The 108237-nt window shown below is 72.9% G+C and carries 116 protein-coding genes, 1 tRNA gene, 2 pseudogenes and 1 riboswitch (2 of these 120 cut by a window edge); of the genes and pseudogenes, 65 read left to right on the forward strand and 54 right to left on the reverse strand.

Annotated features, from left to right (window positions below; translation table 11 throughout):
• The 7 genes from ACFZCF_RS12560 to ACFZCF_RS12590 all read right to left on the reverse strand — a co-directional run.
• Nucleotides 1-662: the 5' portion of a hypothetical protein gene (locus ACFZCF_RS12560; protein WP_388442713.1), read on the reverse strand. 328 nt of this gene lie to the left of the window's left edge; only the first 662 of its 990 coding nucleotides appear in the window; it begins with the start codon at nt 660-662; its stop codon lies beyond the left edge, outside the window.
• Between the two features lie 37 nt (nt 663-699).
• Nucleotides 700-2169 carry an amino acid permease gene (locus ACFZCF_RS12565; protein WP_391286464.1) on the reverse strand — a complete coding sequence of 490 codons (1470 nt, stop codon included), beginning with the start codon at nt 2167-2169 and terminating at the stop codon, nt 700-702.
• Nucleotides 2170-2473: 304 nt separating this feature from the next.
• Entirely contained in the window at nt 2474-4549 is a 2076-nt protein-coding gene (locus tag ACFZCF_RS12570) for an FUSC family protein (RefSeq protein WP_391286466.1), read from the reverse strand.
• Nucleotides 4550-4623: 74 nt separating this feature from the next.
• Nucleotides 4624-4860, reverse strand: coding sequence for a DUF2630 family protein (locus ACFZCF_RS12575; protein ID WP_360602797.1), 237 nt, complete (start codon nt 4858-4860; stop codon nt 4624-4626).
• A 17-nt stretch (nt 4861-4877) separates the two neighbouring features.
• The gene (locus ACFZCF_RS12580; protein ID WP_391286469.1) at nt 4878-5906 is read right to left on the reverse strand and encodes an endonuclease/exonuclease/phosphatase family protein; all 1029 of its coding nucleotides are present in this window, start codon (nt 5904-5906) and stop codon (nt 4878-4880) included.
• 4 nt (nt 5907-5910) lie between these two features.
• Nucleotides 5911-6366: a hypothetical protein gene (locus tag ACFZCF_RS12585; protein WP_391286471.1), complete on the reverse strand. Its 456-nt coding sequence runs from the start codon at nt 6364-6366 to the stop codon at nt 5911-5913.
• A 1-nt stretch (nt 6367) separates the two neighbouring features.
• Nucleotides 6368-6820, reverse strand: a complete 453-nt coding sequence (locus ACFZCF_RS12590) for a hypothetical protein (RefSeq protein ID WP_391286472.1) — start codon at nt 6818-6820, stop codon at nt 6368-6370.
• Nucleotides 6821-6933: 113 nt separating this feature from the next.
• Here ACFZCF_RS12590 and ACFZCF_RS12595 point away from each other — a divergent pair, with 113 nt between their 5' ends.
• The 5 genes from ACFZCF_RS12595 (at nt 6934) to ACFZCF_RS12615 (ending at nt 10438) form a co-directional block, all read left to right on the forward strand.
• On the forward strand, nt 6934-7428 hold the full coding sequence (locus ACFZCF_RS12595) for an RrF2 family transcriptional regulator (RefSeq protein ID WP_388442730.1): 495 nt from the start codon (nt 6934-6936) through the stop codon (nt 7426-7428).
• Between the two features lie 104 nt (nt 7429-7532).
• Entirely contained in the window at nt 7533-7979 is a 447-nt protein-coding gene (locus tag ACFZCF_RS12600; protein WP_391286475.1) for a Rid family hydrolase, read from the forward strand.
• Between the two features lie 78 nt (nt 7980-8057).
• Nucleotides 8058-8462 (forward strand): hypothetical protein, encoded by a 405-nt coding sequence (locus ACFZCF_RS12605; RefSeq protein WP_388442733.1) that lies wholly within the window; start codon nt 8058-8060, stop codon nt 8460-8462.
• Between the two features lie 144 nt (nt 8463-8606).
• A complete protein-coding gene (locus tag ACFZCF_RS12610) occupies nt 8607-9584 on the forward strand; it encodes an ATP-binding cassette domain-containing protein (protein ID WP_391286477.1) in 978 nt (325 codons plus the stop codon).
• Nucleotides 9581-10438 carry an ABC transporter permease gene (locus tag ACFZCF_RS12615; RefSeq protein WP_391286479.1) on the forward strand — a complete coding sequence of 286 codons (858 nt, stop codon included), beginning with the start codon at nt 9581-9583 and terminating at the stop codon, nt 10436-10438. Before ACFZCF_RS12610 ends, ACFZCF_RS12615 begins: the two co-directional genes overlap by 4 nt.
• 27 nt (nt 10439-10465) lie before the next feature.
• On the opposite strand, the gene ACFZCF_RS12620 is transcribed toward ACFZCF_RS12615, so the two are convergent.
• The 4 genes from ACFZCF_RS12620 to ACFZCF_RS12635 form a co-directional block, all read right to left on the reverse strand.
• Nucleotides 10466-10840 carry a VOC family protein gene (locus tag ACFZCF_RS12620; protein WP_388442742.1) on the reverse strand — a complete coding sequence of 125 codons (375 nt, stop codon included), beginning with the start codon at nt 10838-10840 and terminating at the stop codon, nt 10466-10468.
• A gap of 155 nt (nt 10841-10995) precedes the next feature.
• Complete coding sequence (locus tag ACFZCF_RS12625; RefSeq protein WP_388442744.1) at nt 10996-11430, reverse strand: universal stress protein; 435 nt, start codon at nt 11428-11430, stop codon at nt 10996-10998.
• Nucleotides 11431-11516: 86 nt separating this feature from the next.
• A complete protein-coding gene (locus ACFZCF_RS12630) occupies nt 11517-12143 on the reverse strand; it encodes a CE1759 family FMN reductase (RefSeq protein ID WP_391286482.1) in 627 nt (208 codons plus the stop codon).
• A 6-nt stretch (nt 12144-12149) separates the two neighbouring features.
• Nucleotides 12150-13238, reverse strand: coding sequence for a CE1758 family FMN-dependent luciferase-like monooxygenase (locus ACFZCF_RS12635; protein ID WP_391286485.1), 1089 nt, complete (start codon nt 13236-13238; stop codon nt 12150-12152).
• A 114-nt stretch (nt 13239-13352) separates the two neighbouring features.
• On the opposite strand from ACFZCF_RS12635, the gene ACFZCF_RS12640 reads away from it, so the two are divergent.
• The 3 genes from ACFZCF_RS12640 to cobM are packed head-to-tail and all read left to right on the forward strand — an operon-like array spanning nt 13353 to nt 15532.
• Entirely contained in the window at nt 13353-13493 is a 141-nt protein-coding gene (locus ACFZCF_RS12640) for a DUF6126 family protein (protein WP_388442753.1), read from the forward strand.
• Nucleotides 13494-13541: 48 nt separating this feature from the next.
• Nucleotides 13542-14786 carry a precorrin-6y C5,15-methyltransferase (decarboxylating) subunit CbiE gene (gene cbiE / locus ACFZCF_RS12645; RefSeq protein ID WP_391286488.1) on the forward strand — a complete coding sequence of 415 codons (1245 nt, stop codon included), beginning with the start codon at nt 13542-13544 and terminating at the stop codon, nt 14784-14786.
• Complete coding sequence (gene cobM / locus ACFZCF_RS12650) at nt 14783-15532, forward strand: precorrin-4 C(11)-methyltransferase (RefSeq protein ID WP_391286490.1); 750 nt, start codon at nt 14783-14785, stop codon at nt 15530-15532. Before cbiE ends, cobM begins: the two co-directional genes overlap by 4 nt.
• A 69-nt stretch (nt 15533-15601) precedes the next feature.
• Here cobM and ACFZCF_RS12655 read toward each other — a convergent pair whose 3' ends face one another.
• On the reverse strand, nt 15602-15676 hold the full coding sequence (locus ACFZCF_RS12655) for a 50S ribosomal protein bL37 (protein ID WP_099895366.1): 75 nt from the start codon (nt 15674-15676) through the stop codon (nt 15602-15604).
• A 91-nt stretch (nt 15677-15767) separates the two neighbouring features.
• Between ACFZCF_RS12655 and ACFZCF_RS12660 the strand changes: the two genes are divergently transcribed.
• Nucleotides 15768-16451, forward strand: coding sequence for a hypothetical protein (locus ACFZCF_RS12660; RefSeq protein WP_391286492.1), 684 nt, complete (start codon nt 15768-15770; stop codon nt 16449-16451).
• Here ACFZCF_RS12660 and ACFZCF_RS12665 read toward each other — a convergent pair.
• Complete coding sequence (locus tag ACFZCF_RS12665; protein ID WP_391286494.1) at nt 16430-17596, reverse strand: cobalt-precorrin-5B (C(1))-methyltransferase; 1167 nt, start codon at nt 17594-17596, stop codon at nt 16430-16432. The genes ACFZCF_RS12660 and ACFZCF_RS12665 overlap by 22 nt on opposite strands.
• Nucleotides 17597-17608: 12 nt before the next feature.
• Here ACFZCF_RS12665 and ACFZCF_RS12670 point away from each other — a divergent pair, with 12 nt between their 5' ends.
• Nucleotides 17609-18331, forward strand: coding sequence for a cobalt-precorrin-6A reductase (locus tag ACFZCF_RS12670; protein ID WP_388442766.1), 723 nt, complete (start codon nt 17609-17611; stop codon nt 18329-18331).
• A 49-nt stretch (nt 18332-18380) separates the two neighbouring features.
• Here the strand turns inward: ACFZCF_RS12670 and ACFZCF_RS12675 are convergent, their stop codons facing one another.
• The 3 genes from ACFZCF_RS12675 to ACFZCF_RS12685 are packed head-to-tail and all read right to left on the reverse strand — an operon-like array spanning nt 18381 to nt 21822.
• Nucleotides 18381-19874, reverse strand: coding sequence for a precorrin-2 C(20)-methyltransferase (locus ACFZCF_RS12675; RefSeq protein ID WP_391286496.1), 1494 nt, complete (start codon nt 19872-19874; stop codon nt 18381-18383).
• Nucleotides 19871-20506 carry a precorrin-8X methylmutase gene (locus ACFZCF_RS12680; protein WP_388442772.1) on the reverse strand — a complete coding sequence of 212 codons (636 nt, stop codon included), beginning with the start codon at nt 20504-20506 and terminating at the stop codon, nt 19871-19873. The genes ACFZCF_RS12675 and ACFZCF_RS12680 overlap by 4 nt, the downstream gene beginning before the upstream one ends.
• A 2-nt stretch (nt 20507-20508) precedes the next feature.
• Nucleotides 20509-21822: a cobalamin biosynthesis protein CobG gene (locus ACFZCF_RS12685; RefSeq protein WP_391286499.1), complete on the reverse strand. Its 1314-nt coding sequence runs from the start codon at nt 21820-21822 to the stop codon at nt 20509-20511.
• Nucleotides 21823-21909: 87 nt separating this feature from the next.
• A riboswitch (cobalamin riboswitch) is annotated at nt 21910-22035 on the forward strand.
• Nucleotides 22036-22074: 39 nt separating this feature from the next.
• On the opposite strand from ACFZCF_RS12685, the gene cobN reads away from it, so the two are divergent.
• Nucleotides 22075-25674, forward strand: coding sequence for a cobaltochelatase subunit CobN (gene cobN, locus ACFZCF_RS12690; RefSeq protein ID WP_388442777.1), 3600 nt, complete (start codon nt 22075-22077; stop codon nt 25672-25674).
• A 123-nt stretch (nt 25675-25797) separates the two neighbouring features.
• Here the strand turns inward: cobN and ACFZCF_RS12695 are convergent, their stop codons facing one another.
• Complete coding sequence (locus tag ACFZCF_RS12695) at nt 25798-26145, reverse strand: DoxX family protein (RefSeq protein WP_388442780.1); 348 nt, start codon at nt 26143-26145, stop codon at nt 25798-25800.
• 92 nt (nt 26146-26237) lie between these two features.
• On the opposite strand from ACFZCF_RS12695, the gene ACFZCF_RS12700 reads away from it, so the two are divergent.
• The 7 genes from ACFZCF_RS12700 to ACFZCF_RS12730 all read left to right on the forward strand — a co-directional run bounded on the left by ACFZCF_RS12700 (nt 26238) and on the right by ACFZCF_RS12730 (nt 31913).
• The gene (locus ACFZCF_RS12700; protein WP_388442783.1) at nt 26238-26678 is read left to right on the forward strand and encodes a MarR family winged helix-turn-helix transcriptional regulator; all 441 of its coding nucleotides are present in this window, start codon (nt 26238-26240) and stop codon (nt 26676-26678) included.
• Between the two features lie 102 nt (nt 26679-26780).
• The gene (locus ACFZCF_RS12705) at nt 26781-27656 is read left to right on the forward strand and encodes an alpha/beta fold hydrolase (protein ID WP_391286502.1); all 876 of its coding nucleotides are present in this window, start codon (nt 26781-26783) and stop codon (nt 27654-27656) included.
• Between the two features lie 115 nt (nt 27657-27771).
• The gene (locus ACFZCF_RS12710; protein ID WP_391286504.1) at nt 27772-28785 is read left to right on the forward strand and encodes a DUF1648 domain-containing protein; all 1014 of its coding nucleotides are present in this window, start codon (nt 27772-27774) and stop codon (nt 28783-28785) included.
• 2 nt (nt 28786-28787) lie between these two features.
• A complete protein-coding gene (locus ACFZCF_RS12715) occupies nt 28788-29144 on the forward strand; it encodes a GntR family transcriptional regulator (RefSeq protein WP_391286506.1) in 357 nt (118 codons plus the stop codon).
• Nucleotides 29145-29426: 282 nt separating this feature from the next.
• Nucleotides 29427-30761, forward strand: coding sequence for a hypothetical protein (locus ACFZCF_RS12720; protein ID WP_388442794.1), 1335 nt, complete (start codon nt 29427-29429; stop codon nt 30759-30761).
• 143 nt (nt 30762-30904) lie between these two features.
• Nucleotides 30905-31315, forward strand: coding sequence for a VOC family protein (locus ACFZCF_RS12725; RefSeq protein ID WP_388442797.1), 411 nt, complete (start codon nt 30905-30907; stop codon nt 31313-31315).
• A gap of 160 nt (nt 31316-31475) precedes the next feature.
• Nucleotides 31476-31913, forward strand: coding sequence for an iron chaperone (locus tag ACFZCF_RS12730; RefSeq protein WP_391286509.1), 438 nt, complete (start codon nt 31476-31478; stop codon nt 31911-31913).
• Nucleotides 31914-31927: 14 nt separating this feature from the next.
• On the opposite strand, the gene ACFZCF_RS12735 is transcribed toward ACFZCF_RS12730, so the two are convergent.
• A complete protein-coding gene (locus ACFZCF_RS12735) occupies nt 31928-32824 on the reverse strand; it encodes an NAD-dependent epimerase/dehydratase family protein (RefSeq protein WP_388442803.1) in 897 nt (298 codons plus the stop codon).
• 165 nt (nt 32825-32989) lie between these two features.
• Between ACFZCF_RS12735 and ACFZCF_RS12740 the strand changes: the two genes are divergently transcribed.
• The 3 genes from ACFZCF_RS12740 (at nt 32990) to ACFZCF_RS12750 (ending at nt 37073) form a co-directional block, all read left to right on the forward strand.
• Complete coding sequence (locus ACFZCF_RS12740; RefSeq protein WP_391286511.1) at nt 32990-33469, forward strand: TrmO family methyltransferase; 480 nt, start codon at nt 32990-32992, stop codon at nt 33467-33469.
• Nucleotides 33470-33576: 107 nt separating this feature from the next.
• A complete protein-coding gene (locus tag ACFZCF_RS12745; protein WP_391286513.1) occupies nt 33577-35787 on the forward strand; it encodes an FG-GAP-like repeat-containing protein in 2211 nt (736 codons plus the stop codon).
• Nucleotides 35788-36014: 227 nt separating this feature from the next.
• Nucleotides 36015-37073 (forward strand): LuxR C-terminal-related transcriptional regulator, encoded by a 1059-nt coding sequence (locus ACFZCF_RS12750; protein ID WP_391286515.1) that lies wholly within the window; start codon nt 36015-36017, stop codon nt 37071-37073.
• Between the two features lie 6 nt (nt 37074-37079).
• On the opposite strand, the gene ACFZCF_RS12755 is transcribed toward ACFZCF_RS12750, so the two are convergent.
• Nucleotides 37080-37598 carry a thiamine pyrophosphate-binding protein gene (locus ACFZCF_RS12755; protein WP_391286517.1) on the reverse strand — a complete coding sequence of 173 codons (519 nt, stop codon included), beginning with the start codon at nt 37596-37598 and terminating at the stop codon, nt 37080-37082.
• 111 nt (nt 37599-37709) lie between these two features.
• A complete protein-coding gene (locus ACFZCF_RS12760) occupies nt 37710-37889 on the reverse strand; it encodes a hypothetical protein (RefSeq protein ID WP_391286519.1) in 180 nt (59 codons plus the stop codon).
• A gap of 514 nt (nt 37890-38403) precedes the next feature.
• Between ACFZCF_RS12760 and ACFZCF_RS12765 the strand changes: the two genes are divergently transcribed.
• The 12 genes and pseudogenes from ACFZCF_RS12765 to ACFZCF_RS12820 all read left to right on the forward strand — a co-directional run bounded on the left by ACFZCF_RS12765 (nt 38404) and on the right by ACFZCF_RS12820 (nt 50674).
• Complete coding sequence (locus tag ACFZCF_RS12765; RefSeq protein ID WP_362184843.1) at nt 38404-38715, forward strand: hypothetical protein; 312 nt, start codon at nt 38404-38406, stop codon at nt 38713-38715.
• Between the two features lie 35 nt (nt 38716-38750).
• Nucleotides 38751-39644 (forward strand): GNAT family N-acetyltransferase, encoded by an 894-nt coding sequence (locus ACFZCF_RS12770; RefSeq protein WP_388442821.1) that lies wholly within the window; start codon nt 38751-38753, stop codon nt 39642-39644.
• A gap of 5 nt (nt 39645-39649) precedes the next feature.
• Nucleotides 39650-40348 carry an SDR family NAD(P)-dependent oxidoreductase gene (locus tag ACFZCF_RS12775; RefSeq protein ID WP_388442824.1) on the forward strand — a complete coding sequence of 233 codons (699 nt, stop codon included), beginning with the start codon at nt 39650-39652 and terminating at the stop codon, nt 40346-40348.
• 1 nt (nt 40349) lies between these two features.
• Entirely contained in the window at nt 40350-41798 is a 1449-nt protein-coding gene (locus ACFZCF_RS12780) for an AMP-binding protein (protein ID WP_391286523.1), read from the forward strand.
• Nucleotides 41795-42433: a hypothetical protein gene (locus tag ACFZCF_RS12785; RefSeq protein ID WP_388442830.1), complete on the forward strand. Its 639-nt coding sequence runs from the start codon at nt 41795-41797 to the stop codon at nt 42431-42433. Before ACFZCF_RS12780 ends, ACFZCF_RS12785 begins: the two co-directional genes overlap by 4 nt.
• A gap of 26 nt (nt 42434-42459) precedes the next feature.
• A pseudogene (cmlS, locus tag ACFZCF_RS12790) lies at nt 42460-44160 on the forward strand (chloramphenicol-biosynthetic FADH2-dependent halogenase CmlS); the annotation flags it as partial.
• A 5-nt stretch (nt 44161-44165) separates the two neighbouring features.
• Nucleotides 44166-44729: an RBBP9/YdeN family alpha/beta hydrolase gene (locus ACFZCF_RS12795; RefSeq protein WP_388442833.1), complete on the forward strand. Its 564-nt coding sequence runs from the start codon at nt 44166-44168 to the stop codon at nt 44727-44729.
• 177 nt (nt 44730-44906) lie between these two features.
• Nucleotides 44907-46334, forward strand: coding sequence for a GNAT family N-acetyltransferase (locus tag ACFZCF_RS12800; protein ID WP_391286526.1), 1428 nt, complete (start codon nt 44907-44909; stop codon nt 46332-46334).
• 150 nt (nt 46335-46484) lie between these two features.
• Nucleotides 46485-47966, forward strand: coding sequence for a DHA2 family efflux MFS transporter permease subunit (locus ACFZCF_RS12805; protein ID WP_391286528.1), 1482 nt, complete (start codon nt 46485-46487; stop codon nt 47964-47966).
• Nucleotides 47963-49246: a cation:proton antiporter gene (locus tag ACFZCF_RS12810; RefSeq protein ID WP_391286530.1), complete on the forward strand. Its 1284-nt coding sequence runs from the start codon at nt 47963-47965 to the stop codon at nt 49244-49246. The genes ACFZCF_RS12805 and ACFZCF_RS12810 overlap by 4 nt, the downstream gene beginning before the upstream one ends.
• A complete protein-coding gene (locus ACFZCF_RS12815; protein ID WP_388442845.1) occupies nt 49243-49983 on the forward strand; it encodes a ceramidase domain-containing protein in 741 nt (246 codons plus the stop codon). The genes ACFZCF_RS12810 and ACFZCF_RS12815 overlap by 4 nt, the downstream gene beginning before the upstream one ends.
• Complete coding sequence (locus ACFZCF_RS12820) at nt 49964-50674, forward strand: 4'-phosphopantetheinyl transferase superfamily protein (protein ID WP_391286532.1); 711 nt, start codon at nt 49964-49966, stop codon at nt 50672-50674. The genes ACFZCF_RS12815 and ACFZCF_RS12820 overlap by 20 nt, the downstream gene beginning before the upstream one ends.
• Before the next feature lie 65 nt (nt 50675-50739).
• Here ACFZCF_RS12820 and ACFZCF_RS12825 read toward each other — a convergent pair whose 3' ends face one another.
• From ACFZCF_RS12825 to ACFZCF_RS12845, 5 genes are all read right to left on the reverse strand, one after another.
• Nucleotides 50740-51078, reverse strand: a complete 339-nt coding sequence (locus ACFZCF_RS12825; RefSeq protein ID WP_388442850.1) for a MerR family transcriptional regulator — start codon at nt 51076-51078, stop codon at nt 50740-50742.
• A 194-nt stretch (nt 51079-51272) separates the two neighbouring features.
• Nucleotides 51273-51584 (reverse strand): SCO5918 family protein, encoded by a 312-nt coding sequence (locus ACFZCF_RS12830; RefSeq protein WP_388442853.1) that lies wholly within the window; start codon nt 51582-51584, stop codon nt 51273-51275.
• A gap of 55 nt (nt 51585-51639) precedes the next feature.
• On the reverse strand, nt 51640-51909 hold the full coding sequence (locus ACFZCF_RS12835; RefSeq protein ID WP_388442856.1) for a CBS domain-containing protein: 270 nt from the start codon (nt 51907-51909) through the stop codon (nt 51640-51642).
• 138 nt (nt 51910-52047) lie between these two features.
• Nucleotides 52048-53334: a DEAD/DEAH box helicase gene (locus ACFZCF_RS12840; protein ID WP_391286535.1), complete on the reverse strand. Its 1287-nt coding sequence runs from the start codon at nt 53332-53334 to the stop codon at nt 52048-52050.
• Between the two features lie 286 nt (nt 53335-53620).
• Nucleotides 53621-53824 carry a cold-shock protein gene (locus tag ACFZCF_RS12845; protein WP_079428392.1) on the reverse strand — a complete coding sequence of 68 codons (204 nt, stop codon included), beginning with the start codon at nt 53822-53824 and terminating at the stop codon, nt 53621-53623.
• Between the two features lie 407 nt (nt 53825-54231).
• On the opposite strand from ACFZCF_RS12845, the gene ACFZCF_RS12850 reads away from it, so the two are divergent.
• Nucleotides 54232-54594, forward strand: coding sequence for a hypothetical protein (locus ACFZCF_RS12850; RefSeq protein ID WP_388442864.1), 363 nt, complete (start codon nt 54232-54234; stop codon nt 54592-54594).
• Between the two features lie 159 nt (nt 54595-54753).
• On the opposite strand, the gene ACFZCF_RS12855 is transcribed toward ACFZCF_RS12850, so the two are convergent.
• From ACFZCF_RS12855 to ACFZCF_RS12870, 4 genes are all read right to left on the reverse strand, one after another.
• Nucleotides 54754-55146 carry an STAS domain-containing protein gene (locus tag ACFZCF_RS12855; protein ID WP_391286538.1) on the reverse strand — a complete coding sequence of 131 codons (393 nt, stop codon included), beginning with the start codon at nt 55144-55146 and terminating at the stop codon, nt 54754-54756.
• Nucleotides 55147-55389: 243 nt separating this feature from the next.
• Complete coding sequence (locus ACFZCF_RS12860) at nt 55390-55632, reverse strand: hypothetical protein (protein ID WP_388443514.1); 243 nt, start codon at nt 55630-55632, stop codon at nt 55390-55392.
• A gap of 211 nt (nt 55633-55843) precedes the next feature.
• Nucleotides 55844-56242 carry an ATP-binding protein gene (locus tag ACFZCF_RS12865; protein WP_391286540.1) on the reverse strand — a complete coding sequence of 133 codons (399 nt, stop codon included), beginning with the start codon at nt 56240-56242 and terminating at the stop codon, nt 55844-55846.
• Between the two features lie 166 nt (nt 56243-56408).
• On the reverse strand, nt 56409-57344 hold the full coding sequence (locus ACFZCF_RS12870) for a S41 family peptidase (protein WP_391286541.1): 936 nt from the start codon (nt 57342-57344) through the stop codon (nt 56409-56411).
• Between the two features lie 57 nt (nt 57345-57401).
• Between ACFZCF_RS12870 and ACFZCF_RS12875 the strand changes: the two genes are divergently transcribed.
• Nucleotides 57402-57941 (forward strand): helix-turn-helix domain-containing protein, encoded by a 540-nt coding sequence (locus ACFZCF_RS12875; RefSeq protein WP_391286543.1) that lies wholly within the window; start codon nt 57402-57404, stop codon nt 57939-57941.
• A 287-nt stretch (nt 57942-58228) separates the two neighbouring features.
• On the opposite strand, the gene ACFZCF_RS12880 is transcribed toward ACFZCF_RS12875, so the two are convergent.
• The 8 genes from ACFZCF_RS12880 to ACFZCF_RS12915 all read right to left on the reverse strand — a co-directional run bounded on the left by ACFZCF_RS12880 (nt 58229) and on the right by ACFZCF_RS12915 (nt 66768).
• Nucleotides 58229-58450 carry a hypothetical protein gene (locus tag ACFZCF_RS12880; protein ID WP_388442879.1) on the reverse strand — a complete coding sequence of 74 codons (222 nt, stop codon included), beginning with the start codon at nt 58448-58450 and terminating at the stop codon, nt 58229-58231.
• Nucleotides 58451-58985: 535 nt separating this feature from the next.
• Complete coding sequence (locus ACFZCF_RS12885; RefSeq protein ID WP_391286546.1) at nt 58986-60503, reverse strand: DEAD/DEAH box helicase; 1518 nt, start codon at nt 60501-60503, stop codon at nt 58986-58988.
• Between the two features lie 310 nt (nt 60504-60813).
• The gene (locus ACFZCF_RS12890; RefSeq protein WP_388442884.1) at nt 60814-61017 is read right to left on the reverse strand and encodes a cold-shock protein; all 204 of its coding nucleotides are present in this window, start codon (nt 61015-61017) and stop codon (nt 60814-60816) included.
• Between the two features lie 561 nt (nt 61018-61578).
• A complete protein-coding gene (locus tag ACFZCF_RS12895) occupies nt 61579-62232 on the reverse strand; it encodes a GNAT family N-acetyltransferase (RefSeq protein ID WP_391286548.1) in 654 nt (217 codons plus the stop codon).
• A complete protein-coding gene (locus tag ACFZCF_RS12900) occupies nt 62229-63398 on the reverse strand; it encodes a ThiF family adenylyltransferase (RefSeq protein WP_388442890.1) in 1170 nt (389 codons plus the stop codon). Before ACFZCF_RS12900 ends, ACFZCF_RS12895 begins: the two co-directional genes overlap by 4 nt.
• Before the next feature lie 246 nt (nt 63399-63644).
• The gene (locus tag ACFZCF_RS12905) at nt 63645-65645 is read right to left on the reverse strand and encodes an AAA family ATPase (RefSeq protein WP_391286551.1); all 2001 of its coding nucleotides are present in this window, start codon (nt 65643-65645) and stop codon (nt 63645-63647) included.
• 476 nt (nt 65646-66121) lie between these two features.
• The gene (locus ACFZCF_RS12910) at nt 66122-66523 is read right to left on the reverse strand and encodes a PIN domain-containing protein (protein WP_388442896.1); all 402 of its coding nucleotides are present in this window, start codon (nt 66521-66523) and stop codon (nt 66122-66124) included.
• Complete coding sequence (locus ACFZCF_RS12915; RefSeq protein ID WP_388442900.1) at nt 66520-66768, reverse strand: hypothetical protein; 249 nt, start codon at nt 66766-66768, stop codon at nt 66520-66522. The genes ACFZCF_RS12910 and ACFZCF_RS12915 overlap by 4 nt, the downstream gene beginning before the upstream one ends.
• 619 nt (nt 66769-67387) lie before the next feature.
• On the opposite strand from ACFZCF_RS12915, the gene ACFZCF_RS12920 reads away from it, so the two are divergent.
• Complete coding sequence (locus tag ACFZCF_RS12920; RefSeq protein ID WP_391286553.1) at nt 67388-67819, forward strand: STAS domain-containing protein; 432 nt, start codon at nt 67388-67390, stop codon at nt 67817-67819.
• A 459-nt stretch (nt 67820-68278) separates the two neighbouring features.
• Here the strand turns inward: ACFZCF_RS12920 and ACFZCF_RS12925 are convergent, their stop codons facing one another.
• The 4 genes from ACFZCF_RS12925 to ACFZCF_RS12940 all read right to left on the reverse strand — a co-directional run bounded on the left by ACFZCF_RS12925 (nt 68279) and on the right by ACFZCF_RS12940 (nt 69730).
• Nucleotides 68279-68551 (reverse strand): hypothetical protein, encoded by a 273-nt coding sequence (locus tag ACFZCF_RS12925; protein ID WP_046910313.1) that lies wholly within the window; start codon nt 68549-68551, stop codon nt 68279-68281.
• A 37-nt stretch (nt 68552-68588) separates the two neighbouring features.
• Nucleotides 68589-68855, reverse strand: coding sequence for a hypothetical protein (locus tag ACFZCF_RS12930; RefSeq protein ID WP_388442906.1), 267 nt, complete (start codon nt 68853-68855; stop codon nt 68589-68591).
• Nucleotides 68856-68961: 106 nt separating this feature from the next.
• On the reverse strand, nt 68962-69171 hold the full coding sequence (locus tag ACFZCF_RS12935; protein ID WP_388442909.1) for a hypothetical protein: 210 nt from the start codon (nt 69169-69171) through the stop codon (nt 68962-68964).
• A 4-nt stretch (nt 69172-69175) separates the two neighbouring features.
• Complete coding sequence (locus ACFZCF_RS12940; protein WP_391286554.1) at nt 69176-69730, reverse strand: DUF5994 family protein; 555 nt, start codon at nt 69728-69730, stop codon at nt 69176-69178.
• 396 nt (nt 69731-70126) lie between these two features.
• Between ACFZCF_RS12940 and ACFZCF_RS12945 the strand changes: the two genes are divergently transcribed.
• Nucleotides 70127-70636, forward strand: coding sequence for a DUF5994 family protein (locus tag ACFZCF_RS12945; RefSeq protein ID WP_391286555.1), 510 nt, complete (start codon nt 70127-70129; stop codon nt 70634-70636).
• A gap of 82 nt (nt 70637-70718) precedes the next feature.
• Here ACFZCF_RS12945 and ACFZCF_RS12950 read toward each other — a convergent pair.
• Nucleotides 70719-71072, reverse strand: a pseudogene (locus ACFZCF_RS12950) (STAS domain-containing protein); the annotation flags it as partial.
• On the opposite strand from ACFZCF_RS12950, the gene ACFZCF_RS12955 reads away from it, so the two are divergent.
• Entirely contained in the window at nt 71058-71315 is a 258-nt protein-coding gene (locus ACFZCF_RS12955) for an SPFH domain-containing protein (RefSeq protein ID WP_391286556.1), read from the forward strand. The pseudogene ACFZCF_RS12950 and the gene ACFZCF_RS12955 overlap by 15 nt on opposite strands.
• Before the next feature lie 151 nt (nt 71316-71466).
• Here the strand turns inward: ACFZCF_RS12955 and ACFZCF_RS12960 are convergent, their stop codons facing one another.
• Entirely contained in the window at nt 71467-72381 is a 915-nt protein-coding gene (locus ACFZCF_RS12960; protein WP_391286557.1) for a DUF1206 domain-containing protein, read from the reverse strand.
• 585 nt (nt 72382-72966) lie between these two features.
• Between ACFZCF_RS12960 and ACFZCF_RS12965 the strand changes: the two genes are divergently transcribed.
• Complete coding sequence (locus tag ACFZCF_RS12965) at nt 72967-73761, forward strand: hemolysin III family protein (RefSeq protein WP_391286558.1); 795 nt, start codon at nt 72967-72969, stop codon at nt 73759-73761.
• A 71-nt stretch (nt 73762-73832) separates the two neighbouring features.
• On the opposite strand, the gene ACFZCF_RS12970 is transcribed toward ACFZCF_RS12965, so the two are convergent.
• From ACFZCF_RS12970 to ACFZCF_RS12985, 4 genes are all read right to left on the reverse strand, one after another.
• Entirely contained in the window at nt 73833-74009 is a 177-nt protein-coding gene (locus ACFZCF_RS12970; RefSeq protein WP_388442933.1) for a hypothetical protein, read from the reverse strand.
• A 78-nt stretch (nt 74010-74087) separates the two neighbouring features.
• Nucleotides 74088-74243: a DUF6131 family protein gene (locus ACFZCF_RS12975; protein ID WP_150162223.1), complete on the reverse strand. Its 156-nt coding sequence runs from the start codon at nt 74241-74243 to the stop codon at nt 74088-74090.
• A 173-nt stretch (nt 74244-74416) separates the two neighbouring features.
• A complete protein-coding gene (locus tag ACFZCF_RS12980; RefSeq protein WP_388442936.1) occupies nt 74417-74659 on the reverse strand; it encodes a hypothetical protein in 243 nt (80 codons plus the stop codon).
• A gap of 288 nt (nt 74660-74947) precedes the next feature.
• Nucleotides 74948-75018 (reverse strand) — tRNA-Gly (locus tag ACFZCF_RS12985).
• 411 nt (nt 75019-75429) lie between these two features.
• Here ACFZCF_RS12985 and dcd point away from each other — a divergent pair.
• Nucleotides 75430-76005, forward strand: a complete 576-nt coding sequence (dcd, locus tag ACFZCF_RS12990; protein ID WP_388442938.1) for a dCTP deaminase — start codon at nt 75430-75432, stop codon at nt 76003-76005.
• Between the two features lie 14 nt (nt 76006-76019).
• Nucleotides 76020-76517: a phosphoribosyltransferase family protein gene (locus ACFZCF_RS12995; protein WP_391286559.1), complete on the forward strand. Its 498-nt coding sequence runs from the start codon at nt 76020-76022 to the stop codon at nt 76515-76517.
• A 63-nt stretch (nt 76518-76580) separates the two neighbouring features.
• On the opposite strand, the gene ACFZCF_RS13000 is transcribed toward ACFZCF_RS12995, so the two are convergent.
• From ACFZCF_RS13000 to ACFZCF_RS13010, 3 genes are all read right to left on the reverse strand, one after another.
• Entirely contained in the window at nt 76581-77405 is an 825-nt protein-coding gene (locus ACFZCF_RS13000) for a YIP1 family protein (RefSeq protein ID WP_391286560.1), read from the reverse strand.
• 158 nt (nt 77406-77563) lie between these two features.
• On the reverse strand, nt 77564-79822 hold the full coding sequence (locus ACFZCF_RS13005; RefSeq protein ID WP_391286561.1) for a heterodisulfide reductase-related iron-sulfur binding cluster: 2259 nt from the start codon (nt 79820-79822) through the stop codon (nt 77564-77566).
• Nucleotides 79823-79984: 162 nt separating this feature from the next.
• Nucleotides 79985-80521: a sugar transferase gene (locus ACFZCF_RS13010; protein WP_391286562.1), complete on the reverse strand. Its 537-nt coding sequence runs from the start codon at nt 80519-80521 to the stop codon at nt 79985-79987.
• A 246-nt stretch (nt 80522-80767) separates the two neighbouring features.
• Between ACFZCF_RS13010 and dnaK the strand changes: the two genes are divergently transcribed.
• The 4 genes from dnaK to ACFZCF_RS13030 are packed head-to-tail and all read left to right on the forward strand — an operon-like array spanning nt 80768 to nt 84899.
• Nucleotides 80768-82609, forward strand: a complete 1842-nt coding sequence (gene dnaK / locus ACFZCF_RS13015; protein WP_388442952.1) for a molecular chaperone DnaK — start codon at nt 80768-80770, stop codon at nt 82607-82609.
• Nucleotides 82606-83238, forward strand: coding sequence for a nucleotide exchange factor GrpE (gene grpE, locus ACFZCF_RS13020; protein WP_391286563.1), 633 nt, complete (start codon nt 82606-82608; stop codon nt 83236-83238). The genes dnaK and grpE overlap by 4 nt, the downstream gene beginning before the upstream one ends.
• Before the next feature lie 34 nt (nt 83239-83272).
• Entirely contained in the window at nt 83273-84445 is a 1173-nt protein-coding gene (gene dnaJ / locus ACFZCF_RS13025; RefSeq protein WP_388442958.1) for a molecular chaperone DnaJ, read from the forward strand.
• A gap of 4 nt (nt 84446-84449) precedes the next feature.
• Nucleotides 84450-84899 (forward strand): heat shock protein transcriptional repressor HspR, encoded by a 450-nt coding sequence (locus ACFZCF_RS13030; RefSeq protein ID WP_388442961.1) that lies wholly within the window; start codon nt 84450-84452, stop codon nt 84897-84899.
• A 93-nt stretch (nt 84900-84992) separates the two neighbouring features.
• Here the strand turns inward: ACFZCF_RS13030 and ACFZCF_RS13035 are convergent, their stop codons facing one another.
• Nucleotides 84993-85973, reverse strand: coding sequence for a helix-turn-helix transcriptional regulator (locus ACFZCF_RS13035; RefSeq protein ID WP_388442963.1), 981 nt, complete (start codon nt 85971-85973; stop codon nt 84993-84995).
• Nucleotides 85974-86106: 133 nt separating this feature from the next.
• On the opposite strand from ACFZCF_RS13035, the gene ACFZCF_RS13040 reads away from it, so the two are divergent.
• Nucleotides 86107-86322, forward strand: coding sequence for a hypothetical protein (locus tag ACFZCF_RS13040; RefSeq protein WP_388442966.1), 216 nt, complete (start codon nt 86107-86109; stop codon nt 86320-86322).
• The gene (locus ACFZCF_RS13045; RefSeq protein WP_169093010.1) at nt 86319-86648 is read left to right on the forward strand and encodes a (2Fe-2S)-binding protein; all 330 of its coding nucleotides are present in this window, start codon (nt 86319-86321) and stop codon (nt 86646-86648) included. The genes ACFZCF_RS13040 and ACFZCF_RS13045 overlap by 4 nt, the downstream gene beginning before the upstream one ends.
• Before the next feature lie 130 nt (nt 86649-86778).
• Here ACFZCF_RS13045 and ACFZCF_RS13050 read toward each other — a convergent pair whose 3' ends face one another.
• On the reverse strand, nt 86779-87183 hold the full coding sequence (locus tag ACFZCF_RS13050) for a pyridoxamine 5'-phosphate oxidase family protein (protein WP_388442969.1): 405 nt from the start codon (nt 87181-87183) through the stop codon (nt 86779-86781).
• A gap of 129 nt (nt 87184-87312) precedes the next feature.
• Between ACFZCF_RS13050 and clpB the strand changes: the two genes are divergently transcribed.
• Both clpB and ACFZCF_RS13060 read left to right on the forward strand, forming a co-directional pair.
• Nucleotides 87313-89898 (forward strand): ATP-dependent chaperone ClpB, encoded by a 2586-nt coding sequence (gene clpB, locus ACFZCF_RS13055; protein WP_388443517.1) that lies wholly within the window; start codon nt 87313-87315, stop codon nt 89896-89898.
• A gap of 111 nt (nt 89899-90009) precedes the next feature.
• A complete protein-coding gene (locus ACFZCF_RS13060) occupies nt 90010-90540 on the forward strand; it encodes a YbjN domain-containing protein (protein ID WP_388442972.1) in 531 nt (176 codons plus the stop codon).
• A 61-nt stretch (nt 90541-90601) separates the two neighbouring features.
• On the opposite strand, the gene ACFZCF_RS13065 is transcribed toward ACFZCF_RS13060, so the two are convergent.
• The gene (locus tag ACFZCF_RS13065) at nt 90602-91780 is read right to left on the reverse strand and encodes a pyridoxal phosphate-dependent aminotransferase (protein WP_388442975.1); all 1179 of its coding nucleotides are present in this window, start codon (nt 91778-91780) and stop codon (nt 90602-90604) included.
• Nucleotides 91781-91886: 106 nt separating this feature from the next.
• Here ACFZCF_RS13065 and ACFZCF_RS13070 point away from each other — a divergent pair, with 106 nt between their 5' ends.
• The 9 genes from ACFZCF_RS13070 (at nt 91887) to ACFZCF_RS13110 (ending at nt 101081) form a co-directional block, all read left to right on the forward strand.
• Nucleotides 91887-92072, forward strand: a complete 186-nt coding sequence (locus ACFZCF_RS13070) for a hypothetical protein (RefSeq protein WP_388442978.1) — start codon at nt 91887-91889, stop codon at nt 92070-92072.
• 293 nt (nt 92073-92365) lie between these two features.
• Nucleotides 92366-92884, forward strand: coding sequence for a DUF2617 family protein (locus ACFZCF_RS13075; protein ID WP_189944635.1), 519 nt, complete (start codon nt 92366-92368; stop codon nt 92882-92884).
• Between the two features lie 74 nt (nt 92885-92958).
• Nucleotides 92959-94641 carry a polyamine aminopropyltransferase gene (locus tag ACFZCF_RS13080; RefSeq protein ID WP_391286564.1) on the forward strand — a complete coding sequence of 561 codons (1683 nt, stop codon included), beginning with the start codon at nt 92959-92961 and terminating at the stop codon, nt 94639-94641.
• Between the two features lie 73 nt (nt 94642-94714).
• Nucleotides 94715-95635 (forward strand): SRPBCC family protein, encoded by a 921-nt coding sequence (locus ACFZCF_RS13085; RefSeq protein ID WP_391286565.1) that lies wholly within the window; start codon nt 94715-94717, stop codon nt 95633-95635.
• 88 nt (nt 95636-95723) lie between these two features.
• Nucleotides 95724-96515 (forward strand): aldose 1-epimerase, encoded by a 792-nt coding sequence (locus ACFZCF_RS13090; protein ID WP_391286566.1) that lies wholly within the window; start codon nt 95724-95726, stop codon nt 96513-96515.
• Nucleotides 96516-96539: 24 nt separating this feature from the next.
• Entirely contained in the window at nt 96540-97088 is a 549-nt protein-coding gene (gene pyrE, locus ACFZCF_RS13095; RefSeq protein ID WP_359529726.1) for an orotate phosphoribosyltransferase, read from the forward strand.
• Between the two features lie 232 nt (nt 97089-97320).
• The gene (gene fbaA, locus ACFZCF_RS13100) at nt 97321-98343 is read left to right on the forward strand and encodes a class II fructose-bisphosphate aldolase (protein ID WP_388442991.1); all 1023 of its coding nucleotides are present in this window, start codon (nt 97321-97323) and stop codon (nt 98341-98343) included.
• Nucleotides 98344-98416: 73 nt separating this feature from the next.
• Nucleotides 98417-99592: an aminotransferase class I/II-fold pyridoxal phosphate-dependent enzyme gene (locus ACFZCF_RS13105; RefSeq protein WP_391286675.1), complete on the forward strand. Its 1176-nt coding sequence runs from the start codon at nt 98417-98419 to the stop codon at nt 99590-99592.
• 37 nt (nt 99593-99629) lie between these two features.
• On the forward strand, nt 99630-101081 hold the full coding sequence (locus ACFZCF_RS13110; protein WP_391286567.1) for a DHA2 family efflux MFS transporter permease subunit: 1452 nt from the start codon (nt 99630-99632) through the stop codon (nt 101079-101081).
• A gap of 45 nt (nt 101082-101126) precedes the next feature.
• Here ACFZCF_RS13110 and ACFZCF_RS13115 read toward each other — a convergent pair whose 3' ends face one another.
• Nucleotides 101127-101546 carry a DUF3151 domain-containing protein gene (locus ACFZCF_RS13115; RefSeq protein ID WP_388442996.1) on the reverse strand — a complete coding sequence of 140 codons (420 nt, stop codon included), beginning with the start codon at nt 101544-101546 and terminating at the stop codon, nt 101127-101129.
• Between the two features lie 213 nt (nt 101547-101759).
• On the opposite strand from ACFZCF_RS13115, the gene ACFZCF_RS13120 reads away from it, so the two are divergent.
• From ACFZCF_RS13120 to ACFZCF_RS13150, 7 genes are all read left to right on the forward strand, one after another.
• Nucleotides 101760-102650 (forward strand): DUF3152 domain-containing protein, encoded by an 891-nt coding sequence (locus ACFZCF_RS13120; protein ID WP_388442999.1) that lies wholly within the window; start codon nt 101760-101762, stop codon nt 102648-102650.
• A 121-nt stretch (nt 102651-102771) separates the two neighbouring features.
• The gene (locus ACFZCF_RS13125; protein WP_388443001.1) at nt 102772-103632 is read left to right on the forward strand and encodes a tryptophan 2,3-dioxygenase family protein; all 861 of its coding nucleotides are present in this window, start codon (nt 102772-102774) and stop codon (nt 103630-103632) included.
• Nucleotides 103625-104830 carry a kynureninase gene (gene kynU, locus ACFZCF_RS13130; protein WP_391286568.1) on the forward strand — a complete coding sequence of 402 codons (1206 nt, stop codon included), beginning with the start codon at nt 103625-103627 and terminating at the stop codon, nt 104828-104830. The genes ACFZCF_RS13125 and kynU overlap by 8 nt, the downstream gene beginning before the upstream one ends.
• 138 nt (nt 104831-104968) lie before the next feature.
• On the forward strand, nt 104969-105838 hold the full coding sequence (locus ACFZCF_RS13135; RefSeq protein WP_391286569.1) for a prolyl oligopeptidase family serine peptidase: 870 nt from the start codon (nt 104969-104971) through the stop codon (nt 105836-105838).
• Nucleotides 105839-105975: 137 nt separating this feature from the next.
• Nucleotides 105976-107244, forward strand: a complete 1269-nt coding sequence (locus tag ACFZCF_RS13140; RefSeq protein ID WP_388443524.1) for a sensor histidine kinase — start codon at nt 105976-105978, stop codon at nt 107242-107244.
• Nucleotides 107241-107903: a response regulator gene (locus ACFZCF_RS13145; protein WP_391286570.1), complete on the forward strand. Its 663-nt coding sequence runs from the start codon at nt 107241-107243 to the stop codon at nt 107901-107903. The genes ACFZCF_RS13140 and ACFZCF_RS13145 overlap by 4 nt, the downstream gene beginning before the upstream one ends.
• Nucleotides 107904-107912: 9 nt before the next feature.
• Nucleotides 107913-108237, forward strand: partial view of a cytochrome P450 gene (locus tag ACFZCF_RS13150; RefSeq protein ID WP_391286571.1) — the 5' end (the start) only. The gene runs 875 nt beyond the window's last position; 325 of the gene's 1200 nt are visible here — the first part of the coding sequence; the start codon lies at nt 107913-107915; its stop codon lies beyond the right edge, outside the window.

Genomic DNA, 108237 nt, shown 5'->3' on the forward strand with positions numbered 1-108237 from the left:
TCCACCCGCGCGACCTGCACCAGGACCGGCAGCGCCGAGCCGGGCGGCGCCACTCCGGCCGCGTCGCGGGCGAAGTCGTACATGGAGCCGTGGGTGCCGTGCCAACGGGCCGAGAGGTAGCGGAGGACCTGGACGTGGCCCTCGATGCTGTACGGGTCACGGCGGCGCAACTCGTCGAACCAGTAGCGCAGTTCGCGGCGCGGGACACCGCCCTCGTACAGCCGCGCCACCGACAGCAGCGACACCCACGGCATCGGGTCGGCGGGCGCGGCCTCCGCGGCGCTCCGGCAGGCGTCCACGGCCGCGTCGATCCTGGCCCGGTCGACGGTGGCGCCCCTCCCGGCGGCGATGGCCGCGTCGAAGACCCGCACCACCTCGGTCGCGGCCCGCAGCACCGCCGCGTCCGCGCTGTGCGGTTCGGCGGCCCGCCAGGTCTCGACGGTCGAGCTGCCGGCGGCGGCGTGCGAGAGCAGCCGGACGCGGTGGGTGCGGCGGGCCCAGTCGTCGCCGGTGGCGGCGAGCAGGTCGCGTACGCCCTGCCACCGGCCGATGACGATGTCGTGGCGGGCCTCCGTCAGCGCGCGGTCACCGAAGTCCGGGTCGAAGTCGGGCGTGAACCGCTCGCCGCGGGACCGCCGGAGGGCGCGTCGGCGTCCGCCCATGGGTCCTCCTTCCCTCACGAAGTGCCGGGTGTGGTCGTCAGAAGTCCGTGGCGTAGCTCTTGTCCCGCAGGCGCGCGCCGGGAGAGGTGGTGCCCTCGCCGGCGGCGGCGAGCGCGCGGCCCGCGTCCAGGCGGGCGGGGCGGTAGTAGTCGCTGCCGCGGCGCCAGTACACGGCCATCGGGACGAGACCGGCGGCGAGGCCGCCGAGGCCGATGGTGAGCGCGGTGGTGGACAGTTCGCCGAGCGATTCGACGAAGGCCCACAGCATGAACGCGGAGCCGAGCAGCGGCCACACCCCGCCGAGCAGCAGGTTCTTCGCCGACCGCAGCAGCAGCGACTTGTAGGCGACGACGGCGGCGAGACCGGCCAGGCCGTAGTAGAAGGCGATCTGGAGGCCGATCGCGGAGACCGCGTCCCGCAGGATCCGCTGGACGGAGCCGGCGGCCGCCGCGGCGGCGAAGAGGACGAGGGCGGCGGCGCCGACGGCGGCGATCGCGACCCACGGGGTGTTCCAGCGGCGGTGGACGAGGCCGAGGGCGGCCGGCAGGGTCCGGTCGCGGCCCATCGCGAAGAGCGAGCGGGTCACCTGGAGCAGGGTGGTCTCCAGGGTGGCGACGGTGGACAGGACCACGGCGACGACCAGCAGTCTCCCGCCGACGCCGGGCCAGATCTCCTCGCCGAGGACGGCGAGCACGTTCGGGCCCGCGTCCAGGATCCGGTCGGCGGGCAGCAGCACGTTCACGGCGACGGTGAAGGCGACGAAGAGGAGGAAGACGAAGCCGACGCCGACGAGGGCGGCGAGCCCGGCGGTCCGCCGGCTGTCGCGGGTCTCCTCGCTGAGGTTGCTGGTGACGTCCCAGCCCCAGTAGTAGAACGCGGCGATGAGCGCGCCCGCGGCGAAGCCCTCGGGACCGTGGAAGTGCCCGAGTCCGAACCAGGACCAGTCGAAGGCGACCGCCCGCCCCCGGTGCGCCACCGCCGCCAGGACGAAGGCGAGCAGGATGGCCATCTCGACGCCCGACATGAGGAGTTGGGCGCGGACGGTGAGCCGGGTGCCGCCGAGGACGACGCCGAGCATCAGCAGGAACCAGCAGGCGCCGACCGCCGCGGCCAGCGGGGTGGAGGAGGCGAGGTCGGGGGAGACGAGGGCGAGGGTGAGCGAGCCGGCGGGCAGCGAGCCCGCCACCATGAAGACGGTGGCGGCGAAGACCAGTGCCCAGCCGGACAGGAAGCCCAGGAACGGGTGGAGGGTGCGGCCCACCCACGAGTAGCCGGCGCCCGCGTTGACGTCGATCCGGCCGAGGCGCGCGTAGGCGAGGACGATGCCGAACATCGGTATCGCGCAGTAGAGGAGCGCGGCCGGTCCCGCGAGTCCGACGGCGCCGCAGAGGACGGCGGTGGTGGCGGCGAGCGAGTAGGCGGGGGCGCTGCCGGCGACGGCCATCACGATGGTGTCGAAGGTGCCGAGGACGTTGGGCTGGAGCCCTCTGCTCGTGGTCGTGCGCATGACGGTGTCCTCGGAGTCCTGGGGGGTGGGGAGTGGGGGTTCCGGACGACGGAGGGAGAACGGGAGGCGGCGGGTGCGGAAGGGGTGAACGGGCAGGGCGGAGCGGGGTGCCGGGCGGGCGGGTGCGACGGGCCTCGTGCGGGCGCGGGCAGGGGTGGGCAGGGGACGGGCAGGCCTGCGGACGCTGATCACATCGGGGCGGTCGAGCGCATCGTAGTCGCCCGGATGGAATCCGGTAACGGTGGCAGGAAGGTTCCGTTCCGTGACCGCCGGTAAGTCCTTCGATGCGCCCCTGATGGGGCGTTTACGGCCCGTCCGGGGGCAGTTCGGGGCCCGCGAAGGCGCGGGCCGCGCGGACCTCCTGGCGGAGCGGGGCGAGGATGCCGTCCTCGTCCCCGGGCAGTTCGGCGCGGACCGGGACGAGGACGTCGCTGGCGCGCAGTCCGTCGGCGAGTTCGCGCAGCTCGCGCGCCACCTCGGCGACCTCCGCCGGGTCGGGTGGCGGGGCGCCGTGCGCGACGCGGATGCGGGCGGCGGTGGTGGCGTCCACGATCCGCTCGACGGCGATGGCCAGCGGCCACCAGGCGGCGGCCCGGGTGCCGGTCGGCGGCGGTTCGGTGAGGGCCCGCTGGAACTCGGAGCGGACCACCGAAAGGTCCCGGTACAGCTTGCGGCGGGCCCGCAGCCGACGGCCGTCGGCACCGGGCCGGGAGGCACCGGCTTCGGGGACGCCGGTCCCGGAGGCACCGGTCCCCGGGGTGTCGGCGCCTGAGGCATCGGTCCCGAGGGTGTCGGCCCCCGGGGCGCTCGGACCCGGGGCGTCGGGCCGGAAGGCGAGGGCCACGTACGCGGCGGCGTCGGCGACCGCGTCGGCGAGCCGGTCCCCGATCCGGCTGTGCCAGGACTCCGGCCAGAGGAGGTAGCCGGCGACGAGCGCGATGGCGCAGCCGATGAGGGAGTCGTACAGGCGGGGCAGGACGAGGTCGAAGCCCTGCTGGTTGAGGGCGTCGGAGAGCAGCAGGATGACGGGGGTGACGGCCGCGGTCTGGAAGGCGTACCCCTTGGCGGAGAAGACCGGGATGAGCGCGGCGAGCACCGCCATCACCGGCACGTCCCACCAGCCCCGCGGCACCTCGGCGAGGACGAGGGCGGCGGAGACGAGGCCCAGGCAGGTGCCGAAGGCGCGGAGGACGGCGCGGGAGAAGACCGACCCGAAGTCGGGCTTCATCACGAAGGTGACGGTGAGCGCGACCCAGTACGAGCGGGGGACCGCGACCAGCGAGACGAGGGACTGCGCGAGGCCGATGCAGAGCGCCAGGCGCAGCCCGTACCGCCAGGAGGGCGCGGACACCAGCATCGTGCGGGTGGCGCGGCGGGCGCGGACGGCGAGGGAGGCGGGGCGGCCGAGTCGGTCGTCGATGTCGTGGGGGTGGGGGTCGGCCTCGCGGACGACGGCGGCGGCGTGCCGGAGCGCGTGCTCGACGGCCTTGTCGGAGGGCCGGTCCGAGGGAGGGAGGACCGGTGCGGCGGTGTCGGCGCGGCCGTTCTCCACGGCGTCGGCGAGCTCGCGGATCGTCGCGGCGACGGCCGGCGGCAGCGGCCCGTGGCGGCGGGCGCGGAGGTCGGCGGCGGGGGCGGCCTCCAGGAGCGGGATCAGCACGTTGAGCTGGGCGAGCAGCCGGGCCAGGGAGGAGGTGCGGCCGTGCTGGCGGGCGCGGCGGGCCAGGATCAGGTCGTACGACTGGTTCAGTGAGCCGGTCACCGCGTGGCGCCTCTCCTGGTACGCCTCCGAGCCCGCCGCCTCGTACAGGTCGGCGACCGTCCGGTAGGTGGCGGCGACCGCGGCCCGTTCGGGCGCGGCGCGGCGCAGCGGCCAGCCGAGCAGGGTGAGCGCGAGGACGACGAGCCCGCCGAGGCCGAGGAGGACGGGTGCCTTCCACCACGGGTCGGGCATCGGCAGGCCGGCGCCGACGACGGCGTTGAGGAGCAGGAGGAGACCGGAGGCGGAGGCGACGGCGCCGATCGAGGAGATCATCCCGGAGACGAGCGCGACGAGGGTGAGCGTGGCGACGGCCAGCCAGCCGTGGCCGAAGACGAGCGTGCCGAGGGTGACGCCCAGGGCGCCGAAGAGCTGCGGGACGGCGATGTTGAAGACGCGCATCCGGTAGGCGTCGGCGGTGTCGCCGATGACACCGGAGAGCGCGCCCATCGAGACGAGGGCGCCCTCGGCGGGGCGGTCCAGGACGAGGCCGGCGGCGAGCGGCAGGGAGAGCGCGAGGGCCGCGCGGACGGTGGCGGGCCAGGGGACGGGCGCGGGTTGCGGTCGCAGTCCGGCCGTCAGCCACGCCGGCGGCACCATCCGCCCCGTCCCAGAAGCCATGCCCCCAACCTACGTGGACCTGCCGGAGCCCGCCGCGCACGCGCCCCTCGGCGCGGGGCGCGGGCCGGGGCGGGTCAGTTCCGGTAGGACTCGACCTCGGAGGCCGGGCGGAGGGCCGCGGTGTCGGGGTCCTCGCCGAACTCGGACTTGGCGCGCCGCTGCCGGAGCAGGTCCCAGCACTGGTCGAGCCGGACCTCCAGGGCCGCGAGGCGTTCGCGCTCCTCGGGGAGGAGGCCGCCGGTGCGCCCGCGCAGGGCGCGCTCCTCCTCCACGAGCGCTCCGATGTCGTCGAGGATCTGCTCGTTGTCCATGCTCCCAGCGTCGCCGATCAGCGCCCTTCGTGCAGGTCGACATCGGCGAGGACGGCCCGGTGGTCGCTGCCGGGGAGGGGCGGGAAGCGGGTGGCGACCGGCGTGAGGGTGGGGGACGCGAGGACGTGGTCGATCTGGACGTACGGCGGCAGCGGGCCCTCCGCCGGCCAGGTGGGGGTGCGGGAGGCGCCGGTGACGTGGGCGGCGTCGACGAGGGAGCGGGTGGTGAGGAAGGCGCGGTAGGCGGCGTGGTCCTGGGAGGCGTTGAAGTCGCCGGCGAGCAGGAGGGCTTCGCCCGGCGGGCGGGACGCGACCTCCGCGCGGAGCCGGGAGAGTTCCGCCTTCCAGAGGTCCACCTGGCCGGGCAGCGGCGGCATCGGGTGCGCGAGCTGGAGGCGTACCGGCCGTCCCGCGATCTCGGCCGTGGCGCCCGGCATCCCCATCGTGGCGGGGACGGCGGAGCGGTCGCGGAGCGGGTAGGCGCTGAGGACGACCGAGCCCCGGGAGCCCTCGGCGTCCACCGAGGCCCGGTGCGGCAGCTGCCCGGAGAGCGCGGCGGTGAGGATCCCGGCGCAGCGGGGGTCGCACTCGGAGACGTACAGGAGCTGGGGCTTCTCGCGGCGGGCGAGGTCGACGAGGGAGCCGGTGGCCTGCCCGAACTCGACGTTGGCGGCGATCACGCGGATCCGCGCGACCGGCGGGCCGTAGGAGTGGACGAGCATCGGGGGGAGCGTCGTCCAGGCCGTGAACAGGAGGACGAGGACCGCGAGGAAGGCCAGCGGCCGGTGCCGCGAGGCCGCCGCGCACAGCACTCCCAGGGCGGCGGGGACGGTCAGCCAGGGCAGGAAGGAGAGGAGCTGGGGGACCGGGGTGACGCCGTCGGTGCCGTACGCCTTGCAGCCGGCGACGACCGCCGGGACGGCCAGGAGCAGTCCGGCGGCCCAGGCGGCCGCGCGGGTGCCGGGCCCGGGCCGGAGGGGTACGGGCGGGGGCGTCGTCCCCGCGAAGCGCGCCGGCAGGGGGTCGGGTGCGAGGGCTCGGTCCACTCCGTCAGTGTCGCAGGGCCCGTTCGATCTCCGCGGTCGTCGGGCCGGTCAGGGTCCGATTGCTGCGCGCGGTACCGGACTTGGAGGCTCCGGCGGGGACGCCGTCGACGGTGAGGACGACGGTGTCGAGGAAGGTGCCGTCGGCGTCCCGGAAGGTGACCAGGACCGTGTAGTCGGCGGTCGCGTCCTTCGGGTTGGCGGCGGTGACCGTGGCGACCGTGCGGTCCCCGTCGTCCGAGGTCGGTCCCGCGGTCACGTCGGCGGTGGCGTTCGCCCCGTCCTCGATCTCGTCCAGCTGCCGCTGCGCCGCCGAGGCGACCGCGGAGCCCGCCGAGGAGACGATGCCCCCGGCGGCCTCCGTGGCGGCCTCGCAGCCGGTGGTGGCACCCGCGGCGGCGCAGGTGGCGGCCAGGGCGAGGAGCGCGGCCCCGAACCGTCGGCGTCGTCGGCGGGTGCCCACGTCAGTACCGCTCGTGGCGGCCGTACCGGTCGTCCGTGGCCAGGGCCCAGATCACGAAGACCGAGACGGCCATCGAGAAGAGCGCCCACCACGGCTGGTAGGGGATGAAGAGGAACTGCAGGAGGAGGTTGAGGGAGGCCAGGGAGATACCGGCGACCCGGCCCCACTCGGCGCCCTTGAGGATCCCGTAGCCGGCGATCGCGACGATGATGCCGAGGATCAGGTGGATCCAGCCCCAGGTGGTGAGGTTGAACTTGAACACGTAGTCGCCGACGCGGGCGTAGACGTCGTCCTCGGCGATCCCGGCGATGCCCTGGAAGACGTCCAGGATGCCGGTGACGAGCATGAGGACGCCGGCGAAGAGCGTTCCGCCGGAGGACCAGGCCTCCGAGGTGCTCGACCTGGACGGTCGGGGGGCGGACTCCGGTCGCGGGGGTGTGCTGTTCTGGCTCATGGGCCCATCGTGGGATCAATAGGAACATTTCGGCCTTTCGATTGCTCCGAACGGGTGAGGTGTCCGCTCTTGCGTCCCTCGATCCCGGATAAGTAAAGTCCAGAATCATGAGGATGAACGAAGGCGTGGAGTGGGCGCTCCACAGCTGTCTCAACCTGGCCTGGATCGGCCCCGGTCGGGCGGTCACCGCCGCCCGCCTCGCGGCCTACCACGAGCTGCCCGCCGCGTATCTGAACAAGCAGCTCCAAGCGCTCGTCCGGGCCGGCATCCTCACGTCCGTCTCCGGACCCAAGGGCGGTTTCCGGCTCGCCCGCGGTCTCGACCGGATCACCCTCATGGACGTCGTCACCGCCCTGGAGGGCCCCGAAGAGGCCTTCCGCTGCACCGAGATCCGGCAGCAGGGCCCCGGCGCGGGCGCGCGACCGGGCGCCGGGCCCGCGGGCGGCCGCGCCCCCGAGTGCGCCATCGCCGGCGCGATGGGCCGCGCCGACCTCGCCTGGCGCCGCGAACTCGCCGCGCAGACCCTCGACTCCGTCCGCGAGCGCGCCGAACACCAGGCGCCGGACGCCCCGGACCGGATCCGGCGGTGGTTCGCGAACCTGGCGTGAGGCCTTGGCGCGAGGCCGACGGCGCGGCGGGCACAGCACCCTCCCACAAATTGACCCGGACATTCGATGTCGAGAAACAACCCGACGGGGAAGGAACCTCCGGCATGACCGATCAGCGCACGCTCACCAACCCGCCCGCCCTCCACGACCCCGCCCCCTTCGGCTACAGCCACGCCGCGTCCGCCCCCGGCGAACTCGTCTTCATCGCCGGGCAGTACGCCTCCGACACCGCCGGCGCCCCCGTCCCCGGCGACTTCGCCGACCAGGTCGCCCTCTCCCTCACCCGCCTCCGCCAGGCCCTCGAAGGCGTCGGCCTCGGATACGAGCACGTCGTCCGGCTCGGCTCCTACGTCGTCGACCACGACCTCGCGAAGCTGGAGGTCCTCGGCAAGGCGCTGCACGAGGCGTTCGGCGAGCGGCTGCCCGCGCAGACGCTCAGCGGGGTCGCCTCGCTCGCCCTCCCCGGCATGCTCTTCGAGATCGACGCGGTGGCCGTCCGCCCCGCCGACCCGGACGGCGCCGGTGGTCGGGACGGTGGCGCGGGGCGCTGATCCGACTTGCGGGACGCCGGTGGCGGGTGTGCCCTGGAGGGTGCAGCAGCAGGGGGGCGACACGAAGGAGCTCCTGCCATGGCCGCACACGCAGCGGTACCCGCACGGCGTTCCGTGGAGATGCACGGTGCCGTCCTGCCCGCCGTCATCGGCGTCCTCTACGGCCTCTGGGCCGCCACCGTCTCGCGGCACGGCGGGGCGCTCACCTGGGGCCAGCTCTGGCTCGGCATCGTCTCCGCACTCGCCCTCGCCGGCGCCCTGTGGGCGCTCCGCACCCACGGGCGGGCCCTGCCGCGCGAGGCGCGCGCCGCGGCATGGGGAGCGGTCACCGGCGGCGCGACCGGCTTCCTCTACAGCCTCTCCGGGGCGAGCGTGCTCTCGTCGAGCGGGCTCGGGCTCGCGGTCGCCCTCGTGGCCGGCGCGTGCGCGTACTACCTCTTCTACACGCACGAGGACGCCGCCGGACACCCCGCGCCGTACTGACCCGCGCCCGCGTCACCCCATCCACACCCACACCCACACCCGCGCCCCGCGCCGGGCACCCAGGGCCTCCCCCTCCGGACTGCGCCGCCGTCCGTCCCGCAGCAGACTGGAGGGGTTGCGGTCCGCGGAGGGAGGCACCAGGTAATGGGCGGAACGAACGGCGTCGCCGTGGAGACCGAGGGCCTGGTGAAGGCCTTCGGCGCCAACCGGGCCGTCGACGGCGTCGACCTGCGGGTCCCGGCCGGAACCGTGTACGGCCTGCTCGGGCCCAACGGGGCCGGGAAGACCACCGCCGTCAAGATGCTCGCCACCCTGCTCCGCCCGGACGCCGGGCACGCCCGCGTCTTCGGGCACGACGTCGTCGCCGAGGCCGACACCGTACGCGGCCGGGTCAGCCTCACCGGCCAGTACGCCTCCGTCGACGAGGACCTCACCGGCACCGAGAACCTCGTCCTCCTCGCCCGCCTCCTCGGCCACGGCCGCCCCGCCGCCCGCGACCGTTCCGCGCAGCTGCTCGACGCCTTCGGCCTCACGGACGCCGCCGACCGGCAGGTCAAGAACTACTCGGGCGGCATGCGGCGCCGCATCGACATCGCCGCGTCCATCCTCAACACCCCCGACCTGCTCTTCCTCGACGAGCCGACCACCGGCCTCGACCCGCGCAGCCGCAACCAGGTGTGGGACATCGTGCGGGCCGTCGTCGACCAGGGCACGACCGTCCTGCTCACCACCCAGTACCTCGACGAGGCCGACCAACTCGCTTCCCGGATCGCCGTCATCGACCACGGCAAGGTGATCGCGGAGGGCACCAAGGGCGAGCTGAAGGCCTCCGTCGGCGCGGGCTCCGTGCACGTACGGCTCCGGGACCCGGCGCAGCGGGCGGGGGCCGAACGGGTCCTCGCCACCGCCCTGAACGCGGCCGTCCAGCTCGACCCCGACCCGGTCGCCCTCACCGCCACCGTCAACGGCCACGGCACCGACCTCGGCGCCGCCGAACAGGCCGCGCGCGCCCTCGCCGAACTGGCCCGCGCCGGGATCACCGTGGACGACTTCGCGCTGGGCCAGCCCAGCCTCGACGAGGTGTTCCTCGCCCTCACCGACCGGAAGGGGCCGGCCGCATGAGCACCGGCACGTCCACGGAGACCGGCCAGGGGGTCGACTTCGTCGCGCCCCGCGCCGACGAACTCGCCGCGCTCCTGATCGCGAAGGAGCGGCCCGCCCGGCCCGGGGCGCTCGCCGCGTCGCTCACCTTCGGCTGGCGGGCCATGCTGAAGATCAAGCACGTGCCGGAGCAGCTGTTCGACGTGACGGCGTTCCCGATCATGATGGTGCTGATGTACACGTACCTCTTCGGGGGCGCGCTGGCCGGCTCGGTCTCGGCGTACATCCAGTTCCTGCTGCCCGGCATCCTCGTGATGTCGGTCGTGATGATCACGATGTACACCGGCGTCTCGGTCAACACCGACATCGAGAAGGGCGTCTTCGACCGCTTCCGCACCCTGCCGATCTGGCGGCCGGCCCCGATGGTCGGCTACCTCCTCGGCGACGTCGTCCGCTACCTCATCGCCTCCGCGGTGATGCTGAGCGTCGGCCTCCTCATCGGCTACCGGCCCGGCGGCGGGGTCCTGGGTGTGCTGCTCGGGGTGGCGCTGCTGCTGGTCTTCTCGTTCGCCTTCTCGTGGATCTGGACCATGTTCGGGCTGCTGCTGCGCAGCGAGAAGTCCGTCATGGGCGTCAGCATGATGGTGATCTTCCCGCTGACCTTCCTCTCCAACGTCTTCGTCGACCCGAGGACCATGCCCGGCTGGCTCCAGGCCTTCGTGAACAACAGCCCGGTGACGCACCTGGCGACGGCGGTGCGCGAACTGATGGCCGGCGGCCGGCCCGCCGCCGACATCGCCTGGTCGCTGGGGTGGTCGGTGCTCTTCGTCGCGGTCTTCGGCGCGGTGACGATGCGGCTCTACAACCGCAAGTGAGGGCGGGGCGCGGCGGGTCGACAGGCCCTAGGACCGGTCGCGGGGCGTCTTCTGCTGGACGGCCCAGCGGTTGCCGTCCGGGTCGGCGAAGTAGACGAACGAGCCCCAGGGCTGGTCGTCGATCTCGCCGACGTCGACGCCGCGGGCGGTGAGGTCGGCGTGGGCGCGCTCGATGTCGTCGACGACGACCTGCATGTTGTCGAGCGAGCCCGGGGCCATTTCGGTGATGCCCTTCCCGAAGGCGATCGAGCAGGCCGAGCCGGGCGGGGTCATCTGGACGAAGCGGATGTCCTCGCTGACGGTGACGTCGTGGTCCGGGTGGAAGCCGACGCGCTCGTAGAAGTCCTTGGCCCGGTCCACGTCGGTCACGGGCACGCCGATCAGTTCGAGTCTGATGTCCATGCCGGCATCCTCCGCCCTCCCGGCCCGTCCCGCCCCCCGTCGCCGCACCCACTCGCCCGACGGAGCGACGCCCACCCCTTGCGCCTGCGCCGTCGCCCCTGGGGGCGGGCGCGCCCGCCGTCGCTGTGGGCAGGCGTCCCGCAGGGCGATGGGGGTTAGGGGGTGGGGGCGCGGACCACGACCACGGGGCAGGGGGCGTGTTGGGTGACGTTGGTGGAGACGGAGCCGAGGACCGCCGCCTTGAAGCCGCTGTACCCCCGGTCCCCCACGACCAGCAGCTCCGCCCCCTCCGCCTGGTCGATCAGCGCCTGCGCCGCGTTGCCGGCGACGACGGTGCGGGTCGTCGCCGCCGCCTGCTCCGGCGTGAGCGCCTCCGCGAGCGACTGGTCGAGGATCTGCTCGGCGAGCCGCTCCGGGTCGAACTCCGGCGGCACGCCCGGCATCAGCGTCGCCCAGGACGCCGGGTACTCCCAGCTGATCACCGCGTGGAGCGAGTCCCCGGTGAGCGCGGCCTGCCGGGCCGCCCACGTCAGCGCCTTCAGGGACGGGCCCGAGCCGTCCACGCCCACCACGATCCTGCCGCCGGCCATCGCCGACCTCCGTCCGTCGTCGGGAGAGTCAAGGAGTGTTCAGGAGAATCCAGGAGACTCAAACCGTCACCAATTTAACAAATGGGTCATTCGAGCCTCAGGTCCGCCAGCTGCCGCTCGAAGGGGACGAGCTCCTCCTCGGCGTCCGGGCGGCTGTCCGCCGCCGCCGCGACCAGGTCCGCGAACTCCTCGCCGGCCCGGGTGATCCGGTGCGGCAGCCCCTCGGTGTACTCGTCGCCGCCCGTGCCCCAGTCCTCGGAGGCCGCGTAGACGGCGGTGGAGGAGACCCGGGCGCGCAGGTAGGCGAAGAGGGGGCGGAGGGCGTGGTCGAGGACCAGGCTGTGCCGGGCGGTGCCGCCGGTCGCGCCGAGGAGGACCGGCGTACCGGTGAGGGCCGCCGGGTCGACCAGGTCGAAGAAGGACTTGAAGAGGCCGCTGTAGGAGGCGGTGAAGACGGGGGTGACGGCGACGACGCCGTCCGCGCCCGTGACCTTCTCGATGGCCTCCTCCAGCGCCTCCGACGGGAAGCCCGTCACGAAGTTCTTCGCGATGTCCAGGGCCAGGTCACGGAGTTCGACGACCTCGACCTCGACGGCGTACTCCCGCTCGGCGAGCCGGTACCGGGCCGCCTGGGTGAGACGGTCGGCGAGCAGCCGGGTGGAGGAGGGGGAGCTGAGGCCTGCCGAGACGGCGACCAGCTTGAGCGTGCGCATGACCGCTTACGCCTCCTTCTTCTGTCGGGCGGTGGTGACGGCGGGGTGGAGCGGCGCCGTGGCCGGGACGCCGGCCGGGCGGAGGTTCGCGAACTCCTTGCGGAGGACGGGGACGACCTCCTCGCCGAGGATGTCGAGCTGCTCCAGGACCGTCTTCAGGGGCAGTCCGGCGTGGTCGACGAGGAAGAGCTGGCGCTGGTAGTCGCCGACGTAGTCGCGGAAGGACAGGGTGCGCTCGATGACCTCCTGCGGGGAGCCGACGGTGAGCGGGGTCTGGCTGCTGAACTCCTCCAGGGAGGGGCCGTGGCCGTAGACCGGCGCGTTGTCGAAGTAGGGCCGGAACTCGCGTACCGCGTCCTGGGAGTTCTTCCGCATGAAGACCTGGCCGCCGAGGCCGACGATCGCCTGCTCCTCGGTGCCGTGGCCGTAGTGCGCGTACCGCTGCCGGTAGAGCCGGACCATCTTCTCGGTGTGCTGCTTGGGCCAGAAGATGTGGTTGGCGAAGAAGCCGTCGCCGTAGTACGCGGCCTGCTCGGCGATCTCCGGGGAGCGGATGGAGCCGTGCCAGACGAACGGCGGGACGCCGTCGAGCGGGCGCGGGGTGGACGTGAAGCCCTGGAGCGCGCTGCGGAACCTGCCCTCCCAGTCGACGACGTCCTCCCTCCACAGCTTGTGGAGGAGCGCGTAGTTCTCGATGGCGAGCGGGATGCCCTGGCGGATGTCCTGGCCGAACCACGGGTAGACCGGGCCGGTGTTGCCGCGGCCCGTCATCAGGTCCACGCGGCCGTCGGCGAGGTGCTGGAGGGTCGCGTAGTCCTCGGCGATCTTCACCGGGTCGTTGGTGGTGATGAGCGTCGTGGACGTGGAGAGGATCAGGTTCTCCGTGCGGGCCGCGATGTGGCCGAGGAGGGTGGTGGGGGAGGACGGCACGAACGGCGGGTTGTGGTGCTCGCCGGTCGCGAAGACGTCGAGGCCCACCTCTTCGGCCTTGAGCGCGATGGCGACCGTGTTCTTGATGCGCTCGTGCTCGGTGGGGGTGCGGCCGGTGGTGGGGTCGGCCGTCACGTCGCCGACGGTGAAGATCCCGAACTGCATCGTGGTCACCTCTCGCGTTCCGAATGAATAGTTGAAGCTTAAATCATCTCGTCCAACGGTGCCACCCTCCCGTCTATTCCGCCCGTCCGTTCCACGGCCCGTACCCTGGACGCCATGACCGGGAAGACGCACGACAGCGAGAGCTGGAAGGAGCGGGGCGTGATGCTCCGCGTCTTCGTCTACGTCTTCGCCACCCACGCCTTCGCCGGCTTCGTCTGGATCCTCTTCCACGTGGGGCAGAACGCCCCGAAGTGAGGGCCGCCACGTGCCGTCCACCTGCGCCCCTCACGTAGAGTCCCCGACGTGAACGCTGCGATATCGGTGGTGTCGGTCGTCGGAATCGGCGCGGACGGCTGGGACGGGCTCCCCGAGGGCTCCCGCCGGGTCCTGCGCGCCGCCGAGGTGATCGTCGGCGGCCCCCGCCAGCTGGACCTCCTGCCCGCCGCCGAGTGCCCCGGCGAACGGATCGCCTGGCCGTCCCCGCTCCGCCCCGCCGTCCCCGGCCTGCTCGCCGCCCACGAGGGGCGCGCGCTCGCCGTCCTCGCCAGCGGCGACCCCTCCTTCTACGGGATCGCCCGCACCCTCACCGAGGCGACCGAGGCCGCCGGGGGCCGGGACCTCGACATCCACCCGCACCCGTCCTCCGTCTCGTACGCCTGCGCCCGCCTCGGCTGGCCCCTGGAGGCCGTCGACACCCTCTCGCTCGTCGCCCGCCCCCTCGACGCGCTCCGCGCCCTGCTCCACCCCGGGCGCCGGCTCCTCCTCCTCGGCGAGGGCCCCGAGACCCCCGCCCGGGTCGCCGCGCTGCTCCGCGAGGCCGGCTGGAGCGGCACCAGGATCCGGGTCCTCGAACAGCTCGGCGGCCCCGCCGAACGGCTCCTCGACGCCACCGCCGCCGACTGGCCGCACCCGCGCACCGACGCCCTCCACGTCCTCGCCCTCGACTGCGTCCGCGACCCAGGCACCCTCCGCCTCGGCGCCACGCCCGGCCTGCCCGACGAGGCCTACGAGCACGACGGGCAGCTCACCAAGCGGTACGTCCGCGCCGCCACGCTCGCCGCCCTCGCGCCCGCCCCCGGCGAACTCCTCTGGGACGTCGGCGGCGGCTCCGGCTCCATCGGCGTCGAATGGATGCGGACCCACCGCGACTGCCGGGCGATCGCCGTCGAGAAGTCCCCCGAACGGGCCGCGCGGATCGGCCGCAACGCCGCCGCCCTCGGCGTCCCGGCGCTGAAGGTCGTCACCGGACCCGCGCCCGACGCCCTGGCCGGCCTGGAGACGCCCGACGCGGTCTTCGTCGGCGGCGGACTCACCGCCCCCGGCCTGCTCGACACCTGCTGGGACGCGCTCCCCGACGGCGGCCGGCTCGTCGCCAACACCGTGACCCTGGAGTCCGAGGCGCTGCTGGCCCGCTGGTACGCCCGGCACGGCGGCGAGCTGATCCGGCTGGCCGTCTCCGCCGCCGTGCCCGTCGGCGGCTTCACCGGCTGGCGCCAGGCCATGCCGGTCACCCAGTGGTCCGTAACGAAGGGTTCAACGAACGCATGACCGTCTACTTCATCGGCGCGGGCCCCGGCGCCGCCGACCTCATCACCGTGCGCGGCGCCCGCACCCTCGCGGCCTGCGGGGTCTGCCTCTACGCCGGCTCCCTCGTCCCCGCCGAACTCCTCGCCGAGTGCCCGCCCGGCGCGAAGCTCGTCGACACGGCGAACCTGCACCTGGACGAGATCGTCGCCGAGATCACCGCCGCCCACGAGGCCGGCCAGGACGTGGCCCGGCTCCACTCCGGCGACCCGTCCGTCTTCTCCGCCATGGCCGAGCAGATGCGCCGGCTCGACGCCGCCGGCATCCCCTACGAGGTCGTGCCCGGCGTCCCGGCCTTCGCCGCCGCCGCGGCCGCGCTCAAGCGGGAGCTGACCGTCCCCACGGTCGGCCAGACGGTCATCCTCACCCGCGTCGCCCAGCAGGCCACCCCCATGCCGGAGGGCGAGGACCTCGCCACCCTCGGCCGCAGCGGCGCCCTGCTCGTCCTCCACCTCGGCGCCCGCTACGCCGACCGGATCGTCGCCGAACTGATCCCCCACTACGGCGCCGACTGTCCGGCCGCCGTCGTCGCCCTGGCCAGCCGGCCCGACGAACTCGTCCTGCGCGGCACGCTGGAGGACATCGCCGGCCAGGTGAAGGAGGCCGGCATCACCAAGACGGCCGTCATCATCGTCGGCCGCACGCTCGCCGCCTCCGAGTTCCGCGACAGCCACCTCTACGACCCGGCCCGCGACCGCCACACCTGCTGAACCGCCCCCGGCACACGGCGGGGCCCCGGGAAGTCCGATCCCCGGGGCCCGCACGGCTCGACCGACGGCTCAGGCGTTGGGCCGCTTGCCGTGGTTCGCCTTCTTCTTCTTGCGCGCCCGCTTCTTGTTGCCACGCTTCGCCATGGGACTCCCTCTCTCGCGGGGTTACGTCGGGGCAAGCCTAGGTTCGGGGGCGATGCGCCGCATGTCGGCGCCACCCCCTTCAATGGGAACCATGACCGTCTACGACGTGGCCCGGGCGCTGCCGGGCATCAAGGGACTGCGCGACCACTCCCGGGGCCTCGCGATGCTGGACGCCGTACTGAGCCCCGCGTGGGAGGGCCGGTACTACTCCTTCGACGCCCACTGGTCCGAGACCGAGCAATTGGCGTCGATGAAGGACGGTCAGGGCGGCGAGTACACGATCGTCCTCTCCCCGGCGGGGGCCTTCGCCCGCGTCTTCGACCACGAGTCGCCGCTGAGCCCGTACGGGCCTCTCGCGGACGGCGCGACCTGGCCCGGCGTGCTCGACGGCGTCCCGGAGGCCTTCCGCGAGTACCTGACTGAGCCCGCCTTCCTCGACGAGGACGACGTCCACGTCACCACCGCCTGCCTGTGGCGCGAGCCCTCGGACACCGCCTGGCACACCGGCCCGGTCGCCTTCCCCGGCCTGGAGGACCACCCGGACCCGGACGGCTCCCACAGCCTCCTCCGCCTCCTCGTGGACCGCACGGCCGAGGCCTACGCCGCATGGGCCTCCGAGTATTACGAGACCCCCGTCGACCTCGACGCCGTCCGTCACGTCCTGGCCCTGCGACCGCTGACCCCGGAGGTCGTCGCCTCCCTCAACGCCGGGGTGACGCTCGCCGACCTGGCCGAGGACGTCGCCGAGGTCGGCTACCCGGTCGTGGACGGCTGACCGGCGGACCCGCCCCCGTGCCCCGCTCCCGGCCCCGCCGGCTCCGCGCGGCCCACCACGGTGCCCGCGCGGTCGATGCAGATCACGTCGACCGCCACCGGGGCGCCGCGGAGGACCGCGAGGGCCTCGTCGCGGGCGCGGGCGGCCACGCGGTCGCCGAGGGGGACCCCGGCCGCCTCGCAGAGCCGGAGGGCGGCCAGGCCCGTGTTGGCGGCCGCGACCTCCGCCGTCAGCGCGGCGGACCCGCCGGCCTCGCGGACCAGGTCCGCCAGGAAGCCCTTGTCGACCTGGGAACGGGCCGAGTGCAGGTCCAGGTGGCCGGCGGCCAGCTTGGAGAGCTTCGCGAAGCCGCCGCAGATCGTGAGCCGGTCGACGGGGTGGCGGCGGACGTACTTCAGGACGGCGCCGGCGAAGTCGCCCATGTCGAGGAGGGCGATCTCCGGCAGGTCGTACAGCTCCGTCACCGTGCGCTCCGAGGTGGAGCCCGTGCAGCCGGCGACGTGTGTGAGGCCGCCCGCGCGGGCCACGTCGACGCCCCGGCGGATGGAGTCGATCCACGCCGAGCACGAGTAGGGGACGACGACGCCGGTCGTGCCGAGGACCGACAGGCCGCCGAGGATGCCGATGCGCGGGTTCCAGGTCGAGCGGGCGATCTCCGCGCCGTCGTCGATCGAGATCGTGATCTCGACGTCCCCGGGGGCGCCGTGCGCCGCCGCCACCGCCGCCACGTGCTCCCGCATCAGCCGCCGCGGCACCGGGTTGATCGCCGGCTCGCCGACCTCCAGGGGCAGACCCGGCAGCGTGACCGTGCCGACGCCCTCGCCCGCGCGGAACACCACGCCGGAGCCCGGCGGCAGCAGCCGCACCGTCGAGCGGACCACCGCGCCGTGGGTCACGTCCGGGTCGTCGCCCGCGTCCTTCACCACCGCCGCCATCGCCGCGCCCGCCGTCAGCGACTCGGCCGTGAGCGCGAACGACGGCGTCTGCCCCTTCGGCAGGGTGATCGTCACCGGGTCCGGGAAGTCGCCGGTGAGCAGCGCCGTGTACGCGGCCGTCGTCGCCGCCGTCGCGCACGCGCCGGTCGTCCAGCCGGGCCGCAGACCGGTGTGCTTGAGTTGGGCCTCGCGCCCGCCGCCGGTACTCACGAAGGGGCTCCTATGCACGTACTCATTCTCGGAGGGACGACCGAGGCCCGCGTCCTGGCCGGGCTGCTGCACCCCCGCGCGCGGGTGACCAGCTCCCTCGCCGGGCGGGTCGCGGAGCCCCGGCTGCCCGCCGGAGAGGTGCGGATCGGCGGCTTCGGCGGCGCCGAGGGCCTGGCGGCGTGGGTGCGGGAGCAGGCCGTGGACGCGGTCATCGACGCCACCCATCCCTTCGCCGAGCGGATCAGCTTCAACGCGGCCCGGGCGGCCGCCACCGCCCATGTTCCCCTGCTGGCGCTGCGCCGCCCCGGGTGGGTCCCGGAGGACGGCGACGACTGGCGCGACGTGGCCTCCCTGGAGGAGGCGGCCCGCGCCCTCGACGGCTTCCGGCGGGTGTTCCTCACCACCGGCCGGATGGGGCTCGCCGCCTTCGCCGACCGTCCCGAGTGGTTCCTCGTGCGGTCCGTGGACGCGCCCGCCGCGCCGATGCCCGCGCGGACCGAGGTCCTCCTCGACCGGGGGCCGTTCACCCTCGACGGCGAACGCGAACTGATCGCCCGCCACCGCGTCGACGTGCTCGTCACGAAGGACTCGGGCGGCGCCGCGACCGCGCCCAAGCTCACCGCCGCCCGCGAGGCGGGCATCCCGGTCGTCGTCGTCCGCCGCCCGCCGGTCCCGGAGGGCGTCACCACGGCCGCCGACCCGGAACGGGCGGCGGAGTGGGCCCTGTCCCGCTGACCGGAGGTCCTCCGCCGTCGGGTGCCCGACGGCGGAGGACCCGGGGCGGTCAGCCGTAGCGCCTCGGGGTCCAGGCGATCGTGCGGCCGTCGCCGCGTTCGACCGCGCGGGTCTGGGAGGAGCCGATCAGCAGGAGGGTGCGCATGTCGACCTCGGAGGGGTCCAGGGTCTTCAGGGTGAGGACGCGGACGGACTGCTCCGGGCCGCCGACGTCGCGGGCGACGACGACGGGGGTGTCGGGGGAGCGGAGCTCCAGGAGGAGGTCGCGGGCCGCCGCCACCTGGTGGGTGCGGGACCTGGACCCCGGGTTGTAGAGGGCGAGGACCAGGTCGGCGTCGGCGGCGGCGCGGAGCCGGGCCGCGATGACGTCCCAGGGCTTGAGGCGGTCCGAGAGGGAGATCGTCGCGTAGTCGTGGCCGAGCGGGGCGCCGGCCGCGGCGGCGGCGGCGTTCGCGGCGGTCACCCCGGGCAGGACCCGTACGGGCACGTCCGCGTACGCCGGCTCGCAGGCGACCTCCAGGACGGCCGTCGCCATGGCGAAGACGCCGGGGTCGCCGCCCGAGACGACCGCGACGTGGTGGCCGCGGCGGGCCAGGTCGAGGGCGAACTCGGCCCGCTCCGACTCGACCTTGTTGTCGGAGCCGTGCCGGATCTGGCCGGGGCGCAGGACCGGGACCCGGTCGAGGTAGGTGGTGTAGCCGACGAGCACGTCGGCGTTGACGAGCGCGCCGCGCGACTCGGGCGTCAGCCAGGGGGCACCGGCCGGACCGGTGCCGACGACGGTGACCTCGCCCGTCTCCCGCACGGGGTTGGGCCGGTCGACGCGGGAGGGCAGCACGGCGACCGAGAAGTACGGGACCGTCGACGGGTCCACGTCCGCCAGCCGCTCCGTCCGCTCGCCCGCCATGAACGCCCGCTCCACGTAGTGCGCGTCCTCCAGGCGGCCGGCCCGCTCCAGGGCGCGCCGCACGGCGGGGAAGGTGCGGCCGAGCTTCATCACGACCGCCGAGTCGGTGCCCGCGAGGCGGGCCGTCAGCTCGTCCTCCGGCAGGGTGCCGGGGATGATCGTGAGGACCTCCTCGGCCTCGCACAGCGGCTCGCCGAGCCGGGCGGCGGCGGCGCTGACGGAGGTGACGCCGGGGATGACGGTGGTGTCGTACCGGTCCGCGAGCCGCTTGTGCATGTGCTGGTAGGAGCCGTAGAACAGCGGGTCGCCCTCGGCGAGGACGGCGACCGTGCGGCCCGCGTCGAGGTGGGCGGCGAGCCGGGCCGCGGCCTCCTCGTAGAAGTCGTCGAGCGCGCCCCGGTAACCGCCGGGGTGGTCGGTGGTCTCCACGGTGAGCGGGTACACGAGCCGCTCCTCGACGTGGTCCTCGCGGATGTGCCCGGCGGCGATGGAGCGCGCTATCGAACGGCCGTGGCGGGCCGAGTGGTAGGCGATGACGTCGGCCTCGGCGATCGCCTTCACGGCGGCGAGGGTGAGCAGTTCGGGGTCGCCGGGGCCGAGGCCGACGCCGTACAGCTTGCCGGTCACGGTGCTCATGCCTGGATCTCCGGTTCGTGCGCGAGGGCGTTGAGGGCGGCGGCGGTGATGGCGCTGCCGCCGCGCCGGCCGCGGACCACCAGGTAGTCGAGGCCGAGCTCGTTGGCGGCGAGGGCGTCCTTGGACTCGGCGGCGCCGATGAAGCCGACGGGGATGCCGAGGACGGCGGCCGGCTTCGGCGCGCCCTTCGCGATCATCTCCAGGAGGTGGAAGAGGGCGGTGGGGGCGTTGCCGATGGCGACGACGGAGCCTTCGAGGCGGTCCCGCCACAGTTCGAGGGCGGCGGCCGAGCGGGTGGTGCCCAGTTCGGCGGCGAGCGCCGGCACGGCCGGGTCGGAGAGCGCGCACAGCACCTCGTTGTCGGCGGGCAGCCGCTTGCGGGTGACGCCGGAGGCGACCATCTGCGCGTCGCAGAGGATGGGGGCGCCGGCCCGCAGGGCGGTGCGGGCGCTCGCGACGACCCCGGGGGAGTACGCGATGTCCCGGACGAGGTCCGTCATGCCGCAGGCGTGGATCATGCGGACGGCGACCGTGGCGAGGTCGCCGGGCAGCCCGCCGAGATCGGCCTCGGCGCGGATCGTGGCGAAGGAGCGGCGGTAGATCTCGGCGCCGTCCTTCTCGTACTCGTACATCCTCAGCTCTCCATCGGTTTCGTACGGGCCGCCGCGACGGCCTCGGCCAGGGCGGTACGGGGGACGGGGACGCCGTCCAGCAGATACGTGTCGGGGTCGAGGGCGGTGACCTCGATCCGGGCACCGTGCGGATGACCGCAGCGGCGCTCGCAGCCGGAGTAGTGCACGGGCAGCGGCCCGCCCGGCGCGCGCGCCGCGTCCGCCCGCACGTCGGCGAGGGACTTGGCGCAGCCGGGGGCGCCGGTGCAGGCGGTGACGCCGGTGCGGGGGTCGGCCGGGTCGGTGACCAGGCCGTGCGCGGCGAGCGCGGGGAGCCGGTCCGCGGACGGGCCCACCACGACGACCCCGCGCCACGGGGTGAGCCGCACCTCGTCCGCGCCCTCGGCGAGCGCCCGCAGCCGGCCGGCGGTCAGCCGGCCGAGGGGGGCGAGGACGTGCAGGGCGCGGTCGCCGAGCGGGCCGGGTGCGGGCGGGAGCGGGGCCGGGGGAGGGGAGAAGGAGGGTACGGGCTCCGCGCCGATCCCCGCCCTGGCCAGGGCACCGGCCCAGTCCGGACGCTGCCCGGCCGGGAGTTCGCGCGGTCGCCAGGCCCCGTTCCCGGCGGCCTCGGCGGTGTCCAGGAAGGCGAGCGCGCAGACGAGGGCGGCGGAGACGGCGGGGACCGCTCCGGTTCCGGCGGCGGTGCCGGTCTCGCCGGCGGGCGCGGCTCCGGCGCGGCCCGGGGCCGGGGGCGCGGCGGGCAGGCGGAAGGTCTCCGTGCCCGCCGTCAGGAGCACGGCGCCGTCCGATGCTGCGATCAAGGTCACATCGCCGCCGAGGCCGGCGACGTCGCCGCGGCCGTCGTCGAGGGCGAAGAGGAAGCGGCCGGAGAGGGCCGCCGCGCGCGGCTCCGCGCAGAGCGCGGCGTCCAGGGCGCGGGCCCACAACTGCACGTCGGCGTGGCCGAGTCCGTCGAGTCCGGCGGCCGGGGAGGCGACGATGTTCCGGACCCGCTCGTGGGTGGGGGAGGGCAGCAGGCCCGCGTCGGCGAGGAGCGCGGCGAGACCGGCGCCGCAGCCGTCGCGCAGGCCGCGCAGCTCGGCGTTGCCGCGCGAGGTGACGGAGAGGCACCCGTCGCCCATCCGCTCCGCCGCGTCGGCCAGGACACTCACCTGACGTGACGTCAATCGACCTGCGGGCAGGCGGAGTCGGGCGAGGAGCCCGTCGGCGGCGGCGTGCAGCCGGAGCGCCCCCGGGCACGCGTCGCCACGGTCCCTTATCGGCGCTTCGCCCGGTTCGGGCGGGGTGGTCGGGGTCGGCGGCATGGCGGCGAGCATACCCACGGGGAACCGGGCGGCCGCCGAGTGTGATCCGGCCGACTCTCCGGCCCCCTCCGGCCCGCCGACGGCACGCTTTACTATGCAGATCGGCATGGGGTCCCAGGACCCCGGGGAGGAAGCCCGGTGAGATTCCGGCGCGGTCCCGCCACTGTGAGCCCGTACCGGCGACGGCACGGGTGAGTCAGGAACTCCTGCCGTCCATCGACCACCCGGGGCGCGGACAACCCCGAGGAAGGCCCGAGCCCCGCCATGCTCCTGCTGCTGTCGCACTCCGACACCGACCTGCTCAGCGCCCGTGCGGCCGGAGGGCCGGTGGAGTACCGCTTCGCCAACCCCTCCCGGCTGCCGCTCGCCGACCTCCCCGGCCTCCTCGACGGCGCCGAGCTCGTCGTCGTCCGCCTCCTCGGCGGCGTCCGCTCCTGGGAGGAGGGCCTCGACGCGGTCCTCGCCACCGGGAAGCCGGTCGTCGTCCTCAGCGGCGAACAGGCACCCGACGCCCAGCTGATGGCCGCCTCCACCGTGCCGATCGGCGTCGCCACCGAGGCGCACGCCTACCTCGCGCACGGCGGCCCCGCCAACCTGGAGCAGCTGGCCCGCTTCCTCTCCGACACCGTCCTCCTCACCGGCCACGGCTTCGAGGCCCCCGCCGCCGCCCCCACCTGGGGCCCGCTGGAGCGCACCGCCCGCGTCACCGAGGGCCCGACGGTCGCCGTGCTCTACTACCGCGCCCACCACATGAGCGGGAACACCGCCTTCGTCGGCGCGCTCTGCGACGCGATCGAGGACGCCGGGGCCCGCGCCCTCCCGCTGTACGTGGCCTCGCTGCGCGCCCCGGAGGAGGAGCTGCTCGCCCGGCTCCGCGGGGCCGACGCCATCGTCACCACCGTCCTCGCCGCCGGCGGCACCAAGCCGGCCGCCGCGCAGGCCGGCGGGGACGAGGAGGCCTGGGACGCGGGCGCGCTCGCCGCGCTCGACGTGCCGGTGCTGCAGGCGCTGTGCCTGACCGGTTCGCGCGCCGCCTGGGAGGAGAACGACGAGGGACTGTCGCCGCTCGACGCGGCCAGCCAGGTCGCCGTCCCCGAGTTCGACGGCCGGCTCATCACCGTCCCGTTCTCCTTCAAGGAGATCGACGCCGACGGCCTGCCCGCGTACGTCGCCGACGCCGAGCGCGCCGCCCGCGTCGCCGGCATCGCCGTCCGCCACGCCCGCCTCCGGCACATCCCGAACGCCGAGAAGAGGCTGGCGCTCGTCCTCTCCGCGTACCCGACCAAGCACTCCCGCATCGGCAACGCCGTCGGCCTCGCCACCCCCGCCTCCGCCGTCGCCCTGCTGCGCCGGCTGATCGAGGAGGGGTACGACTTCGGGCCCGAGGCCGACCTCCCGGGCCTGGTCTCCGGTGACGGCGACGAGCTGATCCACGCCCTCATCGAGGCCGGCGGCCACGACCAGGACTGGCTCACCGAGGAGCAGCTGGCGAAGAACCCGGTCCGCATCCCGGCCGCCGACTACAAGCGCTGGTACGCCGAACTCCCGGCCGAGCTGCGCGAGAAGGTCGAGGAGCACTGGGGCCCGGCGCCCGGCGAGATGTTCCTCGACCGGTCGCGGAACCCGGAGGGCGACATCGTGCTCGCCGCGCTGCGGCGCGGGAACCTCCTCGTCCTCATCCAGCCGCCGCGCGGCTTCGGCGAGAACCCGATCGCGATCTACCACGACCCCGACCTGCCGCCCTCCCACCACTACCTGGCCGCCTACCGCTGGATCGCGGCCCGCGCGGAGGACGGCGGCTTCGGCGCCGACGCGATGGTGCACCTCGGCAAGCACGGCAACCTGGAGTGGCTGCCGGGCAAGAACGCCGGCCTGTCCGCCGCCTGCGGCCCCGACGCGGCCCTCGGCGACCTGCCGCTGGTCTACCCGTTCCTCGTCAACGACCCGGGCGAGGGCACCCAGGCCAAGCGCCGCGTCCACGCCACCCTCGTCGACCACCTCGTGCCGCCGATGGCCCGCGCCGACTCGTACGGCGACATCGCACGCCTGGAGCAGCTCCTCGACGAGTACGCGCAGATCTCCTCCATGGACCCGGCGAAGCTCCCGGCGATCCGCGCCCAGATCTGGACCCTCATCCAGGCCGCCAGGCTCGACCACGACCTCGGCCTGCAGGAGCGCCCGGAGGACGACGGCTTCGACGACTTCCTGCTGCACGTCGACGGCTGGCTGTGCGAGGTCAAGGACGCCCAGATCCGCGACGGCCTGCACGTCCTCGGCGGCGCGCCCACCGGCCCCGAGCGGGTCAACCTGGTCCTCTCCATCCTCCGCGCCCGCCAGATCTGGGGCGGCACGCAGGCGCTGCCCGGTCTGCGGGAGGCGCTCGGCCTGGACGAGTCGGCCGCCACCCGCACGACCGCCGACGAGGCAGAGGCCAAGGCCCGCGAGCTCGTCGAGGCGATGGAGGCCGCCGGCTGGACGGTGGACGCGGTCCCCGCGGTGGCCGCCGCGTACGGCTCCGAGGTCCACGACGTGCTCCGCTTCGCCTGCGAGCAGGTCGTGCCGCGCCTCGCCGCCACCACCGACGAGCTGACCCACGCCGTGCACGCCCTGAACGGCGGCTTCGTGCCCGCCGGCCCGTCCGGGTCGCCGCTGCGCGGCCTGGTCAACGTGCTGCCGACCGGCCGGAACTTCTACTCCGTCGACCCCAAGGCGGTGCCGTCCCGGCTCGCCTGGGAGACCGGCCAGGCGCTCGCCGACTCGCTGCTGACCCGCTACCGCGAGGACAACGGCGAGTGGCCGACCTCGGTGGGCCTCTCCCTGTGGGGGACGAGCGCGATGCGCACCGCCGGCGACGACGTCGCCGAGGCGCTGGCCCTGCTGGGCGTCCGCCCGCTGTGGGACGAGGCCTCGCGCCGCGTCAACGGCCTGGAGCCGATCCCCCTGGAGGAGCTGGGCCGCCCGCGCGTCGACGTGACGCTGCGCATCTCCGGCTTCTTCCGCGACGCGTTCCCGCACGTCATCGGCCTCCTCGACGACGCCGTCCGGCTGGTCGCGGGCCTCGACGAGCCCGCCGACGCCAACTACGTCCGCGCGCACGCCCAGGCCGACCTCGCCGAGCACGGCGACGAGCGCCGCGCCACCACGCGCATCTTCGGCTCCCGGCCCGGCACGTACGGCGCGGGCATCCTCCAGCTGATCGACTCGCGGGACTGGCGCACCGACGCCGACCTCGCCGAGGTGTACACGGTGTGGGGCGGGTACGCGTACGGGCGAGGGCTCGAAGGCCGGCCGGCGCGCGACGAGATGGAGACCGCGTACAAGCGGATCGCGGTGGCGGCGAAGAACACCGACACCCGTGAGCACGACATCGCCGACTCGGACGACTACTTCCAGTACCACGGCGGCATGGTGGCGACCGTGCGGGCGCTGCGGGGCACCGCCCCCGAGGCGTACATCGGCGACTCGACCCGCCCCGAGACCGTCCGGACCCGGACGCTCGTCGAGGAGACCTCCCGGGTCTTCCGCGCCCGGGTGGTGAACCCGCGGTGGATCGAGGCGATGCGCCGCCACGGCTACAAGGGCGCCTTCGAGCTGGCGGCGACCGTCGACTACCTCTTCGGCTACGACGCCACGACCGGTGTCGTCGCCGACTGGATGTACGACAAGCTCACCCAGGAGTACGTCCTCGACGAGACCAACCAGGCCTTCCTCAAGGAGGCCAACCCCTGGGCCCTGCACGGCATCGCCGAGCGGCTCCTGGAGGCGGAGTCGCGCGGCATGTGGGAGAAGCCGGACCCGCAGACGCTGGCCGCCCTCCGCCAGGTCTTCCTCGAAACCGAAGGCGACCTGGAGGACGACGCCTAGCCACCGCCGCGCCCGAACCCGCACCCGCCTGAACCCGCACCGCCAGGGAGCCGTCCCCGGGGTGCGGGTTCGGTGCGTCGTGCCCCGGCCCGGCGGGGGAGCGGGTTCCGCAGGGGGCGGGGATCAGGCGGTGGCCACGCGGAGGACCAGGGCCAGGGCCGGGAGGAGCGTCAGGACGACGGCGGGCGCCACGGCGTAGTCCTTGACGCGCAGGTGGGCGATCACCGCGCCGATGAAGTAGAGGACCAGCCCCACCGCCGCGGCGACACCCAGCGCCGGGACCACCAGGCCCGCGAGCAGCCCCAGCGCCCCCGCGATCTTCGCCGTGCCCAGCCACGGCAGCCATCCGTCCGGCACGCCCACCTTCTCCATGCTCCCGACGACCGCCGGATTGCGGGTGAAGGTCGCGACGGCGGAGCCGGTCATGGCGAGCGCGAGCAGGGCGGCGAGGACGACGTAACCGACGAACATGGGGACACTCCAACGATCCGGGGACGGAAATCGTTGAAGCGTAACAACGATTTCTTACGCTCCACAATGTGGTTGTTGTTACGGTGGACCGCATGGCAGCCCTCCCGACCGACCGCCTCGGTTTCCTCCTCTCCTTCCGCGGAGAGCTCACCGGCGCGCGCATCCGCTCCGCCCTGGGCGTCGCCGGGCTGCCCCCGCGCCACGCGATGACCCTCATGCAGCTCGCCCCCGCGCCCATGGGCCAGCGCGACCTGGCCGCCGCCATGGAAGTGGACCCGAGCCAACTGGTCGCGATCCTCAACGACTTGGAGGCCTCCGGCCTCGCCGAGCGCCGCCGCGACCCGGCGGACAGGCGCCGCCACATCGTGGAGATCACGCCGGCCGGCGCGGCCGTCCTCGACCGCGTCGACCAGGCCGTCACCGAGGCCGAGCGCGAGCTCTTCGCCGACCTCACCGAGGCCGAACGGACCCTGCTCCGCGGCCTCCTGGACCGCGTGGTCGTCGACCCGGCCGACCACGACTGCGGCGCGTAGCCGAGGAGTCCGCAGGAAAGAGGAAAAAGCGCCGGCCGGCCGATGAGTCCGCCGGCCCCCGGCCGTCTACCCCCGTGAGAGCACCGCACGGAGGAGAGAACGATGGCCGAGACCACCACCCGCACCCTGGACACCGCCGGCGCGACCCTGCGCTACGACGTCCGCCCCGGCACCGGCGCGGACCCGCGCCCGCTGCTGCTCGTCGGCTCCCCGATGGACGCGACCGGATTCACCACGCTCGCCTCCCACTTCGCCGACCGGACCGTCGTCACCTACGACCCGCGTGGTGTCGGGCGCAGCGAGACGGCCGAGGGCGCCCCGACGGAGATCCGGCCGGAGGAGCACGCCGACGACCTGGCGCGGTTGATCGAGGACCTGGCCGCCGGCCCGGTGGACCTCTTCGCCAGCAGCGGCGGCGCCGTCAACGCGCTGGCCCTGGTGGCCCGCCGCCCCGAGGTCGTGCACACCCTCGTCGCCCACGAGCCGCCCGCCGCCGGGCTCGTCCCCGACGGCGCCGAGGCCCTCGCCGCCTGCGCCGACGTGCACGCCGTCTACCAGCGGGACGGCTGGGGCGCGGGCATGGCCAAGTTCATCGCCCTCACGAGCCACCAGGGCCCGATCCCGGCCGACTGGGCCGGGCTGCCGGTCCCGCCGCCGGAGGCGTACGGCCTGCCCACCGAGGACGACGGGCGCCGGGACGACCCGCTGCTCGGCCGGAACCTGCGCGGCTGCACCTCGTACGTCCCCGACGTCGAGGCCCTCGGGGCCGCGGCCGGCACGACCCGGATCGTCGTCGCCGCCGGCGAGGAGTCCCAGCAGGAGCTCGCCGCCCGCGCCGCCGCCGCGCTCGCCGACCGGCTCGGTCTCCCCCTCGCCGTCTTCCCCAGCCACCACGGGGGCTTCCTCGGCGGGGAGTTCGGACAGCAGGGGGCGCCGGAGGAGTTCGCGAAGGCGCTGCGGACGGTCCTGGAGGGCTGAGCGAGCCACGGCCCGTGCGACGGCCGGCGGTGGGCCGTCGCATCCGGAGGACGGGCGGGACCACGCCGGTAGAAATCTTACTTGTTCTAGTAGAGTACGAACAAAGGAGGTTTCCATGACCGACGCCCACCGCCCCGGAGCCACGCGCCCCGGAGCCCCGCGCCCCCGGCCCCCGCGCCCCGCCGTCCTCCGTGTCCCCCGCCGGCTCCGCCTTCTCGCCGCCCTCCCCTTCGTGCTCGCCGCCGCCGCGTACCTGCTGCTCTGCGCCCTCTGGTCCGACCGGCTCCCCGACCGGCTCGCCACCCACTTCTCCCCCGGCGGGGAGGCCGACGGCTTCACCGGCCGGGGCGCCTTCGCCGCCGTCGGCACCGGCCTGCTGCTCGCCCTCGGCGCCGCCTGGACCGTCTTCGTCCGGCGCAACGCGCTCTGGGGAGCCTGGCTGACCGCGGGCTTCACCGGCACCCTGCTCTGCCTCGTCGTCGGCGACAACGTCGACGCGGCCGACCCCGCCGCCGTCACCTCCCCGCTCTCCCACCTCGCCGTCGCGGCCGCCGCCGGCGCGGTCCTCGCCCTCGCGGGCCACGCCCTCTCCCGGCTCGTCCCGCCGGAGGAGTACGACGCGGCCGACGCGGAGGCCGAGCCGGACGCGCCCCGGCTCGACCTCGGCGCGGGGGAGGTCGCCGGCTGGTCCCGGGCCACCGCCTCCGCCCCGCTCACCGCCCTCGGCCTGCTCTTCCTCGCCGCCGGAGGCGTCGCCGCCCTGCTCGGCCCGTGGCCGCTGCTCCTCGTCGCGCTCGCCGTCGGCGTGCCCGGGCTCGCCCTCGCCCGGGTCCGCGTCCGCGTCGACCGGCACGGGCTCACCGTCCGCTCCACGCTCACCCCCCGGCCCCGCGTCCACGTGCCGCTCGCCGACATCGCCGCCGCCGACACCCGCGACATCCACGCCCTGCGCGAGTTCGGCGGCTGGGGCTACCGGGTCCGCGCCCACCGCTCCGGCGTGGTCCTGCGCTCCGGCGAGGCGCTGGTGGTCCGGCGCGGGAACGGCCGCGAGTTCGCCGTCACCGTGCCCGACGCCCGGACCGCGGCCGCCCTCCTCAACACCCTCGTCGAACGACGTGGAAGGCTCTGACCGTGCTCTTCCGCGTCGACCCCGCCTCCGCCGTCCCGCTCGGCGACCAGATCGCCGGCTGCGTCCGCGGCGCCCTCGCCGACGGCACCGCCGCCCCCGGCGAACGGCTTCCCGCCGCCCGCGAACTCGCCGACTCCCTCGGCGTCAACGTCCACACCGTCCTCCGCGGCTACCAGCGGCTCCGCGAGGAGGGCCTCATCGAGCTCCGCCGGGGCCGCGGCGCCCTCATCGTCCCCGGCGCCGCCGCCCCCGACCGGGCCCGGCTCGTCACCCGGCTCCGCGAGGCCGCCGCCGAGGCCCGCGAACTGGGCCTCAGCGAGGCGGAGTTCCTCGACCTGGCCCGTACCAGCCTGGGCTGAACGGCGGCCGGGCGGCCCGGCCGACCGGAGACCCGGCCCGCCCGCGCCCCGCGATCCGCCCGCCCGCGCCCCGGCACCCCGCGCCCCGGCCCGCCCGCAACCCGCCCCCCCCGCGACCCGCGATCCGTCCGCCCGCGCCCCGGCACCCGCACCCCGGGCCCCCGCCGCCCCACCCCGAGCCGCCGCTCCGGAGGAACCCGCCCGGGGCCCGTACCTCGCCGGCTCACCCGTTCGGTCCTGCCCGGGGCGCCGGGGCCGCCCGCCGCCCCCAGGGTGGGCCCCATGGGCACACCGGCCGGCGCGAGCGGCGACGACGAACTCACCAGGCTGCGGGCCCGGGTCGCGGCCCTGGAGGGCGGTGCCGCCCCGGGCCGGCCGCGGCGCGAGCACCACCGCCTGCGTTCCTTCTTCTCCGGGCTGCTGGTCGTCATCGGCTGCGTGCTGGTGCCCCTCGGCCTCGTCGCCGCCTGGACCGCCGATCTCCTCGGCGACACCGACCGCTACGTGCGGACGGTGCAGCCGCTCGCCTCCGACCCCGACGTGCAGGCGGCGGTGGCGAACCGGGCCACCGACGCGGTCATGGACCACATCGACCTGCCCGCGCTCCTGGAGGACGTCGCCCCCGACCAGCGGCCGCTGGTGGAGAAGGCGCTGGGGAAGCTCGGCGGCTCCCTGGAGGGCGCGCTCAGGAGCTTCGTCCACGACCGGGCCCAGGACGTCGTCGCCTCCCCGGCCTTCGAGACCATCTGGACCGACGCCAACCGCACGATCCACACCTCCCTCGACCGGGCCCTGACGGGCGACCAGGACGGGGCGGTGAAGATCGAGACGGACGCGGTGACGATCGACCTCGCGCCCGTCGTCGAAGGCGTCAAGGAACGCCTCGTCGACTCCGGCCTCACCGCCGCCGGGAAGATCCCAGAGGTGCACACCGACTTCACCGTGCTGCGCTCCGACGACATCGGGAAGGCCAAGACCGGTTTCGCGCTGCTCCAGACCCTCGGCGTGTGGCTGCCCGTGATCGCCGTCCTGTTCCTGGCCGGCGGGGTGCTGCTCGCGGTCCGCAGGCGCCGGACGCTGGTCGCCGCGGCCCTCGGCCTCGCCGTGGCGGCGGTCGTCCTCGGGATCGCGCTCACCGTCTTCCGCACGGTCTACCTGAACGCGCTGCCCGCCTCCGTCTCCCCGGCCGCCGCGGGCTCCGTCTACGACACCCTGATCCGCTTCCTGCGCACCTCGGTCCGGGTGTGCGCCGTCCTCGGCGTGCTGGTCGCGCTGGCCGCCTGGCTGACGGGGCCCAGCCGACCGGCCGTCCTGGCGCGCCGCCTGTGGGGCTCGGGCATCACGGCGACCCGCTCGACGGCCGACCGGGCGGGCCTGCGGCTCGGCCCGGTCGGCGGCTTCGTCCGCCGCTTCCGCACCTGGATCGTGTGGATCCTGGTCGCCGGCGCGGCCCTCGCCTTCGTCCTGTGGCCGCACCCGACGGGCTGGGTCGTGATCGGCCTGGCGCTCGCCCTGCTCTTCGCGCTGGCGGTGACGGACTTCCTGGCGGGCGGGCCGCCCGGGGAACCGGCACGCGCCGACACGGCGGGTCCGGGTGGCTCCGGCGCGGCCGTCTAGCCCCTGGTACGACCGCGGTACGGCCCCCGTACGGCCGTCTCCGCCCGGGTACGGCCGCTCCACGACCCGCCCGCCCCCCCCGGGCGCCGACACGGTCAGGAACCGAGAAGCGCGCACCGATCCGGCCAACTACCTTCGGCCCTATGGACATCACCATCCACACCACCGCCCTCCCGCACGAGGACCCCGAGGCCTCCCTCGCCTTCTTCCGCGACGTCCTCGGCTTCGAGGTCCGCAGCGACGTCGGCCAGGGGAAGATGCGCTGGATCACCGTCGGACCCGCCGGACAGCCCGGCACCTCGATCCTCCTCGCGCCGCCGGCCGTCGACCCCGGCATCACGGAGGACGAGCGCCGCACCATCACGGAGATGATGGCGAAGGGCACGTACGGCTGGATCCTCCTCGCCACCCCCGACCTCGACGCCGTCTTCGCGAAGGTCTCCGCCGGCGACACCGAGATCGTGCAGGAGCCGACCGAGCAGCCGTACGGCATCCGCGACTGCGCCTTCCGCGACCCGGCGGGCAACCTGATCCGCATCCAGGAACTCCGCTGATGTGCCGCCCCGGCTGGGCCCGGGCCCGCACGGAGGCGATACGGCTCCGGGAACGGCGGGACTGCACCCGGTCAGTTTCGGAGAAGCACCCGGAAACCCCGGAACCTAGCCTGGAACCACCGCGGGACGACCACGGACGCGACGAACGAGGGGACCGGTCATGACCACCAGGGCGACGAAGAACGACGGCTTCACCGACGACGAGCGGGCGGCGATGAAGGAGCGGGCGAAGGAGCTGAAGTCCGCCAAGGCCCGCGGCAAGGCCGCCGACGCCGAGGCCGACCTCCTCGCGAAGATCGCCGAGATGACGGACGACGACCGGGCGCTCGCCGAGGGCGTCCACGCCCTGGTCAAGAAGGTCGCCCCCGAGCTCGCCGCCAAGACCTGGTACGGCATGCCCGCCTATGCCAAGGACGGCAAGGTCGTCCTCTTCTTCCAGAGCGCCGCCAAGTTCAAGGCCCGCTACGCCACCCTCGGCTTCAACGACTCCGCCGCCCTCGACGACGGCGACATGTGGCCCACGGCCTTCGCCCTCACCGCCCTCACCCCCGAGGTCGAGGCCCGCATCGAGGCCCTCATCGAGCGCGCCGCCGCCTGAGCCCCGCCCGCGGGTCAGGCCCGCATGCCCGCCCGGTGGTCCGGGTGGCGCGGCGCCCAGCCGAGGTCGCGGGTGGCCTTGGCGTGGGAGACGCGGAGGCGGGTGTCGAGCATGAGGGCGCCCAGATAGGGGACGGCCAGGCGCAGGAGCCGGCCGGGGAGGACGAGGCGGCGGCCGCCGCGGGCGGCCGACAGCTCGCCCCAGGTGGACGGACGGTCGTCGACGATGTTGTACGCCTCGCCCGCGCGGCCCCGCTCCAGCGCGGCGACGGTCGCCTCGGCCGCGTCCTCGACGTGGACCCACGACATCGTGCCGCCGCCGCCCCTCGGGACCGGGAACGGCCGGGTGCCGGGCGTCGGGTCGAACCAGGTGCCGGGGCCGTAGAAGACGCCGTACCGCAGCGCCGTGCCCGCCACGTGGTCCGCGGCGAACAGCCGGCCCTCCGCCTCCACGAGGCCGGTGATCACGTGGTCCGCGACCGTGCCGCCGCGCACCCCGAACGGGTCCTCCTCGGTGACGGGCCGCTCGCCGTGGTCGCGGTAGCCGTAGCCCAGGACCAGGGACTGGGTGACGAAACGGCCCGCCCCCAGCACGCCCGCCGCCTCCAAAAGGTGCGCGGTGCCGCGCTCCCGCAGGACGTTGCTGGGGTCGTCGGCGGTGAGCCTCAGCCGGGGCGCCTTGAGCGCGGTCAGTTGGTGGACCACCGCGTCGGCGGTCAGACCGTCGAGCGCCCGCAGCAGCCCCTCCCGGTCGAGCGCGTCGGCCCGCACGGGCGTCGCGCCCAGGGCGCGTACCGTCTCCGCGGAACCGTCCGAGCGGGCGAGGGCCAGCACCTCGTGCCCGTCCCGGACGAGGGCGCGGGTCAGCGGGCGGCCGATGGCGCCGGTGGCACCGGCGAGCAGGATCCTCATGGTCAACCTCCAGGTGGCTACACCCTCATGACCGGACGGCCCGGCGGTGCGTGACAGCCGGAGCCATTCGAAAAAGTGATCCGGGTCACACCCTTTCGGGCGTACGGTGAGGCGTCCGTGATCCGGTCCCCGGATCGCCCCGCCGGTGGAGGGTTCGGTGCGCGCATGACCGAGAACAGCACGCCCCTGGAGATCGTCTCCGAGCCCGTCGGCCGGGTGGTCGGGGGCCGGGCCGAGGTTCTGGACGACGAGTGGGGCGGGGTGGCGGCGGTGATCCGCCTGGACGAACGGTTCGGCGCCGACGCGCTCGCCGGCCTCGACGCCTTCTCGCACGTGGAGGTCGTCTACCACTTCGACCGGGTCCCGCCGGAGAAGGTGGAGACGGGCGCCCGGCACCCCCGCGGCAACACCGACTGGCCGCTGGTCGGCATCTTCGCCCAGCGCGGCAAGAACCGGCCCAACCGCCTCGGCGTCTCCCGCTGCCGACTGCTGCGCGTCTACGGCCGCGAGGTGCACGTGGAGGGCCTCGACGCCGTCGACGGCACCCCGGTCCTCGACATCAAGCCCTACATGGCCGAGTTCGGCCCGCGCGGCACCACGACCCAGCCCGCCTGGGCCACCGAGATCATGCGCGACTACTACTGACGCCGGTCCCGGGGAACGGCCTTCGCGCGTACAACCATTCGACGGCTCGAAGGTCTCAACGGGTGAGGCGCATGGTGCGCCTGATGTTCCTGGTGTTATCAGGAGGAATGTCCGTGCCCCTGGCCCGTTCGACGCGACGGCGGCTCGCCTGCGCCGTCACCACCGTGCTCGCCGTCACGCTCGGAGCGACCGCGCTGACCGCTCCCGCCCACGCCTCCCCGGCCGCGGGCGGATCGCTCACGGCCGGCCCGGTGACCGCCGGCGCCGCGGCGACCGCGGACCCGGTCGCGTACCCCGCGGGCAGCAAGCTCACCGGGGCCGGGGTGACCGGCTTCCTGACGACCTCGAACGACGGCGTCTCGACCTTCCGGCGCTACTCGGACGGCTCCGGGACGGCGTACGACTCCCCCGCCGTGTACCTGCGGTCGACGCCGACGACCGACTTCCTGGTCTTCCGGAGCGGCGGCAAGATCACGCAGCGGAACCTGGCGACGAACGGCATCCTCGAAGTCCCCGTCGGAACCCTCCAGGGGGACGCGAAGTGGGCGGGTGCGGCCGGTGACGCGGTCTTCACGACCGTCGAGACCGAGGCGGGCACGGAGCTCCGCAAGCACGTCGACGAGGCCCCCGCCGTGACGGTCACCGGCCTTCCCGCCGACGCGACGCTCATCATGGTCACGCCCGCCACCCCCGCCCACGCCAAGGTCTCCTTCACACGGGGCGGACTGGGCGGGTGGGGCCTCCTCGACCTCGCCACCGGCGCCGTGACCCTCGGGGCCCCCGGGATCCACGCCACGGCGGTCTCCGCGACCCGTACCGCCTGGTTCGAGGGCGTGGGGACGCTCCGGGTCCGCGTCGCGGACCGGGCCACCGGCGAGGTGCGGGAGGCCCCGGTCTCCCAGGCGCAGGCGCTCGGCAAACTCCAGGTGGGCCTGGCCGGCGACTGGGTGCTGTACGGGCAGAAGGGCGGCATGGGCTTCACCCAGCCGAGCGTCCACCACGCCGTCACCGCCCACAACGTCGTCACCGGGGCGACGGTCAAGGTGCTCGACCACGCCTACGAGTTCACGTCGGCCCCCGACGGCAGCCTGTACGCGCGGGGCGGCCTCGTCGGCGAGGGCGAGGGTGTGTACCGGATCGCGGACGCGGGCGACGGAACCGTGAAGGCCGAGCTGATCGCGGCGACCGGCGAGCCCACCGAGGTCGTCGCGACGGCCTCCACCGTGCCCCCGGCCGTCCTCGACCTCGACAGGACCGACGGCTTCGTCTTCCGGTGGACGCTCTCCCGCGAGGTGGGGAACCCGAAGCTCACCGTCCGCCACGTGCGGACCGGGAAGATCACCGACCTCACCACCGGGAGCTGGTCCACCAGCACCCCGGGGTTCGCCTGGGTCGACAGCAACCGGGACGCGGACGTCCCCAACGGGGACTACACCTGGGAGTTCACCGGCGAGCCGGTCAACGGCATCGGCCCTGCCGTCACCGCCAAGGGCGCCTTCGAGGTCGTCCGCAAGGTCCAGCCGCACGACTACGACGACAACGGCAGCCCCGACCTGCTCAGCCGGGACTCCGCCGGCCGCCTGTGGCGTACCGACCTCTTCTACCGTCCGATCGACGAGCGCCGCGGCATCCACGAGGCCGGCGCCCGGACCTACCTCGGTTCGGGCTGGGGCGCCTACGACCGGCTCGAGGCCGCCGGCGACCTGGGCGGCACGCCGGTCGGCGACCTCCTGGCCCGCGACGGGTCCGGCGTGCTGTGGCTGTACCAGGGCAAGGGCACCGGCAACTTCGCCGGTCGCGTCCAGGTCGGCGGTGGCTGGCAGGTCTACGACAAGATCACGGCCGGCAGCGACCTGACCGGCGACGGCCGCGCGGACGCGCTCGCCACCGACCGGTCCGGCGCGCTCTGGCTCTACACCGGCACCGGCAGCGCCACGAAGCCGTTCCTCACCCGCAAGAAGATCGGCACCGGCTGGGGGGTGCACAACGACATCACGGCCGTCGGCAACATCGCCGGCGCCGCCGCGGGCGACCTCGTCGCCCGCGACAAGGACGGCGTCCTCTGGCTCTACCTCGGCAAGGGGGACGGCACCTTCGCGCCGCGCACGCGGATCGGCGGCGGCTGGCAGGCGTTCCGCCCGCTGATCGCCGCGGGCGACGCGAACGGCGACGGGCGCCCGGACCTCATGGGCCTCCCCGTGTCCTGGGAGCCGTCGCGGCTGTACCGGAGCACCGGCGACTGGAAGGCGCCGTTCCGGACCGGCGAGACCATGTTCCTGGAGCAGGTCACGATGAACGCCTCGGACCTCGTGTTCTGACGGCACCGGCCGTGCACGGGGGCACCTCGCCGGCTCCGCGAGGTGCCCTCGTGCCTGCCCCGCACCGGGCAACACCGGGAATCGGACACCGAGATGGCGGTGTCCGGATGGTGGAAGGGCGTGGCTTTCTCCGTCAGATCTTCTACGCTCGGGGGAACCCGCAGGTGACTGGGGGGTTCGCAACGGGGCGAGCTGGTTCTGATCTGAGTGATCTAGGGGCTGGTTGCATGACTGTCGCGCGGCTTGAACTGATGCACGCCACCGGGGAGGCGCAGCTGGAGTACGCCGCGTACGCGTACGCGGTGCCCCGCGAGCACGTGACGGAGGACGAGCTGGCGCAGATCCTGGACGCCCCCCAGGAGACCGCCCGGGACGTCGTCAGGAACCTCCGCGAACTCCGGCTGCTGCGCAGCGTCGACCCCGAGGGAACCCGTCTGTGCGCGGTTCCCCCGGCCACCGCCGGCGCGCAGCTGCTGATGCCGGCGATCCGCCAACTGCGCGAGAGCCAGCGGGAGATGGGGCAGTCCTTCGCCCGGATCCTGGCGATGATGCCGGCGTACGAGTCCGGGGTGCTGTCGCAGCTGGAGCAGCCGGCCTTCCAGTACCTCTCGGACCTGGCCACCACCCGGCAGGTGATCACCGAGCTCGCGGCGCGCGCCAAGGAGGAGGTGCTCACCGTGCAGCCGGGCGGCAGCCGCCCGCCGGGCAGCATCTCGGAGGCGCACGAGCGCACGGTGCGGCTGTTGGGGCGCGGGGTGCGGATGCGCACCCTCTACCAGCACTCGGCCCGGTTCGACGGCACGACCGTCGACTACGTGCGCATGGTGAGCGAGCTGGGCGCCGAGGTGCGGATCGCCAGCGGTGTCGTCTCCCGACTGCTGATCTTCGACCGCGAGGCGGCGCTCATCAACCTGCCCGGCCTTCCGCACGGCGCGGTGGTGGTCCGGGAGTGCAGCGTCCTGGAGTTCATGACGGAGATCTTCGAGAACACGTGGAACACCGCCGCCGAGTTCCCGCTCCAGCAGCAGCGGGCCCAAGTGGTGGACGCCTCCGAGGAGTTCAAGCAGGCGCTGCTGCGGCTCCTGGTCGAGGGCGACGACGACAAGGTGATCGCCAGGAAGCTGGGCGTGTCCATCCGGACCTGCCAGCGCCACCTGTCGGAGATCATGGCCAGGCTCGGCGCCCGGAACCGGCTGCACGCGGGCTATCTGATCCACAAGCACGGGCTGCTCGACCGCTCGTTCCGGGAGGACGAGCCCGTGGCGGACGGCGCCGGGGCGTCCTGAGCGGCGTCACAGCGGCTCGGTCACGATCAGGACGGCGGGGCGCCTGGTCCGCTGCATGAGCCGGTAGCACTCCCCGACGGCCTCCTCGGGGCGCAGCGGGTCGAGGACGACGCCGGGCGGGGCGAACTGCGCGTCCAGACAGTCGGGTTCCTCCACGGCGGCCTTCCCCGGGCGCCCGACGACCATCAGGAGCGGCACCTCGTAGGCCTGGTTCAGCGCGGTGAGCGCGCCGAGCGTGTGGCCGGGCCCCGCGTGCGGCAGGAACACGGCGGCGTCACCGCCGGTCAGGGCCATGCCGGTGGCCATGCTGATGGCCGCGTCCTCGTGCGGTGCGGGCAGGTAGACGAGGTCCCGGAGTTCGGGGTACGGGCTCCGCGGCGCGCCCTCCAGGAGCCGGAAGAACCCCTGGAGCATCGCGCACGGGACTCCCGTGAAGTTGCCGAAGCCCAGGCGGGCGAGGGTGAGCAGCACGGCCTCGGCGAGATCGATGTTCTGCGGCGGGACGGTTCCGGGTGTGGTGGTCATGGGTTCCGGTCTCGGTGGGCTGCGTCGTCGGGGCCACCGCCGGGGGGACGGGGTGTCCGGGGCACGGACGGGGGAGTCGCCGTGCCCCGCGGTGGCGGCGGGGGCGCCGGCTCAGTCCCAGCCGAGGTCGAGGGAGAGGGCGGCGTCGGCGTCGGGACCGTCGGACGCCGGCCCCGACGCCGAGCCGGAGGTGCCGTGGCCCGCGCCGCCCTGGCCCAGGTCGACGCTGCACAACGCCACGACGAGGGCACTGAGGACGACGGGCGACCATGCGCTGCGAAGACGGGGCACAGCTGTATTCCTCACGTTCGGCGTTCGGGCGGACGAGCCGCCTGCTGACACGGACGACTCTGCTGCACGCGGCACTCCGGAGACACCGGTTCCGGGTGCCGCATCCGCGACAGTCGCAGATGCGCCAGACCACTTCGGCGGCGAAACCGGACAAAGATCTCGGCGGGGTCTCGTCATGCGGACAACCCCCTGGATCTCCGGCGCCGACTGCGTATAGAAATCACTCGCCGCTGATCCCCACGGATCCGGGACGCCCTCCAAAGGGGTCGTCCCGGAGGGGTTGCGCGCTTTGTTGCCCGGACCGGGAAGGGGAGTTCTCGGACCGGTCCGGACCGCCTTCTCGCCCCGGGTCGAAAGCTTCGCCGCTTCCCCGATTCAGAGATCCGGAAGGGCGTGCCGCGCGGAGAGCTCTGCCTCACCGGCCGTATCGAGCAGGAGACCCGGACCCTGCTCCGACCTGCCTGTCTTGAACGTAGAACGCGTTGAGTGCGTGGAATCAGAAAGGGAAGAAACGATGCGCGAGCGTCTTGTCGGCCTCATCGGGAACGTCGTGGCCGAGGTCAATGAACGGCGGGACGAGAAGATCCCCACGGGCGATCTCCTCAACGTCAGCCTCTACGGAGACGCCGGCGTATTCGATTCGATGCACCTCGTCAATTTCCTCACGCTCGTGGAAGAGGCGATCGAGGACGAATTCGACGTGGAGATCTCCCTGACCTCGGAGAAGGCCGTCTCCCGGCGGGTGAGCCCGTTCAGCCGCGTCAGCCGGCTCATCGAGTTCATCGAGGAAGAGATGAACGAGAACGCGGAGACGACCGCGGCCTGACGGCCGGGTCCCCGCGGAGAGGCGAGAACATGTCGGTGACGGTGAGAAAGGCCCTGGAGGGGGACCTGTACAAGGTCTACCTGCTCCTCAAGGGATCGACGCTGAATTCCGCGTGGATCCCCTTCGAGTGGCGCCGGCGGATGTTCCAGCCGGTCTGGGGCGGCAGCGAGGGCTACTACGGCTACGTCATGGAGGACGGCGACGAGGTCGTGGGCTTCCTCGGCACGCTCTTCACCGAGCGGGAGGTGCGGGGCGAGCCGCACAAGTTCTGCGAGATCCACAGCTGGTACGTGAAGGAGGAGTACCGCCACGAGAGCCTGCGGCTCTTCCTTCCGGTCACGTCCCTGCGCAAGGTGACCCTGGTCAACTACACGCCCACCCAGGCGGTGTACGACATCAGCAAGAAGTTCGGCTGGGAGGACCTGGAGACGGGCGTCCGGCAGTTCCTGCCGGTGCCGACGCCGCGCAGCCTCGGCCGGGGCTTCCGGGTGGAGACCCGCAAGCACGTCATCGCGCAGCACCTCGACGAGTCCGACCGGCGGATCTTCCTCGACCACGCCGACCTCCGCTGCCGGCACTTCCTGATCACCAGGAAGGACAGCTCCGAGTACCTGTACGTGATCCTCAAGAAGCTGCGCCTGGGCCGGTTCGTGCCCTTCGGCCGCCTCCTGTACGTCAGCGACAAGCCGATGCTCCTGGAGGCGCTCGACCACCTGCGGATCCGCTGGTGCCTCCGGCTCGGCCTCGCCTTCACCGTCATCGACGAGGCGGAACTCGCGGACACCGCGGCGGCCGGCAGGCGGCCCGCCTTCACGCGCCTGGTCCCCCGCGCGGTCCCCTCGCAGTTCAAGTCCAAGACCCTGGAGCCCGAAGACATGCGGCCCGCCCTCTACTCGCTGCCCCTGCTCATCGGCTACCGGCTGCACTGACGACGATGAACATTCTTGTCACCGGCACGCGGTCGGGGGTCGGCAAGGCGCTCGCCGAGCACCTCGTCGAGCAGGGCCACCAGGTCGTCGGATGCAGCCGCCGGCCGTCGACGGTCGACCACCCCGGCTACCGGCACCACGAGGTGGACCTCACCGACGCGAAGGCGCTGCGGGCCATGTTCCGCGAGGTGCGCCGGGAGTTCGGCCACCTCGACGCCCTCGTCAACAACGCGGGCACGTCCAGCATGAACCACTTCATGATGACCCCGGAGAAGACCGTCCGGGACATCTTCGACATCAACTTCTTCGCGGTGCTCAACTCCTGCCGGGAGGCGGCCAAGCTGCTGCAGAAGAGCCCCGGTCCCTCCTCGGCGATCCTCAACGTCACCACGGTCGCGGTGCCGTGGGCGCTCGACGGGCAGCTCGCGTACTCGGCGAGCAAGAGCGCCGTCGAGCAGCTGACCCGGGTCATGAGCAAGGAGCTGGCCGGCTTCGGCATCCGCGTCAACGGCATCGGGCTGCCCCCGGTGCGGACCGTGCTGACCCGCACCCTGCCCGCGGGCATGGTCGATTCCCTGATCGACCGGCAGGCCATCAAGCGGATGTGCACGATGGCGGACCTCTTCGGACCCGTCGATTTCCTGATCTCCGAGCAATCCGGATTCGTCACCGGAGAAACGCTCTTCCTGGGGGGAGTCCACTGACATGAGCGACGAACTGGACGGTCGCGAGGCGCCGGACGGCCACGGCGCGCCGGACGGCCGCGACGCACTGGCGGAGAGGTTCGCCCGGCTGGGGGACCGCCCCGCCGTCATCGACAAGGGCCGGACGCACAGCTACGGCGAGCTGGCCCACGCCATCCGCACCACGGCGGACCGGCTGCGCGAGCGGGGCGTCGCCCCGCACGAGGCGGTGGTCCTCAACGCCGACTTCTCGTTCGGCTCCATCGCCGCCCTGCTGGCCCTCTACCTGAACCGGAACGTCGTGGTCCCGCTGGTCGCGATCACCGAGGGCGCCCTGCGCACCGTCAACGACTCCTGCGCCCCGCGCCACCTGGTGAAGGTCGCCGACGACGGCTCCGAGCTCGTCGTCGAGCCCATGGCCGGCGGCGCCGGGCCGGGCGCGGAGGCCGGGGCGGCGACCGCGGAGGCGTACCGCCCGCTCGTCGAAGCGGGCGCGGCGGGCCTCGTCCTGCTGAGCAGCGGCAGCACGGGCGCGCCCAAGGCGATCCTGCACAACCTCGACACCCTCGTCGCGGAGAAGGCCGGCTCCGGCGCCCGGGTCGGCTCGCGGACCACGAACATCCTGATGTTCCTGCTCTTCGACCACATCGGCGGCATCAACTCGCTGCTGGGCGTCTTCAAGGTCAACGGGACGGCGGTGCTGCCGGCCCGGCGCACCCCGGAGGAGATCTGCGCGCTGATCGAGGAGCACGGCATCCGGCTGCTCCCCACCAGCCCGACCTTCCTCAACCTCATCCTCATCGGCGACTACCACCGCAAGCACGACCTGAGCAGCCTGCGGATGATCTCGTACGGCACCGAGCCCATGCCCGAGGAGCTGCTGCGGCGCCTGCACACGGCGCTGCCGCGGGCCCGGCTGCTGCAGACCTTCGGCACCAGCGAGACCGGCATCTCCGCGACCACCAGCGAGTCCTCGGAGAGCACGTACTTCCGGATCTCCGACGAGAACGTGCAGTACCGGATCGTGGACGGCGAGCTGCAGCTCAAGAGCCGCACCCAGTTCATGGGCTACCTCAACTACCCCGACGACTCGCTGACCGAGGACGGCTGGTTCCGCACCGGCGACCTCGTCGAGGAGAAGGAGGACGGCTTCCTCAAGGTCAAGGGCCGGGCCAAGGAGGTCATCAACGTGGGCGGCGAGAAGGTCCTGCCGCTGGAGCTGGAGTCGATCCTGCTCGGCAGCCCGCTCATCGACGACTGCGTCGTCTACGGCCGGCCGAACTCGATCACCGGCCAGTCCGTGTGCGTCGACATCAAGCCGAGCGGCGCGATGACCCGGGCCGAGGCCCGCCGGCACGTCCACGAGTTCCTGGAGGGCAAGGTCGAGCCCTTCAAGCTGCCCGCCAAGGTGAACCTCGTCGAGGAGCTGCGGATGTCCGAACGATTCAAGAAGCAGAGGATCCGCGCATGAAGGAGCTCGTCTTCCTCGGGGCGGGCAAGTTCGCCCTGGAGGTCGCCCGGTACGTGGCCGACGCCTCCGCCGCCGGACCCGAGACGTACCGCGTCGTGCGCCACGTCGTCGTGGACGGCGAGACGGCGCACGCCCCGGCGGAGCTGTGCACCGCCCTGGACGAGGTCGTGTGGGAGCCCGGCACCCCCGTGGTGCTCGCCGTCTCGGACACCGCCGTACGGCGCCGGCTCATCGACGAGGTCGTCGTGAAGCACGGCCTCGCGGCCGAGAACGTCGTCCACCCCACGTCCCGGGTCGACCCGGGCGCGCTGCGGGGCGTCGGCAACGTCATCGGCCCGGACAACTACCTCGGCGTGAACGTGTCCCTCGGGGACTTCAACGTCCTCAACTACCTCAGCAGCGTCGGACACCACTCGCGCCTCGGCTCGAACAACTTCCTCGCGCCCAACTTCCACTGCGGCAACAGCGTCGAGGTCGGCGACGACAACTTCTTCGGGCTCGCGTGCACCGTGGCCCCGGAGGTCGTCATCGGCAGCGACTGCCGCTTCCAGGCCGGACTCGGCCTCTTCGAGAACGCGGCCAGCGGCCTCACGTACCTCGCACCGAGCCGCATCAAGACCATCAAGTCCCTTTGAGGAGACAGCACATGAAGAAGTCGAAGGTTTCCGTCATCGGTGCGGGCCCCGCGGGCTGCGTGGCGGCACTCACCCTCACCAAGCTCGGCCACGAGGTCGAGGTCTTCGAGCGCGACACCTTCCCGCGCTACCGCGTCGGCGAATCGTTCCTGCCCGGCACCCTGTCGATCCTCACCCGGCTCGGCCTCCAGGAGAAGATCGACGCCGCCGAGTTCGTGAAGAAGCCCTCCGCCACCTTCCTCTGGGGCCAGGACCAGGCCCCGTGGACGTTCTCCTTCACCACCCCGCGCACCTCGCCGTGGGTCTACGACCACGCCATCCAGGTCAAGCGCGAGGAGTTCGACCAGCTCCTCGTCGACGAGGTCCGCGAGCGCGGCGTCACCGTCCACGAGTCCACCCCGGTGACGAACGTCGACATCTCCGCCGCCGACTCCGTCACCCTCACCGTCCGCCAGGGCGAGGAGTCCCGCACGGTCGTCAGCGACTTCGTCGTCGACGCGAGCGGCTCGCACAGCCCGCTCGCCCGCCAGCTGAAGATCCGCCGCTACGACGAGTTCTACAAGAACTTCGCGGTCTGGTCGTACTTCAAGCGCCCCGACCCCTTCGAGGGCGACCTCAAGGGCACCACGTACTCGATCACCTTCGAGGACGGCTGGGTCTGGATGATCCCGCTCAAGGGCGACCTGTACAGCGTCGGCCTCGTCGTCGACCGCTCGAAGTCGGCCGAGGTCAAGGAGCTGGGCCCGGAGCGCTTCTACCGCGAGACCCTCGCCAAGGCCAAGCGCGCCACCGCCCTCCTGGACGGCGCCGAGATGGTCGACGAGGTGCGCATCGTCCACGACTGGTCGTACGACTCCGAGTACGTCTCCGCCGGCCGGTTCTTCCTCAGCGGCGACGCCGCCTGCTTCACCGACCCGCTGTTCTCGCAGGGCGTCCACCTGGCCACCCAGTCCGCGGTCTCGGCCGCCGCCGCGATCGACCGGATCACGGAGAACCCGGACGAGAGCGACGAGGTCCACGCCTGGTACAACCGCACCTACCGCGAGACCTACGAGCAGTACCACGAGTTCCTCGCCTCCTTCTACACCTTCGCCTCCTTCACCGAGCCGGAGTCCGAGTTCTGGCTCAAGCGCCGCATCAGCGAGACCGCCGACGAGCGCCTCAGCCGCAAGGCCTGGTTCGACCGCCTCGTCCAGGCCGACCAGGGCAGCAGCGACTGGTCGATCGCCGACTTCCGCGACCGCGCCTCCACGATGATCGGCATCGGCCGCCACCAGCGCCTCGAACTCAGCGACGAGTTCAGCGACGACGAGCTCAACGTCGCCCGCGTCCAGTGGATCAGCCGCCTGACCAAGGACCTCAACAGCATCAAGCGCCTCCAGTGGAACGGCACCGAGGTCCGCCTGGAGCCCTTCTACAAGGTGGACCCGGAGGGCTTCCGGCTCCAGCGCAAGCAGGTCCTCGGCAACGAGGACGGCCTCGACATGGTCAAGTGGCCGCTGGAGGAGGAGCACCGGGAGATCTTCGAGAGCCTCCTCAAGGAGGAGCTCGGCTACAAGGAGGTCATCCGCCGCCTGAGCGAGACCGGCAAGCAGGAGCTGAGCTCCCAGATCGTCATCCGGCTCATGGAGGCCGGTCTCGTGACCGGCTACGACAAGAACGACCAGCCCGTCTTCATCCAGGACCGCCTGCGCTTCGACGGCGTCGGCGTCGAGTACGAGGTGTGACGACCATGCCGAACCAGAACCCGACCCTCGTCTTCCTCGCCGGCATCGGCAACTCCGGCCCCGAGCACTGGCAGCGCCAGTGGTTCGAGCGCGAGGCCGACCGCGCCGTCTGGGTGGAGCACTCCTCCTGGGACGAGCCCGTCGCGGCCACGTGGGTGAAGGAGCTCGACGAGGCCCTCGCCGCCGTGCCGGGACCGAAGGTCGTCGTCGCCCACAGCCTCGGCTGCACCCTCCTCGCGGAGTGGGCCCGCGCCCGCACCGGGGACCCGGCCCTCACCGACGTCGCGGCCGCCTTCCTGGTCGCCGCGCCCGACGTCGCCGGCGAGAACTTCCCCACCCAGGCGGAGGGCTTCGCCACCGACGCGTACGCGCGGCCGCTGCCCTTCCCGTCCGTGGTGGTCGCCAGCGAGGACGACCCGTACGGCTCCCTGGAGCACGCCGAGAACGCCGCCCGGCAGCTCGGCGCCCGCCTCCACAACGTCGGAGGCCTCGGGCACATCAACGCCTCCTCCGGCCTGGGGGAGTGGAACGACGGCTGGCGGCTCTTCCAGGACGCCCTGAAGGCCTGAGGGGCCTGACGCCCCGAGGCCCGAGGGCCCGTACCCGAGGGTCCTCGGCTACGCGGGGACAGCGGTGGGGCGTCCACCGGCGGGCGGAGCCGACCAGGTTCCGCCCGCCGGTGCCGCCCCGGTCCGGCCACACCCCCGAGGGCCGTCCGCGCCCGGGGAGAACAGCAGGGAGCAACGATGGAACTTGTCCAGGCCGAGCCGGTCAGCCCCTCCTCCGGCCCGACGGACCCCGCGCACCGGGCGGCCCCGGCCACCCCGGCGACGTACCGGTACTGGCCGGCCGATCTGCACCGCCCCCAGGTGGTCCTCCGGTCCGGACGCCACCGGGTGACGTGCGTGCTCGACGAGCGCACCCCGGACGGGACCCTCGTCCTGTCCGCGCCCGAACCGGACCGGCTGTCCGGCATCCGGCCCGGCGCCCGCCTCGCGCTGCTCTTCCGCGGCGACGGCCGGCGCCCCGGCGGCGGAGCCCCGGTCCCGCTCTTCAGCCGCGACCACACCGTCGACCCCAGGACCGGGCGGGTCGAGGTGCGGCCGCCCGCCGACCGCGCCGACGCCCACACCCACGCGCTGGCGGAACCGATCACGGCCCGCCTCGACAGCCCCACCCTCTTCGCCCGGCCGCAGCGCGTCACGATCGTCCGACTCGGCCCGTACGGCGGCGAGTTCACCACCGACGATCCCGGACGCCTGCTGGCTCCCGGCATGTCCGCGACGCTCGACCTGTGGCTGCCCTGGCTGGGCGGCCGGAGGATCGCCGCCCGGCTCACCTCCTGCCGCCAGTCCGGCGACGAGACCCGCTTCTCCTTCCGGACCGCCACCCGGAGGTCCGTGCGCGACTGCGCCGTCGTCCTCGCCGGCACGGTGCCGGAGTTCGGCTTCCCCGCGCTGCGGGCCGCCGGTGTCCGCCCGTTCCGGGTGAACCGCTACCTGTCGATCCGCACGGTCGCCGACGAGGCCACGTACCGGCAGGCCCTGGACGTCCGACTGGCCGGCAACCGGCACTTCGGGCGACTCGCCGACGTCGGCGACAGCATCGAGGTCGGCGACCGCCTCGACCGGCACGCCGTCGGCATCGTCTGCCGGCTCGGCGACAAGCCGGTCGGCACCGGCCGGATCGTCGTCAACGCCGGCGACCGCGCCCTCAGCGAGATCGAGGCGCAGACCGAGGGACTGCCGGCGCACATCTGGGAGGGCGGCTTCGTCGAGGTCTCCCGCCTCGCGATCCACCCGGACTACCGGGGCTCGGGCGTCGTCCTCGCCCTCTTCCGCGAGATCGCCCGGCTCGCCTTCAACCTCGGCTGCCGCTACCTCGTCCTCGACGCCATCGACAAGCTGGTCCCCCAGTACGAGCGCCTCGGCGGCCGCAAGCTGCCGATCTCCAAGACGCATCCGTACACCAAGGAGCCCGTCCGGGTCATGGCGATCGACATCGGCGAACAACTCGGCCGCCTGGGCCGCGACTGGCCGCGCTGGCAGTACGTCTTCGGCCCCGTCGTCGGCCACTACCTGCGCACCTCGTCCCCCCACACCCTGACCGCCCTGGTCCACGGCCTCCGCCGCGTCCCCTTCCGCATCAAGCGCATCACGAGCAGCTTGCTGTGAGCCCGTGAGCCCGTGAGCCCGAGGGGGCGGCGCGCCGGTGGCCGCGCGGACTGTGCTTGGTCCCCCCCCGCTCGTCCGCGCACCGTTCCAGCCCAGCCCAGCCCAGCCCCAGACCCGCCCCTTCCCGCCCGCCCCGTGAGGACCCTGCCCGTGTCCGCTCCACCCCGTCCCTGGCCGGCGCTGGCGGCGCTCTGCGTCGGCTACTTCCTGGTCATCCTCGACATGACCGTCGTCTCCGTCGCCAACCCGGCGATCATGACGAGCCTGCGCGCCGACGTCACGTCCCTCGTCTGGGCGACCAGCTCCTACCTCCTCACCTTCGCCGCCCTGCTGCTGCCCGCCGGCCGGCTGGGCGACCGCTTCGGCCCCAGGCCCGTCTACCTCGCCGGACTCGCCGTGTTCACCGGCGCGTCCCTGTGGTGCGGCCTGTCGGGGGACATCGGGACGCTGATCGCGGCCCGGGCCGTCCAGGGCGTCGGAGCCGCGCTGCTGACGCCCCAGACGATGGCCGTCATCAGCCGCACCTTCCCGCCGGAGCGCCGCGCCGCCGCGATGAGCGTGTGGGGCGCCGTCGCCGGGCTGGCCAACCTCCTCGGTCCGCTCCTCGGCGGCCTGGTCGTCGACCGCGCCGGCTGGGAGTGGATCTTCCACGCCAATCTGCCGATCGGCCTGCTCGGCCTCGTCCTGGCCGTCCGGTACGTGCCCGTGCTGCCCACCCGGCCGCACCGCTTCGACACCGTCGGCCTGGTCCTCAGCACCGTCGGCATGGCCGCGCTCGTCCTCGGCCTCCAGGAGGGCGGCAGCCGCGGCTGGACCACCTGGACCTGGTGCGCCACGGGTGCCGGCCTCGCCGTGCTGGCCCTGTTCGTGGTCCACCAGACCCGCACGGCCGCCGATCCGCTGCTGCCGCTCGGCATCTTCCGCGACCGGACCTTCGCCGCGGCCTCCCTGGCGGTCGCGCTCGCCGCGGCCGCGGTGACGGCCGTGATGGTGCCGCTGTACCTGTACCTGGAGGAGGCCCGCGCGCTGTCCGGGACGGGCGCGGGCGCGGTGCTCGCGCCGATGGCCGTCGCCGCCATCGTGTTCGTCCCCCTCGTCGGCCTGCTCGGCGACCGCCTCCACCCGCGCACGGTGCCGCTCGTGGGGCTCGTGCTGTTCGCCGCCTCCCTCGCCGCGTTCGCGGCGCTCATGACCCTCGACCTGCCGCTCGGCTGGTTCCTGGCCGGCGCCGCCCTCGCCGGGCTCGCCAACGCCTGCATCTGGCCCTCGCTGGCCGTGGCCGCCACGCTGCGGCTCCCGGCCGACCGGGCGGGCGCGGGCTCGGGCGCGTACAACGCCCTCCGGCAGGTCGGTTCCGTCCTCGGCAGCGCCGCGGTCAGCGCCGTCCTGGCGTCCCGGCTGGCCGCCCACGGCCTGACGGACGGCCTGGCGGACGGACCGGCGCACGGCCCGGCGGCCGGCGGCACCGGAGCGGCCCCGTCCGCGCTGAGCGCCGCCCTCGCCGAGACGGTGTACCTGCCGGTCGGACTCCTGCTCCTCGGGGCGCTCGCCGCCTCACTGATCGTCCGTTCGAGCCCGCCGCCCCGGCAGCCGGACGGTTCAGCCTCTCCCTCCCTGGCGGTGACCCCATGACGGGCCAGACCACGGTCCACCTGTTCTTCAGCCTCGCCGCGCTCCTGGCGGTGGCCAAGCTCTTCGGCGCCCTCGCCCGCGCCGTCCGGCAGCCGCCGGTGGTCGGCGAGATCGTCGCCGGTGTCCTGTGCGGCCCGCTGGTCCTGCCCGAGTCCGTGCGCTCCGTCCTCATCCCCCCGGACGTGGCGCCGCTGCTCTCGGCGCTCGCCGCGGTGGGCCTCGCCCTCTTCATGTTCGTCGTGGGCTACGAGCTGGAGCACACCCTGCTGCGCGGCCGCCGGCGCGCCGCGCTCGGCGTCGCGGTCGGCTCGGTCCTGGTGCCGCTCGTCGTCGGCATCCTGGTCGCCCTGCCGCTCGCCGCCCGGTACGCCCCCGGCTCCCGGACCGGCTTCGTGCTCTTCCTCGGCATCGCCATGTCCGTGACGGCCTTCCCGGTCCTGGCCAGGATCCTCGCCGACCGCGGCCTCACCAACGGCCCCCTGGGCGGCCTCGCCCTCGCGGCGGCGGCCGTCGGCGATCTCGTCGCCTGGGTGGGCCTGGCCGGCGTGGCCGCGCTGACCGCCAGCGGCGAGCAGTGGCGGATCGCCCTGCTGCCCGTGTACGTCCTGCTGCTCCTGGGCGCCCGCCCGCTGCTGAAGCGGGTGCTGGGCCGCTGGGCCGAGCGGCCGGCGGCACCGGCGGCGCTCTTCCCGCTCCTGGTCTCCGGACTGCTGCTGTCGTGCGCGGCCACCGAGTGGATGGGCGTGCACTACATCTTCGGCGCCTTCGCCTTCGGCGCGATCATGCCGCGCGCCGGCCTGGAGAAGCTCCGCGACCGCCTGATCCACACGGCGGACCAGGCCGGGACGCTGCTGCTGCCGCTGTACTTCGTGGTGGCGGGCTCCAAGGTGAGCCTGGACGGCTTCGGCGCCTCCACCCTCGTCACGCTGCTCACCCTGCTGACGGTCGCCGTGGCCGCGAAGGCGGCCGGGGTGTACGCCGGAGCCCGCCTCTCCGGCCTGGAGCACCGGTCGGCGCTGCCGCTCTCCATCCTCATGAACGTCCGCGGCCTCACGGAGATCGTCATCCTCTCCGTCGGCCTCGAACTCGGCCTGATCGACGGGACCGTCTACTCGATGATGGTCGTCATGGCCGTCGTGACCACGGCGATGGCCGGCCCGCTCCTCGACGCCGCCCCGCCGCCCGCGCACCACCCCGCCCCGCACCCGGCACCCGACCGGGCCGCCCCCTCGCCCCTCACCCACGCGACGGCCGACGAGACCGTAGGAACCGGACGATGAACCTGTACGAGCACGTGGACCAGTACTGCGAACGGGCCTCGGCCGCCTTCTGGGCCGAACCCGTCAACGCGCTGAGCAACCTCTCCTTCGCCGTCGCCGCCTGGGCGATCTGGCGGATGCTGGCCCGCCACCGCACCGGCCCGGACGGCCGGAAGGCCCCGGTGAGCATCGCCTTCACGGTGCCCCTCGCGGCCTCCATCAGCTTGGGCAGCTTCGCCTTCCACACCCTCGGCACCCGCTGGGCGCAGGTCCTCGACGTCGCGCCGATCGCCCTCTTCGTCCTGTGGTTCCTGGGCAGTTACCTGCACTGGTTCCACGGCCTCTCCCGCCGCCGCGCCCTCCTCGGCGTGGTCGCGTTCATCGCCTTCCTCGCCGCGTTCATCGTCGTGGTGGGCCCGTACGTCCCCAACAAGTCGGGCACGTACGTCCCCGTGCTGCTCCTGCTCGCGGCGCTGACCGTGGTCCTGCGCACCTCCCAGGATCCCGAACTCCGGGTGCACGCGGGGACGTTCGGGCTCGCCACGCTGTCCTTCACCGGTGCGCTGCTGGCCCGGACGGCCGACGAGTCCGTCTGCTCCGACTTCCCGGTGGGCACCCACTTCCTGTGGCACCTCCTGGACGGCCTGGTGGTCTACCTGGCCTCCCTCGCCCTGGTCCGGCACTGGCGGACGCGGACGTCGGCGAGCCCCGAACCCGTCCCCGCCGAAGGTCCCGAGCGTGCTGCCGGCCTCCGGTGAGTGCCACCTGTGGCTGACCCCCACCCGCCCGCCCCGCGACTGGCGCCGCCTCCTCACCCGTGAGGAGGCGGCCAGGGCGGACGCCCTCCCCGAGGGCTCGCCCCGCGACACGTACACGGCATCCCGTGCTGCCCAACACCGCCTCGCCGGGCACTACTTGGGCGTCCCGCCCGCGCGGATCCCCATCGACCGCACCTGCCGCCACTGCGGTGCCGGCCACGGTCGCCCCCGCTGGGCCACGGAGACGTCCCTGGACTACTCGGTGGCCCACACGGCCCACTGGATCCTGGTCGCCGTGGTGACGGAAGGCCTGGTGGGCGTGGACATGGAGGAGCTTCCCGGCTCCCCGCCCTCCCCGCGCCTGGAGGCGAAATCGCTCACCGCGCGGGAACGCGCCCTCCTGGCGGACACCTCGCCCGCCGACCGCCCGAGGGCCTTCCTCCGCCTGTGGACCCGCAAGGAGGCCGCCACCAAGCTCACCGGGCACGGGCTCGCCACCCCGTTCGCGGACCTCGACACCACGGGGCCCGCCCTGGCCCACCCCCGCAGCCGGGTCCCCCTCCACCTGCGGGACCTGCCCCTCCCGGTCCCCCGCCACCTGGCCTCCCTGGCCACCACCCACCCGGCCACCCGCCTCACGACCACCCGCCTCGACGGCCTCTCCGGCGCGAGCGGGGCACCTCGTCCGTAGGCGCGTACGGAGGCGGAGGAGACGGAGGAGACGGAGCGCGGACCCGCGCCACGGTGGGGCGTGGGTCAGTCGGCTGCCGGGGGGTTGGGTTCGCCCGACGCGCGACGGTACTCGGCGTTGATGCGCTGCGCCTCCTCCAGCTGGTCCTCCAGCGCGATGATGCGGCAGGCGGCCTCGATGGGGGTGCCCTGGTCGACGAGTTCGCGGGCGCGGGCGGCGATGCGCAGCTGGTAGCGGGAGTAGCGGCGGTGGCCGCCCTCGGAACGGAGCGGGGCGATCAATCGGGCCTCTCCCAGGGCGCGGAGGAACCCGGGCGTCGTACCGATCATCTCGGCGGCCCGGCCCATGGTGTAGGCGGGGTAGTCGTCGTCGTCGAGACGGCCGAGCGGATCGTCTGCTGTCATTCTCACCTCTCCGGCGGACCTTCCGGTGCGCGGCCGGCGGTCCGGCCCGTTCACCGAGGGTAACGCCGCCGTCCGCGACGCCGGTACCGGCGTCGCGGACGGGGAGAGGGAGCACGAGGAAAACCGTCCCGGGACGGGGCGGAGGGACCGGGGGGCGGGCGGGGCTCCGGCCCGGCCCTCCGGTCCTGCGGCGGTCAGGCCGCGGGGGGCGCGCCCAGGAGGTCGGAGGCCCGCCGGAGCGGGTCGGCGGCGACCGGCGAGGAGGACACGTCCGGGCGACTGCCGCACGTGAAGCCGAGGCGGGTCATGGCCCGCAGGACCTCGTCGACGCCGAAGTCACGGCGGTCCTGGCGCGTGACGACCGCGCCGACCTGCTTGGCGGGGTAGGTGCGGCGGCCGATCACCACGAACGGGCCGGTGACGGGTTCGGGAGCGACGCCCTTCATCGTCTCCAGCACGCCGCTCTTCGTCAGCTCGAACGGGAAGCGGGCGATCACACAACGCATGGGACCTCACAGGGGAAGGGAAGGAACGCGGCGGGTGGACGACCCGCGCGGGCGGTCAGGGGCGGGGCGCGGTGTCCGCCGGGGCGAGCTCGCTCAGGCGCACCCGGTCGGTGTACGCGGGGCTGGCGCGGAACCCGGCGAGCTGGGCCCGGGTGACGAGGCCGGTGCGCCGGCCGTCGGCGTCACGGATGACCAGGCGTCCGGTACGGGCCCCGCTCATGACCGCCAGGGCGACCTCGACGGTCATGTCCGCCCAGACGTGCGGGTCGGCCGTGCCCTGGGTGGCCGGCTGGGGGTGGTGGGGGCGTGTCCGTGTCGGTGTCACGAGCGGCTCCTGTGGTGGGAAAGGGAGAAGAAGTCAGGGGGTGAGGCGGGCCGGCGGCGTGCGGGGCGGCGCGGGCTCGGGGCGTCCGGTGGCGGCCCTCGTCGGCCGGGCCGGGCCGGGCGGCGGCTCGCCCGGCGGCTACGTTCCGAGGACGGGGACGCCCGAGGGGGCCTGGGCGCCCGTGATGCGCCGCAGTTCCGCCTCGCCGGGGCGGACCCGGGTGATCCGGGGCTCGACGCCCGCTCGCGACATGAGGCGGGCGGTGGCGCGGCGCTGCTTCGGTGTGACCAGGGTGACGACGCTGCCGTGGTTTCCGGCCCTGGCCGTGCGGCCGCTCCGGTGCAGGTAGTCCTTGGGGTCGGCGGGCGGATCGACGTTGACGACGAGGTCGAGTCCGTCGACGTGGATGCCGCGGGCGGCGACGCTCGTGGCGACGAGCACCGGCACCTGTCCGCTCTTGAACCGGGCGAGCGCGCGGGTGCGCTGGGGCTGGGTCTTGCCGCCGTGCAGCGCGGCGGCGAGCACCCCGCGGGACAGCAGGTCCCCGGTGAGCCGGTCGACGGCGTGCTTGGTGTCGAGGAACAGGATCACGCGCCCCGTGCGGGCGGCGATCTCGGCGGTCGCGGCCTGCTTGTCGTCGGCGTGGACGTGCAGGACGTGGTGCTCCAGCGTGGTGACGGCCCCGGCGGCGGGGTCGACGGAGTGCACGACGGGGTCCGACAGGTAGCGCTCGACGAGCCGGTCGACACTGCGGTCCAGGGTGGCGGAGAAGAGCAGCCGCTGGCCCTCGGCCGGCACCCGGTCGAGGAGGTCGGCGATCTGGGGGGCGAAGCCCATGTCGGTCATCTGGTCCGCCTCGTCCAGGACGGTGACGGAGACCCGGTCCAGCAGGCAGTCGCCGCGGACGACGAGGTCCGTGAGCCGGCCCGGGGTGGCGATGACGATCTCGACGCCCTTGCGGAGGGCGTAGGTCTGCCGGCTGAGGGGTGCCCCGCCGACCACTGAGGTCAGCCTCGACCCGACGGCGCGGGCGTACGGCGTGAGCGCGTCGGTCACCTGCTGCGCCAGCTCGCGGGTGGGGACCAGGACCAGGGCGAGGGGCCGTCGGGGCGCGGCCCGCGTGCCGGCCGTACGGGCCAGCGTGGCGAGGCCGAAGGCCAGGGTCTTGCCGGAGCCGGTGCGGCCGCGCCCCAGGACGTCCCGGCCGGCGAGCGCGTTCGGGAGGGTCGCGCTCTGGATGGGGAAGGGCAGGGTGACGCCTTCGGCGGCGAGCGCGGCGACGAGGCGGTCAGGAACCCCGAGGTCGGCGAAGGTCACGGCCGGCGTCGGCGCGGGCGGCGACAGGGCGGGCGGTGACAGGGCGGGCGGTGAGAGGGCGGCGCTCTCACGTCGTCCCTGGACGGATCCGTCCTCGTGACCGTTCATGCGGGGCCTTCCTCGCTACGAGGCGCATCAAGGAATTTCCGCGGCGGAGAATCGGAGCGAATTGTTTCCCGACGGCTTCGAAATCTGTATGAAGGCTGAACCGCCGGAAATGAAGTCCGAGAGGCGAGATCAGCGAGGGGCGGCGTGGGGACGGCGGTGATGACCGGGCCGTCGGCCGCGGGCGGAGTCCCGAGGGGGGATCCGCCGGGGGATTCCTGGTGGGGCGAACGCAGCAGGGGCCCGCACCCCGAAGGATGCGGGCCCCTGCTGCCGTGCGTGCGTCAGGTCAGACGGAGACGATGTTCTCGGCCGTCGGGCCCTTCTGGCCCTGCGCGATGTCGAAGCTGACCTTCTGGCCTTCCTGCAGCTCGCGGAAGCCCTGAGAGGCGATGTTCGAGTAGTGGGCGAAGACGTCGGGGCCGCCGCCGTCCTGCTCGATGAAGCCGAAGCCCTTTTCAGCGTTGAACCACTTCACGGTACCCGTGCTCATTTTTTCTCCTTCGAGGATCATCGGCGCCCGCACTGCGCGGAAACCATGTCGCCGTGCTGATTACCCCGCCGGATGGACCGGAGATGAAAAAACAGCGCTCCCGGAGCCGTGAAGGCCACGGGGGACACGTGAAGTTTCGGGAACCACAACTGCAACTGATAACGACAGTAGCACGGGCCCGCCCCGAAAAGCGGCAGGAATATCTCCGCTCTTTTTGAGCGGCAGTAATCCTCGTCGCGCCGTCTGCCGAATTCTCCTCCCGCGCACGTAGATATCCGCGCCCCGCCGCACCGGCCCCGGCGGCCCGTCGTCCGCCCCCGCCGTCCGCCCTCGCGCCCGGCCCGCCCCGTGCCCTCCGTGCGGGCGTACCTGTGCACCGGGCGGGCCGACCCGTAGGATCGGCTTCCATGTCGAAGACCGACGAACTGCTCGTGGACATCGCCAGGCTGGTGGAGTCCGGGCGAAGCAATCAGATGTCCCTGACCGTCGTCACCGGAGGCGCCGTCATCACGGGGCGGCTCGCCCCCGAAGCGGTGTGGCGTCAGCGGGTCTCGGAGGTCCTGGCGGACTCCGAACACCTCGCCGAGTTCTCCGCCGTCTTCTCCGCCGGAGCGGCGGAGAAGGACGGACCGCCCACCCATCTGCACTTCCACCTGGCGCGGATCCTCCAAGGCGCGGTCGGGATCCCGGAGACGGGCGGGATGTACCGCGTCTCGATCGCGGAGATCAGCGCCTGGACCATGGGCGACGTCAGCTACTCCGATCACTGACGTTCCGCTCACCGACCTTCCGCGAGGCGGAGCCCGGCCCGTCGACGTCCGCGGGGCCCGGGCCGCCGCCGGCCGACCGTCCGTCGGCGCCGTCCGAGGCGCCGGCCCGTCCGGGGCCCGTGCACACCCACGGGCCCCGCTTTCCCCTGTGCGCGGCCTTCAGGGGGTGCCCTCGTCCGCCGACGCGGCCACGACATCCAGGAGGCGCCGGACGGCCGGGGAGCGGTTCGCCAGCCCGAGGCGGCGTCCCCGCCGGGGCCACCAGTCCAGGACGGCGAGGAGACCGGCGTCGCAGAACGTGACCCGGGAGGTGTCGAGGACGAGGCCGGTGCAGCCGTCGTCGGCAGCCGAGGCCAGCAGCGCCCGCAGCGGTGCGGCGCTGTAGTGGTCGATCTCCCCCGCGAGGCGGACGACCAGAGTGGCGCCCAGGGCGGTGCAGGAATCGATGACCATGACGCCGGGCGCGGTGTCCGTGCCCGCGTCGCGCACGACGGAAGGGGAGGGGGCGGCGGGAGGCGCCGTCAGTATCGGGGCGGTGGTCGAGGTGCTCACGCCCCCGTCAACGCCCTCCGCCCGGTCCCAGGGCACGACCCGACCGCCCCTTTCACCCCATGTGACCAGCCCGCCCCCGAGCGCCGGCGGCGTGCGTCACCTCCACAGGGGCCGCGGCAGCGGGATCATGCGCGCCCCGACGACCGGCCGGGGTCGGGGCGGAGGCCGCCGGGACGCGTCGCGCTCCGGCTCCCCGGCGCCCTCACCGGCCCCCGCCTCACTCGGTCCGGGGCCGAGGCCCCGTCAGGGCTCCTCGGCGTGGGGGCCGTCGCCGCTCGGGGGCCTGCTGGTGGCGAGCCAGGAGCGGGCGGGACCGGCGGGGCGCGTGGTGTCCACGGTCAGATGGAGCCGGGTGCCTCCGCCCGGCGCGGGGTAGCTGCGCTGCTCGCCGCCCGCGAAACAGTGGCGGAGGATGTCGGCCACCCTGCGCGCGGCGTCCGGGGTGGCGGCGACGATGCGGACTTCGGCGTGACCGGGCGGCGGCATGGCTTCCGGGTCGTTGTGATCCACGGCGGTACCGTCCTTTCGCCGGGAACGCGCCCCGGGCGGCGGGAGCGCGCCGGACGCGCTCCCCGATGACTCCACCGTACGTCCCGCGGGCCGACGCCCGCGGCCCGCGCCCCACGGCGAGGGAGCGGCGTGCCCCTCGGAGCGCGGTGACCCGCCGCTCCCCGCGCACACCGTCCGACGGCCCCGGTCAGTGAGGCAGGTCGAGGTGGGCGTGCACGGTCTTGCCGTTCGGGCGGTGCGCCACCGTCAGCTCGCTGGTGAGGCGGTCGACGATGCCCCACCCGTATCCGCCCTCCCCGTACGGGCCCGGGCTCCCGGGGCGGGGTGGTTCGCGGCTGTGATCGCTCACGTCGATGTCCATGCCGTCCGCCCGCAGGGTGAGGTCGACCGAGCAGTCCCCGCCCGCGTGGCGTACGGCGTTGCTCACCAGCTCGCTGACCACCAGCATGGCGTCGGCCTCGGCCGTGGCGCTGACGGGGCTGCCCGCCAGGAGCGCGGCGACCGCGAGGTCGTGCACTTCTCTGCGCGCCTCCGCGGCGGCCCAGGGGCCGTAGAGGGTGCGGTGGCGTCGTAGCGAGGCGACCATGGTCCGTCCTCTCCGCGACCAGGAGGCGGGGACTCTTACGACCCGTCTGCCCACACCCCGGCGCCCGATGCGCGACGCGGGCGAGAAACGCCGCCGGGAGGGCGAAAGGGGCACCGGAAGGACCGGAACAAGATCACTTCCGCCTCGCCCGGATGGCCGCACGCCGTCACCCACCGAAACGATCATCCAGCGCTTCGGGCTCCTTCAGCCGGGTGAGGGCCAGGCCGTGGGCGTGGTCGAGGGCGTCGTCGGCGGCGCAGACGATGTCGGGCCGTACGCCCGCCCCTTCCCAGTTCGTGCGGGAGACGGGATTCACGGCGCGGCCGACGGGGATGGTGGCTTCCAGGTGGGGGTGCAGGGTCCAGCCGTTGCAGGGGTGGGCGCCGCCGCGGGTGGGCTCGCCGACGACGGTGGCGCGGCCGAGCTGCTGGAGGTCGTAGGCCAGTTCTTCGGCGGCGGAGAAGGTGGTGCCGCTGGTCAGTACGTACAGGGGCTTGGTGCCGCCGAATCGGGCGCCGGGAACGTGGGGCTGGCTCCAGGACTGTTCGCGGCGCTCGCCCTCGCGCCAGTACATGGTGTTGAGGTGGGTGCGTTCGTCGAGGAGGTAGCCGCAGACGAAGGCGACCGTGTCCGGGTCGCCGCCCCGGTTGGCGCGGAGGTCCACGATCAGGGCCCGGGCGCGGGAGGCCAGGGTGAGCGCGGCGCCCAGCGGTTCGGCGGCCCAGCCGAGCGGGAACAGCATCGGTGCCAGTTCCACGACGGCGACGCCTCCGTCGAGCAACTGCACACGGGGTGCGCCGCCCAGAGAGGCGTCGAAGTCCCGGCGCATGGCGTCCAGGGTGGCCGCTCCCCTTTCCGGGCGGATCGGATCGGCGTGGTGCTTCAGCCTCAGGTGCCGGTCGCCGTTGACGGACTGCAGGTCCGCGGTGACGAGGCGGGCGAGTTCCTCGGCGTCCGCGACGTCGTAGGCGCCCTCGGCGAGGCGCCGTCGCAGCAGGCCGGTGAGCTGTTCGGCTGTGCCGGGGAAGACGTAGTGCTCGGCCAGCAGCCGGATCGTCCCGTCGATGACAGGGGCCGGCGCGAGCTTCGTCGGAGTCGTCATGGCAGGGAGTAGAGCAGCGCCCTTGCGAAAGCGTCAACGAATTTAGACACTTTCGGGATGAGCGATCAGCCCCCCCGTCTGCCGCCTCCCGAGGGCATCCTCGAGATCGGCGCGCCCGAGCAGTTCGCGGCCCTCGCCCACCCGCTGCGCCAGCGTCTGCTGTTCGCGCTGGGTCAGCGTCCCGCCACCCTCAGCCGACTCGCGGCGCAGCTCGACGCGAAGAAGGGCAACGTGGCCCACCACCTCAAGGTGCTCCGTGAAGCCGGGCTGGTCCACGTCGCCGGGACCCGCCAGGTCCGCGGGGGCACCGAGCAGTACTACCAGCGCACGGCCCGCCGCATGGTCGTCGCCGAGCCTCAGGCGGCGGGCACCGCCGCGATGCTGACCGCGGTCGCCCAGGAACTGGACCGCTCCGCCGCGGAACCCCACCTCACCCTTCGGCACCTGCGGCTCGGTCCCGCGCAGGCGAGGGAACTCGGCGAGACCCTCACCAGACTGGTCGACGACGCCGAGGAGGCCGCAGAGGGCCAGCCCGTGCACGGTGTGCTGGTGGCGCTGTATCAGCAGGCAGTGTCGGGCACCACCGAGCCCGCATAGGAGCCCGGGCCGGCCGGCCCGGTCACGAGCGGGAGTCAGCCCGCCTGGCGTCGGGCCGCGCTCGTGCCAGGGGCGGACTCTTGCGCGTCCTCGTCGAGCAGGAAGGCTTCGACCTCCCCGAAGTCGGGAGCCTGGAAGGGGTGGGTGGTGGGAGGCGGCGAGACCGCGGCGGCGCGGGGGGACGCCGCCACCGGAGCGGAGAACGGCGAGGTCAGGTCGATGACAGGGGTCCTCTTCCTTGCGGGTCCATGAACGGATCTGGTGTGCCGTGACCGGGCACGGCGGTCCTACAGCTTGCTCATCTTGGCGTACGGACTCAAGATCCGCTGTTGCGCCGAGCCGAAATCCACGACGGCCGCTATCCCGTCCTCGACGGCGGTGACCCGCCCGAGGCCGTAGACGTCGTGGGTGACCTGGTCGCCTACCGCGAACTGCTTGGGAGGTCGCGCGACCGGGGCTTTGAAGGGGCTGGTGGGCAGATAGCGCTTCGGTGCACCTGGCTTTGTCATTGCCACCAGTATGCGCCCACGCGCACCCGCCGCGGCCGTGCGTGCCCGCAGGACGTGGCCGCCGAGACGGGGCCCCGCCCGAAGAGCAACGGCCCCCGGCAACCCGACCACGGGCTCCGACCTGCGCAAACCCGCTGGAGCGCCGAAGGATCCGCGACCGTCCCCCGGCTGACGCCCGGCCCGCACCCGCCCACGAAAAGGGTGGCGAGAGTGGTGCCCGAGGCGGAGGTCGCGCGGGCCGCGACGAAGACGGGCGTCGGCATCGTCGGGGCGCGCGTGCCCTCGGAGCGGGCCAGGGGCGTGTGGGAGACGGGGCGGCGCAGGCACGGGCACCTGGCCGGCCCGGTGTCGTGCCGGGGCGCTCATCCCGCCGCCGGGCAGCGGCGACGGTCGGCACCGGTGCGTTTCCCGGCGGATTTCACCGGTCGGGCAACGTTCAGACGTGGCAAGGCGGTTCAGCGCACCAGGCTGAGTTCCGGAGCAGCGTCACCGTACGCCCCCCGGGGAGGGGGCGTACCTCCGGATCCCGTGGTTCTCAGGCCGCCGTCGCGGCGGAGGCGGGCCGACGGGCACCGGCGCGCCGGGCTGCCGAGGAGGGGCCGCGGCGGCCGCGGGAGGAGGTGCTGCGCTTGGGGCGCTCGGGCGCCGGTGCCGTGATGGTGACCGGGATGCCGGAGGGCGCTTGGGCGCCGGTGATCCGGCTCAGCTCCGCCTCGCCCGAACGGACCTGGTTGGTCTCGGGCACGATGCCCGCGTCCTGCATGAGACGGTTCACGCCGCGGCGCTGCTGGGGCGTGACGAGGGTGACGACGCTGCCGGACTCGCCGGCCCGGGCGGTGCGGCCGCCGCGGTGGAGGTAGTCCTTGTGGTCGGTCGGCGGGTCCACGTTGACGACGAGGTCGAGCTGGTCGACGTGGATGCCGCGGGCCGCGACGTTGGTGGCGACCAGCACGGTGACGTGTCCGGCCTTGAACCAGGCCAGGGTGCGGGTGCGCTGCGACTGCGTCTTCCCGCCGTGCAGCGCGGCGGCCCGTACGCCGCTGCGGAGGAGGTCCTCGGTGAGCCGGTCCACGGCGTGCTTGGTGTCGAGGAACATGATCACCCGGCCGTCACGCGCCGCGATCTCGGTGGTCAGCCGCTGCTTGTCGGCGCCCTGCACGTGCAGGACGTGGTGCTCCATCGTCGTGACCGCGCCCTGGGAGGGGTCGACGGAGTGGACGACGGGGTCGGTGAGGTAGCGGCGGACCAGGAGGTCGACGTTGCGGTCCAGGGTCGCGGAGAACAGCATCCGCTGACCCTCGGGGCGGACCTGGTTCAGCAGCGCGGTGACCTGCGGCATGAATCCCATGTCGGCCATCTGGTCGGCCTCGTCCAGCACGGTGATCGCGACCTGGTTCAGTCGGCAGTCGCCGCGCTCGATGAGGTCCTTGAGGCGGCCGGGGGTGGCCACGACGACCTCGACGCCGCTGCGCAGCGCGTTCGCCTGCCGGCCGATCGGCATGCCGCCGACGACCGTGGCCACGCGCAGCTTCACGGCGCGGGCGTAGGGGGTGAGGGCGTCCGTGACCTGCTGGGCGAGTTCCCGGGTGGGTACCAGGACGAGCGCGAGCGGCTGACGGGGTTCGGCGAGCTGTCCGGCGGTGCGGGCGAGGAGGGCCAGGCCGAAGGCGAGGGTCTTGCCGGAGCCGGTCCGGCCCCGGCCGAGGACGTCCCGACCGGCCAGGGAGTTCGGCAGCGTCGCGCCCTGGATCGGGAACGGGACGGACACGCCCTGCGTGGTGAGCGCGGCCAGCAGGGCCTTCGGCAGGTCGAGATCGGCGAACGCCTCGACGGCGGGCAGCGCCGGAGTGATCGTCTTCGGCGGGGCGAACTCGCCCTGCACCGGGGCGGGCCGCCCGCCCTGACCACCCGAGCGGCGGGGAGCACCCGAACGGCTCGGGGCGGACGACGCACCGAAGCGACTGCCCCGGGCCGAACCGGAGCGGGTGCCGAAAGCGGGAGCGCTGGTACGGCGGGTGCGGGAAGAGCGGCTGTTCGTACGTGTGGGGTTCATTCAGAACCTTCCTTGATACGGCACGCATCAAGGAGGTCCGCAGCGTAGGAGCAGCGTGCGGAATCACAGGTACGGACCGAATGGAATGCGAGAAGCGAAAGCGAGCGCGGCGCACGGAGAATTCGTGGCGGGGCGATCGGAAAGGGAATGCGCGCGGAAATCGGTCCGGGGCATCCGGGGGTACGGCTCCGAAGAGGAGATCGCGTACCCGGAGGTGGTGTTCCGGCAGGAGAGGACACTGCGGAAGTACATGCGGCTGGGGCCCGCACCCCGAGGGATGCGGGCCCCAGCTGCACGATGCGCGTCGGCGTCAGACGGCGACGATGTTCTCGGCCGTAGGGCCCTTCTGGCCCTGCGCGATGTCGAAGGTGACCTTCTGGCCCTCCTGCAGCTCGCGGAAGCCCTGGGCGGCGATGTTCGAGTAGTGGGCGAACACGTCGGGGCCGCCACCGTCCTGCTCGATGAAGCCGAAGCCCTTTTCCGCGTTGAACCACTTCACGGTGCCGGCAGTCATGTCGTATCTCCTTGGGGCAGTGCATCGGCCACCCGTACCGTACGGATGGCGTGTCGCCGCGATGATGCCCTGCCGGAGAATACCGGAAATGTAAAGCGCTTCCGGGCGGCGTGCGGCCGGCGGAGCGCTCGAAGTTTTTTGGGTACCAAAACTGCAACTGAGATAGACAGTAGCACGTCCCCGTGGTCTTTGCGCGTCACATATTTTTTCCGGGTGCAGCCGGTAAAAAGCCTCTCCGCGGGGGTCGTTAAAACCTCAGACCGCGAGCACAGGTATTCATGCACTCCGAATGCGGTGTTTCGGAAGGGAGCGGTCGGCAGGTCGGACGGTGACCCGCCCGGGCACGGGCGTCCCCCGGCGACGACGAGGTCGCGTGTGGCGGAGGTGTCGTCGGCGTACGGGGCGGGGCCGGCGTCGGTCAGGCGCGGATCTCGGCCTCGGACCGATCGGCCGGCCCCGCGGGGAACGCCTCGCGGGGGAGCCGGGCGACGCCCCCGCCGTTCGCGCCGCGAGGGCCGTCCCGCTGCGGAGACCGTCCTCGACGCGCGCCGACGGCAGGGTTCACCGGCCGGTCGTCACGTACGCGGACCGTGCGGGTGCGCCTGAGGCGGGGGTGGCGGAAGGGAAGGCGGTACCGCGGAGGATGGCCTGCTCGGCGGGGGTGGCCCGGCGGATCCAGGCGGGTGCGAGCGCGGCGTAGGTGGTGACGTCGTGCCACCGGCCCTGCGTGTGGAACAGCTCCCTCAGCGTGGCCTCGGGCTGCAGCCCCGCCGCGAGCATCACCTCGCGCATCCGGGGGTGATCGGTGCGGTGCCCGGCCCAGATGCGGTGCAGCCCCAGGTGCCCGAATCCGTAGGCCATCAGGAGGCGCCCCGCTTCGTGGCCGTGACCCCGCACCGGTGCGTCGGGGAGCAGGACCAGGCCGGTGAGCATGGCGTTGCGCCCGTACTCCTCGATGAGCAGGCCCATGGTGCCGACCATGACGTCCTGGCCGGGTGCGCAGACGGCCAGGGTGTGCTTGCGGCGCGGATGGGTGTAGGGCTGGGCGAGGTGCTGCGCGAACGCGTCCTGGGCCTGACGGGCGTCCATCCGGTCGACGCCGAGGTAGCGAGTGAGCACGCGGTGGGTGTGGATGCGCTCGAAGGGGGCCAGGTCGGTGGCCCGCAGTTCGCGCAACCACAGGTGTTCGCCGTGGAGTTCGGGAAGGTGGTTCACCGGGCCGCTCCCACGGGCACCGGCTCGGCGTCGAGGGTGCCGATGATCTCTTCGAGGTCCGTGTAGTAGCGGCCCGAGGCCACGGGCGCGCCGAGCAGGATGCGGCGCGCGGTGTCGGTGACCAGGGCGCCGCCCAGCGTCACCCCGCTGGCCAGCTGGGGCCAGCTGGACAGGGAGTGCCCGATCCGGCCGAGAGCGTCCTTCATGGCGGGACTGAGCCGGCTCTCGTCGCAGACGCGCAGCAGATAGGCCAAGGCGTCCGCCGGCGGGAGACGCCGTACGTCCTCGGCGCTCAGGTCGCCGCCCCGGCCGTGGAACAGCGGACGGTCCGGCTCCAGGTCGAAGCGCTCGACGTCCAGCATCCCCCGGTCGTTGGTGTCCATCAGGACCGGGACACCGTGCCGTCGCGCGTGCTCGCGGGCGGCGGTCTTCACCCAGGGGGTGTCACACTCCTCGATGACGAGGTCGAGCGGACGGTCCGCGGCGCCGAAGAAGGCGTCGATGGTGTCCTCGGTGAGTCCCTCCTGCCACAGCTCGATGTCGAGGTACGGGTCGATCTCGTACATCTGCCGTGCGCACAGCACTGTCTTGGGCAGCCCCAGGTCGTGCACGCCGGCCCGCAACCGGTTGAGGTTGCTGAGTCCGAGAGTGTCGAAGTCGGCCAGACGGAACGAACCCGCGACGCCCTCCATGGCACAGGTGAGCGCCGCGCTGCTGCCCACCGACAGGCCGATCACCCCGATCCGCCGCGTGAGCAGACGCCGCTGCTCGGCCGTGGTGATCCTGCCCCGGTTGCGGTCGGTGCGCACCCGTCGGAACTCCTCGCGGGGCAGCACGCGCACGAGGCGCCCGGACCACGGGTACCACGCCCACGTCCCGTAACGGCTGGGCTCGGCGCCATCGGTCAGTTCGGCCACGGCCTCCGCCAGCCGGCGTCCCGTGAGGACGTCATGAGGGCGTGAGCAGCGCGCCAGTTCGGCGAGCTGCTCGTCGATGCGGTCATGCCGCTCGCGTACGCGGCCGGAGTCGAGCAGGGCGTCGAGGGCGGCCCGGTCGTCCTCCTCGGCGGGGCGCAGCAGGGTGGGCCGGACGGGGACCGCCCGTTCAGGTGGCGTCGGCAGGGGGCATTGCGGGTCACCCGGAGTCCCGGGAAACGAATTGATCATGATGCCGGAAGTTACCAGCGTGTGATCTTCGAATCCCTCTGCGCGCGGGGGCGTACGTGGTCGAATTCGTGCGCGGTAATTCACCACCTCGCGCCCCCCTGTCCCGACGCGCTCCCGAAGGCGACTTCGGCCAGGTGGCACAAGGCTTTTCGCCACTCCGGACCGGCGCGGAGAAAGGCGCACGGACGTGGCAAACGGGTGATCACCCGGGAAAGTCATCTCTTGTGATCGCGCCGCGCGGACGCCCTACAGTGGCGGCTCACCACCCGCCGCCCAGGCGAGCATCTCGCCGGGGTCGGCGTGCGCGGCCTCGCTGCGGTACGACTCGTAGGCAGCCGCTCCCACCAGCCTGCGCGCGGTGTCCTCGCCCGCCTCGCGCAGCGGGGCCACGTCCGGAGCACCCCGCTGCGGGTGCCCCACCGCGTCCCACAGCCGCTGGCCCGCGCCGGACGCGAGCGCCGCGGAATAGCCGTCTCCGTTGGCGGAGAAGGCCGCGGCCAGCATGTCGAGGCCCAGTGCGATGCCGAAGGTGTCGCCGATCCGCTGCTTCGCGTGCAGCATCGAACGGGCGTACTCCAGGGCGACTTCACTGTCCCCCTCACGCAGCGCGATCACACACATCTGGTAATCGGCGTACGAGCGGATCCAGTGCTCGCCCATGGCGACGCACTCCGCGCGCAGGACCGCCGCCGACTCCAGGCTCTCCTCCAACTCCCCGAGCCCGGTGAGGGCGAACAGACGCAGCATCCGGCACATCATCACGGCCTGGGGAACGGCGTCCGCGCCGGGTGCGTCCGCGTCACGCAGCGCCTGCTCAAGCAGCTCCAGGCTCGGCCGGGGATCACCCCGCAGAAGGTCGCTCATGGCCTGCAGATAGGCGGCCCGCAGCAGCGCCGTCGCGTCCCCGGTGGCACGGGCGTGCTCCAGGCACTGGCGCGCCAGGTGCGTCCCCGCGGCGTGGTTCCCCTGGAGGAGATAGGTCAATCCGAGGGCCCACAGAGCGCGTTGCCGCACGGGCCCCTGGCCATCGCACGCCTTCAGCGTGCGGGAGAGATAGAGCTGCGCGGTGTGCGCGTGTCCGCAGCAGGTCCAGTAGAAGCCCGTCAAGGTGGCCAGTTCGAGCGCCGTGTCGACGTCGTGGACCATCAAGTGGTCCAGGGCCGCGCACAGATCGGGGTGCGCCTCCTTGATGGTGCGATACCAGCCGGTCTGCTCGGCACTCGTCCACGTGGCGTCCGCATGCCGCGCCTGAGTCAGGAAGTACGCGGCGTGCCGGCTCGCCATCGCGTCCAGCTCGCCGAGCTCGGCCAGCCACAGGCGCCCGTACTCACGCACCGTGTCGAGCAGCAGGTAGCGCCCGCGTCTGCGGGTCACGACGGACTTGTCCACCAGCCTGCCCAGGGCGCGGCCCACGTCGAGGTCGGAGAGCGGCCCACCGGCGCACAAGGCCACGGCCAGGGCCTCGTCGAAGTGCCCTTGGACGATGGACAGCCGCGCCCACAGCAGACGTTCCGCGGGCGTGCACAGTTCGTGGCTCCACCCCAGGGCGGTCCGCAGCACGTCGTGCCGGACGGGCGCCAGGGGGCGCACCTCGTCCTCCCCCCGGCTCAACTCGTGCCGCGGGCGCCGCAGAAGGTCCTCGATGCCGCAGTGCCGCAGGGCCCCCGCGGCGAGCTCCAGCGCCAGCGGAAGCCCGTCGAGGTAGGAACACAGCTCGGTGACCCGGCTAAGGTCCCCGGGCTCCGGCACGTGCCCCAGTTCCGTGGCGCGCCGCAGAAACAACTCGGGGGCGTCCGTGGCACACGGCAGCGGCTCGACGACGACGACGTACTCCCCGTCCAGGTGGAACATCTCGCGGCTGGTGGCCACGATCCTCAGCTGCGGACACCTGTCGAGCAGCCTCCGCACCAGGCTCCGGCTCGCGGTCAGCACGTGCTCGCAGGAATCGAGCACGAGCAGCAGTTCGCGATCGCCGATCCAGTCGCAGATCGCATCCACCGGCATCCTCGGCGTGTGGTCGGACAGACCGCACGCGTCGGCCACGAGCGCCGCGAGCAGGCCGTCGTCGCGCAGCTGCCACAGATCCGCCCAGCAGGCGTCCTCCGCGGCGGCCACCAGGCCCAGGTCCACCACCTGCCGCGCGAGCCGCGACTTGCCGACGCCCGCCACCCCGGTCACGGTCACCAGCCGGCAGGCCTTCAACGCGCTCTGCAGCTCCGCCAGTTCCCGCTCGCGCCCTACGAACACGGTCCCATCCTTCCCCTACCCGTGAACAGGCTTCCGGCCCGGCGCGACGGCCTCCCTCCTGCCGACGGGCCGCACAGGGACACGTATCGCGTGTCCTGCGGCCGGACCCGGCAGCCGGGGCCGCGCCGAGAACGAAAGCGTGCAAGCATCCTGGCAGCCCGGGCCTGATCACGGAACACGAATGACGAGGGTCGCACCGACACCACACCCGAGCCCGTCCCCCGGACCCAGCGGTCGCCGCCCGCCGCACCGTCCCGGCCGGCGATCAGGAGAGCGGATCCGGTGCGGTGCGCGCGCCCCGGAGTGGTCCGGGAGAAGGCGCAGGCCCAGGTCGCCGACCTCGGCCTACCCAGGCGGGAGAGATTGGAGTGGGCGTCGTGCGCAACCGCTGTTGTCCGCTCCGACGGGCACCGACGGGGCACTGGTGGCGGCAGTGCGATACAACGTGCCGGCGTGCGTGCTCCGACGGCGGCCGGTCAGAGTGGGACGATGCGGACCCGGTGTCCGCAGAGCCGAGCCATGTCGTCGCTGTCGGACGTCAGCAGGGCGACGGGTTCCGGCTGGCGCAGAGCGACCTCGGCGACCGTGGCGTCGATGGCGTACTTGTGTCCGTGCAGCCCGGCGCCTTTGAGGAGTTCCGCTGCCGCTTTGGCTGCTTGCTCGGTGACCGGCTCCACCTTGACGCGGGACAGGGCCCAGTTCAGGCGGGGGATGCTGGTACGGGAATGGCTGACTTCGACGATGGTGTTCGCCCCGATCACGACATCGGCTCCCATGTCGTGGAACACCTGCAGCATTGCGAGGAACGCGCGGTCCTGCGCGATCCAGGCGGAGAGTCCCTCCGAGTCCAGGACGACCGTTTCGATGCGCTCGCTCACGCGGCGCCCGCCGCCTTGGTGGAGTCGGTGACACCGAAGATCTTCGCGTGGGCTTCGGCGAGCTCTTCGTCGCTGAAGCGTCCGTGTTCTTCCTCGTGGCGACGAAGGTCGTCGCCCAGCAGCTGGTGCCGGATCTGGCGGGCTACGGCTTCTGCGACGTAGCCGGAGACGTTGTCCGTGAGCTTGCGGAGCTCGGCCACCTGATCGCTGGGGAGAGTGACGGTGATGCGAGTCGTGGAGGACATGCTCGAAGCATACTGGAGTATGCCTGAGAGGACGTGGGCGGCGGGCTGGACCGGATGGTGCGGGCGGCGCGCGAGAAGGACCAGGAGAAGGCGCGGAAGGCGCAGGAGAAGAGGCCAGGTGGTGCGGAGCGCCTGAGGAGGTCTAGACAACGACGAAGGCCCTGGTCTCCGACCAGGGCCTTCGTTCACGAGCGGATGACGGGAATCGAACCCGCGCCATAAGCTTGGGAATCACCGACGCCTTTGCCGTCCACATGGCCTCTGACCTGTGGACAAGCCTCTTCGCAGGGTGTTCCGAGGGGTTCCGCCCGCACCCCTTGTGACCGCTGTTCACCGCCGTGAAGGGCACGGATGGGGCACGTGACAGGTCTCCAGCCGAAGTCCACGGCCCATCGAGGTCTCCAGTCGGCAGGGTGCCCGGGGAGACGCCCCCCTCACAGCCGGTCCCACTCGGGGCGCGGTCGCGGCGATTCCGGAGGACGGCGGGCGCATCATGGGCGTCCGCCTGCCTCGTACGGGTGGAACCTTTCCCCCTTGCCGGGCATCGGTGCTGTTCACATGGGGTGAAAGGGTCGCGTGGCTCGTTCCCCGGCCCCGGGCGGGAGGCGTTGATGGGGACGTGAGTACTTCAAGCGCCGCACCGATACTGTCCGCCGCTCTCGCCACCCCCGCTCCTCCTGTCGTGCACGACTCGGGCGCGGACACCGCGCCCGGCGTCATAGTCGTCGACTCCTGCACCACCCTCGGCACCACCCTGGTCCTCCGCCTCGCCGGAGAGATCGACCACTTCAGCGCCGCCCCGCTGCGGGCACTGCCGGCCTCGGCGGCCGACGACGGCTGCACCGGGCTCGTCCTGGACACCTCCCGGGTCAGCTTCTGCGACTCCGGCTTCCTGGCCGTCCTCGACTGGTGGCCCCAGCAGGGACGCCGTCTCAGACTCGCGAACCCCTCCCGGGCCGTTCAGCACCTTCTGAACGCCGCTGCACCAGCACGACGGCAGCGGGCCCATCGGGCCCATGCCGGCTCCCCGACGGCGGCAGGCCGGTCATGACGTTCCTGCTCCTGACCTGCGTCCCGATGCTCGCAGCGGTTCTCCTTGCACACGGGGAACCGCGCGAACCAGGGCACCGCCGTCCCGCCCCACCCCAGCGCCCCGCACCTCGCAGGACCCTGATCCACTGCCGCCTGGCGCCCCCGCTCCACTGCGTCATGCAACAGGCGGCGGAAGGGGTTCGGGGCCCGCGACAGCGCGCGGGCCCCGACGGCGGATCTCCCGGCCGGCGCTGACTGGCGTAGCGAGGGACGACGGGCGCCGACGCACCTGCCGGTGCCACGTCCGAGACGCCGGGTGCGCGGGCCTGGCGGCGGTCGTCACAACGGCCCCGGCGCATTCACTCCGTCGGGGCCGCCCTTCCGGATCGTCACACGTGAGCGTGCTCGATCCGTGTTCAATCGTACGACTTCTCGGCCGGGCGGGCCGGGCGAGAGCGGGACGTCGGGGTGGTCCGGCTCAGCCGCGCTCTTGTTCTTCGGCCTCCATGCGGAGGATTCCCTGGTGGGTGAGGGAGACCATCGCCGGTGTGTTGCCCGGTTCCCAGTCGACGCTGATCAGGCCCTCGCCGGTGAGGTAGGTGCAGGCGGCGGCCAGGTCTTCCTCCGGGATGCGCAGGTCGTTGCGCAGCTTCCGTCCCGTGATGCCGAGGAGGCGGTTGCCTTCGGTGGCTTCGTAGAGGGCGGTCAGGACCCGCTCGCGGTAGAGCTGTCGCTCGTGGAGTGTGGCCATGACCGAGTCCTTTCGTCGTGTGAAGGTCCGATTCCGCTCAGGCTTCGTCGACGTGGGTGCCGGTGAGAGGAGACGATCTGCTGGTGATGAGCCAGGAGCGGGCGGGCTCTGCGGCGGTTTCGGTGTCGACGGAGAGGTGGAGCCGGGTGCCGCCGTCGAGGACGGGGTAGCTGCGCTGTTCCGTTCCGGCGAACGAGCGGCGGATCACCTCGGCGACCGCGCGGGCGGCTTCGGGGGTGGCGGCGACGATGCGGATCTCGGCCTGTCCGGCCGAGGGCAGGGCCGCGGCGTCGGTGCGGTACAAGGGGCGTGGTCCCTTCACGGGCGAGCGAGAGGCCGACGGGTGGGTCGTCCCGGATGTCGGGTGCCCCACCCGCGGCCTTCGGCCGGAGGAGTGGTCTCTGGAGCGGTCAGGGCCAAGTGCCCGTGGCCCTGCGGCGGGCGGCTTGCTCTGTCGGCGTGTGGGGGCTGTGACCGGGCGGTCGGAAGATGGCCGGGAAGGGGTCGCTGTAGTGGCGGGCGGCGATGCGTGCGTCGTGCTGGGCGTTGAGCCGGTGGACAAGGCACGCGCCGAGCGTGATCAGCACGGCGGCTGCCGCGAGCGCGATCAGGGTCTCCATGTCGTCACCACCGCGTGTTCTTGGGCAGCGGAATCATCCGCGCGCCGACGACCGGGTGCCGGAGGGGCGGCAGGGCGCCTCCTCCGTCCGTCTCCCAGGCGTCCTCCCTGCTGCGGGCGTCGCGCATGCGGCGGCCGGTCGCGGCTTCGTCGGACATCAGGACACCGGCGGTGAGGACGCTGCCGGGGACGGCGGCGGCCGCCATGAGCCGGGTGGCCGCGGCGGGTTCGGTCTCGGGCGGTATCACCAGCAGGTCGACGCGGCCGACGGTGTAGGAGAGCAGGATCATCTTGTCGGGATCCTGTTCGGTGAACCAGCCGACGTGCACGGTGTGCCCGACGACGGCGACCTTGTGCGGGACGACGGGCCAGCGGGTGGGGTTCACCGTGACCCGTGTGATGCGTCCGAAGCGCTCTTCCAGCGCGTCGACCAGGGGCGGAAGCTCAGCGGCGAGGTCACGCGAGCGAGGCCACCAGGCGCCGTCCAGGAGACCGGCGAGCGTGGTCTTCGGCGTCAGCGAAAGGCGCGCCGAATGCGAGGGTGCGAGGGTGGTGGTCATGATCGCTGACCCGTCTCCGGGCCGCCCTGCGGGGCGGCCCCGTGTCTTGATCGCCGGAAACGACGTCCGCGTGGGAGCGGGTGTTCGAGTTACTCCCGGTACCTTCAGCCTACTCCGCGCCGGGGGCGGACGAGTGGTGTCCGTCCAGCCGATTTCCCGGGCCGGGAGCATCCGCCCGGTCGGCGTCGGTGACCTCACCTCGCGGCACGTCCCTCCCTCACCCGCGCCACTCGACCAGGAGGAGCGCCGACCGGTTCCCCGACGGAGAGCTGCGCGTCCGCGCGTCCTCCCGGAGTACGGTGAGAGTGCGGGGCCGTCGCCCCGCCCGCCGGCCCGGCGTCCGCTGCGGCACCGGCCCGGGCGGAAGCGGCACCACCCGTGGACGGGCGGACCATCATGACCGACGCAAACGTTTCCCCCCACCACGTCCCGGTGCCCCGGCGCCTCCTGCCGGACGAGGTCCACTGCTCGGTCGAACCGGGCACCGCGCTGCTCCGGATGGAGACGACCGGGTCCCGGCAGAGCCTTCTGGACGGCGCGTGGTGGCCGCGCTCGCGTGACGTCGAGCGGGAACTCCCGCCGCTGATCACCGCCCTGACCGAGCACCTCGGGCCCATCACCCGGGTCGGCCTGGACGCCTCCGCCTGGAACGCCATCCCGCCCCGCCTCGTCGTCGACGACCGGGTCGTGCACCTCGACTCGTTCCCCGTCGGCGACGACACCGTCCTGATCACCCGCGGCGACAACGACCACTTCTCCCTGATGGTCGTCCCGCCGGACACACCGCCGGAGGCCGCCCGCACGGCCATGGCCCGCGCCGTCCACGCCGACAACGCCACTCAGGCCGCCGAGATCCTCCTCGCCGGGCCGCCCCGGTCGGCGGGCCCGCCGCGGCAGCCGGCCTGATCGGAGACGGGCAAGGCGCAGACGGAGCCGGAGGCGCCGCGGTCCGTCGCGAGGGGGACAGACGCAGAGTGCCCGTGATCTCGAACAGGCGCCGGATCCGGAAGGGAAGCGGCCCGACGAGGGCAAGCCCGGCGGGTCCGCGATGCGCCTCGACCAGTGCGTGGAGGAAGGTGGAGTCCCCGAAGCCCACCCGGGAGACATCGAGCGGGATTCGCTCGGCGCCGCCCCGGCGGGCATCGCCGAGTGCCTCGCGCAGGCAAGCGACGGTGCCGGCGTCGAACTCGCCCGCCGCGCGGGGAAACCACGTCGCGGTTACAGGCCGTCTGCCCACATCCGGGCCGCCGATGCGCAGCCCTGCCGGGAGACGGCGGTTCCCGGACGGCTTTCCGGGGACGACGCGAAGGCCCTGACCGTGCCGTTCGTGGACGTCCTGCACCGGGTGTCGTTGCGGATCGTCACCATGCCCCTCCAGTGCCAGGGGATCATCACCCGCGACACCGTCGGCGTCGACGTCTCCGCGGTCGCCTACTACCGCGTCGTCGACGCCGTGAAGTCCGTCATCGCCGTCGAGGACGTCGGCGCGGCCATCAACCAGATCGCGCAGACCACCCTGCGCAAGGCCCCCGCCCGCTCCCCGGATCCGCGACGGATACGACGATCAGCAGGAGTACGAGTGTGAGGAACCCGAGCGCCGCGGAGCCCAGCGAGCGCTGCCACGGCTCGAGCTGGACGACCTGCCCCACCAACGCCCGGCCCGCACCCGGCGGATCGCGCGGCGCAACCGTCCGAACGGAGACGAACGGCCCGCTCCGCCGGACGAGTTCCCCTTGTCAGGGTGCACCGGGGCGTGCTCCCGGGCCCGCGGCCCCGGTCGGCTGTTCCGCCGGAGTCCCGTTCGCAGCGGCCTTGCGCCAGCGGGCTTCGCAGAACGAGTACAGGCCGAACAGCAGGAGACCCACAGCGGCGGCGATCAACAGGGCAGGCCCCGCGGGCGTCGCGGCGAACGAACGCAACGTCTCGTCCAGGCCCTTCGCCTGGCTGGGGTCGTACCGCACGGCGGCCAGCAGGACGGACAGGCCGGCCCCGGCCGCGACCACGCCGCACGCCGCGCCGCCGACGATGCCCAGTATCGCGACGACCCGCCGCGTCGCCGGGCGCATCTCGTCCGTCCGGAGATTCTTCTCGAACTTCCGCATCATGCTGCGCACCAGGATCACCGCGCCCACGACGATCAGGACGACCCCGAACACGCCGACGATCACCCGGCCGCCCGGCCAGTCCAGCACCCTGGCGGTGTACTCCTTCGACGTCTCGTCGCCGGGGCGGCCCCCGGCGGATCCGCCGACCAGCGCCGTCTGCACCACGCCGATGCAGATCACCGCGTAGAACACCGCCATGCCCAAGGAGCCCAGACGCCGGCTCCATTTGTCGCCGCCCTCCACCGTCTGACCGAACGCCGCCTCGGACAGACGCCACAGCGCCATCGCCGCCAGCCCCACCACCAGCGCCCACAGCAGAGCCCGGCCGAACGGCTGCTCGCCGAGGGTCCCCACCGCGCCGGACCGGTCGGCCTCCTGGCCGCTGTCGCTGCCGAGGCCGATCCGCACGGCCAGAATCCCCACCAGCACGTAGATCACTCCCCGGGCGCAGAGCCCGACCCTGGACGCGACCTCCACCGCACGACTGTCGGCCACACGCCGCCCCCGCGACTTGGGCTGAGCCGGAATGTCCTGACCGTGCTCCATATTCGGCACCTCCACGTGCCGGGCCCCACCGGACGGCGCACCGCCGGTCGGGGGGCGTGGCGGGTCAGAGCCAGGGTCCGAAGGTGTCCCCGACGTGCCCGCTGTCCACGGACCGCGACGCCACGACGGTCGATGTCGCGGCCAGGTCCGGGTCTCCGAGGCCGACCGGCATGACACCACCCCGGGTCTGTTCCCCGTCTTTCCACGGTAGGGCTGTCCCTATCGGAAGTCACGACCCACATGCGGACCGTCCTGCACAGGGATCTGGAATCGCTCCGGGGGATCGGAGCACGTCTACGGGTGTCCTCGAAGCCATCCTGCGGGGCGACGGCTACGTGGCCGGCTTCGCTCCCCTGCGGACCGTCGGGATCGACCTGGGTCGCGAAACGCGCCCCCCACCGGTTCCCTGAGTACCGATGGCCCGCGCAACACCGACGGCGCTCGGGGGCCCGCCCCATCCGCACTGCCGCGGTCCCGGTCGTCGGCAGGCAGCCGGGTACGGATTCGTACGGTGCCTGAAACGACTACGCGCGATGAGGTGGGCTTCTGGGGCTCCTGTCACGGTCAGGTTCCTAGCATGTGCGCATGGTCTCCCGTGATACCCAGCAGTCAGATTCGGGAGGGGAAGCAGTGACCCGAGAAGACGCCGAATCCCGCAGTGCCGGCCTTTCCTCGGAACCACCGCGTGACGAGGCAGCCGACGGTTCCCGCCCGGTGGCCGAGCTGGTCGATCGGGCGGCCGACCTGGTGGACCCGATCAAGCCGAGGCTGCGCGGCTGGCTCCACGCCGGCATGGTCCCCACGTCGCTGGCAATGGGCATCGTCCTCATCTGCCTGGCGGGGACGCCACAGGCCGTGCTGGCCTGCACCGTGTACTCCGTCACGGCCTGGCTGCTGTTCGGGACGAGCGCCGTCTACCACCTCGGCACCTGGGGACCGCTCGGCGAGGCCGTTCTGCGCCGCCTCGACCACGCCAACATCTTCCTGATCATCGCCGGCACGTGCACCCCGCTCGCCGTGCTCCTGCTCTCCCCGGACCAGTGGTCCGTCCTGCTGTGGATCGTGTGGGCGGGCGCGCTGGTCGGCATCGCCTTCCGTGTCCTGTGGGTCGGAGCTCCCCGCTGGCTGTACACCCCCTGCTACCTGGCCCTGGGCTGGGCGCCCGTGCGCTACCTGCCCGACTTCCTGCACAGCGGCGGCGTGGCCGTGGTCTCCCTCATCGTGACCGGCGGGCTTCTCTACAGCGCGGGCGCGGTCGTCTACGCCCTCCAGCGCCCCGACCCCTCGCCCCGCTGGTTCGGCTTCCACGAGGTCTTCCACGCGCTGACAGTGGCGGCCTTCACCGCCCACTACATCGCCATCTTTCTCGCCGCTCACTGAGCGGTCGAGGTGTGGGCCGCCGCACCCACTCGCCGGCCGTCCGGAGGGCCCCGCGAGGCTGGTCCCCACCGTCAGAACGCGGTGGGCCTGCCCCGGCGCGAGCGCAGTATCGAGCGCACCGGCAGGTACAGCACGGCGACGACGAGAAGCAGCACCCCGGTGGAGAGCAGGTAGAGCATCCCGTCCACGACAGCGCCGATGACGATCAGTGTGATGGCGCCGCTGAGCAGGATCAGGAAGAAGACCATGGCGCTGCGCCTCCCTGAGGCGGGACGGCCTGGTGAAGACTGGACCACGGGTGCTGCGTCGGCTCGGGGCCGAGCCGACTACCAGTAATGACGGCGTCCGCCGACCGCGTGACCGACCGCCCCGAGAATCCACAGGATGAGGCCGATCACGACCAGGACGATCCCGATCGTCCACAAGATGGAAATGCCGGCCACGAACCCGATGACGAGCAGGATCACTCCGAGAATGATCATGATGACCTCCGGCCTCTCGGATACCTCAACTCCAGAGTAGGCGCAACCCGCCGAGGTGGCCTGTCAGGCTGTCACACTTCTGCCGCTTCCAGCGGGCAGGAAAGATCGCCGAACGCCTCACGGCCACGGACGTCACGCCGTCACGCAGACGGAAGCCTCGGCCTGGCGGCGGTTCACCGTGGTCGTCGACGGGACACCTGCTCCGCGCCGAACACCAGCAGGCCCAGGCCACCCGACAGGCGGTGAAGGCGATCCTGCGCCAGCCCTCCCCCAAGGACGGCGCGCTCCTCGCGATCGCCCTCTACGCCCTCCTGCTCGCGGTCATCGCCGCCCAGCACCGGCACCGCGCCCGCGACCACCACCAACAGGCCGAGGCCGCACGGCAAGCAGCCGTCCATCTCCGCGCGGCCCACCACACAGCAGCCACCCGGTCCTTGACCGCGCTCCGCCACCGGGGCGAACGTCTCCCTCAGTGGCAACCGAACCGGCAGGTCACCGCAGTACGCCACGCACTGCCCGACCTGGCCGAGCAGATCCTCGCCGAACCCCGACTGGCCAACCTGCCTGTGCAATGCCTGTGGTGCGCCGCGTGCCGGTCCGAGCAGGGCGTTCCTGCGAGTTGGGGCACGCGGAGGGCACGGCGACCCCTGAGGGGCCTAGACAAAGACAAAGCCCCAGGTTGTTGACCTGGGGCTTTGCTGAAGAGCGGATGACGGGAATCGAACCCGCGCTATAAGCTTGGGAAGCTCATGTTCTACCATTAAACTACATCCGCATTGCGGCCGGATGAGCCGGACGCATCGTTGCACACTGTACCCCATGCGCCACGGGTGGCGTCAGCCGTCTCTCTTCGGTGGGTCGGAGTGCCGCGTGGAGGGTGTCCTGTTGATCCCCTAATGTGGCTGTCTCAGCCAGCATGTGGGTAGGGGAAGGGACTTGATGGGTTCCGTGGAGCGCACCGTCGTCCGCTGTGCCGAAGGGCACGTGTTCAGCACCGTATCGTTTCCGCTTCAGCAGCTCGGGGCCGGGCGGATCGGGCCCGGGCGGCTCATCCGGTGTCCGCGGTGCGCGCGGTTGAGGCATGCGGTGCCGGTGGAGGTTCAGCAGCGCTGAGCTGGGTGAACCGAGCAGGGCGCGGAGCCGGTCCCGATTGGGGAGGTCCGCGCCCTCTGCGTATCGTGGGGGCGTGCTTCTCTCAGACAAGGACATCCGGGCCGAGATCGATGCCGGGCGGGTGCGCATCGACCCGTACGACGAATCCATGGTGCAGCCGTCGAGCATCGACGTGCGGCTCGACCGCTTCTTCCGGGTGTTCGAGAACCACCGCCACCCGCACATCGACCCCGCGATCGAGCAGCACGATCTGACGCGCGAGGTCGAGCCGGAGGGCGACGAGGCGTTCATCCTGCACCCGGGCGAGTTCGTGCTCGCCTCGACCTACGAGGTCATCACCCTGCCGGACGACATCGCGTCGCGCCTGGAGGGGAAGAGCTCCCTCGGGCGGCTCGGGCTCGTCACGCACTCCACCGCAGGGTTCATCGACCCGGGATTCTCGGGGCACGTGACGCTGGAGCTGTCGAACCTCGCGACCCTCCCCATCAAGCTGTGGCCGGGGATGAAGATCGGGCAGCTGTGCATGTTCCGCCTGAGCTCGCCCGCCGAGTTCCCGTACGGCAGCGAGCGGTACGGCTCCCGGTACCAGGGGCAGCGGGGCCCGACGGCCTCGCGCTCCTTCTTGAACTTCCATCGGACCCAGGTGTGAGGCGGTAGCCGGACATGAGTGAAGTGCGCGAGAACCTGACGTACGAGGGCTTCGGGACGGCCGTCCGCGAGCTGGCCCAGACCATCGCCGACGACGGGTACGAGCCCGACATCGTCCTTTCCATCGCGCGCGGCGGCGTCTTCGTCGCCGGCGGGCTCGCCTACGCGCTGGACTGCAAGAACATCCACCTCGTGAACGTGGAGTTCTACACCGGCGTGGGCACCACCCTGGAGATGCCGGTCATGCTGGCGCCGGTCCCGGACGCGATCGACTTCTCCGACAAGAAGGTCCTGATCACCGACGACGTCGCCGACACCGGCAAGACGCTGAAGCTCGTCCACGACTTCTGCAAGGACCACGTCGCCGAGGTCCGCTCCGCCGTCATCTACGAGAAGTCCCACTCCCTCGTGAAGTGCGAGTACGTCTGGAAGAAGACGGACGAGTGGATCAACTTCCCCTGGTCGGTCTTGCCCCCCGTCGTCAAGCGCGAGGGGCAGATCCTCGACGCCTGAGCGCCCCCCCGTACGCGAGAGAGCCCCCGCCGGACGTCCCGGCGGGGGCTCTCTCGCGTCCTGCTACAGCGTGCCCAGCTTGATGAGGCTCAGGAGGGCCACCAGCTGGATCGCCGAGGCGCCGAGGGCCTTGGGCCAGGGGAGGTCGTGGGAGCGGCCCACCATGAGGGTGAAGAGGGCGCCGGCCGCGCCCCAGGTGAGCCAGCCGATGATCTGCACCAGGCCGTTGTCGCCGCCCAGGAAGAGGGCGAAGAGGAGGCGCGGGGCGTCGGTGAGCGACATGATCAGCATGGAGAGGCCGACCGTCGGCTGCCAGGCGCCGTCGCCGCCGAGCTGGCGGGCGAGGGTGTGGGTGACCGCGCCGAGGATCAGGCCGGCGACGACGAAGCCGACGCCGGTCATCAGGACGTACGGGATCGTGCTGGAGATGGTGGCGTTCAGCACCTCCTCGCGGGCCTGGTCGAAGCCGAAGACGGCCAGCAGGCCGTAGAGGAAGGTGACGATCAGCGCCGGGCCCCAGACGGCGTGGTCGCGCATCCGGAGGAAGGTGTCCGCCGGGCGCAGCACGATGCCGCTCAGGAGGGCCTTCCAGGGCAGGCGGGGGCCGACGGGGGCGGGCGGGGCCTGGTAGGCGTCGGGTCGGCCGTAGGGGTCGTCGACGCTGAACATCTGGGTGTGGCCCGGATTGTTCGCCGTCGCCGCGTGGTGCTGCGCGTGCGGGTCGCCGAAGTACTCCGGCTCCCCGTACGGCTGCTGCGGTGGCTGTTGCCGCCACTGCTGCTGCGGGTGCCCCTGTGGGGCCCCGTCGTACCCGTACGGCGCCTGCTGCGGTCGATGCTGCTGCGGGGGGCGGTTGTCCCGGCCGCGTCCGTTCCTGAATCCAGCCACGTCCATGAACGTACCCGGTATCGTGCCGGGCTCGCTCCTTCCGTGCCGAGCTGTGACATCCCCTAGGGGAGGTGTCGGGGTCGGAGGGGCGTCGACCCGTCGACGAGAAGGGCCGCCCCGTCCTCGGACGGGGCGGCCCTTCTGTCGTGTACGAGCGGTTAGGCGACCGGCTCCGGCTCCTCCGCCGGGGCCTCCGGCTCGGGGTCGATCGGCGTCTTCACCGAGTCGAGCAGCAGCTGGGCCACGTCGACGACCTGGAGGCTCTCCTTGGCCTTGCCGTCGTTCTTCTTGCCGTTCACGGAGTCCGTGAGCATGACGAGGCAGAACGGGCAGGCGGTGGAGACGATGTCCGGGTTGAGCGACAGGGCCTCGTCGACGCGCTCGGTGTTGATGCGCTTGCCGATCCGCTCCTCCATCCACATCCGCGCGCCGCCGGCGCCGCAGCAGAAGCCGCGCTCCTTGTGGCGGTGCATCTCCTGCTGGCGCAGGCCGGGGACGGCCGACATGATCTCGCGCGGCGGCGTGTAGACCTTGTTGTGGCGGCCCAGGTAGCACGGGTCGTGGTAGGTGATGAGGCCGTCGACCGGGGTCACCGGGATCAGCCTGCCCTCGTCGATGAGGTGCTGGAGCAGCTGGGTGTGGTGGATGACCTCGTACTCGCCGCCGAGCTGCGGGTACTCGTTGGCGATGGTGTTGAAGCAGTGCGGGCAGGTGGAGACGATCTTCTTGGCCGACTTCGGCTTCTTCGTCGACTCGTCCTCGTCGTCCTCGCCGAACGCCATGTTCAGCATGGCGACGTTCTCCTGGCCGAGCTGCTGGAAGAGCGGCTCGTTGCCCAGGCGGCGCGGGGAGTCACCCGTGCACTTCTCCTCGCCGCCCATGATCGCGAACTTGACGCCCGCGATGTGCAGCAGTTCCGCGAAGGCCTTGGTGGTCTTCTTGGCGCGGTCCTCCAGGGCGCCGGCGCAGCCGACCCAGTAGAGGTAGTCGACCTCGGACAGGTCCTCGACGTCCTTGCCGACGATCGGGACCTCGAAGTCGACCTCCTTGGTCCACTCGACGCGCTGCTTCTTGGCCAGGCCCCAGGGGTTGCCCTTCTTCTCCAGGTTCTTCAGCATCGTGCCGGCCTCCGACGGGAAGGCGGATTCGATCATGACCTGGTAGCGGCGCATGTCGACGATGTGGTCGATGTGCTCGATGTCGACCGGGCACTGCTCGACGCACGCGCCGCAGGTGGTGCAGGACCAGAGGACGTCCGGGTCGATGACGCCGTTCTCCTCGACGGTGCCGATGAGGGGGCGCTCGGCCTCGGCGAGGGCCGCGGCGGGGACGTCCTTGAGCTGCTCCTCGGAGGCCTTCTCGTTGCCCTCCATGTCCTTGCCGCCGCCCGCGAGCAGGTACGGCGCCTTGGCGTGGGCGTGGTCCCGCAGCGACATGATGAGGAGCTTGGGGGAGAGCGGCTTGCCGGTGTTCCAGGCGGGGCACTGCGACTGGCAGCGGCCGCACTCGGTGCAGGTGGAGAAGTCGAGGAGGCCCTTCCAGGAGAACTGCTCGACCTGGGAGACGCCGTAGACGTCGTCCTCGCCCGGGTCCTCGAAGTCGATCGGCTTGCCGCCGGTCGTCATCGGCTGGAGCGCGCCGAGGGCGGTCTCGCCGGTGGCGTTGCGCTTGAACCAGATGTTCGGGAAGCCGAGGAAGCGGTGCCAGGCGACGCCCATGTTGGTGTTCAGCGAGACCGTGATCATCCAGATCATGGTGGTGCTGAGCTTGATCATGGCGAAGAGGTAGACGAGCGTCTGCAGCGTCGCCACCGACATGCCCTTGAAGAGCAGGACCAGCGGGTACGAGGCGAAGTACGCGGCCTCGTAGTGCTCGACGTGGTGGAGCGCGCCCTCGAGGCCGCGGAGCACGTAGATCGCCAGGCCGATGGTGAGGATGACCCATTCGACGAAGTACGCCTGGCCCGCCTTGGAGCCGGCGAAGCGGGACTTGCGGCCCGCGCGGCTCGGGAGGCTCAGCAGGCGGATGACCATCAGGGTGGCGATGCCGAGAACGGTCATCGAGCCGATGAACTCGATGTACATCTCGTACGGCAGGAAGCCGCCGATGATCGGCAGGGTCCAGTCGGCCTGGAAGAGCTGACCGTATGCCGTGACGATGGTCGGCGGCAGGGTCAGGAAGCCGACCGCGACGAACCAGTGGGCGAAGCCGACGATGCCCCAGCGGTTCATCCGGGTGTGGCCCAGGAACTCCCGGACCAGGGTGACGCTGCGCTGGTAGGGGTTGTCCGTGCGGGTGCCGGCCGGGACCGGCTGGCCGAGCTTGAAGTAACGGACGAACTGGCCGATGGCGCGAGCGAGCAGGGCAACGCCGACCACGGTCAGCGTCAGCGACACGATGATCGCGGCGAGTTGCATGACGGGCTCCTCGGGCGGGCCTGGGGCGCGGCGGGGGCGGCCTGTGCTCGCCTCGCCCTCACTCTCGCCCTGAGCCTACTAAGCGGTAACTTAATTAGTCCGTGCTGAGATTACCGGTTCCCGGCGCCACGCTGTAGCGGCCCTCGCGGTGATCTGTGTCGCTCAGGCAAGCCTTGCCGGGCGGGCGGAGGCGCGACGGAGACGACGACGGCGGACTGCTGGAAGCGTACGCGCCAGGACCGCCAGATCCATGCCGAGCCAGTGGTGGTCCACATAGTGGAGGTCGAGCAGCTCGCGCTCCTCCCAGGGCAGGTCGGAGCGGTCGGTGATCTGCCACGGGCCGGTCAGCCCCGGGCGGACGGAGAGCCGGCGCCGCGCCTCGCCCGTGCACTCGGGGTGGCCGGGGGAGAGCGGGCAGGGTCCGACGAGCGACATCTGGCCCCGTACGACGTGCAGCAGCAGCGGCAGGGCGGCCAGCGGGCTCCGGGTGCGCAGGGTCAGCATGGTGAAGGGCCGGCCGCGCAGCCCCGCCATGGTGCGGCGGCGCAGCACGGGCCCTTCCTGGGCGAGGGAGAGCGAGAGCGCGGCCGCGCCGAGCACGGGTGAGAGCAGGACGAGCAGGGCCGTACCGCCGAACAGGTCGAAGGCGCGCTTGAGGTCGAAGGTGCGGTGCCTGTGCCGCGTGCGGTTCGCCGTCATGCCCCGGACCCCTCCGGCTGAGATGATGGGATGTTCGTGGAATATGCCCGCTTTGCCCCGCGCGGGGCATCGGGACTCTCCCACTTCTCGCGGCGCGCGTCAGGGAGCGACGCGCTTCTCGCGTCTCTTTGAGTGGTCGGGCCGACGAAGAGTTGAGTCGACTCGACTCAGCTCTGTTGACGTCGTCCATCCCGTCATGCATCCTTGAGTCAGTTCCACTCAAGTCAGTCAGCTGGAGGAATCGAAATGGCACGTGCGGTCGGCATCGACCTGGGCACGACTAACTCCGTCGTCAGCGTTCTGGAAGGCGGCGAGCCCACCGTCATCACGAACGCGGAGGGCGCCAGGACCACGCCGTCCGTCGTCGCCTTCGCGAAGAACGGCGAGGTGCTCGTCGGCGAGGTGGCCAAGCGCCAGGCCGTCACCAACGTCGACCGGACCATCCGGTCCGTGAAGCGCCACATGGGCACCGACTGGAAGATCGAGCTCGACGGGAAGAACTTCAACCCGCAGCAGATCTCCGCCTTCATCCTCCAGAAGCTGAAGCGCGACGCCGAGGCCTACCTGGGCGAGAAGGTCACCGACGCGGTCATCACCGTTCCGGCGTACTTCAACGACTCCGAGCGCCAGGCCACCAAGGAGGCCGGTGAGATCGCGGGCCTCAACGTCCTGCGCATCGTCAACGAGCCGACCGCGGCCGCCCTGGCCTACGGCCTCGACAAGGACGACCAGACGATCCTCGTCTTCGACCTCGGTGGCGGCACCTTCGACGTGTCCCTCCTGGAGATCGGCGACGGCGTCGTCGAGGTGAAGGCCACCAACGGCGACAACCACCTCGGTGGCGACGACTGGGACCAGCGCGTCGTCGACTACCTGGTGACCCAGTTCAAGAACGGTCACGGCGTCGACCTCTCCGCCGACAAGATGGCGCTCCAGCGTCTGCGCGAGGCGGCCGAGAAGGCGAAGATCGAGCTCTCCTCCTCGACCGAGACCTCCATCAACCTCCCGTACATCACGGCCTCCGCCGAGGGCCCGCTGCACCTGGACGAGAAGCTCACCCGCGCCCAGTTCCAGCAGCTCACCTCGGACCTCCTGGAGCGCTGCAAGGTCCCGTTCCACAACGTCATCAAGGACGCGGGCATCGCCCTCTCCGAGATCGACCACGTGGTCCTGGTCGGCGGCTCGACCCGCATGCCGGCCGTCGCCGAGCTCGTCAAGGAGCTGACCGGTGGCAACGAGGCCAACAAGGGCGTGAACCCGGACGAGGTCGTCGCCATCGGCGCCGTCCTCCAGGCCGGTGTCCTCAAGGGCGAGGTCAAGGACGTCCTGCTCCTCGACGTCACCCCGCTGTCCCTCGGCATCGAGACCAAGGGCGGCATCATGACCAAGCTCATCGAGCGCAACACCACGATCCCGACCAAGCGGTCCGAGATCTTCACGACGGCCGAGGACAACCAGCCGTCCGTGCAGATCCAGGTCTACCAGGGCGAGCGCGAGATCGCGGCGTACAACAAGAAGCTCGGCATGTTCGAGCTGACCGGCCTCCCGCCGGCCCCGCGCGGCGTCCCGCAGATCGAGGTCGCCTTCGACATCGACGCCAACGGCATCATGCACGTGACCGCGAAGGACCTGGGCACGGGCAAGGAGCAGAAGATGACCGTCACCGGCGGCTCCTCGCTGCCGAAGGACGAGGTCGACCGGATGCGCCAGGAGGCCGAGCAGTACGCGGACGAGGACCACCGTCGCCGCGAGGCCGCCGAGTCCCGCAACCAGGGCGAGGCGCTCGTCTACCAGACCGAGAAGTTCCTCAAGGACAACGAGGACAAGGTCCCGGGCGACGTGAAGTCCGAGGTCGAGGCCGCTCTCGCCGAGCTGAAGGAGAAGCTCAAGGGCGAGGACACCGCCGAGATCCGCACCGCCACCGAGAAGGTCGCGGCCGTCTCCCAGAAGCTCGGCCAGGCCCTCTACGCCGACGCCCAGGCCGCCCAGGCCGCGGGTGGCGCCGACGCCGGCCAGGCGAAGGCCGACGACGACGTGGTGGACGCCGAGATCGTCGACGACGAGCCCAAGAAGGACGGCCAGGCGTGAGCGAGGAGACTCCGGGCTTCGAGGAGAAGCCCGACGTCCCCTCCGGCGACGCCGGCGACGCCGCCGAGTCCACCGAGTCCACCGAGGACACGGCGGCCCCGGCCGGGGACGTGACGGACACGGCTCTCCTGGCGCAGCTGGACCAGGCCCGCACGGCGCTCTCCGAGCGGACCGCGGACCTCCAGCGGCTCCAGGCGGAGTACCAGAACTACCGGCGCCGGGTCGAGCGGGACCGGGTCACGGTCAAGGAGATCGCGGTCGCGAGCCTCCTGTCCGACCTGCTCCCGGTCCTCGACGACATCGGCCGGGCCCGGGAGCACGGCGAGCTCGTGGGCGGCTTCAAGTCGGTCGCCGAATCGCTGGAGACCGTGGTCGCCAAGATGGGGCTCCAGCAGTTCGGCAAGGAGGGCGAGCCCTTCGACCCGACGATCCACGAGGCCCTGATGCACTCGTACGCGCCGGACGTCACCGAGACGACCTGCGTCGCGATCCTGCAGCCGGGGTACCGGATCGGCGAGCGGACCGTCCGGCCCGCCCGGGTGGCCGTCGCCGAGCCCCAGCCGGGCGCGCAGCCCGGCGGTGCGGCGAAGGCCGAGGAGTCGGACGACTCCGAGAAGGACAGCGAGTAAGCAGCCACACCCGCGCGCGGGAGGAGGGACGTCGATGAGCACGAAGGACTTCGTCGAGAAGGACTACTACAAGGTCCTCGGCGTCCCCAAGGACGCCACCGAGGCCGAGATCAAGAAGGCGTACCGGAAGCTCGCCCGCGAGAACCATCCGGACGCCAACAAGGGCGACACCAAGGCCGAGGAGCGCTTCAAGGAGATCTCCGAGGCGAACGACGTCCTCGGCGACCCCAAGAAGCGCAAGGAGTACGACGAGGCGCGCGCCCTCTTCGGGAACGGCGGCTTCCGGGCCGGCGGGCCCGGGGCCGGCGGCTCGTTCAACTTCGACCTGGGCGACCTCTTCGGAGGCGCCCAGGGCGGGGCCGGCGGCTTCGGCGGCGGTGGCATCGGGGACGTCTTCGGAGGACTGTTCAACCGCGGCGGCGGCGCGGGTGCCCGCACCCAGCCCCGGCGCGGCCAGGACATCGAGTCCGAGGTGACGCTCAGCTTCACCGAGGCGATCGAGGGCGCGACCGTGCCCCTGCGGATGTCCAGCCAGCAGCCCTGCACGGCCTGTTCGGGCACCGGCGACAAGAACGGCACGCCGCGGGTGTGTCCGACCTGCGTCGGCACCGGCCAGGTCTCGCGCGGCAGCGGCGGCGGCTTCTCGCTGACCGACCCGTGCGTCGACTGCAAGGGCCGCGGCCTGATCGCCGAGAACCCCTGCGAGGTCTGCAAGGGCTCCGGGCGGGCCAAGTCCTCGCGGACCATGCAGGTCCGGATCCCGGCGGGCGTCTCCGACGGGCAGAAGATCCGGCTGCGCGGCAAGGGCGCCCCGGGCGAGCGCGGCGGACCCCACGGCGACCTGTTCGTCGTGGTGCACGTCGACGCCCACCCGGTCTTCGGGCGCAAGGACGACAACCTCACCGTGACGGTGCCGGTCTCCTTCGTGGAGGCGGCGCTCGGCGGCGAGGTCAAGGTCCCGACGCTCGGCGGCCCCGCGGTCACGCTCAAGCTGCCCGCGGGCACCCCGAACGGCCGGACCATGCGCGCCCGCGGCAAGGGCGCGGTCCGCAAGGACGGCACGCGCGGCGACCTGCTGGTGACGGTGGAGGTCGCGGTGCCCAAGGAACTGGACGACAAGGCCCGCGAGGCCCTGGAGACCTACCGCGAGGCGACCGCCTCGACGGACCCCAGGGCGGAGCTGTTCGAGGCGGCGAAGGGAGCCTGACGCGGTGGACGGACGCAGACGCAACCCGTACGAACTGACCGACGAGACCCCGGTGTACGTCATCTCGGTGGCGGCCCAGCTGTCGGGGCTGCATCCGCAGACCCTGCGCCAGTACGACCGCCTGGGCCTGGTCTCCCCGGACCGCACGGCCGGCCGGGGTCGGCGCTACTCGGCCCGCGACATCGAACTGCTCCGCCAGGTCCAGCAGTTGTCGCAGGACGAGGGCATCAACCTCGCCGGGATCAAGCGCATCATCGAGCTGGAGAACCAGGTCGCCGCGCTCCAGTCCCGGGTCGCCGAGCTCTCGGCGGCCGTCGACGGCGCGGCCGCCGCGATGCGCCAGCGCGAGGCCCAGGTGCACGCCTCGTACCGGCGCGACCTGGTGCCGTACACCGACGTGCAGCAGACCAGCGCCCTGGTCGTCTGGCGGCCGGCGCCGAAGCGCGGCGACTGACCCCGGCCGACGCCGGTCGGCGGCCGCCGACCGCGCCGCCGTGGACCGTTGAAGGCCCTTCCCGCTGGGAGGGGCCTTTCGCGCGTCCGGCGGTCAGATCTCGCGTTCGAGCAGGCCGGAGCGGGCGATGAGGTAGCCGAGCTGGGCGCGGCTCCCGCTGCCGAGGGTGGCCGCGAGCTTCGCTATGTGGGCCCGACAGGTGCGGACGTTCATGCCGAGCCGGCGGGCGATGGCCTCGTCGACATGGCCCTCGACGAGGAGCCGGGCGATGGAGCGCTGGACGCCGGTGATCCCGCTGAGCTGCGGCTGGTAGGTGACCGGGGCGTCCAGGGGCGTCGCCTGGAGCCAGAACTGGTCGAAGACGCCGCCGAGGTACTCCACGAGCCCCTGGTGGCGCAGTTCGAGGGCGATGGTGCGGTCGCGGCTGGCCGGGACGAAGGCGACCTTGCGGTCGACGATGATGAGCCGGTCGATGATCTCCTCCAGCGTCCGGACCTCGACCTCGGAGCCGATGCGTTCCAGGTACGCCAGGGTGATGGGCTGGTGGCGCGCGGTGTGCTGGTACAGCGTGCGCATCCGGATGCCCCGGCCGAGCAGCGGCCGCACCCGGCGGAGTGCTTCTCCGAAGGTCTGCGCGCTGCGGCCCTTCCCCGGCTGTACCGTGAGCAGCTCCGAGGTGCATGCGGCGACGGCGCGGTCCAGGCTGTCGTTGATCCGCTCCAGTCCTTCGAGGACGGTGATGGCGTGGGTCATCGAGGGGTCGCGGGCGCCGAGGGCCATGAAGGGTTCGAAGGCGTCGGCGAGGGTGACGGTCATGCGCCGGCGCTCCTGGATCTCCTTCTCCAGCGGGTCGAGGAGGCGGGCGAGGGCGGCCGTCGGAGCCACGGGGCGGAGCCATTCGGCGTCGTCGGGGTCGGGGCGCAGCAGGTCCAGGTCCATCAGGCAGGGTGCGGGCGAGATCTCGGACCGGGCGATCCGGCCTTCTCTGAGGGCCTCCGAGTAGAGCCGAGTGCCCGGTTCGCACAGGTCTGCGTGCGTGTGAGAATGCACCTTTTGGTCAGGTTCTATCCGCATACGTACACCCCCAGGCTCTTGCATTACAGGAACATGATGCATTGGGCGAGTGGTGGAAACGGCATGAGTGAGCGATCGTCGTGACTTGCGGGGGAGCAGGTAGTTACACACCTTCGAGTGAGGTTGCTCGGTCATGTCCAAGAAGCTCATACGCACCGTAGTCGGTGCCGCGCTGATGGCTGCTGCAGCTGTGGGCGCTGTCTCGATGGCCCAGGACCCGGGGTGGGGTTCGCAGACGCAGGTCGTCAGCGCCGATCCGGGCTGGGGTCTGCTGCAGTCGACGGTCGCCGATCCCGGATGGGGTGTGGCGCCGGCCGCCGACCCCGGCTGGGGGTCCGTCAGGGCATGACGGTTCCCGAAGACCCTCGTTTTCGACGCGAGATGGCGAGTGCCTACCGGTCGGGGTGGCACTTCATCGACCTCGTCACCGCGGTGCCGCGCCGTGGCGAGTCGTTGAAGGTCACCCTCTTCGGTGAGCCGATCGTCGTCGTCCGCGGGGACGACGAGGACATCCGTGCCTACCGGTGCCTCCGCCGTCCACGCGGCGCCCCCCAGCCCGTCCGCTGTGCCATCCGGTACGGCATGATCTTCGTCAACTTGGACCAGCGCGACCACCAGCCGGTCGAGGCGCGGTTCGAATCCGAGACCATCTCCGCCACCCCCCGCAGTGCCTGAGCGATCCCCCCGTCGTTGTAGATCGCCCAGGTGCTTCCCCCACACAACGGCGCCATCGCGGACCTGAACCGCGATGGCGCCGTTGTGCTTTTCCGGGGCGGTTCCCGCAGGAGGGCGCGGGCGCGAGGGGTCAGGCGCGGCCCATCGCCCGGGTGAGGGCGATCTCGATGACGACCCGGTCGGGGTTGGGCGTCGGGGTGCGGCCGTAGCGCTCGGCGTAGCGCGCCACCGCGTCGGCGACCTCCGACGCCTCCGCGCGGATCCGGGCGACGCCCTCCAGGGTGGCCCAGCGCCCCTTGTCGACCTGGCAGACCGCGACCCGCGCGCCCTCCGCGCCCGCCGCCAGGACGTTGGCGACCTTCCGGCTGTTCTTGTTGGTGATGACCCGCGCCAGGCCGTGCTCGGGGTCGTACGTGACGCCGACGGCCACCACGTGCGGGGTGCCGTCCGGGCGCGGGGTGGTCAGCGTGCACATGTGGTACTCGCGCCAGAAGCTGAGGTACGAGTCCGGGGGGTTCCTCGGGTCAGTCGCCATGCCCGGAAACTACCCCCGGCGTTCGCCCCGCCGATACCTTGAGCGGAATAGACTCAACTTTATGTACGCTGTATGAGTCAGAGAAGTAAGAAGGACCCAGAGGACCACACCCAGGAGGAGACCCCGCACGTGGACGCAGAACTGACCAACAGGAGCCGGGACGCGCTGAACGCGGCGAGCAGCCGCGCCGTGTCCCAGGGGCACGCCGACCTGACCCCCGCACATCTTCTTCTGGCGCTGCTGGCCGGTCAGGACAACGAGAACATCACCGATCTGCTCGCCGCCGTCGAGGCCGACCAGGCCGCCGTCCGCACCGGGGCCGAGCGGCTGCTCGCCGCCCTGCCCAGCGTGACCGGCTCTACCGTCGCGCCGCCGCAGCCGAACCGCGAGCTGCTCGCCGTCATCGCGGACGCCGCCGAGCGCGCCAAGAAGCTCGGTGACGAGTTCCTGTCCACGGAGCACCTGCTCATCGGCCTCGCCGCCAAGGGCGGGCAGGCCGGCCAGGTCCTCGACCGGCAGGGCGCCACCGCCCGCCGGCTCCAGGACGCCTTCGAGAAGTCCCGGGGAGGGCGCCGCGTGACCACCGCCGACCCGGAGGGCTCGTACAAGGCCCTGGAGAAGTTCGGCACCGACTTCACCGCCGCCGCCCGCGAGGGCAAGCTCGACCCGGTGATCGGCCGCGACCACGAGATCCGGCGGGTCGTCCAGGTCCTCTCCCGGCGCACCAAGAACAACCCGGTCCTCATCGGCGAGCCCGGCGTCGGCAAGACCGCCGTCGTCGAGGGCCTCGCCCAGCGGATCGTGAAGGGCGACGTCCCGGAGTCGCTGCGGAACAAGCGGCTCGTCTCCCTGGACCTCGGCGCGATGGTCGCCGGCGCGAAGTACCGCGGCGAGTTCGAGGAGCGCCTGAAGACCGTCCTCTCCGAGATCAAGGAGAGCGACGGCCAGATCATCACCTTCATCGACGAACTGCACACCGTCGTCGGGGCCGGCGCCGGCGGCGACTCCGCCATGGACGCCGGCAACATGCTGAAGCCGATGCTGGCCCGCGGCGAGCTCCGCATGGTCGGCGCCACCACCCTCGACGAGTACCGCGAGCGCATCGAGAAGGACCCCGCCCTGGAGCGCCGCTTCCAGCAGGTCCTGGTCGCCGAGCCGTCCGTCGAGGACACCGTCGCCATCCTCCGCGGCCTCAAGGGCCGGTACGAGGCCCACCACAAGGTGCAGATCAACGACTCCGCCCTGGTGGCCGCCGCGACCCTCTCCGACCGGTACATCACCTCCCGCTTCCTCCCCGACAAGGCCATCGACCTCGTCGACGAGGCCGCCTCCCGGCTCCGCATGGAGATCGACTCCTCCCCGGTCGAGATCGACGAGCTCCAGCGCTCCGTCGACCGGCTCCGCATGGAGGAGCTGGCCCTCGCCAAGGAGACCGACCCGGCCAGCGTCCAGCGCCTGGAGAAGCTCCGCCGCGACCTCGCCGACCGCGAGGAGGAGCTGCGCGGCCTCACCGCCCGCTGGGAGAAGGAGAAGCAGTCCCTCAACCGCGTCGGCGAGCTGAAGGAACGGCTCGACGAGACCCGCGGCCGGGCCGAGCGCGCCCAGCGCGACGGCGACTTCGACACCGCCTCCAAGCTGCTCTACGGCGAGATCCCCACCCTGGAGCGCGAGCTCGCGGAGGCCACCGAGGCCGAGCGCGAGGTCCAGAAGGACACCATGGTCAAGGAGGAGGTCGGACCCGACGACATCGCCGACGTCGTCGGCGCCTGGACCGGCATCCCCGCCGGCCGCCTGCTGGAGGGCGAGACCCAGAAGCTGCTCCGCATGGAGGACGAGCTGGGCCGCCGGCTCATCGGCCAGACCGAGGCCGTCCGGGCCGTCTCCGACGCGGTGCGCCGCACCCGCGCCGGGATCGCCGACCCCGACCGGCCCACCGGCTCCTTCCTCTTCCTCGGCCCCACCGGCGTCGGCAAGACCGAGCTGGCGAAGGCGCTCGCCGACTTCCTCTTCGACGACGAGCGGGCCATGGTCCGCATCGACATGTCGGAGTACTCCGAGAAGCACTCCGTCGCCCGTCTGGTCGGCGCGCCCCCCGGCTACGTCGGCTACGAGGAGGGCGGCCAGCTCACCGAGGCCGTCCGCCGCCGCCCGTACAGCGTCGTCCTGCTCGACGAGGTGGAGAAGGCGCACCCGGAGGTCTTCGACATCCTGCTCCAGGTCCTCGACGACGGCCGGCTCACCGACGGCCAGGGCCGCACGGTCGACTTCCGCAACACCATCCTGATCCTCACCTCCAACCTGGGCAGCCAGTACCTGGTGGAGCCGACGACCTCGGACGAGGTGAAGAAGGAGCAGGTCCTGGAGGTCGTCCGGGCCAGTTTCAAGCCGGAGTTCCTGAACCGCCTCGACGACCTGGTGGTCTTCTCGGCGCTCGACCGCGCCGAGCTGGGCCGCATCGCCCGCCTCCAGATCGACCGGCTCGCCAAGCGGCTCGCCGACCGCCGGCTCACCCTGGACGTCACCCCGGAGGCCCTGGAGTGGCTGGCCGAGGAGGGCAACGACCCCGCCTACGGCGCCCGCCCGCTGCGCCGCCTCATCCAGACGGCCATCGGGGACCGCCTCGCCAAGGAGATCCTGGCCGGAGAGGTCCGCGACGGCGACACCGTCCGCGTGGACCGCTTCGAGGACGGGCTGATCGTCGGGCGGGCCGGGTAGGGCCATGGGTGCGGATCCTGTCAGCCCGCAGCGGATCCGCACCGGCGGGGCTTGCCACGGACCGGCCGGTATGGGAGAGGATGGCGACATCCGTACGAAGGGAAATTCACGGTGAGCATCGACCCGTCCTCGATTCCGAATTTCGGGGGACAGCCCCAGCCCCAGGCAGGACCGGCGGGCCCCGTCGTCCCCGACCAGGACCTGGTGAAGCAGCTCCTGGAGCAGATGGAGCTCAAGTACGTCGTCGACGACGAGGGTGACCTCGCGGCGCCGTGGGAGGACTTCCGCACCTACTTCATGTTCCGCGGCGAGAACGAGCAGCAGGTGTTCTCGGTGCGCACGTTCTACGACCGTCCGCACTCGGCCGACGACCGCGTCAAGATCCTCGACGCGATCGACGACTGGAACCGGCGCACCCTGTGGCCGAAGGTCTACACCCACCTGCACGAGGAGGAGGACGGCTCCGCCACCCTCCGTCTCATCGGTGAGGCCCAGATGCTGATCGGCACCGGCGTCGCCCTGGAGCACTTCGTGTCCTCCACGGTGAGCTGGGTCCGCGCCTCCATCGAGTTCGACAAGTGGATCGTCGAGCAGTTCGGGCTGGCCTCCGCGGAGGAGAAGTCCGAGGGCGACGAGGCCTGAGCCCCGTCACCGGCACGGCCGGAAGCCGGGTCCCCGCACGGGGACCCGGCTTCCGGCGTTCTCAGCCCAGCCGCTTCAGCCGGGAGACCGCCTCCTCCAGGACGTCGGTCCGCTTGCAGAACGCGAAGCGGACGAAGGGGGCGCCGGCCTCGCGGTGGTCGTAGAAGACCGCGTTCGGGATGGCGACGACCCCGGCCCGCTCCGGCAGCGAGCGGCAGAAGGCGAAGCCGTCGTCGGCGCCGAGGGGGCGGATGTCGGTGGTGACGAAGTACGTGCCGCGCGGGCGGTAGACCTCGAAGCCGGCCTCCGCGAGGCCCTCGCTCAGCAGGTCCCGCTTGGCCTGGAGGTCGGCGCGCAGCCCGTCGTAGTACGCGTCGGGGAGGCGCAGGGCCTCGGCGACCGCGTACTGGAACGGGCCGGAGGACACATAGGTGAGGAACTGCTTCGCCGAGCGGACCGCCGAGGTCAGTTCCGGGCTCGCGGTGGTCCAGCCGACCTTCCAGCCGGTGAAGGAGTACGTCTTGCCGGCCGAGCCGATGGTCACCGTGCGCTCCCGCATGCCGGGGAGGGTGGCGATCGGCACGTGTTCGGCACCGTCGAAGAGCAGGTGCTCGTAGACCTCGTCGGTGACGACCAGCAGGTCCCGTTCGACGGCGAGCTCGGCGACGGCGGTCAGCTCGGCGCGGGTCAGGACGGTGCCGGTCGGGTTGTGCGGGGTGTTGAGCAGGAGGAGGCGGGTGCGCGGGGTGACCGCCGCCCGCAGCTCGTCGAGGTCGAGGACGTAGCGGCCCTCGTGCGGGCGGAGGGTGACCGGGACCCGGGTGCCGCCGGCCATCGCCACGCAGGCCGCGTACGAGTCGTAGTACGGCTCCAGGGCGACGACCTCGTCGCCGGGGCCGACCAGGGCGAGCAGGGCCGCCGCGATCGCCTCGGTGGCACCGGCGGTGACCAGGACCTCGGTGTCCGGGTCGTACTCCAGGCCGTAGCGGGCGCGCTGGTGGTCGGCGATCGCGGTGCGCAGCTCGGGGACGCCGGGCCCGGGCGGGTACTGGTTGCCCCGGCCGTCGCGCAGGGCGCGCACCGCGGCTTCGCGGATCTCCTCGGGGCCGTCGGTGTCGGGGAAGCCCTGACCGAGGTTGATCGATCCGGTCCTGGCGGCGAGCGCGGACATCTCGGCGAAGATCGTGGTTCCGAACGCGGCGAGCCGGCGGTTGAGCAGCGGTCGTGTCATGGCGGTCATCCTGGGCCGAAGCTCTTGATTGGCTCAAGTGCGCTTTGGGCGCGGAGCGGGGTGGGAATCTCCCGAGCGGAGGCGGCAGGGTGCCGCCGTACGGGGGGTGATGAGGATGACGTCCCTGGTCATCGCGTTCATGATCGTGGCGGGGGTCGGCTTCGCGGTGGCGACCGCCGGCGGCAGGAGGAAGGGCAAGAAGCGGCGCGGCTGGTCCGGCGGCGGGGACGGGGGCACCAGCTGCGGCGGATCGAGCTCGTGCGGCTCCAGCTGCGGCGGCGGGTGCGGCGGGGGGTCCTAGGGGTTCAACGGGTGCGGAGCAGGGCGGGATTGGCGTCATGAGCACCTCTGTCGGTCGCTCAACGATCGATTCTGTTTGAACAATTGAACTGTTGGGTCCCCGAAGGGGATGGAAACCAAGGCAAGTTGGGTAAAAACGCTGCGAGTCGCCCGGAGTACGTGGTTCTCTCGCTCGTGTCAGAGACAGCCCTCGGACCGTGTGTGGACCCGAGCCGGTGCCTCCCCCCACTCCTGCTGAACCCTCTCCGGGGCGCCCCCGGCCCACCCGTCAAACCGTGTTTGCGGAGCCGACCCATGCTCACCACCCTGAAGACCTCCTACACCGACACGCGCGCGGCCGACCTGGCCTGGGCGCTGGGCCGCGAGCCGCTGCCCGCGCTCGCCGTGCTCGACCTCGAACTCTCCGGCGCCAAACTGCAGTTGAGACTGCTGGGCGCCTCTCACCAGGTTCTGCTCGAAGAGGAGGGCCGCCACTGTTCCGAGACCGTCGCCTGCATGCCGGGCAGCAGCACCCCGCTGCCGCTCGGCGTCTCCAAGCGCGTCGGTGAATGGGAGTACGAATTCGCGGCGCGCGTCGAGACGCTCACGCAGGGCTCCTTCGCGGGCCGGGCGCAGGAGCTGCTCGCGCTCGTCGCCGATCATCCGCACGGCCTGGCCGGCACCTTCCCCGGCTCGCCGCACGCCTTCACCGCGATGCTGGCGCAGCGTCACGAGGGCCAGGTGCGCTGGCGGACCTGGCACGCCTACCCGCAGGAGGGGCAGCTCGTGGTCACCCGTACCAGGATCGGCGCCCGTATGCCCGCCACACTCTGACGCGCCTCGCCGGCGCCTCAGGAGCACTCGTGTGGGTGACAAGGGGCGAGGAGGTCGTGACGTAGCGTTACGGCATGATCGAGCCGACCGCGACCCTGGCACCCACGAGGGTGCGCCGACCGCCGCCGCGGCCGCGCGCCACGGTGCGGTGGCCGGTCCTCGCGGTCGTCTTCGTCTGCGCCGCCTGCGGTCTCGTCTACGAGCTCGAACTCGTCGCCCTCGCCTCCTACTTGATCGGGGACTCGGTCACCCAGGCGTCCGTCGTGCTGTCGGTGATGGTCTTCGCGATGGGCCTCGGCTCGCTGCTCGCGAAGCGGCTGCGCTGCCGCGCCGCCGTCGGCTTCGGCCTGATCGAGGGGGCCCTCGCGCTCGTCGGCGGCACCTCGGCGCTGGTGCTGTACGCGTGCTTCGCCTGGATCGGCGCCTCACGCGGTGTCCTGGTGGCCTTCTCGCTCACCATCGGGATCCTCATCGGCGCCGAGATCCCGCTGCTCATGTCCCTCATACAGCGGGCGCCGGAGCGGTCCGTCGCCACCGGCCGGCCGCGCCGGGCCGGGCGCCCCGCCCGGGCCGGCGACCCCGACGACGCGGCCGGCACGGTCGCCGACCTGTTCGCCGCCGACTACGTGGGCGCGCTCGTCGGCGGCCTCGCCTTCCCCTTCCTGCTGCTGCCCTGGCTCGGCCAGCTCACCGGGGCGCTCGTGACCGGCGCGGTCAACGCGGTCGCGGGCGCCGCCCTGGTGCTCTGGTTCTTCCGGCGCGACCTCACGACCCGCGGCCGGGCCCTCGTCATCGGCGTCAACCTCGCCGTCCTCGGCGTGCTCGCCACCGCCACCGTCCTCGTCGACGATTTCGAACAGGCCGCCCGCAGGGCCGTGTACGGGGAGCGGGTGCGGGTCGCCGTCCACACCGACCTCCAGGAAGTGGTGGTCACCGGCGGTCCCGAGGGCCCGCTCGACCTCTACCTCGACGGCCGGCTGCGGGTCGCCGGCGAGGACGAGTACCGGTACCACGAGGCGCTCGTCCACCCCGCGATGAACGGGCCGCACGCCCGCGTGCTCATCGTCGGCGGCGGCGACGGCCTCGCCGTCCGCGAGGTGCTCCGCCACCCCGGCGTCCGCTCCGTCACCGTCGTCGAGCTCGACCCCGGCGTCGTCCGGCTCGCCCGCACCGACCCCGCCCTCGCCGCGCTCAACGGGCACGCCTTCCGCGACCCCCGCGTCGAGGTCGTCCACGCCGACGCCTTCCACTGGCTGAGGGGCGCCGCCGGGCACGTGCAGGAACGGTACGACGTGCTTATCTCCGATCTGCCCGACCCGGGGATCACGCCCAGCACCAAGCTCTACTCACAGGAGTTCTACGGCCTGGCCTCGGGCGTCCTCGCCGACGGCGGCCGGCTCGTCGTGCACGCCGGGAGCGCCACCGACCGGCCCCGTACCTACTGGACCGCCGACGCCACCCTGCGCGCCGCCGGCTACGCCACCCGGCCGTACAGCACCGAGGGCCGCGCCTCCGGATTCGCGGCCGGCCCCGACCGGGCCGGACGGACGGGCGCGGGACGGGACGGCCCCGGCGACTGGGGCTTCCTGCTCGCCGTCCGCGGCGACCGGCCGCCCGTCCTCGGGCTCGCCGCCGACCGGCCCGCGCTGCGCTCCCTCGGCCCCCGCGACCTGCCCGCCGCCGCCCGCCGCGCCGAGCGCACCCGGATCACCGGGCTCGCCCCCTCGACGCTGGTGCACCCCCGGTACGGAAACTGAGCGGAGGACCCGTGGGCGGGTTCCGCCGGGGAACGGGCGACGCAGGGCGCCCCGCTGAGTAGGCTCGGGCCCCATGGAGCATGAGGTGTTCGTCCCGGTCCCGGCCGAGGCCCTGCGGGCCACCCTCACCGACCCCGCGCGGGTGGCGCGCTGTGTGCCGGGCCTCCAGCGCGACGCCTCCGCGGACACGGAGGGCGCCTCCCCGGCGGGGCGGGACGTCGTCGGGAGGTTCCGGCTCCGGGTCGGCGGGCACACCATCACCTACCGGGGCGGGCTGCGGATCGTCGAACGGGACGGCGCCATCACCTACGAGGGCGAGGGCACCGAGGCCCGCGGCAAGGGTGCCGTCGAGGTCTCCCTGACCGTCGTCCTCACCCCGGCGGCCGAAGGCGCCGCACTGAGCTTCACCGGCGCCCTCACCGCCACCGGCCGGCTCGCCGAGGAGACCGAGGAGGCCCGTGACGCCGCCCGCGACCGCCTCCTGGACGCCTTCGTGGAGTCCGCCGCGGCCCTCGCGGCCGAGCTCGCCGCCGAGCAGGCCCCCGGCGGCGCCACCTCCTTCGGCACCGGCACCGGCGCCTTTGGCGGCGCGGACGGGACCGGCCCGGACGCGGCGGGTGCCGACGGAGACGGCGCGGGCGGAGACGGCGCGGGTGACGACGCCGACGACGCCGACGAGCCCGAAGCCGGTTTCCGCGAGGGGGACGGCTTCGCCGAGGAGGGCGGTTTCGGCGAGGACGTCCGCCTCGAACCGGCCGCCGCCCAGGAGTTCCCCGCCGCGAAGCCCGCCGCCGAGGCCGCCCATGCCCGCCGGACGATGATCGGCCGGAGCGCCGAGGAGGTCGACCACGCGCCGCCGCGCGGCCGGTACGCCCCCGTGCCTGCGCCCGCGCCGAGCGCCGCCGGCGCCACCCTCCGCTGGGTCGCCCCCGCCGCCGCGCTCGCCCTCGCCTCCGCGGTCGTCGTGACCCGGGCGCTGCGCCGCCGTCGCTGAGGGCCCCGGAAAGTCCCGGGCCGTACTCGGGGCAAGTCCCGCGTTGAAACGGTCCAATCCGGCGGGCCCCCTGACTTAGGGTCGGGGCGTGAGCAACCTGACGCGACTGACGGCGGGCGACGCCGAGCTGACCATCAACGCCGCACGCGGCGGCCGGATCGAGAGCCTGCGGATCGCGGGCACCGAGGTCCTGAAGCAGGGCGAGCGCTACGGCAGCTTCCCGATGGTGCCCTGGTGCGGCCGGACCGAGAACGGCCGGTTCCGTGACGGGGCCACCACCCACCAGCTACCCGTCAACGCGCCCCCGCACGCCATTCACGGCACCGTCCGCGACCGGGCCTGGACGGTGGCCCGGGCCACCGCCACCGAGGCCGTCCTCACCTGCGAGCTCGACGACCCGTGGCCATACAAGGGGCGCGTCACCCAGGTCCTCGAACTGGCGGAGGACCGGCTGACGCTGAAGTTCGGGGTGGAGGCGTACGACGACTCCTTCCCCGCGCAGGCCGGCTGGCACCCCTGGTTCCTGCGGAACCTCGGCGCGGGCGGCGAGGACGTGCGCCTCGACTTCACGCCCGGCTGGCAGGAGGAGCGCGGCGAGAACCACCTGCCCACCGGCCGCCGCGTCGCCCCGCTGCCCGGCCCCTGGGACGACTGCTTCGGCATGCCCGAGGGCGTCGACGTCACCCTCACCTGGCCGGGCGAACTGGAGCTCACGGTGAGCAGCCGCGCCGAGTGGGTGGTGATCTACGACGAGCCCGAGGACGCGGTCTGCGTCGAGCCGCAGTCCGGCCCGCCGAACGGCCTCAACACCCACCCGCGGCTGGTCACCCCGATCGACCCGCTGGAGGTCGAGAGCGTCTGGGCCTGGCAGCGGCCGTGACCTCGGCGCCCTTAAGCTCGGGGCATGACTGACGTACGCGCTGAACTGCTCCAGCAGATCAAGGACAAGGCCGTGGTGCACGGCAAGGTGACCCTCTCCTCGGGTCTGGAAGCCGACTACTACGTGGACCTCCGCCGGATCACGCTGGACGGGGCGGCGTCGCCGCTGGTCGGCCAGGTCATGCTCGACCTGGTCAAGGACCTCGACTTCGACGCGGTCGGCGGCCTCACCCTGGGCGCCGACCCCGTCGCCACCTCGATGCTGCACGCCTCCGCCGCGCGCGGTGAGCGCCTGGACGCCTTCGTCGTCCGCAAGGCCGCCAAGGCCCACGGCATGCAGCGCCAGGTCGAGGGGCCGGACATCAAGGGCCGCCGGGTGCTGATCGTCGAGGACACCTCCACCACCGGCGGCTCCCCGCTGACCGCCGTCGAGGCCGCCCGCGCGGCCGGGGCCGAGGTCGTCGCCGTCGCCACGATCGTGGACCGGGCCACCGGCGCCGGGGAGAAGATCAGCGGCACGGCGGGCGTGCCGTACCTCTACGCCTTCGCTCTGGACGAGCTCGGACTCTCCTAGTCGCCCGGACGAACCGCCGCGAAGTCGTGACGTGGGTTCCGCGCCTCGGCTTCTCCGGTTCTGACCTGCGCTTTTGCCGAAAGGCGGGGTGTTTCACGTGAAACACCCCGCCTTTCGGCACGCGGTGCCCGTGGGAGCCCGTACAAGAGTCTGGAAAGATGGCCCCGACGATGACGTCGCCCTAGGTCAGGGATACAGCAACGCACACCCGCACATCACAAGGAGCGGACGAATGCCCATCGCAACCCCCGAGGTCTACGCCGAGATGCTCGACCGGGCGAAGGCTGGCAAGTTCGCCTACCCGGCCATCAACGTGACCTCGTCCCAGACCCTCCACGCGGCGCTGCGCGGGTTCGCCGAGGCGCAGAGCGACGGCATCATCCAGATCTCGACCGGTGGTGCCGAGTTCCTGGGCGGCCAGTACAGCAAGGACATGGTCACGGGCGCCGTCGCCCTGGCCGAGTTCGCCCACATCGTCGCCGCCAAGTACGACATCACCGTCGCGCTGCACACGGACCACTGCCCGAAGGACAAGCTGGACGGCTACGTCCGCCCGCTGCTCGACCTCTCCGCCGAGCGCGTCAAGGCCGGCCGTGACCCGCTCTTCCAGTCGCACATGTGGGACGGCTCCGCCGAGACCCTCGCCGACAACCTGGCCATCGGCCAGGAGCTGCTCGCGAAGGCCGCCGCCGCCAAGATCATCCTTGAGGTCGAGATCACCCCGACCGGTGGCGAGGAGGACGGCGTCAGCCACGAGATCAACGACGAGCTGTACACCTCCGTCGACGACGCGATCCGCACCGCCGAGGCCCTCGGCCTGGGCGAGAAGGGCCGCTACCTGCTCGCCGCCTCCTTCGGCAACGTGCACGGCGTCTACAAGCCGGGCAACGTCGTCCTGCGCCCGGAGCTCCTCAAGGACCTCCAGGCCGGTGTCGCCGAGAAGTTCGGCCAGGCGTCCCCGTTCGACTTCGTCTTCCACGGCGGCTCCGGCTCGACCGCCGAGGAGATCGCCACCGCCATCGAGAACGGCGTGGTGAAGATGAACCTCGACACCGACACCCAGTACGCCTTCACCCGTCCGGTCGTGGACCACATGTTCCGCAACTACGACGGCGTGCTGAAGGTCGACGGCGAGGTCGGCAAGAAGTCCACCTACGACCCGCGCACGTGGGGCAAGCTCGCCGAGGCGGGCATGGCCGCGCGCGTCACCGAGGCGTGCGAGGCGCTGCGCTCGGCCGGCAAGAAGCTGAAGTAAGCCGTGACCGAAGGGCCCGGCACCCCCGCGTGGGTGCCGGGCCCTTCGCGTACCCGAGGGGAACGGGAGCGTGATGTACGACTTCGACGAGGCACGGGACCGGCGGGGCAGCTGGTCGGTGCAGTGGGACGGGATCGCGGACCGCTTCGGCGTCTCCGACCTGCTCCCCTTCACCATCTCCGACATGGACTTCGCCTCCCCGCCCGAGGTCCTCGACGCGCTGCGCGCCCGGATCGACCACGGCGTCTTCGGCTACACGGACTGGCGGCTCGGCGGGCCCGGGGGCTTCCAGGAGGCCGTGCGCCACTGGTACGCGACCCGGTTCGACACCGCCGTCGACACGAAGGCGCTGGTGTACGCGCCCTCCGTGCTCTACCAGCTCTCCCAGCTGCTGCGGATGTGGACCCGTCCCGGCGACGGCGTCGTCACCCACACCCCCACCTACGACGGCTTCCGCAAGGCGGTCACCGGTCTCGGCCGCGCACTGCGCGGAGTCCCGGTCGGCGACCTGGAGGCCCTGGAGCGGGAACTGGCCCGCCCGGACACCACGATGCTGCTGCTGTGCTCGCCCCACAACCCCACCGGGCGGGTGTGGACGGAGGCGGAGCTGAGCGAGTTCGCCCGGCTCGCCCGCCGGTACGACGTCCCCGTCGTCAGCGACGAGATCCACGCCGACCTCACCTCCGCCGGACACCGCCACATTCCCTGGACCCGCGTCGCGGAGGCCGGCGGCGACCGGCGCTGGGCGCTCGTCACCTCCGGCACCAAGGCCTTCAACTTCCCGGCGCTCTCCGGCTCGTACGGCTTCGTCGGCGACCCGGAGGAGCGGGCGGAGTTCGTCCGCCGCATGGAGACCGGCGAGGGCCTCGCCTCACCGGCCGTCCTCTCCCTCACCGCGCACGTCGCCGCCTACCGGCACGGCGCGCCCTGGCTCGACGCGCTGCGGACGTACGTCGCCGGGACGATGACGATGCTCGCCGAGCGGCTGCGGGAGGGGCTGCCGGGAGTGGAGTGGCACCCGCCGCAGGCTGGCTACCTCGCCTGGATCGACCTCCGGCCGCTCGGTATCGACGAGTCGCGGCTCCAGGAGGAACTGGTCCGCACGGAGAAGGTCGCGATCATGCCCGGCGGTACGTACGGCACCCCCGGCTTCGTCCGGCTCAACGTGGGCTGCCCGCGTGCCAAGGCCGAACGGGGCGTGGACGCGCTGGTCAGGGCGGCGACGCGGCTGCGGACCGACGGTGGCTGAGGAGGCAGGAGCTCCCGGAACGGGGGACCATGCAGGCATGAGCGCGGCACCGCCCGAGGTACGGATGGCCTCCGCCCGAGGGCGGTGGATCGTCCTGACGACCGTGCTCGGCTCGGCGATGGCCCTGCTCGACTCGACCGTCGTCAACGTGGCGCTGCCGCACATCGGCGCGGACCTCGGGGCGGATCTCGCGGCGCTCCAGTGGACCGTCAACGCCTACATGCTGACGCTGGCCGGGCTGATCCTGCTCGGCGGCTCGCTCGGCGACCGGTACGGGCGGCGCCGGGTCTTCGTCGTCGGCGTCGTGTGGTTCGCGCTCGCCTCCCTGCTGTGCGGCCTCGCGCCCGACGCCGGGGTGCTCATCGCCGCGCGGGCCCTCCAGGGCGTCGGCGGAGCGCTGCTCACCCCCGGGTCGCTCGCGCTGATCCAGGCGAGCTTCCACCCCGACGACCGGGCCCGCGCGGTCGGCCTCTGGTCCGGCTTCGGCGGCGTCGGGGCCGCGGTCGGGCCGTTCGTCGGCGGCTGGCTGGTCGACGGGCCGGGGTGGCGCTGGGTCTTCCTCCTGAACGTGCCGCTCGCCGCGCTCTGCGTACCGGTCGCGCTGCGGCACGTCCCGGAGTCCCGTGACGAGGCCGCCCACGGGCAGCGCTTCGACGTGCTGGGGGCGGTGCTCGGCGCGGCGGCGCTCGGCCTCGTCACCTACGGGCTGATCGACGCGCTCTGGTGGGCCGGGGCGGCCGGGCTCCTGGCCGGGGCCGGCTTCGTCGCGGTGGAGCGGCGGCGCGGCGAGCGGGCGATGATGCCGCCGTCGATCTTCCGGTCCCGGCTCTTCACCGCCGTGAACGTGGTGACGCTCTGCGTGTACGCGGCGTTCGGCGGCTTCTTCTTTCTCGCCGCGCTCCAGCTCCAGGTCGTCTCCGGCTACTCGGCGCTCGCCGCCGGCACGGCGCTGCTGCCCACGACTGTGCTGATGCTGCTGCTGTCCGCGAAGTCCGGCGAGCTGGGGGAGCGGATCGGGCCGCGCGTCCCGCTGACCGTCGGCCCGCTGCTGTGCGCGGCGGGGATGCTGCTGATGCTGCGGGTCGGGGAGGACCCGTCGTACGTCCGGGACGTGCTGCCCGCGCTCGTCGTCCTCGGCGTCGGCATGACGGTGCTGGTCGCGCCGTTGACCGCGACGGTCCTCGCCTCCGTCGACGTCGCCCGCGCCGGGCTCGCCAGCGGCATCAACAACGCGGCGGCGCGGGCGGCGGGCCTCGTCGCGGTGGCGGCGCTGCCGCTGCTGACGGGCATGGGATCGACGGCGTACCTCTCGCCGACGGAGTTCGACGCGACCTTCGACCGGGCGATGCCCCTCTGCGCCGGCGTCCTCGTCCTGGGCGCGGCCCTCTCCTGGGCCACCATGCGCACCCCCCGGCCGGCCCCCTGCCACCCCACCTGCAGGACCCACTGCGCCCTGACGGCCCCGCCCCTGGACCCGGGCACCGAGTGACCGGTCGGTACCCGGTGCCGTCGGGCGTCCCGGCCGCGGGGGCCGTTACTGGTTCAGCTCGGCGTACGCCTCGGCGCTGCTGTCCTTGAGGAACTGCCAGCACCGCTCCTTCTCGTCCGTCTCGTCGATCTCGCCGGCGGCACGGGCGAGGGCGGCGAGGCAGCGGAGGAACCCGCGGTTGGCCCGGTGGTCCCAGGGGATGGGGCCGTGGCCCTTCCAGCCCGCCCGGCGCAGCGCGTCCAGGCCGCGGTGGTAGCCGGTGCGCGCGTAGGCGTACGACTCGATCACCCGGCCCGCCTCGAAGGCGTCGTCGGCGAGCATCGCCCAGGCGAGCGAGAAGGTGGGGTCCTTCGCCGCCACCTCGGCCGGCGGCCGGGACTCCTCACCCAGGAGGCGGTACGCCTCTTCGTTCTCGGGCAGGTACGTCGGCTCCGGGCCGCCGAGCAGGTTCTTGTGCGTCGTCATGGAAGCAGTCTGCCATTCGCGGCGGGGGCGGACACGGCCGTCGTCGACGGGACGGAAGGGCGCTCCTGTACGGCGTACGAGCGCACGAGGCGGGCAAGCCGCCGGCCCACCGCGCGCAGCGGCCGGAGGGAGCGGCCGCCTCCCCCGCGCGGGCCGGGCCGTCATCGTCGGCCGGTACGATCCCCGGACGGCCTGAAACAGGGGGGAACTGTCGTGGGCAAGCGGGGAGCGCCCGACCGGCGCCGAGAGGACCGGCGGGGCGGGGGTGGCCGCGGGGCGGGGACGCGCGTCACGCGCCGCGGCCGGCTCGTGCTGTCGACCCTGGTCCTGGCGGGCGTCTCGCTCGGTGCGGGCGTGGCGCTCGCCCACTTCCAGGAGAAGCGGGAGGAGGCGGTGACCTCCTCGCCGCCCTCCGAGGCGCCGCGGACCCCCGCGCCGGCCGCCACGACCGCCGCGCCGAAGCCGAAGCCGACGCCCACACCGAGCAAGAAGCCCAGGCCGAAGCCGACCGCCACCAAGAAGAAGAACCCGACCGTGCCGCAGTCCGGGCCGGGCACCTTCACCTCCGCCACCGCCTCCGGCAGGATCACCGGCACCAGCGGCACCCTGCGCCGCTACCGGGTGCAGATCGAGGACGGCGTCGACCTCTCGTCCCGGGGGACCGCCGAGGAGATCGAGGCGATCCTCGCCCATCCGCGCGGCTGGGCCGCGCACGGCCGGGGCCGCTTCCAGCTGGTGGCGTCGAACGCCGACTTCGTCATCCGGATCGCCACCCCCGACACCGCCGACGCGCTCTGCGCCCGGCAGGGCCTCAACACCCACGGCGAGCTGAACTGCGAGACCACCGACGGCGTGGTGGTGAACCTGAAGCGGTGGCTGCTGGGCTCGCCGACCTTCGCCGGGCCGCCGGAGGAGTACCGGCACCTGATCATCAACCACGAGGTCGGCCACGAGATCGGGATCCGGCAGCACATGGGCTGCGGGGGACCGGGGAAGCTCGCCCCGGCGATGATGCAGCAGATCAAGGGCCTGAACGGATGTCGTTCGAACGCTTTTCCGTATGACGAAGAGGGGATCTACATCACCGGTCCGATCGTGTCATGATGCGTTCGGGACGCGTGCGGAGGAGCACGCCTCCCGAGGGGACCGGAGCTCCCGTGGCACGCCGCAGAGCGCGCACGGTGGAGCGGACCGCTACCCGGTAGCCCGTACCGAGGAGACAGAAATGTCACCCACTTCTGGTTCTGCCGATTCCCCCGGAACCGGACCCGTCGTCGACGCGCCGAACCTCGACTTCGCCGGCACGACGCCCTACGAGGACTACGTCCAGGCGGACGTCCTCACCCACCTCCAGCACCTCCGCTCGGACGACCCCGGCGAGATGGTCTTCCTGGTCACCACCCAGGTCATGGAGCTGTGGTTCACGGTCATCGTCCACGAGTGGGAGACCGCGAGCCGCGCCCTGCGCGAGGAGCGCCTGCCCGTGGCCATCGACGCGCTCAAGCGCTCGGTCCGCGAACTGGAGGCGCTCAACCACTCCTGGCGGCCGCTCTCCCAACTCACCCCCGGCCAGTTCAACGCCTACCGCGGCGCGCTCGGCGAGGGCTCCGGCTTCCAGTCGGCGATGTACCGCCGCATGGAGTTCCTCCTCGGCGAGAAGTCCGCGTCCATGCTCGTCCCGCACCGGGGCGCGCCCCGCGTCCACGCCGAGCTGGAGAAGGCGCTGCACGAGCCGAGCCTGTACGACGAGGTGCTCGGCTTCCTCGCCCGCCGCGGCCTGCCCGTGCCGCAGTCCGTCCTCACCCGCGACCTGGCGCAGCGCTACGAGCCCTCGCCGCAGGTCGAGGCCGTGTGGGCGGGGCTGTACGCGGCTCCGGAGGAGAACGAGGACCTCGTCCGCCTCGGCGAGGCCCTCAGCGACGTCGCCGAACTCGTCTGGCGCTGGCGCAACGACCACCTGGTGGCCACCCGCCGCGCGATGGGCTCCAAGACCGGCACCGGCGGCTCCGCCGGCGTGGCCTGGCTGGAGAAGCGCGCCCAGAAGAACGTGTTCCCCGAGCTCTGGACGGCCCGCAGCCATGTCTGACCTGTACGAGCGAGCCAGGGAGCTCGACGCCGCCGACCCGCTCGCCGGCCACCGCGCGAAGTTCGCGCTCGACGAGGAGACCGTCTACCTCGACGGCAACTCGCTCGGCGCGCTCCCCGCGCACGTCCCCGCCCGCATGGTCGACGTCATCGGCCGCGAGTGGGGCGAGCTGCGGATCCGCTCCTGGGACGAGTCGGGCTGGTGGACCGCCCCCGAGCGGATCGGCGACCGGATCGCCCCGCTCGTCGGCGCCGCCGCCGGGCAGATCGTCGCGGGCGACTCGACCAGCGTGAACGTCTTCAAGGCGGTCGTCGCCGCGGCCCGTCTCGCGGGAGAGGGACGCGACGAGATCCTGGTGGACGCGTCGACCTTTCCCACGGACGGGTACATCGCCGAGTCCGCCGCCCGGATGACCGGTCACCGGATCGTGCCCCTCGATCCGGCCGACATCCCCGCCGCCGCGGGGAGCCGGACGGCGCTCGCGCTCGTCAACCACGTCGACTACCGCACCGGCCGGCTCCACGACCTGCCCGGCACCACCGCCGCCCTCCACGCGGCGGGCGCGCTGGCCGTCTGGGACCTGTGCCACAGCGCCGGCGCCCTGCCCGTCGGCCTCGACGCGCACGGCGTCGACCTGGCGGTCGGCTGCACCTACAAGTACCTCAACGGCGGCCCCGGTTCGCCCGCGTACCTGTACGTCGCCGAGCGCCACCAGGACCGCTTCGACTCGCCGCTGCCGGGCTGGACCTCGCACGCCGACCCCTTCGGCATGACGCCCGGCTACCGGCCCGCCGACGGCGCCGTCCGGGGCCGCGTCGGCACCCCGGACATCCTGTCCATGCTGGCCCTGGAGGCCGCGCTCAACGTGTGGGACGGGGTCGCGATCGACGCCGTCCGCGCCAAGTCCCTCGCGCTCACGGACTTCTTCCTGGAGTGCGTGCGGGCCTACGCCCCCGAGGGCCGGGTCACCCCGGTCACCCCGGAGGCGCACGCCGAACGCGGCAGCCAGGTGGCGCTGGCCTGCGCGGACGCGCCCACCGTGATGCCCGAGCTGATCAAGCGCGGAGTGGTGGGCGACCTGCGCCGCCCGGACGTCCTGCGGTTCGGCTTCACCCCGCTGTACGTCGGCTTCGCGGACGCCGAGCGCGCGGCCCGCGTCCTCGCCGACGTCCTGGCCGGAACGCCCGCCGCGGCGTAGCCGACTCCCCGGTGGCGGACGGCCGGTGACCGGCCGTCAGATCGGATGATCGTCACCTGATCTGCGGGGCCCGGACCCTGATACGGTCCCCGCAGGTCAGGCCGATTCGGCCCCGTCACCGAGAGGTTGGAACACCCCATGCCGGACCCCGCCGCGCGCGACGCCGCCGAAGAGGCATCGGCCTTCTCGCACCCGGCCGTCCCGCCCGACGCCACCGCCGCGTACGGCGACCACCCCGACCAGATCGTCGACCTGTACGCCCCCAGGACCGGCGCCGGACGCGCCCCGCTCGTCGTCGTCCTGCACGGCGGCGCCTGGCGGGCCCCCTACGACCGGCGGCACGTCAGCCCCTTCGCCGACTTCCTCGCCCGTCGCGGCTTCGCCGTCGCCAGCGTCGAGTACCGGCGCGGCCCCGGCCTCCCCCACCAGGGAGGTACGACCCCGGTCGCGGGCCGCTGGCCGGAGACCTTCGACGACGTGGCCGCCGCCCTCGACGCCGTACCGGAGCTCGCCGCCGCCCACCTGCCGCAGGCCGACCCGCACCGCACCGTCCTCACCGGCCACTCGGCCGGCGGCCAGCTCGCCCTGTGGGCCGCCGCCCGGCACGTGCTGCCCGCCGGCTCCCCCTGGCGGCTGCCCGCCCCGCCCGCGCTGCGCGGCGTCGTCGCCCTCGCCCCCATCGGCCACTTCGACCGGGCCCGCGAGCTCGACGTGTGCGGCGGGGCGGTGACCCAGCTGCTCGGCGGCGAGGAGGCGTACGACGAGCGGGTCGCGGCCGCCGATCCGGCCCGGCTGCTGCCCACCGGCATCGCCACCGCCCTCGTCCAGGGCCGCGCCGACCTCACCGTCCCCGCCGAGGTCGCCGACGCCTTCGTCGAGGCGGCGGCGAAGGCGGGCGAGACCGTGGGCCTGACGCTCCTGGAGGACGTCGGCCACTTCCCCCTCGTCGACCCGGCGGCCGACGCGTGCGCCGTCGTCGCGGAGGAGATCGCCCAGCTGGCCTTCTGACGCCCGCGTAGTACTCAAGGGGGACGGCCCGGGATCCGCATCCAGCGGGACGCGGGCCTCCCCGCGGCTTCCGTACCGTGGTCGGCGTGAACCCGACACAGACCCCCGACACGGGCAGCCGCAGCCCCGAGCTCCGCATGACGCTGGACGCCCTCGGCGGTCTGCGCGAAGACCTCTCCGGCGACGCCCTCGGCTACCGCCCGCTGCCCCGGCTCGCGCCGGACAGCCCCGCCCTGCGCTTCCTGCCCCGCCGGCTGCGCCCGCACGCCGGGATGCTGCCGCACGCGGCGATCGGCTTCCTCGCCCTGGTGACCTTCCTCCTCGGCTTCGACGAGATCAACGGCTCCGTCGGGCCCGTCGCCCTCGTCACCTGCCTGGTGCCGACGGCCGCCGTCCTCCTCACCATGACCCGGCCGGCCCCGGCCTTCTGGCTCTCGATCGCGTCGACGCCCTTCATCGCCTATCTGAGCGGCTACGACGGCTGGCCCTGGGCGCCGAGCTCCTTCGGCTCCCACCTCTTCGTCCTCGTGATCGTCGCCCTGCGGACCGGCCCCCGGGCCGCCGCGTGGATGTGGGTGATCACCGCCGCGTACACCACCTTCACCTCCTTCTTCCTGAGCATGGGCTCCGGCTACGGCTTCAACGGCGCCGAGATGCTCTTCTTCTCCGCCCTCTTCCTGCTGGTCATCGCCGTCGTCCAGATCCGCCGCCAGGCCGTCCAGGAGGTCACCGCCCAGCAGACCGTCACCGCCGTCGAGCGCTCCAAGCGGACCCTCCTGGAGGAGCGGACGACCATCGCGCGCGAGCTGCACGACGTCGTCGCGCACCACATGTCGGTGGTGGCCATCCAGGCCGAGGCCGCGCCCTACCGGGTGGAGAACCCGCCGCCGGAGCTGGAGCAGGCCTTCCTCACCATCCGGGAGAACGCCGTCGCCGCCCTCACCGAGCTGCGCCGCATCCTCGGCGTCGTGCGCGCCGAGGACTACGAGGCCCCCGACGCCCCGCAGCCGACCCTCGCCGACCTCGACGGGCTCGTCGCCAACGTCCGGGAGGCCGGGCTCGACGTGGACCTGACCGTCACGGGCGCGGTGCGGGAACTGCCGCAGGGCGTGGAGCTCTCCGCGTACCGCATCGTCCAGGAGGCCCTGTCCAACGTGCTGCGGCACGCCCCCGGCGCCCCGGCGAAGGTCGAGGTCAGCCACGTCCTCGGCGGACTCGGGCTGCGGATCGCCAACGGCCCGGCGCGCGGCCTGGTCAAGCCCTCGCCGGGGGCCGGCCACGGCATCACCGGCATGCGGGAGCGTGTCACGATGCTCGGCGGGGAGATGACCGACGGGCCGACGGAGGACGGCGGCTACGAGGTCGCCGTGTACGTCCCCGTCCAGCGCGAAGGGACCGACCAGTGATCAGGGTGCTGATCGTCGACGACCAGATCATGGTCCGCGAGGGCTTCTCGGTGCTGCTCGGCGCGATGCCGGACATCGAGGTCGTCGGCGAGGCCGTCAACGGCCGGGAGGCGGTCGCGCAGGTCGCCGCGCTCCGCCCCGACGTCGTCCTCATGGACATCCGGATGCCCGAGCTCAACGGCATCGAGGCCACCCGCGAGATCGTCGCCGCCGACGCGGACGCCAAGGTCCTCGTCCTGACCACCTTCGACCTCGACGAGTACGTCTACCAGGCGCTGCGCGCCGGCGCGTCCGGCTTCCTCCTCAAGGACGCCTCCGCCCTGCAGCTCGCCGACGGCGTCCGGATCGTCGCGGGCGGCGAGGCGCTGCTCGCGCCGACCGTGACGAAGCGGCTCATCACCGAGTTCGCGCGGACCGCCGACACCGCGCCGAGGGCGCCCGCCGTCGCGCAGGTCGGCGAGCTCACCGAGCGGGAGACGGAGGTCCTGGTCCTCATCGCGCAGGGCCTGTCCAACCAGGAGATCGCCGAGCACCTCGTCGTCGCCGAGTCGACCATCAAGACCCACGTCAGCCGGATCCTGGTCAAACTGGGCCTGCGCGACCGGACCCAGGCGGCGGTCTTCGCGTACGAGGCGCGCCTGGTGCAGGTCGGGCGGTAGCGTCCCCGCATGGACGCCGCCGCAGTGTTCGACCCCTGGTCGCCCGAGTTCGTCGCCGACCCGTACCCGGCCTACGCGCGGCTGCGGGAGGCCGGCCGGGTCCACTGGTACGGGCGCACGCGCCAGTGGCTGGTCCCGCACCACGCGGACGTGTCGGCGCTGCTGCGGGACCGGCGCCTGGGGCGCACGTACACCCACCGCTTCACCCACGAGGAGTTCGGCCGCGAGGCGCCCGACCCGCGGTGGGAGCCCTTCCACACCCTCAACGACCACGGGCTGCTCGACCTGGAGGGCGCCGACCACGGCCGCATCCGGCGGCTGGTCTCCCGGGCGT

Source organism: Streptomyces sp. NPDC007945 (genome assembly GCF_042958885.1).
GTDB lineage: Bacteria > Actinomycetota > Actinomycetes > Streptomycetales > Streptomycetaceae > Streptomyces.

What these genes read in the sequence shown, in the direction of transcription:
- ACFZCF_RS12570 (WP_391286466.1), bottom strand. Translation starts at nt 4,549, where the DNA reads ATGGCTTCTGGGACGGGGCGGATGGTGCCGCCGGCGTGGCTGACGGCC.
- ACFZCF_RS12635 (WP_391286485.1), bottom strand. Translation starts at nt 13,238, where the DNA reads ATGCAGTTCGGGATCTTCACCGTCGGCGACGTGACGGCCGACCCCACC.
- ACFZCF_RS12825 (WP_388442850.1), bottom strand. Translation starts at nt 51,078, where the DNA reads ATGACAGCAGACGATCCGCTCGGCCGTCTCGACGACGACGACTACCCC.
- ACFZCF_RS13045 (WP_169093010.1), top strand. Translation starts at nt 86,319, where the DNA reads ATGACGGTTCCCGAAGACCCTCGTTTTCGACGCGAGATGGCGAGTGCC.
- ACFZCF_RS13035 (WP_388442963.1), bottom strand. Translation starts at nt 85,973, where the DNA reads ATGCGGATAGAACCTGACCAAAAGGTGCATTCTCACACGCACGCAGAC.
- ACFZCF_RS12600 (WP_391286475.1), top strand. Translation starts at nt 7,533, where the DNA reads ATGACCGATCAGCGCACGCTCACCAACCCGCCCGCCCTCCACGACCCC.
- ACFZCF_RS12965 (WP_391286558.1), top strand. Translation starts at nt 72,967, where the DNA reads ATGGTCTCCCGTGATACCCAGCAGTCAGATTCGGGAGGGGAAGCAGTG.
- ACFZCF_RS12900 (WP_388442890.1), bottom strand. Translation starts at nt 63,398, where the DNA reads ATGATCAATTCGTTTCCCGGGACTCCGGGTGACCCGCAATGCCCCCTG.
- ACFZCF_RS12695 (WP_388442780.1), bottom strand. Translation starts at nt 26,145, where the DNA reads ATGTTCGTCGGTTACGTCGTCCTCGCCGCCCTGCTCGCGCTCGCCATG.
- dnaK (WP_388442952.1), top strand. Translation starts at nt 80,768, where the DNA reads ATGGCACGTGCGGTCGGCATCGACCTGGGCACGACTAACTCCGTCGTC.
- ACFZCF_RS12810 (WP_391286530.1), top strand. Translation starts at nt 47,963, where the DNA reads ATGACGGGCCAGACCACGGTCCACCTGTTCTTCAGCCTCGCCGCGCTC.
- ACFZCF_RS12915 (WP_388442900.1), bottom strand. Translation starts at nt 66,768, where the DNA reads ATGTCCTCCACGACTCGCATCACCGTCACTCTCCCCAGCGATCAGGTG.
- ACFZCF_RS13105 (WP_391286675.1), top strand. Translation starts at nt 98,417, where the DNA reads ATGTACGACTTCGACGAGGCACGGGACCGGCGGGGCAGCTGGTCGGTG.
- ACFZCF_RS12620 (WP_388442742.1), bottom strand. Translation starts at nt 10,840, where the DNA reads ATGGACATCAGACTCGAACTGATCGGCGTGCCCGTGACCGACGTGGAC.
- ACFZCF_RS12725 (WP_388442797.1), top strand. Translation starts at nt 30,905, where the DNA reads ATGGACATCACCATCCACACCACCGCCCTCCCGCACGAGGACCCCGAG.
- ACFZCF_RS12815 (WP_388442845.1), top strand. Translation starts at nt 49,243, where the DNA reads ATGAACCTGTACGAGCACGTGGACCAGTACTGCGAACGGGCCTCGGCC.
- ACFZCF_RS12615 (WP_391286479.1), top strand. Translation starts at nt 9,581, where the DNA reads ATGAGCACCGGCACGTCCACGGAGACCGGCCAGGGGGTCGACTTCGTC.
- ACFZCF_RS12735 (WP_388442803.1), bottom strand. Translation starts at nt 32,824, where the DNA reads ATGAGGATCCTGCTCGCCGGTGCCACCGGCGCCATCGGCCGCCCGCTG.
- ACFZCF_RS12775 (WP_388442824.1), top strand. Translation starts at nt 39,650, where the DNA reads ATGAACATTCTTGTCACCGGCACGCGGTCGGGGGTCGGCAAGGCGCTC.
- ACFZCF_RS12705 (WP_391286502.1), top strand. Translation starts at nt 26,781, where the DNA reads ATGGCCGAGACCACCACCCGCACCCTGGACACCGCCGGCGCGACCCTG.
- cobN (WP_388442777.1), top strand. Translation starts at nt 22,075, where the DNA reads ATGCTCCTGCTGCTGTCGCACTCCGACACCGACCTGCTCAGCGCCCGT.
- ACFZCF_RS12700 (WP_388442783.1), top strand. Translation starts at nt 26,238, where the DNA reads ATGGCAGCCCTCCCGACCGACCGCCTCGGTTTCCTCCTCTCCTTCCGC.
- ACFZCF_RS12830 (WP_388442853.1), bottom strand. Translation starts at nt 51,584, where the DNA reads ATGCGTTGTGTGATCGCCCGCTTCCCGTTCGAGCTGACGAAGAGCGGC.
- ACFZCF_RS12670 (WP_388442766.1), top strand. Translation starts at nt 17,609, where the DNA reads ATGCACGTACTCATTCTCGGAGGGACGACCGAGGCCCGCGTCCTGGCC.
- ACFZCF_RS12870 (WP_391286541.1), bottom strand. Translation starts at nt 57,344, where the DNA reads ATGACGACTCCGACGAAGCTCGCGCCGGCCCCTGTCATCGACGGGACG.
- ACFZCF_RS12630 (WP_391286482.1), bottom strand. Translation starts at nt 12,143, where the DNA reads ATGCGCACGCTCAAGCTGGTCGCCGTCTCGGCAGGCCTCAGCTCCCCC.
- ACFZCF_RS12745 (WP_391286513.1), top strand. Translation starts at nt 33,577, where the DNA reads ATGTCCGTGCCCCTGGCCCGTTCGACGCGACGGCGGCTCGCCTGCGCC.
- ACFZCF_RS12925 (WP_046910313.1), bottom strand. Translation starts at nt 68,551, where the DNA reads ATGGCCACACTCCACGAGCGACAGCTCTACCGCGAGCGGGTCCTGACC.
- cobM (WP_391286490.1), top strand. Translation starts at nt 14,783, where the DNA reads ATGACCGTCTACTTCATCGGCGCGGGCCCCGGCGCCGCCGACCTCATC.
- ACFZCF_RS12840 (WP_391286535.1), bottom strand. Translation starts at nt 53,334, where the DNA reads ATGAACGGTCACGAGGACGGATCCGTCCAGGGACGACGTGAGAGCGCC.
- ACFZCF_RS12865 (WP_391286540.1), bottom strand. Translation starts at nt 56,242, where the DNA reads ATGGTCGCCTCGCTACGACGCCACCGCACCCTCTACGGCCCCTGGGCC.
- ACFZCF_RS12795 (WP_388442833.1), top strand. Translation starts at nt 44,166, where the DNA reads ATGCCGAACCAGAACCCGACCCTCGTCTTCCTCGCCGGCATCGGCAAC.
- ACFZCF_RS13140 (WP_388443524.1), top strand. Translation starts at nt 105,976, where the DNA reads ATGACGCTGGACGCCCTCGGCGGTCTGCGCGAAGACCTCTCCGGCGAC.
- ACFZCF_RS12885 (WP_391286546.1), bottom strand. Translation starts at nt 60,503, where the DNA reads ATGAACCCCACACGTACGAACAGCCGCTCTTCCCGCACCCGCCGTACC.
- ACFZCF_RS13125 (WP_388443001.1), top strand. Translation starts at nt 102,772, where the DNA reads ATGTCACCCACTTCTGGTTCTGCCGATTCCCCCGGAACCGGACCCGTC.
- ACFZCF_RS12575 (WP_360602797.1), bottom strand. Translation starts at nt 4,860, where the DNA reads ATGGACAACGAGCAGATCCTCGACGACATCGGAGCGCTCGTGGAGGAG.
- ACFZCF_RS12595 (WP_388442730.1), top strand. Translation starts at nt 6,934, where the DNA reads ATGAACGAAGGCGTGGAGTGGGCGCTCCACAGCTGTCTCAACCTGGCC.
- ACFZCF_RS12675 (WP_391286496.1), bottom strand. Translation starts at nt 19,874, where the DNA reads ATGAGCACCGTGACCGGCAAGCTGTACGGCGTCGGCCTCGGCCCCGGC.
- ACFZCF_RS13065 (WP_388442975.1), bottom strand. Translation starts at nt 91,780, where the DNA reads ATGACCGCCATGACACGACCGCTGCTCAACCGCCGGCTCGCCGCGTTC.
- ACFZCF_RS13080 (WP_391286564.1), top strand. Translation starts at nt 92,959, where the DNA reads ATGATCGAGCCGACCGCGACCCTGGCACCCACGAGGGTGCGCCGACCG.
- ACFZCF_RS13050 (WP_388442969.1), bottom strand. Translation starts at nt 87,183, where the DNA reads ATGGCGACTGACCCGAGGAACCCCCCGGACTCGTACCTCAGCTTCTGG.
- ACFZCF_RS12975 (WP_150162223.1), bottom strand. Translation starts at nt 74,243, where the DNA reads ATGATCATTCTCGGAGTGATCCTGCTCGTCATCGGGTTCGTGGCCGGC.
- ACFZCF_RS12875 (WP_391286543.1), top strand. Translation starts at nt 57,402, where the DNA reads ATGAGCGATCAGCCCCCCCGTCTGCCGCCTCCCGAGGGCATCCTCGAG.
- ACFZCF_RS12785 (WP_388442830.1), top strand. Translation starts at nt 41,795, where the DNA reads ATGAAGGAGCTCGTCTTCCTCGGGGCGGGCAAGTTCGCCCTGGAGGTC.
- ACFZCF_RS12640 (WP_388442753.1), top strand. Translation starts at nt 13,353, where the DNA reads ATGACCGGGAAGACGCACGACAGCGAGAGCTGGAAGGAGCGGGGCGTG.
- ACFZCF_RS12750 (WP_391286515.1), top strand. Translation starts at nt 36,015, where the DNA reads ATGACTGTCGCGCGGCTTGAACTGATGCACGCCACCGGGGAGGCGCAG.
- ACFZCF_RS12740 (WP_391286511.1), top strand. Translation starts at nt 32,990, where the DNA reads ATGACCGAGAACAGCACGCCCCTGGAGATCGTCTCCGAGCCCGTCGGC.
- ACFZCF_RS12590 (WP_391286472.1), bottom strand. Translation starts at nt 6,820, where the DNA reads ATGAGCCAGAACAGCACACCCCCGCGACCGGAGTCCGCCCCCCGACCG.
- ACFZCF_RS12945 (WP_391286555.1), top strand. Translation starts at nt 70,127, where the DNA reads ATGACCGACGCAAACGTTTCCCCCCACCACGTCCCGGTGCCCCGGCGC.
- ACFZCF_RS12720 (WP_388442794.1), top strand. Translation starts at nt 29,427, where the DNA reads ATGGGCACACCGGCCGGCGCGAGCGGCGACGACGAACTCACCAGGCTG.
- ACFZCF_RS12680 (WP_388442772.1), bottom strand. Translation starts at nt 20,506, where the DNA reads ATGTACGAGTACGAGAAGGACGGCGCCGAGATCTACCGCCGCTCCTTC.
- ACFZCF_RS12850 (WP_388442864.1), top strand. Translation starts at nt 54,232, where the DNA reads ATGTCGAAGACCGACGAACTGCTCGTGGACATCGCCAGGCTGGTGGAG.
- ACFZCF_RS12845 (WP_079428392.1), bottom strand. Translation starts at nt 53,824, where the DNA reads ATGAGCACGGGTACCGTGAAGTGGTTCAACGCTGAAAAGGGCTTCGGC.
- ACFZCF_RS12765 (WP_362184843.1), top strand. Translation starts at nt 38,404, where the DNA reads ATGCGCGAGCGTCTTGTCGGCCTCATCGGGAACGTCGTGGCCGAGGTC.
- ACFZCF_RS12755 (WP_391286517.1), bottom strand. Translation starts at nt 37,598, where the DNA reads ATGACCACCACACCCGGAACCGTCCCGCCGCAGAACATCGATCTCGCC.
- ACFZCF_RS12940 (WP_391286554.1), bottom strand. Translation starts at nt 69,730, where the DNA reads ATGACCACCACCCTCGCACCCTCGCATTCGGCGCGCCTTTCGCTGACG.
- fbaA (WP_388442991.1), top strand. Translation starts at nt 97,321, where the DNA reads ATGCCCATCGCAACCCCCGAGGTCTACGCCGAGATGCTCGACCGGGCG.
- ACFZCF_RS12995 (WP_391286559.1), top strand. Translation starts at nt 76,020, where the DNA reads ATGAGTGAAGTGCGCGAGAACCTGACGTACGAGGGCTTCGGGACGGCC.
- ACFZCF_RS13040 (WP_388442966.1), top strand. Translation starts at nt 86,107, where the DNA reads ATGTCCAAGAAGCTCATACGCACCGTAGTCGGTGCCGCGCTGATGGCT.
- dnaJ (WP_388442958.1), top strand. Translation starts at nt 83,273, where the DNA reads ATGAGCACGAAGGACTTCGTCGAGAAGGACTACTACAAGGTCCTCGGC.
- ACFZCF_RS12710 (WP_391286504.1), top strand. Translation starts at nt 27,772, where the DNA reads ATGACCGACGCCCACCGCCCCGGAGCCACGCGCCCCGGAGCCCCGCGC.
- ACFZCF_RS13010 (WP_391286562.1), bottom strand. Translation starts at nt 80,521, where the DNA reads ATGACGGCGAACCGCACGCGGCACAGGCACCGCACCTTCGACCTCAAG.
- ACFZCF_RS12960 (WP_391286557.1), bottom strand. Translation starts at nt 72,381, where the DNA reads ATGGAGCACGGTCAGGACATTCCGGCTCAGCCCAAGTCGCGGGGGCGG.
- ACFZCF_RS12730 (WP_391286509.1), top strand. Translation starts at nt 31,476, where the DNA reads ATGACCACCAGGGCGACGAAGAACGACGGCTTCACCGACGACGAGCGG.
- ACFZCF_RS13070 (WP_388442978.1), top strand. Translation starts at nt 91,887, where the DNA reads ATGACGTCCCTGGTCATCGCGTTCATGATCGTGGCGGGGGTCGGCTTC.
- kynU (WP_391286568.1), top strand. Translation starts at nt 103,625, where the DNA reads ATGTCTGACCTGTACGAGCGAGCCAGGGAGCTCGACGCCGCCGACCCG.
- ACFZCF_RS13075 (WP_189944635.1), top strand. Translation starts at nt 92,366, where the DNA reads ATGCTCACCACCCTGAAGACCTCCTACACCGACACGCGCGCGGCCGAC.
- ACFZCF_RS12565 (WP_391286464.1), bottom strand. Translation starts at nt 2,169, where the DNA reads ATGCGCACGACCACGAGCAGAGGGCTCCAGCCCAACGTCCTCGGCACC.
- ACFZCF_RS12880 (WP_388442879.1), bottom strand. Translation starts at nt 58,450, where the DNA reads ATGACAAAGCCAGGTGCACCGAAGCGCTATCTGCCCACCAGCCCCTTC.
- ACFZCF_RS12685 (WP_391286499.1), bottom strand. Translation starts at nt 21,822, where the DNA reads ATGCTCGCCGCCATGCCGCCGACCCCGACCACCCCGCCCGAACCGGGC.
- ACFZCF_RS12780 (WP_391286523.1), top strand. Translation starts at nt 40,350, where the DNA reads ATGAGCGACGAACTGGACGGTCGCGAGGCGCCGGACGGCCACGGCGCG.
- ACFZCF_RS13135 (WP_391286569.1), top strand. Translation starts at nt 104,969, where the DNA reads ATGCCGGACCCCGCCGCGCGCGACGCCGCCGAAGAGGCATCGGCCTTC.
- pyrE (WP_359529726.1), top strand. Translation starts at nt 96,540, where the DNA reads ATGACTGACGTACGCGCTGAACTGCTCCAGCAGATCAAGGACAAGGCC.
- ACFZCF_RS13005 (WP_391286561.1), bottom strand. Translation starts at nt 79,822, where the DNA reads ATGCAACTCGCCGCGATCATCGTGTCGCTGACGCTGACCGTGGTCGGC.
- ACFZCF_RS12860 (WP_388443514.1), bottom strand. Translation starts at nt 55,632, where the DNA reads ATGCCGCCGCCCGGTCACGCCGAAGTCCGCATCGTCGCCGCCACCCCG.
- ACFZCF_RS12605 (WP_388442733.1), top strand. Translation starts at nt 8,058, where the DNA reads ATGGCCGCACACGCAGCGGTACCCGCACGGCGTTCCGTGGAGATGCAC.
- ACFZCF_RS13110 (WP_391286567.1), top strand. Translation starts at nt 99,630, where the DNA reads ATGAGCGCGGCACCGCCCGAGGTACGGATGGCCTCCGCCCGAGGGCGG.
- ACFZCF_RS12935 (WP_388442909.1), bottom strand. Translation starts at nt 69,171, where the DNA reads ATGGAGACCCTGATCGCGCTCGCGGCAGCCGCCGTGCTGATCACGCTC.
- ACFZCF_RS12800 (WP_391286526.1), top strand. Translation starts at nt 44,907, where the DNA reads ATGGAACTTGTCCAGGCCGAGCCGGTCAGCCCCTCCTCCGGCCCGACG.
- ACFZCF_RS12890 (WP_388442884.1), bottom strand. Translation starts at nt 61,017, where the DNA reads ATGACTGCCGGCACCGTGAAGTGGTTCAACGCGGAAAAGGGCTTCGGC.
- ACFZCF_RS13085 (WP_391286565.1), top strand. Translation starts at nt 94,715, where the DNA reads ATGGAGCATGAGGTGTTCGTCCCGGTCCCGGCCGAGGCCCTGCGGGCC.
- ACFZCF_RS13115 (WP_388442996.1), bottom strand. Translation starts at nt 101,546, where the DNA reads ATGACGACGCACAAGAACCTGCTCGGCGGCCCGGAGCCGACGTACCTG.
- ACFZCF_RS12610 (WP_391286477.1), top strand. Translation starts at nt 8,607, where the DNA reads ATGGGCGGAACGAACGGCGTCGCCGTGGAGACCGAGGGCCTGGTGAAG.
- ACFZCF_RS12660 (WP_391286492.1), top strand. Translation starts at nt 15,768, where the DNA reads ATGACCGTCTACGACGTGGCCCGGGCGCTGCCGGGCATCAAGGGACTG.
- ACFZCF_RS12625 (WP_388442744.1), bottom strand. Translation starts at nt 11,430, where the DNA reads ATGGCCGGCGGCAGGATCGTGGTGGGCGTGGACGGCTCGGGCCCGTCC.
- ACFZCF_RS12970 (WP_388442933.1), bottom strand. Translation starts at nt 74,009, where the DNA reads ATGGTCTTCTTCCTGATCCTGCTCAGCGGCGCCATCACACTGATCGTC.